Origin of the sequence: Christensenella intestinihominis (genome assembly GCF_001678845.1) — a bacterium.
Lineage (GTDB): Bacteria > Bacillota > Clostridia > Christensenellales > Christensenellaceae > Christensenella > Christensenella intestinihominis.
On record NZ_MAIQ01000001.1, the window covers coordinates 311503 to 426845 of the forward strand.

The window sequence follows — 115343 nt, forward strand, 5'->3', positions numbered from 1 at the left end:
GGCGAGCGCTACGATGATTACAATCGGGATTGCCACCAGAATTCTCTTTAACATACGATCACTCCTCAAAGGCCGCCATAGCGGCGCTGCCTGTTTTGATATTCAAGCAAGGCTATTTCATATTCCCGTTCGTCAAAATCCGGCCAAAATACAGGGGTGAAATAAAATTCCGCATAGGCCAGCTGGTAGAGCAGATAGTTGGAGAGCCGCTGCTCCCCGCTTGTGCGGATCATAAAATCAGGGTCGGGCTGTCCGGCCGTTTCCAAATGATCCGAAATGGTTTGTTCCGTAATATTTTCAACCGCAAGACTGCCGTTTTTCACTTCGGAAGCAATGCATCTTACGGCGGTTTCGATCTCCGTGCGCGACCCATAATTGAGCGCAACATTCAGCACCAGTCCCGTATTGTCCTTCGTTTTTTGTTTCGCATTTTCGAGGACTTCTATCACTGCCTGGGGAAGCCTGGAAGTATCGCCGATCGTACGGAATACCACGCCTCGCTCGTGCATTTCATCGAGCTCCTTCTGCAAAAATTCGATCAAGAGCCCCATCAAGGCCCCCACTTCCTCCTTGGGGCGCTTCCAATTTTCGGTGGAAAACGCATAGAGCGTCAGATATTTTATCCCGATATCGCTGCTCATGCGAATGATCGTTTTCACCTTGTACATTCCCGCACGGTGCCCGGCCACCCTTGGCAGCATACGTCTTTTTGCCCACCTGCCATTCCCGTCCATAATGACGGCGACATGTACCGGCAGTTTGCTGAGGTCAAGCTCCGTAAGCTGGGCAGACCGCTTTTTTGAAAAAAGTCCCAAATTGTTCTCCTTTAAAAAGCGCGTCCCAAGGCATCAGCCCTGAGACGTCTTAATGTTTGTAATAAATTCGCCTGTCAAAAGCTCGTATGTTCCATCCTGTTCCCGCACTCTCAGGACACGCACCGAATCCGCATCCCGGTAGGGTTTATAGGATACATAGCGCACCACGGTATATTTTTTCCCTTCCCGTGCCAGAATTTCTTCCGCATCCCGGAGGTTCAGGCCCAAAAGATCATATCTCAAGAATTTCCTTTTCCTTTGCCGCCAGAATTTCTTCCGCTTCTTTTGTCTTCTTATCGGTCAGCGTCTGGATTTCCTTTTCCAGGATTTCATAATCGTCTTCCGTTACTGCGCTCGCTTTTTTGTCTTTTTTGAATACCTCGTTGGCATCGCGGCGGATCGAGCGGATCGCAACTTTTGCTTCTTCCGTTTTCTTCTTCGCCAGCTTAACAAGCTCCTGTCTTTTTTCACCGGTAATTTCCGGAAAAGCAAGGCGGATCATTTTGCCGTCGTTGGCGGGATTAATTCCCAGGTCGGACGACTGGATCGCTTTCTCTACCTCGTGCAGCATACTGGCGTCCCAAAGGGAAATTGTGAGAAGGCGCGGCTCCGGCGCGGCAATATTGCCCACCTGGTTGATCGGCGTGGGGGTTCCGTAGTAATCCACCATTATCCCATCCAAAAGTTGCGCGTTTGCCCTGCCTGCGCGTATGCTGACAAGTTCTTTCCTCAAAACGCTCAGCGTTTTATCCATTTTTGATTCGGCTTTTTCAAGTGCCTCATGTTTAATTTGCATTTGTCACCCATTCCTTTCATCATTCTCAGATTTTGTAAAAAGGTGCTTTTAATTTCATATCTATTGTATCGTAACCCGGTCTAAAACTCAATCCCAACTTGCAGGATTTTGCAGATTCGGCTATTTAATCATCGTACCGATTTCTTCCCCGTTTACGACCCTGCGGATGCTGTCTTTTTCGTTTACCCCGAAAACGTTGATCGGAATATGATTATCCATACACAGGGTAATCGCCGTATTATCCATTACGCTGAGGCCTTTATTGATGACATCCATATAGCTGATCGTGTCAAAGCGCAGGGCATCCGGATTTTCCTTCGGATCACTGTCATATACCGCGTCCACATTTTTCGCCAGCATGATAAGGTCGACTTCCATTTCCGCCGCGCGAAGCGCCGCCGCCGTATCAGTTGAGAAATAAGGATTCCCTGTGCCGCAGGCAAAAATCACAACGCGCCCCTTTTCAAGATGCTTCATTGCCTTCCGACGAATATACGGCTCCGCAATCTGCCGCATTTCAATCGCTGTCTGGACCCTCGTCTGGAGGCCTTTTTCTTCAAGCGAATCCTGCAACGCCAGCGCATTGATGACGGTTGCGAGCATTCCCATATAATCAGCGGTCGTACGGTCCATATGCTTTCCAACGCGCGCCCCGCGCCAGATGTTCCCGCCGCCTACAATGATGCCGACTTCCACTCCCTGTTCCGCCACTTCAATGATCTGTTCCGTCACATTGTCGATAATATCAAAATCAAGCGGTCGGTTTTCAGCAGAACAAAGCGCTTCTCCGCTGATTTTCATAATTACTCTCTTGTATTTTGGTTCCATGATAGCCCTCCCGGTCATTCTGCTTAAAAAAAGAGAACACGAATGTGTTCCCTTTGATTGCCGTCAATCAGATTTTCGTTTCCCGTTTTTCCTGTCATCCTGTAAACAGTTCCTTTGCACAAATAAATTCAGCGCAATACCATCTTATAGTTTTATGTTGCGCGCAATACTGAATCCCATTTTCCCGGTAAGCCTCTTCAAAACAAGGTGCTGGCGGTTATTACCGGCAAACTGCCTTTTAAGCTGGTCCGCTTATCCGCAGCTGCAAAAGGCTGCGCGTTCTTTGCTGTAAAGATTATACCAAACATTACTTTTCGCATCAACTAAAATATAGGCTGCCGGAAGTTTAATTTACAGGCAGGCTCTTCCTTTGAAACCTGCGGTATAACAGTTATCTCTTTTTTTAAGGCTGCCCTCAGAATTTTGGCATGCTCCGGCAAAATGACTTTAGGTCCCGGTTATGGTAAAATATGTTTGGCTTGATAAATCGTTTTTAGCGGGGAGACTGGAATGGATTGCTTATTGGTAATTGACATGCAGGAAGATTATGTAGGGGCGGGACGCAACAAAAAGAGATATCCGTATAATGCAGCGGAATTGATTGAGAATGTAAATAAAAGGATTTGCGAATATTCCCCCGAAGCAATTGTGTATGTAACCAACCGTTTTTTTTGGGAAAATACCAACACATCGAAAAAGCTGGCAGAAACCCTTTCTGTCCATTCCGGAAATATTTACGAAAAGAGAAAGGCAAGTTGCTTTTCAAACAAGGCCTTATTGGCATATTTGGAGTCGGTAAAGGCGGAAAGGCTTGAATTGGTGGGTGTAGATGGAAACCATTGCATTGCGGGCAGCGCTTTGGATGGTGTTAAAAAAGGCTTTACCATTCTCTGCAATGAATCCTGTGTAGGGACCGCCGATACAGGCAGGTATAAAAGAATAAAGGAAAAATTGAAAAAGAAGAATGTGCAGTTTATTGAATAAACTTTAAAGCAATTCCTCTTGCCGTTCCCACACGTCCGGGATTTAGATGAACGGTTTTGTATTGACAATTGGCTCCAATTCAATTAACGTATTTTACATGGCTGGAAACCGGAAAAGAAAAAAATACAAATTAAATCCCCGCGGCAAAATTATCATTATCGTAACCGCGGCTATTCTTGCATTACTGATCGCCGTATGCATTTTTCCAAAAAATGAAACCGACAGGAACCCGGCTTTTTTAGCAGAGGTCGACGCCCCCGCATGGATCGACGCCGAATATATCGATATGGGCGTCAACGCGCGAAAAGGAACCCTGCTGGAGGCAGTCAATGGAATCGTTGTCCATTATGTTGCCAATCCGGGCACGTCGGCCGCGCAAAACCGCAGCTATTTTAACAATCCTGGTACAAAGGTCAATTCCCACTTCATTGTCGGGCTGGAAGGCGAAATTATACAATGCATCCCCCTTGCCGAACAATCGGTTGCCAGCAATGAACGGAACCGCGATACTATATCCATAGAAGTGTGCCATCCGGATGAAAGCGGCGCGTTCACAGACGCCACTTATGCCTCCCTGGTGAAACTGACCGCATGGCTGAGCCATATATGCGACTTTAAAAAAGACGATATTATACGGCACTATGACGTGACCGGAAAATTATGCCCAAAATATTTTGTAGAGCACGAAGATGCGTGGGAACAGTTCAAAACAGATGTGATGGATGGCAAGGCAAATTGGCAGGATTAAAATAGAGCCGATGAAACAGAATGAAATATCCCCCTATCCGTTCAAAGGAAGCGGAGATATTTTGATATTACGAAACAATATGCTGTTCTATTTATACCTTGCTTAATCTGTTAAACCGCAAACATACATGAATGAATCACACCGGAAACCCGAATAAAAAAACAGGACACCCATCATATTGCCTGTGTCCTGTTTAAAATTCATATTTTGTAAGTTTAAGGCCGCGAAAATCCCGTTTGTTTTAGCGGCGCGTACCACTATTTATTTTGCATCTTTTCCGCAATTTTATCTCCAAAGCCTCCGATCAACGGAATGGAATAGTCCTCATACTGATAGGCTTTTACAGCGCCGAGGATCGCCGCAACCATAAGAAGAACCCCAATAATTCCGCTGATTACGCTGACCGCCAGAGCGCCGCCTGCCGCGCCGAAATAGCTGAATGGATGGGAATACAGCGAAATCACAATCGCCGCGCTGATAATATTAAAAATGATGTGTACGACTGCCACGACAATATACAGCGCCATTGCCTGCGCCGCATGGCGTTTGACAAATATACTGTCTTTTTCAATGACCAGTATTACCAGCATCGGAAATACCCATGCCGCATAATAGACATAGGGTATCCACCCCAATATAATACTGATGATATACACCAGCATTGCAAATACATTGGCGTCCATTCCTGTTGAGGATTTGTGATTTTCTGTTTTCATGTTTCGTCTCCTTTATTATGACAATATTAATTTATATAAAGTACACAAAATTCTCTGACAGGAAAGGTAATTCCCTGCCCTTTACCCTTTTATTTCGGGCCTGTTACTTCCCGTGCAGGACTCTCCGCCTTTGCAAACAGTCCCTGTTCATTTTTTCCCACCTACCAGAACCTTTGCCTTTATTGCGGGCATACCCATACTTTTTAAATTTAATGCAAAATTTATCTTCTGTGTGGTTTCTGTCACAAACGACACTTTCTATGACATAAACGACATCCATTTGATTCAAAGCCTGAAAAAGTAACATGATCGATGTCATTTTCAGGTGGAAATCAAATTACATATTGGGGTATCACATCGGATAAAAACACGGAAAATTTGACAAATATACAAAAAAGGGATAATGTTTTATCGAAGATATACGTTTGTGGGGGCCCTTATGAAGGAAGCGTCAAAAAAGACATTGCGGTCCGTTTGGAGTGACAAGCGTATGAGGATTACTGGAAGTAAGATACCATCTTGTGATGGTATCTTTTGTTTTAAAGGAAAGGATTTTTCTAAATGGACCGTACACTTTTTTTAATCCTGCTTTTGGCAGGAGTTGTAATTTTTATGATCGGAATTTTTGCTTTAATCAAACGGAATAAATACTATAATCCACATTGTTTGGTGCAGGGGTCCGCTAAAATTATCGGACATGATTTTACACAGACGGTCCCGACGCCTGTATTGCAATTTTTTATCAATGGGACGGAATATAAAATCAAACCACGCTATAAGATGGTATCCGGCGTTCGCACCCCCACCCAAAGCAAACCGGAATTTTGGGTGGACGCCAACGGACACGCACATTACAAAATCAATTCGTTCGTGAATGATTTTCGTCCGATTGCAAATGAGATTTATCCAATCGGAAATGAAATGCGAATCCTATACAACCAGCAGAATCCAAAATTTGCGATTGTGCCGGGGTTTGCAAAGAAGGGCTCAATTTCCAGTTTAATATTTACGGTCATTGGAATTTTAGTGATTATAAGTTCAGCCGTTATATTTGCGGGAGGATTTGTGAAATGAATAAAAGCAAATGGCAAAAAGCTGCTGTTTTCATATCTGCCGTCCTGATCTTTTCCATTGCAGGCGCAGCCTGCTCTAATTTACCTGCAAATGACCTGCAAGAAAACCCCGGCCCGGCGACGGAAACTTACATGCCGACGGCCGCTCCAAGCCCTACCCCGAAACCCACGCCCGTTCCGACACCAAAACCGACCCCCGAACCTACCCCAACGCCTACGGGGCTGGTGGAATTATCGGAAGGTTTTTCTTACCAGGAAATACCGGAAGGGGTGCTTCAACGGATGATGGGAAAATCGTATCCAGAAGATTGCCCGGTGCCGTTGGATGATTTAAGGTATGTCAAGGTGCTTCATATCGGCTTTGATGGGAAGAGCCATGAAGGAGAAATGATTGTCAATAAGAAAATCGCGGATGATGTATTGGATATATTTAAAAAACTGTACGAAGCGGAATACCCCATTGAAAAAATACGACTGATCGACGAATACGGCGCTTCGGATGAAGCGTCTATGACAGACAATAACACCTCCTGTTTCTGTTACAGGACAATATCCGGGACAAACAAGCTTTCTTATCACGCGCGCGGCCTTGCAATAGATGTTAATACGTTATATAATCCGTACGTTTCATCCAGGAAAATCGAACCGGCGGCGGGTGAAAAATATGCTTATGACCGGGACAGCGGGAATCCACGTTATATCGACGAGGATGATCTTTGCTATCAACTATTTACGGAACACGGCTTTTTTTGGGGCGGACATTGGAATAACGTGAAAGATTATCAACATTTTGAAATGCAGGATTAGACAGCAAGGATATTCCCGGCGAAAGAGAAAGGTTCTTATAACCCGGACGGTATTTTAGATAGGAATCATTTATCGAAAGCCCAGGCCCCACTTATGGATAACTTAACGCATAAATTATTACTATCACCGACAGGAGAAAGTTGATGATACAGGAACGGAAGCATTTCATAGACAATTTGAGGTGGATGGCAATCTTGCTGCTTTTTTCGTTCCATGCCGCACAAATATGGAGCGGAGGAGAGTACAGCGGTTTTTATGTCTGGTCGTATACCGACAACATTTTATATATTTTCTCCACGGCTGTATATCCGTGGTATATGACGCTTCTTTTCGTGCTGGCCGGGATGAGCAGTAAATATGCGCTGCAAAAAAGAACAGACAGGCAATTTATCATTGAACGGACAAAAAAGCTTATCATACCCTTTATTTTCGGTGTGCTGGTTCTTGTACCGGTTATGACATATATTGCTGAAATATATTTCAACGGCTATAGTGGGTCATATTTTGACCAATACCGCTTGTTTTTTTCCAAAGCAACCGACCTGACAGGATATCGAGGCGGCTTTACACCTGCCCATCTTTGGTTTCTGCTTTATCTGTTCATCATCTCACTGGTGTCGCTGCTGATGATCCGTATACAGCAAAAAGCACTTCCTGATTTACGTGCCAAACGGCTTCCCTATTGGGCCCTGATCCTTTTGTTTATTCCCGTGTGGCTTATGTTCCATGTCCTCAATATCGGCGGGAAAAGTATAGGCCAATTTCTGATCCTGTATATTTTCGGATATTATATTTTATCCAAAGACAGAATTCAGCAAGAAATAAAGCGATATCGTTTTGTGAGCCTGATTCTATCTTTGGTATCCGGCATTATTTACACATATCTTTATTGTTTCATAAATCTACGTAACGAATTGATAACCGGGCTGTTCGTTTTCTTTGGCTGGCTTGGCATATTGACCCTGCTGGGATTTGGGCAAACCCTGCTTAATTTTCAAAACAAAATCAGCGCATATTTTACGCGCGCCTCCTATCCTATTTACATCATACACCTGCCCGTGCTTGTAATTGCCGGATTCTTTGTTTTGAAATTCCCCGTCGGTATATTCTTCCAGTTCCTGCTGATTATTTTGCTTTCCTTTACGGTTACAATTTTGCTTTATGAGGGAATACGAAGGCTTCCCTATTTTCGCGTGCTGTTTGGAATTGATAAATAGTTTAACCCTATGCCTCTTCAATATTTTTTGTATGATAAACGTCCGTTCTAAAAAACGACCGAATGCTCGTATCAACGCATATTTTCAATACGGCCTGTAAAAGAAACCGTACGCCGCTTTCCCGCAAAAATTCCCGACACAAACAGCACGATGGTCATTAGTACCAGAAAAACAATAGGAATTTCCCATGAAGCAGCCCTATCGTAGATACCGCCCAGCAATGCCGGACTGACAGCAGCCACGGCGTATCCAAAGGATTGGGAAACTCCGGACAGTGCTGCCGTCTGTGCCGCATTGTTGGTACGCAGGCCCATCAGGCACATGGCAAGACTCAGGCACGCGCCCGTACAGAAGCCACAGAGCAGGACCCCCAGCAAAAGGGCCGCCTGCGAATCGGCCGATAAAAACAGAAGGAGCCCCGCCGCATAAATTCCGGCAATCACACTTGCTAAAATCCGTTGGTCTTTCAGCTTCCCGGCCATCAGCGGTACGGCAAAGGAAGCCGGGATTCCGACCCACTGGTAAACCGATGCAAAATAACCGGCAATATTCGGTGCAATTCCCTTTGATTGCAGGATTGCCGGCAGCCACGCCACAAAGCTGTAAAACAGCAAGGATTGCACCCCCATATAAACCGCTACGCTCCAAGTAACAGGCGATTTGAGTAAACCTCCCGGCCGGGCCGGTTCTTTTTCCGACGGCTGCGCCGTTTGATACTTCCACATGGGCAGCCATACGACAACTGCAATTGCTGCCGGAAGCAGCCAAACGGCCAATGCGCCATGCCATCCGAAGGGGCTGTTATTTGCGACCGGAACACTGATTCCGGAAGATAACCCTGCAAAAAGAGCAATACAGGTGGTATAAATACCCGTGAGCACACCTACCCTGGCCGTGAACGCCGACTTTATTATACTGGGGAGCAGTACATTACCAAAGGCAATGCCGACGCCGATGATAGCGGTGCCGCTGAAAAAGGCAGCCATGCTGCCAGAGGACCGCAAGGCAATCCCCGCCGCCAAGACCATCATGCTTACCGTCAGGGTTTTCCCCATTCCAAAGCGGCTTGATATTTTTCCCGCAAAGGGGGAAACGATGGCAAAAGCGATTAAAGGAACGGTGGTAATCATGCCGGATACAGAACCTGACAGCTGCAAATCCCCCATTATATCGGATATCAGCGAGCCAACTCCCGTTATTGAGGAACGCAAATTGCATGCGATCAGGATGATGCCGATAACCAGTATTTTTTCCTTATGTTTATATAGTACGGACATAGAAAGGCTTCCTCTCCTTTTATGCTTTGACCCTGCGTTTTTATCCCATTCATGGCGGTAATGTTTTCTCTCGTTTGTGACACTGCTTCATGTGATTACCGGAAGCTGGACCGGGCTTTTCTTCCTGCCCCGGCCACAGGCCCATGCTTTTAAACTTAATGCAAAATTAAAATTTTGTGCGGCTTTCACCATAAAAAGCACTTTTAACGCCATGAACGACATCTTTATTCACCAACCGGTATATCCTGATGCGTCGGCCTTTTGAAAACAATAAAAAACGGGCCAATCCTTGTGACCAGCCCGTTTTTTTATTACTATTTTGTTTTAGACCAATATCGGCTTTTGCGCCACCCCGAAGAATAATCCGGGCGGCAGATCAAAGCGCCAATTAAAGTCCGGCCTGCTCCATAACTTCCTTTTGGAAATCATCCTGGCGCTTTTCAAGGCCTTCGCCCATCTCATACCTTGTAAAACGGCGGATCGAAATTTTTTCGCCGATTGTCGCAACCTGGTCGTTTACCAACTCCTGCACCGTTTTGTCGGGGTCTTTGACAAACGGCTGGTCAAGCAGGCAGATTTCTTTCTTGAACTTCTTAATCCTGCCTTCCACCATTTTCTCGACAACGTTCGCAGGCTTCCCTTCGTTGAGGGCCTGCGCCGTCAGGATTTCCTTTTCCTTCTCAAGAACAGCCGGGTCAACTTCCTCTTCCGATACATACATCGGGTTGGCAGCCGCGATGTGCATTGCCACATCTTTTACAAATGCCTGGAACGCATCCGTCTTCGCAACAAAGTCCGTCTCGCAGTTTACTTCCACCAGAACGCCAATTTTGCCGCCCATGTGGATATAGGAGCCTACAACTCCTTCCGCAGCGATTCTGCCGGCCTTTTTCACAGCCGCCGCGAGACCCTTCTCACGCAGCAGTTCGCTTGCCTTTTCCATATCTCCGTTTGCTTCCTGCAGGGCATTCTTGCAGTCCATCATGCCCGCGCCGGAACGCTCACGCAATGTTTTTACATCACTTGCCGAAACCATCTATATTCTACCTCCGATACTTATTTTTCTTCTTCTACGACTACGGCTTCCACTTCCGCAACTTCTGCTTCCGGAAGAATTTCCTGAGCGATTTCTTCCGCAATTTCTTCGGCAGCCGCTACTTCTTCTTCCGCCTCGGTAAGCACTTCCGCTGCTTCTTCCGCTTCCTCTTCCATCTGCTCGCCCTGCTTCCCTTCAAGAACGGCATCCGCCATCTTGGAAGTAATGAGCTTTACCGCACGGATTGCATCATCATTGCCCGGAATCGGATAATCCACTTCGTCGGGATCACAGTTTGTATCGACAATCGCAACCACCGGGATGCCAAGGTTTCTCGCTTCCGCAATGGCAATATGCTCTTTGCGCGGGTCCACTATGAAGAGCGCACCCGGCAGGTCTTTCATTTCACGAATACCGCCAAGGTTCTTCAGCAGTTTTTCCTTTTCATGCATCAACTGGATAACTTCCTTTTTGGGAAGAAGTTCCATATCGCCGTTCTGCTCCATCTCTTCGATTTTGTTGAGACGCGCTACACGGCTCTTAATCGTTTTGAAGTTGGTAAGCATTCCGCCCAGCCAACGGTTGGAAACGTAATACATTCCGCAGCGTTTTGCCTCCGCTTCAATCGACTCCTGCGCCTGTTTTTTCGTACCGACAAAAAGCACCGTTTTGTTGTCCATAGCGATGTCGCGCACGAAATAATATGCTTTTTCCACTTCTTTGACTGTTTTTTGAAGGTCAATGATGTAGATACCATTCCGCTCCGTGAAAATAAACCGTTTCATTTTCGGATTCCACCGGCGCGTCTGGTGACCGAAGTGCACTCCTGCTTCCAGGAGCTGTTTCATAGAAATAACTGACATAATAAATTTACCTCCTCGTTTTATGCCTCCCCGCGCTTCGTTTCCCCAGCATGACCCTTTGGGCACGAGTGCTGGAAATCTGCGCGAGTGCGTTATTAGGTGTTATTGTACCACATCTTCGGATGCCTTTGCAAGGAAATTTATCTTCTCCCCTGCAATTCTCCGAATAATTCCGTAAGGCTGAGTCCCTTTTCATTCATCAGCACCAACAGGTGATAAATCAGGTCGGCCGCCTCGTACCGGAGCTCGGAAGTCCCCGGATTTTTGGACGCGATGATTACCTCCGCGCTTTCTTCCCCGATTTTCTTTAAAATTTTGTCAATTCCCTTTTCAAACAAATAGTTGGTATAAGAGCCTTCCTTCGGGTGGACTTTGCGGTCCGCAATCAGGTCATAGAGCTCATAAAGCAGCGAGGAATTCGCTACTTTCGCGTTTTCCTGCACCAGGTTGAAAAAGCAGGAATATTCCCCGGTATGGCAGGCAACGCCGGTTTGTTCCACCTTAAGCAGCACACAGTCCCCGTCGCAGTCGAGGCTTACGCTTACCACTTTTTGCACATTCCCGGAAGTTTCTCCTTTTTTCCAGAGCTGCTTCCTGGAGCGTGAATAATAGTGCGCATATCCCGTTTCAAGCGTTTTATCATATGCTTCCCGGTTCATATAGGCCTGCATCAAAACGGCGCCCGTACGCGCCTCCTGCGCAATTGCAGGGACAAGTCCCTTTTCATCAAATTTGATTTCCATATTATATACTCCTTACCGCAATTCCATTTTGTTTCAAGTAGTCTTTTACCTGCCGGATTGTCAATTCTTTGTAGTGGAACAGGGAGGCCGCCAGCACCGCGCTCGCATCCGCCTCGCGGATTACTTCGGCAAAATGCTCCATCTTCCCTGCGCCGCCCGACGCAATAACCGGAACGCCCACATTTTCACATACCAGTTTTGTAAGCTCGATGTTATAGCCTTCCTTTGTGCCGTCGGCATCCATGCTGGTCAGCAAAATTTCACCCGCGCCGCGTTTCACCGCTTCTTTTGCCCACTGAACGGCGTCTTTTCCGGTATTGACCCTGCCGCCGTTTAAGTAAACGTCATATTTTCCTGCCGCGTTCTTTTTTGCGTCGATCGCCACGACAACGCATTGGCTGCCAAAACGCGCCGCCGCATCGTTAATCAATCCGGGGGTCTTAAGCGCGGTCGAATTGATGGAAATTTTATCGGCTCCAGCTTTCAAAATGCGCCGGAAATCATCTACGGTACGGATTCCCCCGCCTACGGTAAGCGGAATAAACACCTGTTCCGCCGTACGCGCGACAACCTCCTCCATAATTCCCCGGCCATCCGAGGAGGCTGTAATATCAAGGAATGTAATTTCATCCGCGCCCTGCGCGTTATAAGCTTTTGCTATTTCCACCGGATCGCCCGCATCCCGGATGTCGACAAAATTAACCCCTTTTACAACACGGCCCGCGTGAACGTCGAGGCATGGGATAATTCTTCGTGTCAGCATCTATTTTGCCGCCTTCATTGCGTCCTGCAAGGTGAACGCCCCGTCATAAAGGGCCCGCCCCACAATGCATCCGCACGCCCCTGTCTCACGCACCTTCCTGATGTCGTCAAGACTGCTGATTCCGCCGGAAGCAATCAGGTTCATCCATGTTTCTTTGACAATCATTTCCGTTTTATCCAAATTCGGCCCTTCCATCATGCCGTCCTTGGAAATATCGGTATAAATAATATTGGCTACGCCCATTTTATGCATATCCTTTGCCAGGCTGACCGGATCGATATTCGAGTTCTCCGCCCATCCCTTGATTGCCACACGGCCCTCCTTTGCATCAATCCCTACTGCAATACGGTCTTTATAGCGCGCCACCGCCCATTTGACAAGCTCCGGGTTCTCCACAGCCGCCGTCCCGAGGATCACGCGGGAAATGCCCGCGTCGTCGAGCCGGACGCGGATATCTTCCTTGGTCCGCACGCCGCCGCCCATCTGGACGGGTATCTTGATGGACTGCACCAGCTTTGTAATAATATCCTGATTCACAAAGGAACCGGAAAACGCCGCGTCAAGATCAACCACGTGCAAATAGTAGGCGCCCTCGTCTTCCCAGCGTTTCGCCATTTCAATCGGGTCGCCGTACTCGGTGGAACGCTGCAGCTCTCCCTGCATCAGGCGAACGCATTTCCCATCCCTGATGTCAATTGCAGGATAAATTTTCATAACACCAAACCTCCAAAATTTTTCAGCATAGCAAGGCCTGTTTCACCGCTTTTCTCCGGGTGGAACTGCAGGCCGAATAAATTGTCCTTCTGCACGGCGGAAACAAATTCATATCCGTATTCCGTCCGGGCAATCACATTTTCTTCGGGAACTCCATCGGCGTGATAGGAATGCACAAAGTAAACATATTGCTCCTCACCGCCATTTTTAAACAGGGGATTATCTGTAATTTTAAGCGAATTCCACCCCATATGCGGTACGCGCATGCCGTTGGAACGGAAAGGCTTCACTTCCCCGCTGACAAGCCCCAGCGCCTCGTATTCGCCGTTTTCATAGCTCTTTTTGAATAACAGCTGCATGCCGAGGCAGATTCCCAGAAATGGTTTCCCGCTCTCCGCCTGCCGTATAATTTCCCCGGTAAGCCCGCGCCGGCTGAGGCTCGCCAGCGCATCCGCAACCGCCCCCACTCCCGGTAAAACAATATGGCTGGCATCCTGAAGGTCCTGCTTGCGGTCCGTCACGCACACATCAAACCCAAGATATTGGAACGCTTTTTCCACGCTGCGCAGGTTGCCCATTCCATAGTCAATTACCGCAATCATAATACGCCTTTCGTGGAAAATACACCCTTGATTTGCGGATCGACAGACACCGCTTCCCTGAGCGCCTGTCCAAACGCTTTGAACGCCGCTTCAATAATATGATGCGTATTTTTTCCATATTGCAGGTTGAGGTGCAGGGTAAGGCCCGCGTTCACCGCAACCGCACGGAAAAATTCCTCGCATAGTTCCGCGTCAAAGTCCCCCACCTTATTTTGGCGCAGCTCCATATGATAGACAAAATACGGCCTGCTGCTGATATCGAGATTCACCATCATAAGCGTCTCGTCCATAGGCACAAATTTCGTCGCATATCTCCTGATCCCCGCCTTATCGCCAAGCGCAGTCTTAATCGCCCCGCCAAGGGCAATCCCGCAGTCTTCCACCGTATGGTGCGCGTCCACATAGGTATCTCCCTTGCAGGAAAGTTCAAGGTCCACCATTGCATGCCTGGTAAACAGGTCAAGCATATGGTCAAGGAACCCCACGCCCGTATCAATCTTATAAATCCCGGAACCGTCCAGCTCAATTGCCAGTCGAATGTCCGTTTCATTTGTCGTTCTTGCCACTGCGCCTTTTCTTGCCACGTATTTTCCCCCTTCAACCTTCAAAGCGAATTGCCGCGGACTGCGCGTGTGCGTCAAGTCCTTCCGCCTGTGCAAAGGCCTCCACCTTGCGGAAAACCTTTTCAAATTCTTCCTTAGAATAGTATATCACACTGGATTTCTTTTGAAAATCGTCTACATTAAGCGGCGAGGAGAACCGTGCCGTCCCGTTTGTCGGAAGCACATGGTTCGTGCCCGCGAAATAATCGCCGAGCGGTTCCGGCGAATATTCGCCTAAAAAGATAGAACCTGCATTCCTGATTTTCGGCAGCAGGGCCTGCGGGTCCTCCGTACAAATTTCAAGATGCTCGGGGGCAATCCGGTTTGCTGTCTCCACTGCTTCATCAAGCGTTTCCGCCACAATAATCGTTCCATAATTTTCCAGTGACTTCAGGACAATATCCTTTTTCGGCAGCAGCTCCGCCTGCCGTATGATTTCTGTGCGGACCGCTTCCGCTTTTTCCCTGCTGACCGTCACAAGCATACAGGCCGCAAGCTCGTCGTGCTCCGCCTGTGAAAGAAAATCCGCGGCGATGTAACGCTCATTTGCATGATCGTCTGCGATTACCAGCACTTCGGACGGCCCGGCAATCATATCGATTCCAACCTGCCCATACACGCTCTTTTTCGCGAGCGCGACATAAATATTGCCCGGGCCCGTAATTTTATCCATACGCGGAACGCTTTCCGTCCCATAAGCAAAAGCGGCGATTGCCTGCGCGCCGCCCATTTTGAAAATTTTGTGCGCACCCGCGATTTTTGCCGCCGCAATTGTCACCGGATTCACCTTTCCTCCCTGTGCGGGTGTTGCGACAAAGATATTGGTAACTCCAGCGCATTTTGCAGGAATGATATTCATCAGGACACTCGACGGATAGGCAGCCTTTCCGCCCGGGACATATACGCCGGCATATTCAACCGGCAAATACAGCTGTCCCAAATATTTTCCGTCTTTTTCTATAAACCAATTTTCCCGCCGCTGGCGGTTATGGAATTCCTCGATATTTTCCGCTGCTTCCCTCATTACGGTAAGCAGTGAGGAGTCAACCGACCCGAAGGCCCGGTTGATTTCTTCCTCCGTAACCATGAGGTTGTTTGCATTTGCTTCAAAACCGTCAAAACGTGCAATATAGGAGAAAAGGGCCTGGTCGCCTTTTTCCCGCACGTTTTCCAGCACTTCGTCGACAATTTTTTGCTGACCGGAGTAGTCCGTATTTGCGCGTTCCATCAAACGCTTTTTAATGGAATCCGTTTCTTTCGCCGAAAGTACAGGCAGCATATCACATATCCTCCAGTGCAATTTTCATTTTTTCAATGAGCGGCTGGATTTTTTCCGCTTTGGTTTTCAGGCTTACCTGGTTCACCACAAGACGCGCGCTGATATCGCATACCTCTTCCAGGATGGTAAGGCCGTTTTCGCGAATCGTGGTCCCGCTCTCCACGATATCCACGATGACGTCCGAAAGATCGAGGATCGGCGCAAGCTCGATACTGCCGTTCAGCTTGATAATCTCGATTCCTTCGCCTTTTTCGTCGTAATACATTTTGGCAATCCGCGGATATTTCGTTGCAACCCGCGTAATATTGGATGTAATGCGTTCCTTCTGCTCTGGGTAGCCCGCCACGCATACCTTGCATTTCCCGCATTTAAGGTCAAGCATCTCATAAAGGGGAAGGCCCTCTTCAAGCAGCGTATCCTTTCCCGCAATACCGATATCCGCCACGCCCCGGTACACATATACGGGGACGTCGGAAGGCTTTACAAGCACAAAACGCAATTCATTTTTCTTATCATAAACGACCAGCTTACGCGTATCTTCCCGCAGCTGGGACGTATCGATTCCGCATTTGGAAAACAATTCGATTGCAAATTTTGCCAGCCTGCCCTTGGCAAGCGCAATTGTCAGCTCCATATTTATTTCGCCCTCCCGTTAAAATCCACAACCTCAAAGCATGCAGGATCATAAGCGCTTCCGTTGAGTTCAAGAATTACCTGCTTTCCCTGCCCCCGCAGCTCCTGCGCATAAGCAAACGCCTGCCGCAGCATGTTCCTGTCCGCACGTATGACCATCGTCTTTCCAAACGCCCGCGGCAGTTTTCCCTGCCGTTCCAGCACGACAAGCAGTTCTTTTACGCCCATTGCAAAGCCTGTCGCCGGAGCATCCGTGCCAAACTCGCGCAGCAGCTCGTCATAACGTCCGCCCGAAAGGATCGGCATCCCGATTCCATCCGATATTCCACGGAAAATAATCCCCGAGTAATAATTGAAATTGTTGAGGATACCAAAATCAATCGACAGGTAATCCTCGTATCCGAACCCGCAAAGGATATCGAACACCTCGCGGATATTTTCAACCGCCTTACGGCATTCTTCACTTTTTGCGAGCGCTTCCGCTTTTGCGAGCGCTTCCCTTCCGCCGAACAAGCCGCCGAGCTCCAAAAGCGCTTTCTTTTTGGACGCTTCCATATTAAGGCGGGAAAGCTCATATTCCAATTCGACATTATTCTTGGTATCCACCAGTAAACGGATACGTTCCGTTTGTTCCTCGTCAAGCCCGCTTCCTTCGATTAACCCCTTGAAATAGGCTACCTGCCCAAGCTCTATCTTGAAGCCGTCAAGACCAATTTTCCGCAGGGTGCCAATTGCAAGCGCAATTACCTCCGCGTCCGCATCCGCTCCCCGTTTCCCGATCAGTTCCACCCCGGCCTGTGTGAATTCTGTCTTTCCGGCGATTCCGCGGTTGAAGAAGCCAAAGGCATTTTGTATATAGCACAGGCGCAACACTTCCTGCCGGGCGAGAAGCTTCGTTGCAGCCGCCCGTGCAATCGGCCCGGTGAGATCGGGACGCAGCGCGAGTATCCTTCCCTTCTGGTCAAAAAATTTCATCATGTTTTCCTGAACATACGGCACGGAGTCATGCATAAATACTTCATAATATTCAAAGGACGGGGTTTCGATTTCGTTATACCCGTTTTTCAGGAAACTATCCCTTATCTCATTTTCTATTTTCCTTTTTGCCGCGCACTCTTCCGGCAGATAATCCCACGCTCCTGCGGGAACTTGTGTTTTCAGTTGTTTCATCCTGCATCCATTCCTTCGATAATTTAGCGTAGTAAATCGCTATCACGTTACTATAATAATATAAACAATTCTTCCTGTCAAGCAACAACTTAATTTAAAGCAATCTCAATTAATTTCCGGCCCAGCTGTTCGCGCGCTATAGCGGTTACGGCCGCATACTCCTGCCCGCCCGATTTTTTCAGCTGTGCAAGCACGTCGCGCGTCCGCACGAGAAGGCCCATATCCGTAATAAGGTTTGCCACCTTCAGCGTTCCGGCCCCGTGCTGGCGTGTTCCAAGGACGTCGCCCGTTCCCCGGAGCTGCATATCCTTTTCCGCAATTTCAAATCCATCGCTGCTTGAAACAAGGACGCGCAGCCGTTCATACGCGTTCTGGTGATCGGAAACAAGGAAGCAATATGACTGCTGCCCCCCACGGCCGACACGGCCCCGGAGCTGGTGAAGCTGAGCGAGTCCAAAACGTTCTGCGTTCATAACCGCCATGACCGTCGCGTTCGGGACATTGATCCCGACCTCGATTACCGTGGTGGACACCAGAATCTGCAGCGTCCCGCGGGAAAAATCCTCCATGATTTTCTGCTTTTCGGCATTTTTTAGTTTTCCGTGAATCAACGCCATCCGCACACCGGGATAACATTCCTGCAGCTCGTCAAACATCTGCCTGGCCGATTTTGCTTCCATGCCCTCGCTGTCCTCAATCAGCGGGCACACGATATAGGCCTGCCTGCCAAGGGAAACTTCATTTTTGATAAAGCCGATCATGTCGTTATACTTACTGCCGTGGATCAGGTACGTTTTTATTTCCTTACGGCCGGGTGGAAGCTCGTCAACGATGGAAATATCCGTATGCCCAAACAAAACGAGTGAAAGCGTGCGCGGGATGGGAGTTGCCGACATAATCAGCGTGTGTACGTCCTGCTGCCCGCCGGAAAGGGCGGCGCGCTGCTTTACCCCGAATCGGTGCTGTTCATCCGTAATAATCAGCCCGAGATTCCTGAAAACAAGGTCCCCGTATAAAAGCGCATGTGTTCCAATCACAATTTTCCCGGAACCGTTTTCAATTTTTTCGCGCAATTCATTTTTTTTCTTTGCCGTGAGCGCGCCCGTCAGGCAGACGACCTCGTCTTCGGGAAACAGTTTCACGGCCGTCTCATAATGCTGCTGCGCTAAAAGTTCGGTTGGCGCCATCAGGATGCTCTGGTATCCGTTCCTGCGCATGCAATCCATGGCAAAAAATGCAATTACTGTTTTGCCGCTTCCCACATCGCCCTGAACAAGGCGGCTCATTGCCTGCTCCCCTGTAAAATCTTTTACAATATCCTGCATGACGCGCTTCTGCGCCCCTGTCAATTCAAAGGGCAGACGCTCCGCAAACGCCTCGATAGGAACGGATTTTATCCGCATCCGGTTCTTGGAACGCTTTTCTTCCCCGAGCAACTCCAGCATTCTGTTGAATACAAGAAGTTCATCAAATATGATTCGCAAGCGGGCTTTTTCCGCATGCTCGGGCGTATTTGGAAAATGGACTTCTTTCAAGGCTTCTTTCAGGCCCGGAAGCCTATTCTTCCGGAGAAAATCATCGGAATAGGGCTCCGTGAGTTCTATGGCGTGCAACGCTTCGCGCAGGAATTTGCGAAGCATATTCTGCGTAAGGCCCGCCGTAAGCGGATAGATCGGTAAAAAGGCTTCCTTAGGCCTCTTGAAATAAAGCTCAGGCGAAGAAATGCGAACCTTGCCGAATTTCTGTTCCAGCTTTCCATAAATGTAGATCGTATTTCCCTGGGCAATATTATTTTTAATATAAAATTGATTGAAAATATCGACGTTCGCAATTCCCGTTCCGTCCGACACCTGAAAGGACGTAATTTCCAGCCGGTACCTGGGCCGTTTAACCTGCGGCTGCGAGAGTATCCTCACCTCAAAAAAAGCGGTTTCCCCAAAGCTGACGTCACGGATTTTCCTGCAAGTCGAGAAATCTTTATAAGTGCGCGGCAAATAGTAAAGCAAATCCCTGATTGTTGAAATTTCTACCTTCTGCAAAATTTTCGCTGTCTTCTCGCCCACCCCGGAAAGGCAGCGAACCGATTCGTTCAGTTGCATTTACGCTCCGTCCTTCTCCTTGAAAAGAAAAAAAGCCGACTACACGCCGGCTTCTATCACAAAACCATATTATTCCACCGAAATAATGTATGGATAGACCGGCTGCCCGCCATAGTGCACTTCTACGTCACAGTCCGGAAATGCCCCCGCGCACAGTGACTCCAATTCACCGGCCTGGTTTTCATCCGCATTTTCTCCATAATAAATGGTAACCAGCTCCGAATCCTCGTCCGCCATCTTTTCCAGCAACTCTTTAAACACGGATTTAAGGTCGGTCCCGTTTGCAACGATATCGCTTTCGGAAATGCCGATCAGGTCATCCCGTTTAATGGTATTGCCGTTCATTTTTGTATCGCGCACCGCATGGGTAATGAGCCCTGTTTTGACTTCCCCGATTACCCTGTCCATACGCTTTACATTCGTTTCGATATCGGCCTCCGGATCGTAGGCGACAGCCGCGGCGATTCCCTGGGGAATCGATTTCGTTTTGAGCACCACCACGTTTTTATCGCTCATTTCCGCCGCCTGTTCCGCGGCCAGAATGATATTTTTATTATTCGGGAGTACGATAATGTTGTTTGAAGGCGCATCCTCGACCGCCCGCAGGATGTCGTCTGTGGATGGATTCATGGATTGCCCGCCTTCTACAAAAGCCTCAATTTGCCAATCCTGGAAAATAGTCCGGATTCCATCGCCTGCCGTAACCGCCACCACCGCAATTTGCTTCAACTCCTTCTGCCCGGGAACGTCAATATCCGGGGCGAGCTCGGAAAGCTCCCTGTGCTGCTCACGCATATTATCGATCTTGATGTGGCTGAGCTCTCCCAAAATCTGTGCATATTGCAGGGCAAGCCCCGGCTCATTCGTATGGACGTGGGTCTTCACAAGGGAAAGGTCCCCGACCACCAATACGCAATCCCCAATCTTTGCCAGATTGCTCCGGTAGGTGTCAATATCCCGTTCCTTTACTTCGGGATAAAGGTTCTTGATGAAAAATTCCGTACAATAGCCAAACTGGATATCTTCCTTATCCGCATCGAGATTCGTAAAATCTACCACGACCCCTTTGGAATCCAAAATGTTCTCGGAATCCACTTCCACACCGTCGAGAACGGCCTTAAGCCCCATTACAATGGCAAGGAAACCCGCGCCGCCGGCGTCTACGACTCCCGCCTCTTTCAGGACCGGAAGCTGCTCCGGGGTTTCTTTCAGGGCTTTTTCCCCTTCCTGGATTACATATTCAAGCTGTGCGTACAGGTCGTCCGATTTCCCGGCCATAAGCTCGGCCGCTTCCGCCATTTTGGTCGCAACCGTGAGGATTGTTCCCTCCTTGGGCTTCATAACGGCTTTATAGGCATAATCAACGCCATTGCGGAAGGCCGCCGCAAATACAGAAGTATCGACCTTGCCGTCTGCTTTTGAAAGCGTATCCGCAAACCCGGCAAAAATCTGCGACAGGATAACGCCGGAGTTTCCCCGCGCGCCCTTCAGCGCCCCAAGGCTCAGCCCCTGAACAATGGCTTTCATATCCGACGGGTCCGCCGCCGCCACTTCCTTGGCCGCTGAAATCATTGTAAGCGACATATTGGTTCCCGTATCGCCGTCCGGCACGGGAAATACATTGAGCGCGTCAAGCGCGTCTTTGTTTTTTTCAAGGGTAGCGGCAGCCCCAATAATCATGTCCTTAAATTGCTGCCCATCCAGCAGTTCGATCAATTCGAGTTCCCCCTTAGATTTGAATCCCCTGTACAATAATATCTACGCTTTGTACGTTGAGGCCCGTTTCCTTTTCAATTGAATATTTTACTTTATCAATAATATTTTCCGCAACCGCCGACAACGAAACACCGTATTTCACCGTAATATACAGCTCAACGATAATATTTTCGGAGCCGTCCGTCTTGATCCGTACGCCCTTTTGCAGGTTATCGCCTTTAAACAGATTGGAAATCATTTCCGTAATGTTTTTCTGCGACATTCCAACAAGGCCATAGCACTCAAGCGCGCTGTATCCTGCAATCGACGCAATATAGTCTTCCGTATAGGTTACCGTTCCCAAATCGACCTTTAAACTTGCACTCATGAGAAAAACCTCCTAATGGTTTATTGATAATTATTATATAACAACTTATTGCCAATATCAATCGCCTATCCGCCTTATAGAAAGCAATTTAGCATACATTTCCAAAAAACCCTTGCATTGAGCGCCCATTAATGGTAAAATAAACGCTGTTTGAACGTACACACCAAGAGGGAGGTGTTTTAGATGGCAAAATATTGTGAGATTTGTTCAAAAGGCGTTGTGTCCGGCAACAAAGTCAGCCACTCGCACAGAACATCCAAAAGAATTTGGGCTCCAAACGTACAGCGTGTCAGGGTCATTGAAAATGGGACTCCTACAAGAAAATACGTATGCACGCGTTGCCTTCGTTCCGGAAAAGTCGAACGCTACGTATAATTTAAACCCGAGAAACAAAATTTTGGACAGATGCAAAAGCATCTGTCCTGTTTTTTTATTGCTTGTCTTTACAAATGAACACAAAATCATCGCTTTCAATCCTGGCATGCTCTTCCACGAAAAGATTGCTCACCCCGCGCGGCTTTTCGTTGGTAAGAAGAAGGCGTTCCAGCGGATAATAAAGACCGCGCGCAGTTACCACGGCCCGCTTGTTCATCGGAATAATCGATACGGTCTGCCCTTTTTTCCCATACAGGTCAAAGGTTCCGTTATGGAGGGTGATTTCCTGTTCGTCGTCCTCAATCGTAAGAAAAGCGCCTTTTTCAAGCGCATATTTCAGCAGCATCAAATTAGAGAGCAGATGGTCGATCCGTCCGCCCGTCGCACCAAGCAGCAATATTTCATCCGCCCCATGCTCCACGGCCATATCCACCGCGAGCGCCGCGTCCGTTTCGTTTTTCTCCGCAGGGACTGCGGCCAAATTGCTTTTTTCACGGTAAGCCTCAAGAAGCCCCGGTTCCACGGAATCCATATCTCCTATAATAAAATCGGGAACAAGATTAAAATTTTGGAACACCCGCAGGCCGCCGTCGACCGCAATTGTTATATCCGCCTTATGGGCCGCGCGTAAGAACAGTTCACGGCCCGGTGCGAGGCCGGAAGCAACCAGCAAAGCTTTCATTTTACTCGCCCCGCAAGGTGCGCACCGCCAGCGCCGGGTCATCCGCGCCAAACACCGCGCTGCCCGCAACAAGAACGGTTGCCCCTGCCTCCCGGAGCTGTGCACAATTTTTCATGTCCACACCGCCGTCCACCTCGATATCGATTTCCTTCCCTGCCGCGTCGATCATCGCGCGAAGGTCGGCAACCTTCTGCATGACCGCCGGAATGAAGCTCTGCCCGCCATAGCCCGGGTTTACCGACATCAGCAGAATCAGGTCCACATCGTCAAGGACGTATTTCACCATTTCAAGCGGCGTGGCGGGATTCAGCACAACGCCCGGTTTTTTCCCGCACTGCGCAATTTGCTTTAATACCCTCTGCAAATGATCTGTCGCTTCCGCATGAACGGTAATAAAATCCGCTCCTGCCTCTGCAAAGCGCTCAACATAACGTTCCGGCTGCACAATCATCAAATGCACATCGAGCGGAAGCTCGCTGATGTCCTTCAGACGTGAAATCATCTGGAAGCCAAACGAAATGTTCGGGACGAACACACCGTCCATGACGTCGCAGTGCAAATAATCTGCCCCGGCGCGTTCCATCAGCCGTACGCCTTGCTCCATATTACAAAAATCTGCCGATAATAAAGAAGGTGCTACTTTTGTCATATCACTTTTCCTCCAAAGAATGAATGATCCGCAAATACCGTTCATAACGTTCGCGGTTAATTTCTCCCGTTTCCACCGCCTGTTTCACGGTGCAGTCCGGCTCCCGGTCATGCATGCAGGAAACAAACCTGCAAGTCTTTCCAAACCTGCGAAATTCCGGATAACAGCCTGCAATTTCTTTTTTCTCCAGTTCCATCTCAAACATGGAAAAGCCGGGAGTATCCACGATGTATGCATCACAGTCCCGGATATAAAACAACTCCGCCTGGCGCGTCGTATGCCTGCCCCGGTCCGTCTTTTTACTGAGCCCCCCGGTTTCAAGCCCAAAGGATTCATCGAGGCGGTTCACCAGCGAAGACTTCCCGACCGCCGATTGTCCGGCAAGGCACACGCACATGGACCTGATCCTGTCTTTTAATCCGCCGATTCCTTCGCTGTTCCTGGCAGATGTCAGGACCGTATCGTAGCATGCGTATTGCTCCTCCAGTTCCCTTGCCCGTTCGCTGTCGGCATCCGTCTTATTGATTACCACCACGGGCTCAATATTATTCTGCTCTGCCTGAATCAGCAATTTATCGGCCAGCACCAGGTCAGCCGCCGGTTTTCCTGCCGAAAGCACCAGGAGTATCCTGTCGATGTTTGCCACCGCCGGACGTTTGACCGCATTTCTGCGCGGCAATATCTCTTCAATGGAACTATATCCGGTAAGGTCTTCAAATTCCACGAAATCGCCAACCATCGGCTTCATTTTTTCTTTGCGGAACCGGCCGCGCGCTTTACATTCGTGAACCGTTCCGTTTCCATCGCTCACATAATAAAAGCCGCCGATTCCTTTCACGATCCTTCCCCGGATAGGTCCTTACCCCCTTACGAATTCTACCGTTTCTGTCTTTACCTGGATATCGTTAAGGAAAATTGCCAGGTCTTTTTGTACAGAGTCTTCCTCGGAATCGATTACAATTGTTCCGGTGGGCTCGATTATCTGATCGCCCGCCTCTACAACCGCGCTATAGATGATATAATAAACGGAAACTCCGTCGACATTCCCGGGGATTCCAATTCGCAGGGACGTCCCGTCCTTCGGGATGTTGAGTTCAATCGGTTCCGCTACCTTATATCTCCTGCCGCCCGCCTCTGGAATGGTCAGCTCTACTGAGCTGTTGGCGGAAATTTCCGTGTTCTCCGTCGGTTTCTGTGAAATTACCGTATTTTCCCCTTCGCTGCTGTCCTTCTCATAAATGAAAAACAGATTCAAATCCTTGAGCTTTAATACATTAAGCGCATCGGGAAGCTGCATACTTTGGACATTCGGCATTGAAATTTTCTGGATATCCGGCGACGCTTTGACCGTAAGCCACACACTTCCGCTTCCGGAAACGGATTCTCCTGCAGCGGGATGCTGGTCTATAACATACCCGATTGGCGCATCCCCTGTCGTATCCTCCACAATTTGATCCCATTCAATTCCATTTTCAAGCAAAATTTTCTCTGCCTGTGTCCTGTCCATGTTGGTTACGTCCGGCATAATATCGGACCCCGTTCCATTGCTTACAATGAGCGTCAGCGGGTCGTCTTTTTTAAATTCGGTTCCGGCCGCGGGGTCCTGGCGTATGACAACCCCCTTCTCCGCCTCCGCGGAATTCTCATAGGTTACGGTGGGCATGGAGGTCACCTTCTGCGCCGATTCGACAGCATTTTTTTCCGTCATTCCCACAAAGTCGGGCAGCGGCAGCGGCCGGTCGGCATTGAAATTAATCACTGCGCTTACCACTGCGATGATTGCAAAAACAACGACAGCAGCAACTCCGAACATCAAAACCAGGCGTTTCACACTTTTCTTCGAACGCTTTGCATGCGCTTCCTCGATATGCTGCTGTGTACGCTTGCTCTCGCTGTACTTTACATATTCTCCATCCGGCTCGGACAGGCACCGCTGCAAATCTTCATACATATTAAATGCAGACTTATAACGGAAATGTTTATCCTTTTGGGTTGCCTTCTGGATAATTTTATTGATACTTTCAGGGAGGGAAGGCGCGAGCTCCCTCGCGTCCGGCATCGGGTCGTTAATGTGCTTCAGCGCAATCGCAACGGACGTATCCGCATCAAACGGAACTTTCCCGGTTACCATCTCATAAAGCAAAATCCCCAGCGAATAAATATCGGAACGCTTATCGACCCGTTCACCGCGCGCCTGCTCCGGGGAAAAATAATGCACGGAACCCATTACGCTTCCTTCCTCCGCCGTAATTGTGTTTTGGGCAATGTTGCGCGCAATCCCGAAATCTGCGATATAAGGTTCTCCGGTCATATCGATCATTACGTTGTGCGGCTTGATATCCCGGTGCACAAAGCCCTTCACATGCGCATATTCGAGCGCAAGGCAAAGCTTTTTTGCCACGGCTACCGCATATTTTACGGGAAGCGGCCCGTTTACATTGATTAAATGCTTGAGTGTTTTTCCCTCAATAAGGTCCATGACAATATAATAGGTTCCATTATCAAGACCGGCATCGTAGGCGCGGATAATATTGGCATGGCGAAGCTTCGCCGCAGCCTGCACTTCTTTCTTGAACCGCTGCACGAATTCTTCGTTTTCCGTAAGCTCGGGTTTCAGAACCTTAACAGCGACAATTTGCTTGGTAAGCTCGTCCATCGCCCTATAAATATAAGCGGACCCGCCCGAATCTATTTGCTCGATCAACCGGTAACGCCCGGCAAGCACTGTATCCGGTCCAATCATAGCGCTCCCCCTTCATGCGTACGCTGCGCAAGGACGACTGAAATATTGTCTTTTCCGCCGCCGTCAAGGGCTACGTCAATCAGCTTCCGGGCTTTCTCTTCAAGCTGTTCCGACCCTGCCAGGATGTCAAACATAATCTTCTTGTTCGTGTAATTGGAAAGCCCATCCGAGCATAAAAGAATGATATCGTCATCCTGCCACTCAATGGTAAAGAAATCGACCTCCACATCCTTCATCCCAACCGAACGTGTAATAATGTTTTTGAAGGGATAATCTTCCGCGGCTCCTTTCTTGATGACGCCGCTGTCTATGAGATGCTGTACATAGGTATGGTCTTTCGTTACTTTGTAAATATCGTTGGCGCGTTTGTGATAGGCGCGGGAATCGCCTACCTGCGCGATAATAATGCTGTCTCCCTCGAATGCGGCAAAGGTGAGCGTCGTTCCCATCCCCTGGAATGCAGGCTCTTCAGCCACCGCGTCAATCAGCCGCTGGTTGACAAAACGGATTGCATCCAAAATTTGCTGTTCGGTCAATTTTTCCTGGCCAAGCGCACTGATGTAGCGTTCCAACTCGGTACATACCATGCCGCTTGCGACTTCCCCTGCCGCATGTCCGCCCATACCGTCCGCCACAAGCATATAATAAGGCGCCGTTTGGTCATGCACCAGTATGGAATCCTCGTTTGTCGTCCTGACTTTGCCAATATGGCTCAATGCTACCGTCTTCATGCCTTGTCCCCGTTTTCACCAATATATTGCTGTCTCAGCTGCCCGCACGCGCCCGCAATATCGCCGCCCATGGATTTTCTTACCGTGGCGGAAATTCCTTCCCTCTCGAGCCGCTCACAGAACGCATATACCTTGCGCTTGTCCGGCGCTTTGAGGGCGATTCCGTCATTCCCGTTGAGCGGGATCAGGTTCACATGGCAGTTAATGCCGCGCAGCGCATCCTTTAACAAAAAAACATCTTCCTGTGTATCGTTGAAGCCGTCAATTACGGCATATTCTATTATAATACGCCGTCCTGTTTTTAAAAAGTAGGTTTTTGCCGCTTCAAGAATTTGTTGTACCGTATATTTTTTTGCCGTCGGCATAATCCGGGCGCGCTTTTCGTCGGAGGCCGCATGCAGGGAAATGGAAAGGGTTATCCCGAGCCCCTCCTCCGCAAAGCGCTTTATTTCTTCCACCATTCCACAGGAGGAAAGCGAAATACCGCGCAGGCCAATTCCCAGCCCGGCCGGGTCGTTTACCATGCGGATGAATTTCACTACATTTTCATAATTATCGAACGGTTCGCCCATGCCCATCAATACGATGTTGCCCAGGTTGCGTCCCTCTCCCTGGTCCGCGTTTACCGCTACGACCTGCGCAAGGATTTCCCCCGCCGTCAGGTTCCGCTTGAGGCCATCCCGGCACGATGCGCAAAACGCGCAGCCCATCCGGCACCCAACCTGCGTGGATACGCACACGGTATTTCCATAATCCTTGTGCATGAACACGCTTTCAACGGTGCTCCCGTCCGCATACCGGAACAAATATTTTTTAGTTCCGTCCGCCGCCGTAAGCACACGGCATATCTCGGCATAGCCCTCCGTGTAATTCATGCGCAGCCTGCCGCGCAGTTCTTTTGAAATATCCGTCATTTCTTCGATCGGCTTTTGCTGGGCGATCCATTTCATGACCTGCTTTGCATGGAACGGCTTTTCGCCCATCCGGATAAATTCTTCCCGTAGTTCTCCAAGCGAACAATCGATCAATGATTTTTTCATAACCGCTTCAACCTCGCCATGAAAAATCCGTCGATGCTGTCGATATGCGGAAAAAGCTGCAGCATTCCATCGCCTGTCCGGTCCTTCAGCTCCCCGGGCAGGAAAGGGCTTAAGCTGTCTTCCGCAAATTCTTTATGCCGACTGAGGAATTCATGAATATTATCCTCATTCTCTGCTTTGTCAATCGTACAGGTGGAATAGAGCAGCACCCCGCCGGTCTTCACATAGGCTGCGCAGGTTTCCAGTATTTTTCGCTGTACCGCCGCCAAATCCGGAATATCTTCTTCCTTCTTGAAAATTTTAATATCCGGTTTGCGGTATAAAAGCCCAAGCGCGCTGCACGGGACATCCGCCAGCACCACATCGAACGCTTCCTTCCATTCAGGGCGGTACTCCGTTGCGTCTCCGGTGCAAATCGCGGCGTTTCCAACGCCCAACCGCTTAAAAGTGCGTTCCATCAGCTCTGCCCTATGCGGATGCAGTTCCATGGAAACGACCTTTCCTTCCCGGGCAAACCACGCCGCATAGGCGCTTTTTCCGCCGGGGGCGGCGCACGCGTCAAGGACATGAGCCTTGCCGTCAATTCCGGCCGCGCACACCGTAACCTGCGACGCCTCGCCCTGCACGGTAATCCGGCCCTCCCGGAAATCAGGCATTTCCCCGGCCGCCGTCATGCCCTTGATATAATACGCGTCTTCGCAATACAAGCCGGGCAGATACCCTTCGGGCGCACGATCCGCTTTCAGCCGGTTCAGCCGTACGCACGTAAGCGACCTGTCGCCCGTATAACTCATCATTTGCTCCGCCTGTTCTTCCCCATACTCGCGTATATATTTTTCACACAGCCATCTGGGATAACTGTAAAACACATGGAAATATTCCACAGGGTCTTCATCGCGGTCGGGATAAACGAGCTTTCCGAAATTTTTGGATAGATTGCGCAGGACGGCGTTTACAAAGCCTTTGAGCTGCCGCTTTCCGGATTGTTCAGCCAGCTTTACGCTTTCGTTCACGGCGGCTGAAACAGGCACGGATTCAAAAAACAAAAGCTGGCAGGCCCCGAGGCGCAAAATGTTCATAATCACGGAATGAACCCGCTTTGCGGTAATAAATTGATTCAGCACGTAATCGATCCGAAAGAGGTTTTCAATCGTCGTATTTGCAAGCGCAGTAATAAAGCGCTTATCCTCCACGCTCCAGCCCGCGGATAATACGCGCTTACATTCAAGATTCAAATAGCTTTCGTTTTTCAGCACGTTCGTTATAATTTCGAGTGCCGCCTGTCGTGCATTCAAATTATACTGTTCTCCCGTTTTTGAAATACATAGCCAGCCTCAAGCGGCCTGCCGCACAGACAGTCCCTTGCATCCATGCAGCGCGCGCCGCACCGTTTCAATTCTTCAATCGAGACAAGGCCATCCGCACAGCGGATTCCAAGCCCGCGTTTGCCGTCTGCATACAGCACGGTTCCGCACGGCTCCTGCCCGGAATATTCGTGCGCTTCTACACGGTATACTTTAATTTTTTCATCGTGATACATCATATAGGCTTCCGGCGCCGGATTGGTTCCGCGCACGAAATTGCGGATTTCTTCTCCGGTTTTTGTAAAATCGATTTCCCCAAAGCCACGCTTGAACATTGGAAAATACGTCGCGTCCGCTTCGTTTTGGGGTTTGCGCTCAAGCGTGCCGTCCGCAAGCTTTTCGAGCGTTCTTTTCAGCACTTCCGCCCCCAGGACGCTAAGTTTGTCGTAAAGCTGTCCCGCGGTCATGTCTTCCGGGATTCCCATGCTTTCCTGTTCAAGGATATCCCCCGCGTCAAGGGCGAGGGCCGTATACATCGTCGTTATGCCCGTTTCCTTTTCCCCGTTGATAATCGCCCATTGTATAGGCGCTGCGCCGCGCAGCTTCGGGAGCAGGGACGCATGCACATTGATACAGCCATATTTTGGAATCTCCAGGATTTCTTCTGTCAGGATATGCCCGAAGGCCGCCGTAATCATCACATCCGGCGCGAGTTCCTTTAAAAGAGCAACCCCCTCCGGGACCCGGATTTTTTCAAACTGGTAAACGGGAACGCCCGCCCCCTCCGCAACCGCCTTCACGGGCGGCGGAGTCAGCTTATGGCCCCTTCCGGCTTTCCTGTCCGGCTGCGTAATTACCGCCGCAAGGTTGTAACCCTCGCGGATCAACATTTCAAGGGAGGGAACCGCAAAGGCCGGCGTCCCCATAAAAACAATCTTAAAGTTCCTGTTCATCTACATTCTCTCCGCCCTCGTCCGGCTCCACACGCTCCACCATCTTATCCGTAAATAAAATTCCGTCCAGATGGTCGATCTCATGTGCAAACGCGCGGGCAAGGAGGTCTTCCCCGACATATTCATGTTCTTCCCCATTGCGGTCCTGGGCGCGGACAGTTACTTTGGCGGGGCGAATCACGAAACCTACGTCATCCGGCAGGGAAAGGCAGCCTTCCTCCACCCGCTGCTGCCCTTCGGAATGTACGATTTCAGGATTAATCAGCTCTAAAAGTCCTTCGCCCACATCGATAACGACAACGCGCCGCAGCACCCCCACCTGCGGGGCCGCAAGGCCCACGCCGCGGGCCTCGTACATAGTCTGCGCCATATCATCCAAAAGGTCTGTAATATGCTTATTGATTTTCGTTACAGGCCGCGAGGTCTTTCTCAGCCTCGGGTTGTCTTTTAAAAGTATGGTTCTTGTTGCCATATGCTTCCTCCGTCATGCCATATTAGCCGGGTTGATATCGATCCCGGTTAAAACATTCCTATATTTCGTCTGATTGAACAACTGATAAATCTGCCCGACCAGTTCTTCATCATTTTTTAAATGTATCAGTATGTGATACCGCTCCATATCGCGAATCCGCTTAATCGCCGCCTCGGATGCCCTGATACTTATTATACCACGTTTATGCGGCAATAGCACCGCTTTTAATTTCCCGATAAAATCCTTTACGGCAGCGATTACCTGCTCTTCCTTTTCCCCGGAAAACTGGATTTGGACATAGGTGGAAAAAGGAGGCAGCTGCGCCATTTCCCGCAGGGCAATTTCTTCATTGTAAAAACCTTCGTAGTCATGATATTTTGCATACCGGACCGCATAATGGGCCGGGTTATACGTTTGCAGGATGACCGTCCCGGGCTCTTTCCGGCCTGCCCGCCCCGCAATCTGGGTAATATGGCTGAACGTACGTTCCGCACTGCGGTAATCCGGGATATTCAGCATGGTATCCGCGGCGAGAATCGCGGAAAGCGTTACATCCCTGAAATCAAATCCCTTGGTAATCATCTGCGTCCCGATCAGGATATCCGCCTTATGTGCGGCAAAATCTTCAAATAGTTTTATATGCGCATCCTTCGTTCCCATCGTGTCGAGGTCCATACGCAGGATGCGCGCCTGTGGAAACAGGTCTTTTACCTGTTCCTCTATTTGCTGCGTGCCCGTTCCAAAATATTTCAGGTGCGGCTTCCCGCATTCCGGGCACACCGTTTCCGGCGACTTTGTGCGCCCGCAATAATGGCACTTCAGGATGTCCTGCGCTTTATGATAGGTCATCGTTATGTCGCAGCTGTCACACTTTACCACATACCCGCACGAGCGGCACATAACAAATGTGGAGTAGCCCCGCCGGTTCAGAAAGAGCATTGCCTGCTTGCCTTTTGCAAGCGTATCTTCCAGCTCGTCGTACAGCCTGCCGCTGATTGCCGTACGGTTTCCATTTTTAAGTTCACTGCACAGGTCTACGATTTCCACGGCGGGCATCTGTAACCCGAACAGCCGGTTGGGCATCTTTAATATCTCATATTCGCCCTGCTTCGCCCTATAATACGTTTCGACCTGCGGCGTTGCGCTTCCCAGGATCAATATGGCGTCATTGAGGCGGCAACGCTCTTCCGCAATTTCATGGGCCGTATATTTTGGATAATTGTCCGCCTTATAGCTTGTTTCGTGCTCCTCGTCTATGATAATTGCGCCCAGGTTTTCAAGCGGTGCAAACACCGCCGAACGCGCCCCCAAAACAATTCTGGCTTCCCCACGTTTCACCTTCATCCATTCGTCAAAGCGTTCCCCCGCCGAAAGCCCGGAATGGAATACCGCAATTCCTTCGTCAAACCTCTGTTTCAGGAACGTATAGGTCTGCGGCGTCAAAGAAATTTCAGGGACGAGCAAAATTGCCGTTTTCCCCTGCGCAAGGCAGTCGCGCATCACGCGAATATAAATTTCCGTTTTTCCGCTGCCCGTCACTCCGTGCAGCAGGAAACGAGTTCCTCCCCCGTTGCGGATTCGATTTAAAATTTCCTGCTGCTTTTCCGTCAGGTCGTAATCTTTGATCCGGGCGACCGCTTTTTCAAAGGGCATACGCGCGACCTCTGCCTGCACGATCCCGACGACGCCCTTCCTTTCCAGGGATTTTACCGCCGAGGCATTCAGCTCAGAGGCCGGCATATCTCCCTTTTCCTTGAGAAGCCCAAGCACTTCCATCTGCCGGGGAAATTTGACGCTGCCATCCTTTTTCAGCAGCCCGGCTTCCGCTGCCTGGAGCGCCTCCCCCGCGGGAAGCAGCCGTACCATATTCTGTGTTTTTGCAGAGACTCTTCCCCCGCGCACCTGCGCCGGAAGCATAAAGCGGAGCGCCGCCGCCAAAGTCGTATTGTACTTTTGTTTGATAAACCCTGCAAGCGCAATTTGCTCCCCGGTGAGCGCGCAAAAATCGTCAAGCGGGCAAAGAATCTCTTTTATTTTTTCCGGCGCATACTCGGAGGACTCTTCAAGGCCGATCACAATGCCTTCCGTGTCCTTCATATGCCCGAACGGAACCCTGACGCGCATGCCCGGCCGGATTTCCATTCCATCCGGAATTCCATATTCAAATACGCGGTCCACCTGCGTATGCGAAATATCCACAATTACCCGTGCATACAACCTGGTTCCCTCCTTTCCAAAAATAGCGCCCCTTTTCAGGAGCGCTATCCGCTATCCGATGTTTTTTGCGATCTCCGTCAGTATCCTGTCGGCGAGATTGCGTTTTGTATCTTTGGCAAAATGCACAGCGTTCCCATCCCTTGTATAGATCGAAACTGCGTTATATTCACTGTCAAACCCGGTCTCCGGTCCCGATACGTCATTCGCAATAATCATATCCAGATTTTTACGGCTGAGTTTGTCCTTTGCATATCCTTCGAGGTTCTGCGTTTCGGCTGCAAACCCGGCAAGATAAGCCCGCTTGTTTTTTCCGAGCTCCGCAAGTATATCCTTTGTTTTCGTAAGCTCAATCACCAGCGCATCCTGCTTCTTCATCTTATGCTCCGCGCAATCCACGGGCGCATAGTCCGCAACCGCGGCGCACATGACAATCACATCGGCTTTATCCTTCAGTTCCATAACACGGTCATACATTTCCGCCGCGCTTTGAACCGGGTAAAGCGACGCGCCGCATGGCTTTTCAAGCGCTACCGGCCCGGAAACAAGCATCACGTCCGCGCCGCGGGAAACTGCCGCATCCGCCAACGCATATCCCATCCGGCCTGAAGACCGGTTCGTCAGGTAGCGTACCGGGTCAATGGCCTCACGCGTCGGCCCTGCCGTAATCAATACTTTTTTCCCTTCAAAATCAGCTTTTTTTTTAGATGCTTCTTCCACCGCCGCCAGAATATCCACAGGTTCCAGCATACGGCCCGCCCCCGTCTGCCCACAGGCGAGTTCCCCGTCACCGGCAGGTAAAACAATATAGCCGCGGTCTTTTAATATCTGCAGGTTTACCTGCGTTGCAATGTTCTCATACATCGCCGTATTCATTGCAGGCGCAATAAAAACCGGGCATGTACACGCGAGCAGGGTTGTCGTCAGCATATTGTCCGCAATACCGCACGCAAGCTTTGCAATCGTATTCGCCGTAGCGGGAGCAACAATCGCAATGTCCGCTTTCTGCGCAAGCGCAATGTGTTCTACTTCCCAGGGCTTTTCACGGGAAAATAAGTCGCTCACCACCGCATTCTTGCTCAAGGTTTCAAAGGTAAGCGGGGCAACAAAACGGGTGGCCGCGTCCGTCATCACAACATCCACGCCTGCCCCCGCTTTTTTCAGCATGCTTACAAGGTTTGCGGCCTTATAGGCGGCAATGCCGCCCGTGACGCCCAGAAGGACGTTCTTCCCATCCAACATTTTTATTTGATTCCGTCCGTTACACGGATATACGTCACCTTGTCGTTCAGTATTTCATTGACCGCCTGGGAAACCGGATTTTTGTCCTCCGGCTCGGTGAGCGGCTGCGCCCCGTCAATCAGCTGGCGCGCCCGTTTTGCCGTCTCGACAATCAGGGTATACCTGCAATCGACTTTTGCCAGTAAATCATTTAATTCCAAATGTATCATTACCTATTAAAACCTCCGTTCGCTTTTTTAATCATCTCCCTGACTTCCGCCACCGCAGTCATCAGGTCGTCGTTTACTACCGAATAATCATATTTGTCCGCAAGCTCCATTTCGGCCCTTGCTTTGCCGAACCGCTTGCTGATCTGCTCCTCCGTTTCCGTCCCCCGTCCGCGAAGCCGGGCAAGGAGCACTTCCTCCGAGGGAGGCAGGATGAATATCATTACCGCATCCGGGTAATTCTTTTTTACCTGCAGGGCCCCCTGGACGTCGATTTCAAGGATTACATTTTTACCTTCGTCCAATTTTCCCAGTACGTAATCCTTGGGCGTTCCATAATAGCATCCGAATACATCCGCGTATTCAAGGAATTTCTGTTCGCCGATCATCCGCTCGAACTCTTCCCTGGATTTAAAGAAATAATTTACGCCTTCCTTCTCCTGCCCGCGCGGCGCCCGCGTTGTGCATGAAATGGAGAGCTCGTATTTCCCGCTTTTCAGGAGCTGTTCCACAATCGTGCCCTTACCGGCGCCGGACGGCCCTGAAATAACAATCAACTTCCCTGTTCCCGCCATGAATCAAACTCCCTCAGTCATCAGAATCATCCGTGTCTTTCGACACGATACGGTTTGCAACCGTCTCCGGCTGTACTGCCGACAGGATCACATGGTCGCTGTCCATGATAACCACCGCGCGCGTACGCCGGCCATAGGTGGCGTCGATCAGCCTTCCCGCCGCCCGCGCTTCCGAAATAATACGTTTAATGGGCGCTGATTCCGGGCTGACGATTGCGACCAGCCGGTTCGCCGACGCAATATTGCCAAATCCGATATTAATAAGTTTAATCGCCATGCTACGCTCCTATTCGATGTTCTGTATCTGCTCCCTGATTTTCTCTACTTCGCCTTTTCCGGCGATTACCTGTTTTAAAATATCGCCGTCCTGCGTTTTGGAACCGATTGTATTAAATTCGCGGTTCAGCTCCTGCACAATGAAATCCATATTCCGGCCCTGCGGAGTTTTTTCTTCCGCTGCCGCCTTGAATTGTTTTATGTGGCTCTTGAGACGCACCAGTTCTTCGGTGATGTTGCACCGGTCCGCATAAAATGCGACCTCCTGTGCAAGGCGCTGCTCGTCCACATCCGCTCCGTCCAGAAGCTCCTGGAGCCGTTCCTTCAATTTCATTTTGTACTCATAGACCACAATATCTTCTTTGGACGCAATATTGTTCACATAAACAAGTATTGTATCAAGGCGCTGCATGATATCCTTTTTGAGCTGTTCGCCTTCCTTTTCACGAGCACGCTTCAGTTCGAGGAGCGCGCCGTCCAAATTTTTGAATAAAAGCTTCCTTAAAGCTTCTTCATCCGAATTCTCATCCTCGTAGGTCACCGCATCGGGCAGGCGCATCAGGCTTGTAACCGTGAGGTCGTTTTCAATGCCGCACTCCCTGCTGATTCCCTCGGCGGCTTTCATATAAGCCGAAACAAGCGGCATATCCACAATTACGGTTTTGGCGTCTTCCCGTTCAGAGGAATAATAGATAAAGACGTCCACCCGTCCCCTGCTTACGTTTTTCTTGATGTATTTACGTACCTCGTCTTCCAAAAAAACCATGAACCGCGGTTCCCTGATGCTGATGTCAAGGAATCGATGGTTCACCGTTTTGATTTCTACCCGCAGCTTCCTGCCGCCTTCCGCGATTTCGCTTTTACCAAAGCCCGTCATGCTCTTCAAACGCGCGTACCTCTTTCAAAAATCGTTGGCTATAATTATAGCACAATCACAGCTTTCTTTCCAATACTTTATATAGTTCGTCCGCCGGATACGGCGTTATCGTCCGTTCGCTTCCGGAAGACAGGTCATGCACGCCGCGTCCACCGGCCTTGCCAATAACGGTTGCCGGAATTCCATTTTTTTCCATGGCCGCCGCAACCTTGTTTCCGTCTTCCGCCGCAATCATCATACTGCCCGACGAAATCAAGCCATAAACGTCAAGCCCATATTCCTCGCAGAGCCTTCTGGTAAGCGGCAGCACCGGAACCGCTGAAAGATCGATCCGCGCACCCACGCCCGAGGCCTCGCACATCTCGCTGACCGCGCCGAGGACGCCGCCTTCCGTAATGTCGTGCATGGCGTGAACCCCTTCGATTTCGGCCGCAATCCTGCCATCCCGCACAACGCTTAACGCCCCGCTGATTTTTGCAAGCTGGTCCCGTTCCTCTTCCGTAAAGGAAAGCCCTCCGGCATAATCCGATGCGATAATCGCAGTCCCCTCGAGTCCCGCATATTTCGTCATAACCAGGTCGTCCCCGGGAAGGACATCGGACGTTTTGAACATCTTCCCTTTTACCACCGGTTTCCCGATCATGGTTACCGATACCACCATGCGCGTTACGCTGTCCGTCACTTCCGTATGGCCGCCGATGATATCAATGTCAAGGCTGCGCGCCGTATGCGTAAGCTCGTTCATCAGCGTCCGCACCTCTTCTTCCCCGGCCGAAGGCGGAATTAAGAGCGTAACCAGCGCGGCGATCGGCTTTGCACCGGCGGCGGCAATGTCGTTCGCATTGATATGAACCGCCAGGACCCCCGTCTGTTTTCCGCCCGCGGTAATCGGGTCGGTGGAAACGACGCACAGGTCGCCTGTCATCACTGCACAGCAATCCTCTCCTACGCCCGCGCCGACAACCGTTTCCTCATTGCGCGGCTCAAGCCGGTCGATTACAAGCTCCCTCAGCTTTGCATTTGTCAGCTTTCCCTGCCTCATGCTTTATCGAGCTCCGCCTTTACCAGTTCGTTTACTGTTTTCGGATTTGCCTTACCCTTTGTCGCCTTCATCACCTGGCCGACAAAGAAGGTCATCGCCTTTTTATTCCCGCCTTTATAATCCGCCACCGGTTTCGGGTTGTCCGCAACGATCTGCCGGACAAGCGCCAGGATTTCGTCTGCATCGTCGTTCTGCTTTAAATCCTTTTCCTCTACAATCTGTGCGGGTTTTTTCCCGGTTTTAAACATTTCCTCAAACACCTGCTTGCCCACGCTCGAGTTGATTACCCCATCGCTTACAAGCTTCAGCAGGTCCGTGAAATCCCCGGGAGAAACGGGAATATCCCGGGCTTCCATATTATTCTCTTTCAAAAGCCGCGCCAAATCTACCATAATATAATTGCTGATAGCCTTCGGTTCATTATAGATTGCTACGCTGTCCTCGAAAAACTTCGCCGTATATTTAGACATGGTAAGCACGCCCGCGTCATATTCCGGCAGGCCGAATTCGCTTACATACCGCTTGCGCTTCGCAGCCGGCAACTCGGGCAGCTCCGCTTTGATTTTGGCAATGCGCTCGTCCGTAAGATAGACCGGCACCAAATCCGGGTCCGGGAAATAACGGTAATCATGCGCTTCTTCCTTATCGCGCATCGGGAACGTCTTGCCCTTGGCGTCATCCCAGCGGCGCGTTTCCTGCACGATTTCCCCGCCGTCCTCAATCACTTCAATGTGGCGTTTTGATTCGTACTCTATCGCACGCTGCGCCGCCGAAATGCTGTTGATATTTTTGAGCTCCGTTCGGGTTCCGTATTTCGCCTCGCCCACCGGGCGAACGGAAATATTGATATCGCAGCGCATGGAGCCTTCTTCCATCTTGCAGTCGGAAACGCCGATATATTCCATATTTGCACGAACCGTATCAAGGAACGCCTTCACCTGCGGCGCGCTCCTGAAATCGGGTTCCGTTACAATTTCCATCAACGGTACGCCGCCGCGATTGTAGTCTACAAAACTTTCCGTTCCCTGGTGCACCAGTTTTCCGGCGTCTTCTTCGATATGGATACGCGTAATCCCGATTTTATGTTTTTCGCCGTCCGCTTCCACTTCCACCTCGCCGCGGGAACACAGCGGAAAATCATATTGTGAAATCTGGTATGCTTTGGCTAGGTCAGGGTAAAAATAGCCCTTCCGGTCAAGCTTGGAATAATTGGGGATTTCACAATTCAGCGCCAGCCCCGCGCGCACGCCATACTCCACAGCCTGCTCGTTTAAAACGGGCAGTGTTCCGGGCATTGAAAGGCATACGGGGCATACGTTTGTGTTGGGCTTTGAACCGAACTTATTTTTGCATGCGCAGAAAATTTTGGTTTCCGTCGCCATTTCCACATGTACTTCAAGACCAATTACAGTTTCATATTTCATCGTCTTTCTCCATCATAACGTCGGTTTTTTATCAAATTTCACAGCCTGCTCAAAGTTCCATGCCGCGCGGAACATTGTGTTTTCGTCAAATGCCTTCGCAATCATCTGCACGGAAACGGGAAGCCCCTCTTTCGTTACGCCCGACGGAACGGAAATTGCCGTCACCCCCGCGATGTTGACCGGTACGGTAAACAGGTCGTTCACGTACATTTCAAGCGGGGTGGATTTTGCGCCGATCTTAAACGCAGGCGTGGGCGCCGTGGGCGAGAGCAGGATATCGTATTGGCCAAACAAACGGTCAAAATCGTTTTTGATGAGCGTTTTCACCTTCAATGCCTTCAAATAATACGCGTCGTAGTAGCCGGAGCTAAGCACATAATTGCCAAGCATAATACGGCGTTTTGTTTCATCGCCAAAGCCTTCGGAACGCGTATTTTTATACATTTCCTTAAGATCGCTGTAATGCTCCGTACGGTAACCGTAACGAATCCCGTCAAACCGCGAAAGGTTGGACGCCACCTCCGCCGAGGCGATGACATAATAAGCGGAAAGCGCATAGTCAAAGGTAGGCAGCGATGTTTCCTCAACAACCGCGCCCATATCCTCGAACAGCTTAATCGCGTCGAGGTACGACTGACGCACCTCCGGATCGATCTCCTGCTCCAGGTATTCCTTCGGGATGCCAACCTTCATTCCTTTAATGTCCCGCTTCATTCCTTCCCCATAGTGCGGATAATCCATAATGGCGGAGGTCGAATCCTTTTTGTCATTCCCCGCGATAACATCGAGCACAAATGCCGAATCTTCCACCGTTTTGGTCAGGGGGCCAATCTGGTCGAGCGAGGATGCAAATGCCATGAGTCCAAACCGCGAAACCGTTCCATACGTCGGCTTCAGCCCGACAACGCCGCAAAACGCCGCCGGCTGGCGGACGGAACCGCCCGTATCCGAGCCGAGGGAGAACACCGCTTCATCCGCCGCAACACAGGCTGCGCTGCCGCCGGACGAACCGCCCGGCACACGCGACGTATCCCACGGATTTTTCGTTACGCCAAAATATGACGTTTCGGTGGACGAGCCCATCGCAAATTCATCCATATTTGCCTTCGCGAGCAGCACATAGTCTTCTGCCTTCAATTTTTCAATGACTGTCGCATCATAAACCGGCTTGTAATTATAAAGCATTTTAGAAGAGGCTGTCGAAAGAATCCCCTTGGTGCACATGTTATCTTTGATAATAGCGGGAATCCCCGCGAGACGTCCGAGCGCCCCGCCCCCTGCACGCTTTTCATCCACACGCCTCGCCGTTTCGAGCGCTTCCTCCGCGCAGGTCGTAACCAAGGCGTTCATTTTCGGTTCCACTTTCTCTATGCGGTCAATATAGGCCTGCGTCAATTCGGCCGAAGAAAGTTCTTTTTTGGCAAGCAGGTCTGCCGCCTGCGTGATATTCAATGCTGTAAGTTCCATCGCTTTCGTTTCCTCCGTCAATCCACGACCTTGGGCACAGTGAAAAAGCCGTCTTCCTTTTCGGGCGCGTTCCGAAGCATTTCTTCCCGTTCCCATACCTTGCCCGGGACGTCTTCACGCACGACGTTTTGCTGTTTCAGGATATACGAAGTCGGCTCGACGCCTTCCGTATCGAGCTCATTGAGCTTTTGCGCATGGCCCAGTATATCGTCTAAATTCTTCTGGAGCATCTTTTTCTTTTCCTCATCGAGACTGAGCATCGAGAGCGATGCAATCCTCTCGACTTCTTCCAATGTAACGCGCATATGTTTTCCGTCCTTTTTTCATAGTAGTTCAATAATCATTTATTATAGCATAAAACGCCGTAGCGGTGAATAGCTTAGAAAAAAACGGGGGGATAAACAACCGTTTATTCCCCGTTCGTCCAAGCCCTTATTTCATAATACTTTCGAGCACTTCCGCAGCGCCCTCCACGACTTTCCCGCAGCGGCTGCCTTTCTCAAAATTCTCCTTGCGTACCTTGGTGCAAAATACGCTTCCGAATTTTTCCTTGAAACCGCTCATCATCGCATTGCATTTGGATTCGAGCGTTTCCGTCTGGTGCGCATTTGTTTCAATTTCTTTTGCGCTGATTGCGCCAATTCCGGCACATACGGCCCCGCATACGCTTCCGCACTGCATACCGCCGCCGAAGCCCCCGAACGCCTTCAGGCCCTCTTCATTGATTCCAAGCCCATACTCGTCGTTTGCCGCACGAATAATTGATTCCGCGCAGTTGCATCCCTTATGCTGATAATACTCCAACGCTCTTTCCTTTAGCATGATTCCATACTCCTTATAACATTTCTTTGAACTCATCTTCCGAAATTACGGTAACGCCCAACTCCTGCGCTTTTCGAAGTTTACCGCCCGCTTCCCCGCCCGCCAAAACATAATCTGTTTTTTTGCTGACAGAAGAGCTTGTTTTTCCGCCAAGGTTTTCAATAAGTTCCTGGGCCTGCTTCCGCGTATATTGGGTAAGAGTCCCCGTGAGGACAAACGTTTTCCCTTCAAACTTCCCTCCCGGGGCTGCCCCGGCGTCCTCCCCCGGCTGTACGCCCGCATCGAAAAGCTCCTGCACGACGCGCATATAATTTTCATTGTGGAAAAAATCAACGATATCCCTGGCGACAACTTCCCCCACGTCCCGAATCGCCACGAGCTCTTCCATCGTCGCGTTTTTCAGCCGTTCGTAGGTATGGAAGGTTTGCGCGAGGTCTTTCGCCGTCTTTTTGCCGACATTTGAAATTCCCAATGCATAGATGAAATTGGCAAGCGGTGGTTTTTTACTCGCTTCAATCGCGGAAAGGATATTTTCCGTCCGTTTTTCTTTAAACCCCTCCTGGCTTAAAAGCTGTTCATCCGTCAGCGTATAAATTGCCGCGATGTCTTTGATATCCAGCTTTTCAAACATCAGCCCGATTGTCTTTTCGCTGAGGTTCTCGATATCCATCGCGTCCCTGGATGCGAAGTGTACCATGCGCGAAGTAAGCTGCGGTTTGCAATTTAAAGAATTGGGACAGTAAAGGTTTGGTCCGACTTCCTCGAGCTTTGTCCCGCAGGCCGGGCAATGCGTCGGCTTGCGGATGGGCGTAAGTTCTCCGTCCTGTACGGGCGAGGCGCCCAAAATTTCGGGAATTACGTCATTGGAGCGCCGGATGAAAACATTCGCGCCGATTGCGGCATGCTTGCGGAGAATGTCCTCGTAATTGTTGAGCGTTGCCCGGCGGATCGTCGCCCCCGCAAGCTCAACCGGCTCGAGGTGCGCCAGCGGGGTCAGTTTCCCGGTCCGCCCCACATCCCATGTTACATCCACGATTCGGGTGGTCATTTCCTCTGCGGCAAATTTGTAGGCAATTGCCCACCGGGGAAATTTCTGCGTATAGCCGAGCGCGTCGCGCGTCCCGAAATCCGTAATCTTGACAACCATTCCGTCAATCAGGAAATCAAGCCGGTCCCGTGTGCGTTCCACTTCGTCTACCGCGGCCTTAATATCCGATACGTCGGTAAAAACTTTCTCATAGGTGCTGACATTAAATTTATTGCTGCGAAGGAATGCAATCATTTCCTGATGATTTTGAAATGTCTTTCCTTCGATATACCCTATATTGTAAATGAAAGCATCCAGGTGCCTTTTGGCCGTTTGCGCCGGGTCGAGGTTCCTGATGGCTCCCGCGGCGGCATTGCGCGCATTTTTGAGCGGTTCATCCGCCGTTTCGTTATATTTCTCCAGCACCGAAAGGCGCATGATCGCCTCTCCCTGCACTTCCATTTTGCCCAAAAAATCAATTTTTAAAGGGATGGACTGTATTGTTTTCACCTGTTCTGTGACGTCTTCCCCCACAATTCCATTCCCGCGCGTCGCCGCACCGGCAAGGTATCCTCCGTCATAGGTCAGGTTAATCGTGAGTCCGTCAAATTTATATTCGAGCGAATAGCTTGCCTCCGGCAGTCCCAGCCCCCGAATCTGCTTATTGGTCCGCTCCTGCCACGCAATCACGTCGTCAAGGCTCTGCGCCTTATCAAGGCTCCAAAGCGGCGCAAGATGCGTATGCTTCCTGAAACCTTCCAGAAGTTTTCCGCCTACGCGCTGGGTCGGGGAATCCGGCTCGATTTTCCCGGCTTTCTCTTCAAGCGCGGCAAGCTCGTCATAGAGCCTGTCATATTCCGCGTCGGCAACTGCCGGATCATCAAGCACATAATACCGGTACGCATAATCATTCAGTTGGTCGATCAGCTCTCTCATACGCTCCATAAAGGCGCACCACCTATTTCAAAATCTTTAAGGATGCAAAGGCAAGAAACATTTTCTTTTCGCCCGCTTCATAGAAATCCACCACAGCCACACGCGAATCCCCCTCGCCCGCGATGCTCTTCACCTTTCCGCGGCCAAATGTCTTATGCTCCACGACCGTTCCAATTTTATAATCCCCCGTCACTTTTTGCGGAGCCGCTTTCTTCTGGAAGCTGAACTCGCCCTGGAACAAACCTTGTTTTCCCTGAGGCGCGGAAGGCTTGGCCGAGATTACCGGCTTTTTCTTGCCGATGCAATTCAGCAAATCCTGGTCGACTTCATCCAGGAACCGCGACTGCACGGAAGGCTGCATCCGTCCGTACAGCGTGCGCATATTGGAATGCAGCATGTATAAACGCCGCTTCGCGCGCGTTACCGCAACATAGCAAAGCCGCCGTTCCTCTTCCACATTGTCTTCGTCAATTGCCCGCTGGCTCGGGAAAATATTTTCGTCCATCCCGGCGACAAACACTGCGTCGAATTCCAGTCCCTTGGCGGCATGCATCGTCATCAGGGTTACGCCGCCCTTGTCATCCATGCTGTCGAGGTCGGTAATAAGCGCAATATTCTGCAGAAAGCCCTCGAGCGAAGCGTCCTCTTCCTCGTCGTACGTATATGCGGAATTGATTAATTCCGCGATGTTCTCGATACGCGCTTCCGCCTCGGGGGTCTGTTCCTCTTCCAGCATCTTTTTATAACCCGAAACCTCATATGCACGCTCCAGCACTTCATGCACGGTCAGGTCTGCATATCCGTCGCTCAAACGTCTATACATTTCGTAGAATTCATTCGCTTTTTTTATAAGCGTTTTATCCGTAAGCAAAACATTCGCATTTTGCATTACTTCCAGAATGGAGATGCTGTTATATTCCGCCGCCCGCGCCAGTGCGTCGACCTTTGCGGTCCCGATCGCCCGTTTGGGCGTATTGATAATCCGCAAAAGCTGCAAATCCGCCGCCGGGTTTGCAATGATATTGAGGTATGCCACCATATCCTTGATTTCCCGGCGTTCATAGAAGCTGATGCCTCCATAAATGCGGTAAGGAATCGCATACAGGCGAAGCTTTTCCTCCAGGATTCGCGAAAGCGTATGGATGCGGTACAAAATTGCCATATCCGAATAACGCATTCCTTCGTCGGATAGCCTTTGGATTTCCCGCGCAATTGTCTCCGCTTCTTCATATTCGCTGTTCGCCGTATAGAGCACGGGCTTTTCGCCCTCGTCAATATCGCTCCATAAGGTCTTGCCCTTGCGTCCTTCATTGTTTTTGATGACACAATTCGCAACGTCGAGGATTTTTTTGTCCGAACGGTAATTCTGCTCCAGGCGGATTACCGTCGCCCCCGGAAAGTCCTTTTCAAATTCGAGAATATTACGGATATTCGCTCCGCGGAATGCATAGATCGACTGGTCGTCGTCACCCACCACAAAGATGTTGCCATAACCTTCCGACAATATTTTTATCAGCTTGTACTGAACCATATTGGTATCCTGATACTCGTCCACCAATATATAGTGGAATTTGTTCTGGTAATAGGTTCTCGCCTCGCCGTCCGTTTCGAGCAGCAGCAGCGTATTGAGCAGCAGGTCGTCAAAATCCATCGCGTTCTGCTTGTGGAGCTCCTGCGTATATTCGTCAAAAATCTCACCGGCATGTTCCGCCACAAACGGGTTCCGCTCCTCCGCATACTGGTCAAAATCGAGCGTCGTATTATCATTTTTATATTTGCTGATCAGGTTTTTAATATACCGGTCGGAATAGCTTTTATTCTCCTTCAGCCCCATCCGCTCCAATATTTTCTTCAGCAGCCGCAGCGTATCATCCGTATCGTAAATCAAAAAATTACTGCTATAACCGAGCTTGTCCGCATACCGCCTGAGCATGCGCACGCACATCGCATGGAAGGTGCTGATCCACATATCCCGCATATCCGCCGTGACAACGCCCGAAATGCGCTCCTTCATTTCCTGCGCCGCTTTATTGGTAAATGTGATCGCCAAAATCTGCCACGGCGCCACATTTTTTTCATTAATCAGGTAGGCCACCCGTTCGGTTAAAACACGCGTTTTCCCGCTTCCTGCGCCCGCAAGAACAAGCACGGCTCCTGAAATTGCCTCTACCGCCTGCTGCTGCCGTTCATTCAGTTGATACAAATCAATTATTCTCCCTTTTTCCCGTTTCTTTCAAGAACCTTACCATATCCGCCCGTTCCATAATTGAGGCAGCGGTTCACACGCGAAATTGTCGCGGTGGACGCCCCGGTCTTTTCCGCAATCGCATGGCAGGTGATGCCGTCCTTCAGCATCTGCGCCACCTTATAACGCTGCGCGATTGCCGAAAGCTCCGCAACGGTACACAAATCCTCAAAAAACATGTAGCATTCTTCCTCGCTTTTGAGGGACAATACCGCCTTGAATAAAGTATCCAGTTCTTTTGACTTTAGTTTTGAATGATACACTTGAAAACACCTCGCAATGCAAAATGTAGGCATATTTTTATACACCTACATTTTAGCACATTACTATGCGAAAAAAAAGCGATCAGTCAAAGATGTTCTTATACAGCAGCTTTACATCGTTTCCCATCACGGCAAGAATCACCTGTTCTCCCCGCGTGTTGCGCGCCCCCGCCGGAATGCTGTCTGTGGAAACTTTGCTGAGGTCGCCCGATTTCTGCACTCCGGTCACGGTTGAAATCTTATCGATCAGGAGCGCCCCTATCACCTGCCGCCCGGAAGCCTCCGAAAGCTGGTAGGACTTAAGGCCTTTTCCGTTCCGCCCCTGCTCCTCGAATTCGGCAACCGGCGTCCGCTTTGCATATCCCTTTTCCGTCATCAGCAGGATGTCGCCTTCCTGGCCGTTTTCGATTTGCTCTGCAAATACAACCCTGGCATGCTTTCCGAGTTTCACGGCGCCGACGCCCTTTCCGCTCCTGCCCATCACGGATATTTCGCTCTTGCGGATATTGATGGACATGCCGTCCGATGTAATAAAAATCATATTTTCCACATCCGGCACATTGGGCTTTGCATAGATGAGCGTATCGCCTTCCTTCAGGCCGCAGGCCATGATTTTGGATTTTTTGACGTCAAACTCTTCCATCTGCGTCGCTTTCACCAATCCGTTTGCGGTTGCGAAATACATCAGCTTACTCTCAAAATCGTCCTTTGTCAGGATATTCAAAATCTCTTCATCGGCATCCACCCCGGAGACCAGCGCGTTGATCGATTTCCCCGCATCCTTCATACGTGCTTCCGGAACAGACGTAACAGGCAGAATCATCATATTGCCTTTGTTGGTAAACAGGTAAAGCTTCCCCGACGTATCGGTGGGCACCAGCAATACCGGCTGGAGCTTTTCTTCCAGCTCGCCCGTCTCCATCCCCTTTTGCAGCGCTTTTGGCGACATACGCTTAAGATTACCGCCGCGCGTCAGGATCACGGTGCATTCTTCCACCACCATGAACTCGCTCTCGTCTATCTCGATATGCGCCTGCTCCTCTTTCATGAGCTGTGTGCGCCGCTTATCCGCATATTTTTCCTTCACCGCCAAAAGTTCCCCGCGGATGACTTCCAAAAGCTTGGCTTCGGAACCCAGGATAGAGCGCAAATATTTGATCAGCGCCACAACCTCTTTATATTCATTTTCCAGGAGCTCGACCTCAAGGTTGGTAAGGCGTGCGAGCCGCATATCGAGGATTGCCTGCGCCTGTACCCCGGTGAGGTTGAATTCTTTCATCAGCCGGTGTTTCGCCTCGTCTGAATTTTTCGAGGAACGAATGATCCGGATCACCCGGTCAATATTTTTTACCGCGATAATCAGGCCAAGCAGGATGTGTTCCCGCTTTTCGGCCTTCTCAAGATCAAACTGCGTCCGGCGCGTAATCACATTTTTCTGGTGCCGGATATAATGGTCGATAATCGGCAGCAGGCCGAGCTGCTTGGGCGAACCGTCCGCAATCACCATCATGTTGATTCCGAAGGTCGTCTGAAGGTCCGTATACTTGAACAGCAGGTTCAGGATTTTTTCCGGATCATGGCCTTTTTTAACCTCTACCACCGCCCGGATTCCCTCCCGGTCGGATTCGTCGCGGATATCGTCGATCCCGGCAAAAAGCTCCTTCCTGTTCTCGCTTACCGCAAGAATTTTTTCCAGCATTGCAGATTTACGGACTTCATAAGGAATCTCCGTGATTACGATCAGGCTCTTTCCGTTTTTTGTTTTTTCGATGTGCGTCTTCGCGCGCATCTGTATCTTGCCTTTTCCGGTTTCATACGCCTGTTTCAGACCGTCACCGCCGAGGAGATATCCGCCCGTCGGAAAATCGGGCGCCTTGATATGCTTCATCACGTCCGCAAGGCTGCATTCCGGGTTTTCGATGCGCGCGATTACCCCGTCGATCACTTCTCCAAGGTTATGCGGTGGAATGTTGGTCGCAAGGCCTACCGCAATTCCGGACGACCCGTTTACAAGCAGGTTCGGATAACGTGCCGGAAGCATATCCGGCTCACGCTCCGTATCGTCGAAATTCGGCCGGAACGGTACCGTATCCTTACCCAAATCCCGCAGCATCTCAAGGGCCAGCGGTGAAAGCCGCGCCTCCGTATAACGCATCGCCGCGGCGCTGTCGCCATCCGGCGAGCCAAAGTTCCCATGACCGTCCACGAGCGGCATACGCATCGCATAAGGCTGCGCAAGACGCACCATTGCGTCATAGACGCTGGTGTCGCCATGCGGATGATATTTACCAAGGGCCTCGCCGACGATCCTCGCCGACTTTTTATAGGGCTTATCCGGCAGGATGCCAAGGTCATACATCGTATACAAAATACGCCTCTGCACCGGCTTGAGGCCGTCTTCCACGCGCGGAAGCGCACGCTCCATCGTGACATACTCCGCATATGTGATAAAGGAGGTATGCATGACCTCGTCCAAAGCCGCATCAATAATCTCTTCGTTGTAATTAATTTGTTTCGATTTCATGCTGCACTACCTCGAAATTATCCTGTTTATTGAAATTCGCGTGTTCGGCGATATATTGTTTACGCGGCTCCACGTTATCCCCCATCAGCGTGGTCACAATCTGCTCCACATCCGCAAGGTCGTCGATTGTCACACGGATCAGGGAGCGTTTTTCAGGGTCCATCGTCGTATCCCAAAGCTGCTCCGGGTTCATTTCCCCAAGTCCCTTATACCGCTGCACCGTATAGCCGCGGCCGATTTTTGACTTGGCGGCTTCCAGCTGTTCTTCATTGTAGGCATACAGCACCTTGCTTCCCTTGGCAATTTTATAAAGGGGCGGCCGCCCAATATAAAGGTGCCCGTCGGTAATCAGCTCTTTGAAGTAGCGGTAAAAGAACGTAATCAGGATCGCGCGGATATGCCCGCCGTCCTGGTCCGCATCCGCGAGGATAATTACCTTGTTATATTTAATATTGTTGATATTGAAGCTGTCATCAAACCCGGCCCCAAGCGCAGTAATGATCGAGCGGAACTCCTCGTTGGCAAGCACCTGGTCGACACGTTTTTTCTCCACATTCAAGGGTTTCCCGCGCAGCGGCAAAATTGCCTGAAAACGGCGGTCGCGTCCCTGTTTGGCGCTCCCGCCGGCACTGTCGCCCTCGACGATGAACAGTTCGTTCAGCTCCGGTTTCCGGCCCGTACAGGCGGAAAGTTTCCCCACGAGCGGCGAACTCTCCAGCTTACTTTTGGCGCGCTCCATTTTCTTTGCCTTGCGCGCCGCTTCACGTACGCGTGCCGCTCCCACGGCCTTTTCCAATATCTTCGTGCAAATTTGGGTGTTATTCAAATCTGCCATAAACGCCGAAAGCTTCTCGGTAACGACTGCTTCCACGGCAACCCGCGCTTCCGCATTTCCCAGCTTGGTCTTTGTTTGCCCTTCAAACTGCACATTTTTCATTTTGATATTAACGACCGCGCACAGGCCTTCCCGAAAATCGTCCCCCGTAAGGTTCGCTTCCTTCTCTTTCAAAAGGTTATTGCTGCGCGCATAATCGTTCATCACCTTGGTAAGCGCGGTTTTAAAGCCTGTTTCATGCATACCGCCCTCTGTGGTCGGAATATTGTTTACATAGGAAAAGATACTTTCCGTATAGCTTGAATTGTATTGCATGGCAATACTGACCACAATATCCCGCTTCACTCCCTCAAGGAGGATTGGCGCCGCATGGAGCGGAGTTTTGTCTTTGTTCAGGTAGAGAACAAAGTCCACAATTCCTCCCGTATATTCAAAGGTCTCCTTGCGGGGACGCCCGCCTGTCATCTGCCTCTCGTCAAAAAGCGTAATATTCAGCCCCTTGGTCAAAAACGCCAACTCACGGAGGCGGCGTCTTACCACGTCGAACTGAAAATCGATGGTATCAAAAATCGTATCATCCGGAAGAAAGGTGATTTTAGACCCCTTTTTCCGCGTTTCCCCGATTTCCTTTAAAGGAGCAACCGGTTTTCCGACCTGCATTTTTCCTTTCAGATCAGCTTCCGTCACATATTTTTGATAATAAATTTTTCCATTTTGATAAACTTCCACTTCGAGCCATTTGGAGAGCGCATTAACCACCGATGCGCCGACGCCGTGCAGCCCGCCCGAATAGGCATAGTTTTCATTGTTGAACTTGCCGCCTGCATGAAGCTGGGTGAACACCACCTCCACGCCCGATATTTTGAGTTCCGGGTGAAGCCCGGTGGGGATGCCCCGCCCGTTGTCTTCCACCGAGATTGAATTATCCGGATGAATTGTCACGATAAGCTTATTCGCGTAACCGTTTGCCGCTTCGTCAATTCCGTTGTCTACAATTTCCCACAAAAGATGATGAAGCCCGCGTGAGCTTGTCGTGCCAATATACATTCCGGGACGGCGGCGAACCGCGTCAAGCCCTTCCAGAACCTGAATATCCCCCGCCGTATATGTCTTTGACATAACCTTTCCTCCACAACATTTATGTATACATACTGTAATATTATATAACAGGCCACAAAATATAGCAAACAAAAAAAGAACGGGAGCACGGCTCCCGTTCTTCCCGCTTTATTCCCTTCAGGAAGCGGTTTCTTCCTTTTTCCTTGCCTTGGGCAGCGCTGGTTTTTCACCCATTACCAGCATCGGTTTCTGGGAATCAATCGTCTCTTTGGTAATGACGCATTTCAAAACATCGTTCCTCGACGGCAGATCATACATAATATCCATCATGGAGGATTCAATGATACTGCGCAGCCCCCGCGCGCCTGTTTTTTGCTCGATTGCAAGCTTTGCAACCTCTTTCAGCGCCTCGTCTTCAAATTCGAGCTCTACGCCGTCTATCTCAAACAGCTTTCTATACTGCTTAGTAAGCGCATTTTTAGGCTTCTTAAGGATTTCCACCAACGCCTTCTCATCCAGCGACTGCAGGTTTACGACCACCGGCAAACGGCCTACGAATTCCGGGATTAAGCCGAATTTCAACAGGTCTTCCGTTTGTAATTGCCCAAGGAGGGCACTGATATCCTTTTCCTGCTTGCTCTTTACATCGGCGCCAAAGCCCATCGCCTTTTTTCCAATACGGCTTTCGATGATCGAATCGAGCCCGTCAAACGCTCCGCCGCAAATAAACAGGATGTTCGTCGTATCAATTTGCAGAAAATCCTGATGCGGATGCTTCCGTCCGCCCTGCGGAGGAACACTGGCAACCGTCCCTTCAAGAATCTTCAGCAACGCCTGCTGCACACCCTCGCCGGATACATCCCGGGTAATTGAGGGGTTATCCGTTTTGCGGGCGATCTTATCGATTTCGTCCACATAGATAATTCCCTTCTGCGCGCGCTCAATATCAAAATCTGCGGCCTGGATAAGTTTCAGCAGAATGTTTTCCACATCCTCGCCCACATATCCCGCCTCGGTAAGCGACGTTGCATCCGCGATTGCAAACGGAACATTCAATATCCGCGCAAGCGTCTGTGCAAGCAACGTTTTTCCGCTTCCCGTCGGTCCCAGCATCAGGATGTTGCTCTTCTGGACTTCCGTTTCATCCTCGCCGGATTCCGCATTAATTCTTTTATAGTGATTGTACACCGCCACTGCCAAATACTTCTTGGCTTTATCCTGGCCGATCACATAATCGTTCAGCGTATCCACAATCTCCGACGGCTTCGGAATTTCTTTCAGCTCAAATTTAGCCGCTTCCTTAAACTCCTCATCGATGATTTCCCGGCACAATTCCACGCACTCGTCGCAGATATATACGCCGGGTCCGGCTACAAGCCTGCGCACCTCATCCTGCGTTTTGCCGCAGAATGTGCACTTGATCTGGCCGTCGCCGTCATTATAATTATCATACATACTTTATTCACCTCTGACGCTATTTCGCAGGAATGATCTCGTCGATAATCCCGTATTCCAAGGCCTCTTCCGAGGTCATGAAATAATCGCGTTCGACATCTTTCTGCACTTTTTTCAGCGTCTGTCCAGTTCGTTCACTTAAAATCTTGCTCATCTTTTCTTTGATCGCAACAATGCGCTGCGCATGGATGGCAATATCGGTTGCCTGCCCCTGCGTACCGCCAAGCGGCTGGTGAATCATAATCTCACTGTTCGGCAGCGCTTTGCGTTTGCCCTTCTGGCCCGCCGCCATCAAAAACGCTCCCATGGAAGCCGCCATGCCGATGCAGATGGTGCTTACATCGCACTTAATATACTGCATGGTATCGTAAATCGCCATCCCGGCCGTAATCGAACCGCCGGGGCTGTTGATGTACAGGTAAATATCTTTATCGGGGTCTTCCGCTTCCAGGAAAATAAGCTGCGCCACTACGAGGTTGGCAACAGTGTCGTCGATTTCCCCGGACAGGAAGATAATCCTATCCCTTAATAAGCGGGAAAAAATGTCATACGACCGTTCTCCCCGGTTCGTCTGTTCTACCACAATTGGTACTAAGCTCATAAAATAACCTCCTTGCTGCACATGCCCGAGGGCTGCGTGCATAGAAAATTGTTATTCCTTTGCAGCTTTCGGTTTGTCAGCATCTTTCTCTTTTTCTGCCGTTTTCTTAGCTGCTTTTTTATCGGAATCCTTGGCAGGTTCTTCTTTTGTGCTGTCTTTTGAAGCCTTCTTCTTTTCAGCTGCTTCCTTTTTCGGATCGACCTCTTCAATCTCCGCCTTGGAGACAAGGTAATCAAACAGTTGTTCCATCGCAACGCGCTCTTTGAAATAATCGATTTCCTGCGTGCTCATGGTATCCTTGAATTCCTGCACGGTCTTGTTCGCGTCCTTTGCGAGTTCTTCGTACTTTTTCTCGATATCCTCTTCTGTAGGATCGATCTCGAGTTTTTTCAGGAGCGCTTCCACAGCCAAACGCATACGCACCTGCTCCTGCGCACTTTCCCTGTAATCGTTCCGCAGGTCCTGCATTGTCTTGCCCATATATTTCAGGTAATCTTCAATCTTCATACCCTGGTACATCAGCTGGTAAGACATCTGCTGAATTTGATAATCAATCTGGTCGTCGACCATTACGTCGGGAATCTCTACTTTGATTCCTTTTGCCACGGCTTCAAGCAGTTGGTTCTCCATTTCCGCTTTTGCGCGCATATCCGCACGTTCCTGCAACTTTTTCTTAACGTCTTTCTTGTAATCCGCAAGCGTATCAAATTCTGAAACATCCTGCGCAAAATCATCGTCAAGCTCGGGCAGTTCTTTTTCTTTTACCGCCTTCAGCGTAATTGCAAATACCGCGTCTTTTCCTGCAAACTCGGGCGTGTAGTCGTCCGGGAATTTTACATTAATATCCTTTTCGTCCCCGGCCTTCATGCCGACAATCTGTTCCTCAAACCCGGGGATAAAGCGTCCCTCGCCTAAGACGAGCGTCTGGTCTTCCGCCGCTCCGCCTTCAAATTTCACTCCGTCGATACTACCGACGAAATCAAGCAAAACAGTGTCGCCATTTTTGGAAGCACGCTCTACTTCAACCCATCTTGCATTCTGTTCGCGCGTTTTTTCAATTTCGGCGTCAACATCTTTTGCCGTAATTTTTTCTACCGGTTTCTTTACTTTGATGCCTTCATATTTTCCAAGCTTCACAACCGGTTTCAAAACTACGGTAGCCGTTACCACCACACCGTCTTTCTGGTCGATGCTCAAAACGTCGTATTCCGGCCTTGAAACCACATCCAGTTCATGCTCCTTGACTGCATCGAGATATGCCTGCGGAATAATCTCATCCAACGCATCTTCATAAAACACCTGAGGGCCGTAAAAGTTTTCGACCATCTTCCGCGGTGCCTTTCCTTTCCGGAATCCGGGAATGTTGAATTTCCCCTTTAATTTCTGATACGCTTTTGAAATCCCTTCCTCAAATTTATCAGCGGAAACATTCAATTCCAGTTTCGCTTTGTTTCCTTCCAGCGTCTCTAATTTAGCAGCCATTTTCATCCTCCTAGATTGTTTCAAAACTATAAAATTGCAGAACAATACAGAGAATAGTATACTATATTTATAACCCGTACGCAATACGAATTAACAGATATATTTCTTCCCCGAAAGCTCTGTTTCAGTCCCTTACAAGCTTCTTTTTCCCATTGCCGATGAGGTCGTCCCGCTCCGCTTTCCGCAGCGCTTTTTTCACAATTTCACGATTTTTCGGATTCTTATATTGTATAAGCGCACGCTGCATCGATTTTTCTTCCGCGCTCCTCGGAACATATATCTTCTTCCCTGTTTCGGGATTGATCCCCGTATAATACATACATGTTGCGAGCGTCCCGGGCGTCGGATAAAAATCCTGTGCCTGTTCGGGCATAAAACCCGTATCGCGGATAAATTCCGCAAGCCGCACCGCATCCGTCATTGTACATCCCGGATGGGACGACATAAAATACGGCAAAACATATTGCTTTTTCCGGGCCCGCTGTGAAGCGGCGGTGAATTTCTGGCAAAACCGCTGGTATTTTTCGATTTCCGGTTTTCCCATCAATTTCAAGACGTCGGGGCTCACATGCTCCGGTGCAAGTTTCAGTTGTCCGCTGACATGATGCGCGGCAAGCTCTCTTACAAATTCCCCGCTTTTATCAAGAAGCGCATAATCATACCGGATTCCCGAACGAATGAACACCTTTTTTACGCCGTCAACCGTGCGGACTTTGCGTAAAAGCCTGACATATTCCGCCTGGTTCTCTTTCAAATACCTGCACTTTTCGGGCGTCAGGCACCGACGCACAGTGCACCTGCCCCTGGGGTTCGTACATTTCACTCCGTAGAAATTTGCAGTCGGGCCGCCTACGTCATGGATATAGCCTTTGAATTCCGTATCCTGCGTAAACTGCTTTGCTTCCGCGACGACGCTCTCCATGCTTCGCCATGCCACATTCTTTCCCTGGTGGTAGTAGAGCGCGCAGAACGCACACGCACCAATACATCCCCGGGTTGCAGTGATGCTGAATTTCACTTCGTCAAGCGCGGGTATGGGCTTTTCATACATCGGATGGGCGGCGCGCATATAGGGCAATGAATAAACAAAATCAAGCTCCTTTTGGTTTAACGGCTTTGACGGAATATTTTGTACAATAAAGCCATTCCCATATTCCTGCACCAGCGCCGTTTCCCGTTCGCGCATTTCCATCATAAAGGCCTGCGCATATACTTTTTTATCCGCACAGACTTGCTTGAAGGACGGCAGTTCTTTGTATTCATATACCCGCTCGAGCGTGGGCGCAGGGTAGGAGGTGCCTTCCACGTAAGTGATATCCCGTGCGGCAAGGCCGCCGTCAAGCGCCTCGGCAATTTCAATGATCGGCCGTTCGCCCATACCGTAAACCAGAAGGTCCGCGCCGCTTTCCATCAATATGGAAGGCTTCACCTCGTTATCCCAATAATCATAATGCGCAAACCGCCGCAAGCTCGCTTCAATTCCACCGATGATTACCGGTATGTCACCGTAGGCCTCGCGGATTCTCTTCGTATAGACAATCGTGGAACGCGCAGGCCTTTTTCCGGCTTTTCCCCCGGGCGAATACAGGTCCTTTGCCCGGCGATGCTTTGTTACGGAATACAGGTTTACCATGCTGTCCATATTGCCCGCACTGATCAGGAAGCCGAGCCTCGGCCTTCCCAACCTCTTGAAATCGCCGGAGGTTTTCCATGCCGGCTGGGCTATGATCCCCACGGAATAACCATGGGCCACAAGGTAGCGCGAAATGATTGCATGCGCAAACGACGGATGATCCACATAGGCATCCCCCGTTACCAATACAAAATCAAGCTGCTTAATTCCATTTTTCTCCATATCCGCTTTGGATATGGGTAAAAAGCCATCACTCATACACTCTATCATAACACAACAGTCAAAAACGACAACTGCTGTTTTCGGTTGTCACGCCTTTGTTCCTTCATTCTGGCGGCATATTTTTCCGGCCGACCCGGCATTTTTGCGCCGTCGTTTCCCATTCCGCACATCCGCATTCCTCAAACCTGCTTGTCTTTGTTCCTGAGGCAGCAATATTTTTCATGGGCGCATTGCGGCTTCATGGCAGTGCACACGGCGACGTCGCCGCCCTCTATGCATATCTTTTTTCCATTTACCAGCGCATCCGCCATTTTCCGCCGTGCGCTGTCATACATCCGGGTCACGGTTGGCCGGGAGACATTCATTTTTTCAGCGCACTGCTCCTGCGTAAGCGCAACATAATCAAGCAACCGGATCACTTCATATTCGTCATATCCGATTACCACCCTTCCCGTTCCGTCCGCATTCTCCGGAACAAAGCATGTTGTTTCGGGCTTGGAACAGATACATCTGCATTTAAACGGCCTTGCCATTTTTTAAGCACCTCGCTCATATTTGCGTTTGCTGCCGGAATAACGGGCTATTACAGGCAAAATATATCCGTCCGGCGACGGCAGGATATTTTATTGTTCAATTCCTTTTCTGGCATGGATTCCCCTGTCATAAGGATGCTTTACCTTTTTAATTTCCGACACATAGTCAGCCCGGCGAATCAGTTCGCCATCCGGGTTGCGTCCCGTCAGTACAATTTCGAGCTTTTCCGGCTTATGATCCAGGAAATCGTAGAGCTTTTGTATTTCCAGGAATCCCGCGCCGCATGTTCCAATCACTTCATCCAGCACAAGCATATCATAACGCCCGGCCTGCCCGGCTGCGTTTTCGAGGATCGCCTCCTGCATCCTTTGCGCTTCCGCTTTTTCACTGTCATTCATATCCCATGCAAATTTTGAGCTGCCTTCGCCGCGCAATACCGCAATGTTGTCAAACCTCTCAAAGGATTTCAGTTCCCCGGATGGGCCGTTTTTCATAAACTGCACGAAAAGCACCTGCAATCCATTCCCCGCCGCCCGTATGGCGAGCCCCGCCGCCGCGGTGGTTTTTCCCTTTCCATCTCCGCAATAAATATGTATCAGGCCTTTCATCCATTGTTCCTCCCAACCATAACTGCCCTGGCCGTTTCTTTCCGTCATCCAGCCCATTATACGCCTTTTCATTTTTAAGCACAAATCCAGGCCGGATAAAACCCTCTTGTTCATCTGGTTCCGTATAATAAAAGAGGCCCTTTTCCGGACCTCTTGGCAACACTGTACGGTTATTAAAATAATTTGAGCAGACCTGTAAGCCGGGTTCTGTTTTGATGACCATCTATCTAGGCCGTATGTTACCATACGGCTCATGCGATTACAAGGGACGTGACGGGCCGCCATTGAATGTCCCTATACCAATCTTGCACCAGGCGGGGTTTACATGGACGCGTTAAGTTGCCATAACGCCGGTGAGCTCTTACCTCGCCTTTCCACCCTTGCACCCAAAAGGATGCGGTTTATTTCTGTTGCACTTTCCTTGGAGTCGCCTCCACCGGGTGTTACCCGGCGCCCTGCCCTATGGAGCCCGGACTTTCCTCACGCCGGAGCGCGCGGTCATCCAGTCTGCTCAAAATTTTTTAATCTTCCACTACGTAAAGAATCCTGCCGCAGTTTTCGCACTCGACGATATTGCCCTCCACCTTCAGGCTTTGCAGCACGCCGGACGGAAGCTGCATCTTACAACCCTCGCAACGGTCGCCAACCAGTTTCGCCATTGGATTGGGACGGTGCTGCTTAATTGATTTATAACGCTCCATAAGCGCCGTATCAATCCCCTTGGCCGCCTTGGCGACGTTGGCGCGCAATTTGTCGAGGTCGTCTTTTCCCGCGCCTACTTCCTTTGCATGCTGTTCCTTCAGGATATCAAACTGCTTTTTTGCGTTGCTCATCTTAACAAGCGTTTCCTTGATCTCTGTTTCTGATTTTTCAAGGCGATGCATAATATCGACGATCTTACGCTTGTTCAGTTCAACCGACGCTTTTATATTCTCGCATTCCTTAATCATCTCGCGTACATCGTCAAGGAACATGTCCTCCAGATCATAGCCTGTAACCTCGGAAATCTCTTCTTTTTTCTCATTCATCTGCTTTTGAAGGATTTCAATCTGGGAGGTTATTTCGCCCATTTTATTCTGGAGCAGCACGGATTCCTGCTCAAGCTGCTTAAGCTTCTGCTGGTTATTTTTGTAAACCTGCTGCTGGTGAACCAGTTTTTTTCTGGTTTCCGTATTCATAAGAGTACGTTCATAGGATTCCAGGGCATTTTCCGCCGCCTGATAATCCCACAAAGCTTTTAAATTATTACTCAACATAGACCTCCTCAATAATTTACGTATGGCCTGCGTAAATTTGTCACATAAATCGCTATGTTATAGTTTACATCATTCAGCCATTTTTGTAAACCTTGCGCATACAGTTGGCAAAAGCATTTCTCGGTATCAAAGTGGCCTGCCTCCACCAAAATAATATCCTTGCGCACCGCATACTCGTTGTGCTTGATTTCTCCCGTAACAAAAAGTTCCGCGCCCTTTCCCATCGCCGCATCCGCAAAATCGCCCGCCGCGCCTCCGCATACCCCAAGGCGTTTGATTGTCCTGTCAAGATCGCCCGCGACACGTACGCTGTCTGTCTTCAATGATTCTTTCAGCCGGTCCAGCACTTCCCTGGCCCGGAGCGGCAAGGGCAAATCCCCAACAATACCAAGCCCGGAACCGACCTGCTGCGGCTCATCCGTTTTAAGGACGCTGATTGCGGGAACCTCGTAGGGATGATTATCCCTTACTGCGGCAAGGACGGTTTGCAGGTTTTTTTCACTGCAAACAGAAGAAATACGGATTTCATCCACTTCTTCAAGCTGTCCCGCTTGCCCGATATATGGATGGGCGCCCTCCTTCGGCCGGAAGGTGCCTTTTCCGTCGATATTGAAGGTACACTCCGTATAGCCCCCAAGCTGCCCCGCTCCTGCAGCGGCCATCGCCCCGCGAACCGTTGCCGCATGATCCCGCGGCACATGCACCGCCACCTCGTAGAAATGCTCTATGGCGCCGTTTTTAATGTAGCACCGGTTTCCGAGTTTAAACTGGTCCGCCAGCCATGTATTAATTCCCCCCGGGGCGCTGTCCATACTTGTATGGGCACAATAAAGCGAAATGTTCCGTTCCGCAAGCAGCTGGATACATTGTCCCTCGTAGGAATTTGAATCGATCTGCTTGGTTGCCCGGAATAACAGCGGATGGTGGGAAACAATAAGATTGCATCCCTTTTCCGCAGCCTCTTCAATTACTTCCGGCAAAACATCCAGGCAGATCATAATTCCGGAAATGTCCGTATTATGCAGGTTTACATTAAACCCGCTGTTGTCCCAATCTTCCGCAAATCCGACCGGTGCAATTTTCTCTAAAAGAACACCCACTTGTTCCAAAGTTACAGGCATCGCAGTACCTCCATGACCTGATCCCTAAGTCTCCGTTTCACCGCAAGATATTCCTGCGTATCCTTTCCCTGTTTCGCCCGGGAAATAATCGATTCCAACTCGCGCAGCCTGTTCTGCAAAAATTCTTTTTGCAGCGGTTCCCTTCGCATTGCCGGATAATATCCAAAATGCAGGTATACTTCTTGGGGCGGCGGTCCTTCTCCCGGAGCAGCGGCAATTACCTGATAATAATGCCCCGCATCCTTTACGATTGATTCGTCCTTGATGGTAAAACCGTTCCTATACAAAAAAGTCCGCAATTCATACTCATTTCCCTGCGGGCCCAAAATCAGCTGGTTTGCCTTTTTGGCGGTTCCAATTCCCGCTGCAAGGATATCACGTATCAGCAGTCCCCCCATACCGGTGATTATGATACAACCTACCGTTTTTCCCTCCAGAGCGCCGAGCCCGTCCGATATCAGGGGGGTTATCCCTGTTATATTTCGTCCGGCAATAATATTTTTCGCTTTTTGGAGCGATTGCTCGCTGATATCGCAGGCAAATACACGTTTTGCGCGTTTTTTTTCAATCAGTGCCGCCGATATCCTGCCGTGATCGCAGCCAATATCAGCCGCAGTATCCGCGCCGTCAACAAAATCAACGATTGCCCGCATTCTTGGCGTCATTTCCATACGATATGAAAGGCGGCTGTTACGCCGCCTTGTTATGCTCCTTTGCTTATTCCAAAAAGTCCCTTAACTTCTTTGACCTTGACGGATGGCGAAGCTTGCGCAACGCCTTTGCCTCAATCTGCCGGATTCTTTCACGCGTTACCTGAAACTCCTTGCCGACCTCTTCCAAAGTACGCGCACGGCCGTCTTCCAAGCCAAACCTTAATTTCAGCACCTTCTCTTCACGCGGTGTCAGCGTATCAAGGACATCCATCAGCTGTTCCTTCAAAAGCGTAAATGCCGCCGCCTCAGCCGGGGCGGGCGCATCGTCATCCGGGATAAAATCCCCCAGATGGCTGTCTTCCTCTTCCCCGATCGGCGTCTCCAGCGAAACAGGCTCCTGTGCAATTTTTAATATTTCACGCACCTTTTCTTCCGGAATATCCATTTCTTTTGCCAACTCTTCCGGAAGCGGATCACGTCCATACTGCTGGAGCAACTGGCGCGATACGCGGATTAATTTATTGATCGTTTCCACCATATGGACGGGAATACGAATCGTCCGGGCCTGGTCCGCAATTGCGCGGGTAATCGCCTGGCGAATCCACCATGTTGCATAAGTGCTGAATTTGTAACCCTTCTGGTAATCGAACTTTTCGACCGCTTTAATCAGGCCGAGGTTTCCTTCCTGAATCAGGTCAAGGAACAGCATTCCACGCCCAACATAGCGCTTTGCAATACTGACTACAAGACGCAGGTTAGCCTCTGCAAGCTTCCGCTTTGCCTCCTGGTCGCCTTCCCCCATTCGCTTTGCCAGATCAACTTCTTCCGTCGCCGAAAGCAACGGAACCTTGCCAATCTCTTTCAGGTACATCCTGACAGGATCGTCGATATTGATATTTTCCGGCATGGAAAGCTCGAAATCGACGACTTCCGTCTCTTCCTCCGCCTTCGGCACTTCCTTTTCAATTTCGTCATCCAGGACGTCGATATTCTGTTCTTCAAGCGCCTCGTACAGCTTGTCAATTTGCTCGGGCACCGCATGCGCGTCGTCGATATATTCGGCGATTTCCGCATATTTCAACACACCCTTGGTTTTCCCAATTTCAACAATTTTTGCGATTCGTTCGTCCGACAGCTTTGGCTGTGCCTTTTTCTCAACGGATTTTGCCTTTTTTTCCGTTGGCACAGATGCTTTGGCCACTTCGTTCTTACCTGCCTGTGTTTCCTTTTTTGTTTCTTTTTTCTCTGCCAATAAAATTCACCTACTATTAAAATTTTAAAAACTTGTCTTAAGCTTATGAATCTTTTTTCCCAGCTCGTCTATCTTTTGCAGCAAAACGCGTTTCTTTTCCACATCCTGCTCGGCGCTGCAAGCCGCGAGGGCGTTACGCCGCTGCCGCTCCAGCCGCCCCAGCCTTATTTGCTTCACGCAGTCATTGAGGAAGTCGTCCGCATTTTCCCGCTCGTCTTCCTCGCTCAATACTTTCCTGATATAAGAGCTCTCCTCTTCACTCAGCACGGATAATAATTCGCTGTTCGCAGTGAAAATCCCTTTTTTTGCCTTTTCCATAATATGAGAAAATATTTTTCTGTCCGCTGTATTTTGGAAATCCGCCTCTTCGATTTTCCCTTCCAGCTTCAAGGCGATCTGCGGATCGGAATAGAGCCTTCGAATCAGGCAGTTTTCCGCCTTCTCTTCCAGAGTCGTCTCCCTCGCTTCCACTTTTGGCGGTATCCACTCCGCGTCCTGTTTCAAGCCGCCCGCATCCTGCATAATCGATTCCGGGGAATATCCCGTCATATCCGACAATTTTTTCGCATACTTTTCTTTCGTAACAGCGCTTTCCACCTGCTTTAGCAAATTCGCACATTCCCGTGCAAATTTTTCTTTTTGATGGCTGTCGTCAAGATTATATTTTGCCGCCGTCACCCCAAAGCGGTAATCCATTTCCGGCAGGGATACTTTCATAAGATTAATATATCCGTCCCTGCCATGCCCTTTCAGATATTCGTCAGGGTCCTGCCCTCCCGGTATAATGACGACCCTTGTTTCAATCCCTTCCTGCGCAAGGATTCCGAGTGCGCGGAGCGTCGCTTTTTGCCCGGCCGCGTCCCCGTCATAGGAGATATATACATGGTCCGTATACCGCTTAATCAGGCGCGCCTGATCCTGCGTGAGCGCCGTACCAAGGGTCGCGACACACTCCGGGATTCCATAGGAAAAAAGCGCGATCACATCCATATAACCTTCCACTAATATTAAATGGGAAAGGTTTTTTTGCCTGCGGATCAGGTTCAGGTTGTAAAGATTCCTGCTTTTGTTGAATGCAGCCGTTTCGGGAGAATTCAAATATTTCGGCATTCCGTCGTCCATCACACGTCCGCCAAAGCCAATAATATCTCCGAACGCATTGATAATCGGTATCATGGCACGGTTTCGGAACATATCATAGCTTTTCCCGTCAGACATTTTAATCAATCCTGCCGCCTGCATATCCTGCTTCGTATACCCTTTTTCGGCAAGCATTTTCATCAGGTGATCCCAACCGTCCTTTGCAAATCCCATGCCGAAGGTCTTGATGATGCGGTCGCCAATGCCTCTTCCCTTAAGATATTCGAGTGCGCTTTTTCCCTCCGGCGCATATAAATTCTCATGGAAATACCGCGCGGCAATTTTATTCATCTCAAAAATCTTTTTTCGCTGCTGCTTACGCTTCTCGTATCCTGCATTATCCGTATTCTCCGGAACCGGCAATTTTACTTTTTCCGCAAGATATTGACAAGCTTCCGGAAACGTCATTTTTTCCTGTTCCATGACGAACTGGATTGCATTTCCGCCTTTGCCGCAGCCAAAGCAATGGTAAAATCCCTTTTCCGGGTTAACAGAAAAACTGGGCGTCTTCTCGTTGTGAAACGGACAGCACGCCCACCAACGTCCTCCTTTATTTTGCAGCGTTACATATTCGCCAATCAAATCAACAAGACTTACTTTAGAAAGCAAGTCCTGTATCCATTCTTCCGGAAAAAACGGCATTTACTTCTCCCTTATACTGAAACTTCTCCATATATTTTATACTACTATATTATACGCCCTAAACGTTAAATCCTTCAAATTACGGTTAAAATATCTTTTCAAAATGCAAACGCCCGGTTAAGTACCGGGCGTTTTGTATCAGGTTCCTTGAAATTACTGTTCCTTATATTTTGGTTTTGCCTCATAGAAGGTATGCAGCAATTCATGCGCCTTATGACTGTTCGGTTCTCCCAGAAAATCATTATAAAGCTTCTGGATGTCCGGATTCTCATGAGATTTCCGCAGCGGCTTATCACAATCTTCGTCATACAGGCCTTGCGCACGGACGACACGCGGGTCGAGTACGTTTTTGACGCGTGCCGATACAATCGGCTGTCCGCCGCCGTTTACGCATCCGCCCGGGCATGCCATAATCTCAATGAAATGATACTCTTTTTCGCCGGAGCGTACCGCTTCGAGCAACTTCCTGGCGTTGCCTGTCCCGCTGGCCACGGCAACCTTCACCGGCATATCGCCGACCATGATCTCCGCTTCCTTGATGCCCGCAATTCCGCGCACATCGCAGAAATCAATGCTCTTAAGCTCTTCGCCCGTCAGCACCTCCGCGACCGTGCGGAGCGCCGCTTCCATAACGCCGCCGGTCGCACCAAAGATAACGCCCGCGCCGGTAGAAGTCCCGAGCACAGGATCAAAATCTTCATCCGGCAGGTTCACAAAATCAATGCCTGCTTCTTTAATCATCTGTGCCATTTCACGCGTCGTAAGCACCGCGTCTACATCCGGATAACCGGCTGCATCTTCGCCTGCACGGTCCTTTTCATACTTTTTGGCTGTACACGGCATAACGGATACGGTGAAAATCTTCGCCGGGTCAATGCCGTTTTCCTGCGCATAATAGGACTTAATGATCGCGCCCAGCATCTGGTGGGGCGATTTGCAGCTTGAAAGATTATCAAGCATATCCGGGAAGAAATATTCCGCAAACTTGATCCATCCCGGCGAACAGGACGTAATCATCGGAAGCTTCCCGCCGTTTTTCACACGGTTGATAAATTCGTAGCCTTCTTCCATGATCGTAAGGTCTGCACCGAAATCCGTATCAAACACCTTATCAAAGCCCATTCTGCGAAGCGCGGCCGCAAGTTTGCCTGTAACGCGCGTGCCCATCGGCATTCCAAATTCCTCCCCGATCGCTACGCGGACAGCCGGAGCGGGCTGGACCACAACGTGCATATTCGGATTGTGCAATGCCGCCCATACATTGTCGATCTCGCTTTTTTCAGAAAGCGCGCCAACCGGGCAGGAAACGATACACTGCCCGCAATTGATGCACGGAACATCCACGAGGGATTTGCCCCATACGGGCTCCACCATCGTCTTGAAACCACGGTTGGTCGAACCGATAACGCCTACCGTCTGAATTTTTTCACAGGCGGCGATACAGCGTTTGCACAGCACGCATTTATTGGGATTGCGCACAACGGAAACCGACTGGTCGTCGATGTCCTTGTAAATTTTTTCGCCTTCGTATTTGATGTTGCGGATATTGAATTCATCCGCAAGCGTCTGCAGCTCACAGTTTTTGTTGCGCACACACGTCAGGCATTCCCTGTCGTGATTGGAGAGCAGGAGGTCAAGGCTTACCTTCCTGGCCTTCAGCACCTTCTCGGATTTTGTAAAAACTTCCATTCCCTCCGCCACGGGAAGCACGCAGGCCGCCTGGAGCGCAGGATTGTTTTTCACTTCAACAAGGCATATCCGGCATGCGCCGATTGCGTTCACTCCCTTTAAAAAACAGAGCGTCGGGATGTCGATATTTGCCTTTCTTGCAGCGTCAAGCACTGTGGAATTATCTGGCGCTTCAACTTTTACGCCGTCTATCGTCAACGATACCATATCACTTAATCCTCCTTCTTATCTCTTGATTGCATCGAATTTACATTTCTCGATGCAAGCACCGCATTTAATGCACTTATCCGGATCAATGTGATGTGGTTGTTTCTTTTCTCCGGTAATTGCGTCGGCCGGGCAAACGCGTGCACACATTCCGCATCCAATACATTTGGATGGAATAATCTCATACACCAAAAGCTGCTGGCAGTGCCCTGCCGGACAACGTTTGTCGTAAATATGCGCTTCGTATTCGTCTCTGAAATATTTGATCGTGGACAACACCGGATTCGGAGCCGTTTTCCCAAGTCCGCACAGAGCGCCCGCCTTAATGCTCTCGCCGAGTTCAATCAGCTTTTCAATATCGCCGGGTTTTCCTTTGCCGTCCGTAATGCGCTGCAAAATTTCAAGCATACGCTTTGTGCCGATCCGGCAGGGCGGGCATTTCCCGCAGGACTCGTCAACAGTAAAATCCAGGAAAAACTTAGCGACGTCAACCATGCAGTTGTCTTCGTCCATAACAATCAGGCCGCCCGAGCCCATCATCGACCCGATAGAGGTAAGCGTATCGTAGTCTATTTTCAGGTCGAGGTGTTCCGCCGGAATGCATCCGCCGGAAGGTCCGCCCGTCTGGGCCGCCTTGAACTTCTTGCCGTCCGGAATTCCGCCGCCGATGTCATAAATAACTTCGCGGAGCGTTGTTCCCATCGGGATTTCCACAAGGCCCGTGTTATTGATCTTTCCGCCGAGCGCAAACACCTTTGTGCCCTTGGATTTTTCGGTTCCCATGGAACCGAACCATTCCGCGCCCTTAAGGATAATCTGCGGAATATTGGCCAGCGTCTCAACATTGTTGATAATCGTCGGTTTGCCAAACAGGCCCTTATTCGCCGGGAACGGCGGCTTCGGCCGCGGTTCGCCGCGGTGGCCTTCGATCGATTCCATCAAAGCCGTCTCTTCGCCGCACACAAACGCGCCTGCGCCAAGCCTGATTTCAATATCAAATTTAAAATCAGTACCAAATATTCCCTCGCCAAGCAAACCATATTCGCGCGCCTGGTCTATCGCAATCTGGAGCCGCTTTACCGCGATCGGGTATTCCGCACGCACATAAACATAACCCATATTTGCGCCGATTGCATAGCCGGCAATCGACATCGCTTCGATCACGCTGTGCGGGTCGCCCTCGAGGACGGAACGGTCCATAAACGCGCCCGGGTCGCCCTCGTCCGCATTACAGATAACATATTTCTGGTCTCCCTTGGCGTCGTGCCCAAACTGCCACTTTACGCCCGTCGGGAAACCGCCGCCGCCGCGGCCCCTGAGCCCCGAAGCCTTGATGACATCGATCACTTCCTGCGGTGTTTTTTCCGTCAGGCATGTCCCAAGCGCTTTGTAGCCGTCAAAAGCAATATATTCGTCAATCACTTCCGGATCAATCACGCCGCAGTTCCTGAGCGCGACACGATTTTGTTTCTTATAGAATTCGATATCGTCGAGCGTCGTTGCAACGTCCTCTTCCTTATCCTCTTTATGCAGCAAACGTTCTACGATACGTCCCTTAAGCAGGTGTTCTTCAACAATCTCGTCAACATCCTCAACCTTCACCCTGCTGTAGAACGCGCCTTCCGGGTAGACGATCACGATCGGTCCGGCCTCGCACAGGCCAAAGCACCCGGTCCTGACTATCTTTACTTCTTTATCCAGCCCTTTTTCTGCAATATCCTTCTCAAAGCGTTCGATCAGTTCCGCAGAACCGGAGGACGTACAGCCCGTACCCCCGCATACCAATACATGCGCACGATAAAAATCCATTTATCCTAAACCTCCAATTAAATGTACAAAGTCAAGCGTTATTTTTTTCGTAATACCCAATGGTATATTCCGTTACGATATTACCATTCACCAGATGTTCCGCAACAACACGCTTCGCCTTTTCCGCATCCATTTTCACATACGTGACTTTCTCCTGCCCCGGCATGAATACTTCTGCGATAGGCTCGAGACGGCATACTCCGATGCATCCCGTCTGCGAAACGACAACATCGGAAAGCCCGCGTGTTGCAACCTCATCCACGAACGCCTGAAGTACAGGACGTGCGCCTGCCGCGATTCCACAGGTAGCCATTCCGACAACAACGCGTTTTTCAGCATCATTTTTACGGATATCCACCTTACCCTGCATCCTGTTCCTGATTGCTTCCAATTCCTGAAGTGACTTCATATTTTTTACTCCCCATACTTCTTAAAACACCTTCTGACCGAACATGTTTTAATCCGCTTTTTCGGCAAGCGGTTGGCCGAGATATGAAATGTTTTTTCCCACAGCGTGGGCTGCAAAATATTTTATTCACATTAATTAGTGAAAAAAAAGACAATTTTTCCATCTGCTATTATATCAGCAATATACTGCAAAATCAACTTCTTTCGTGAAAAATTAACCATATTATTAATTCATTTTCCAGAAAATTATTTTGTACTGACATTCGTACCATTCCGCGATTCGGATCGCGCGGCTTCCGCCGGTCTCGAAATAGTGCATAGGACAGAGCATTTTTCCGGTTTGCGATCCCGGTATTACCATGTCCTCCTCTTGGGCAGGCCTACAGCGCTATCCTTTGTTTCAAATATCCGCAAGTAAAAAAAAGGACCCTCGCAAAACGCCAGGGTCTTTTACAGTTAAAACATTACGTATTCCGACGGGAATACCTCGTCCAGATTTTCTTTCAGCCATGCTGATACATCCGGCAAATCAAGCGGTACGTCCTGCCCGAGCACCTTACGTACTTCGCGCGTATCGAGCGCATCTTCCCGCCCGTCAATCACCACCCGGATCACAAAATCAATCGCCGGGTTGCAGACGATAAGCGAATGCGCCGTTCCCGCAAAATCGCCGATCGGCGGACGGTCTATATTATCAAGCACATAGACCGCCGAAAGCTCCGTCCCTTTTCCCTCTTCGGAATCAATCGTGAAGCTTCCGCCCGAATTTTCCGCACCTGCCTTAAAAAGCGATATTCCAAGCCCCACCTTTCGCGTCGTACGCGTTGTCACAAACGGGCTTGTCACATGCATAAGCATTTCCCGGCTCATACCCTTTCCATTGTCTTTAACCGTAACGGAAACGGTATCCTCCCGGCTTTCAATCTCAAGCGATATTTCAATCAGGGTCGCATTCGCCGTAATTGAATTCTGCACAATATCCATGATGTGCAGCGCAATCTCTTTCATGGCCGTCGGCCGTTACTGTTTATTTCTATAGAGGCCGATGATCCCCGGGATATCTTCCGGTTTCAGTCTTCCATAGACCTGGTCGTCAATCATAATAACCGGCGCGAGACCGCAGCAGCCGAGGCAGCGCGTTGCTTCAAGGGTAAACAGGGAATCCGGCGTTGTCCCGCCCGGAGCCGTCTGCAACTCATCACCAAGCGCGTTTAAGATACCCTCCGCTTTTTTAACATAGCATGCCGTACCCATGCATACGCCGATTACATGCTTGCCCTTGGGTTCCAGCGCAAACTGCGAATAGAATGTCGCCACGCCATAAATATCGGTCATCGGGATTTGCATCTCTTCCGAGATGAATTTCTGTACGTCAAACGGCAGCGATCCGAAAATTTCCTGTGCTTTCTGCATAATCGGCATCAGCGGACCAGGTTTTTTCACTGTCTCTGCAATATAGCCTTTTAATTCGTCATACTTTGCTTGTACTTCTGCGGTGTTCCCCATGGAAAAGTGCCTCCTTAAATAATCAACCTCTGGATTTTATTGTTTCCGAAAAATATTTTACCATATAATAATTTGTTTTGCATCATTTTTTGTGAAATTAGTCACATAATTTTTGTAGAATTGTTCGGACATTTGCCTCTTCCACTTCGAGATACCGTTCCCGCTCCGCAATTTGCCACAAGTTATGCGCATCCGACGAGTGGATTTGCTCAAAACGCGACACATCGTTTTCAATTGCAAGTCCGGGCACCGTCTCGATTGTTTTGAACGAAAGCTGCGGCGGGAAAAAACCAAGGTTCGCCAGCACGGAATTCGCGCCTTTATTGATATGGGCCGGAATCGAATATCCGCCATATTCCCGGATCAGCGCGCAGCTCTCGTCAATGTCATAGGGCAAGGCCGAAATTAAAAGCTTATCAAGCTTTCCCACCACTTCATCGTTTTCATCCATAATAAGCTGGTTTCCAAAATAGTCCGGTTTATTTTGAATGTCCGGAAGCGCGTCATACAGCATATCTCCAAATTCCCGCGCCGCTTCCGGCGCCTCAAAAAAAGCAAGAACGTGAACCTCTTCCGCCGTCGTCATCTCGATTCCCGGCAGAAAAAGAATCCCCGCCTGCCGCGCAACCCTGGCTGCCGCTTCCACGTTCCGTGCGGAATTATGGTCGCTCACCGTAATAAGATCAAGCCCTTTGAGCCTGGCCATATTGACGATATTGTTAGGCGTCATATCGTCGTCCGCGCACGGTGAAAGCGCGGAATGGATATGAAGGTCATAATACAGGCGCATGTTACCCGCCGATTCCCAGCCTGCACAGCTCGCAGCACACGGCATACGACGTTTTGGGCGAAGAGTAAATAACCACGCCTTCCTCTTTGGCTTTATCGATCGTGGCTTGCGGAACCTCGATATTTTCAGGCACGATGACACAGGCAAAATCGTGCAGGCAGGCAACAGCGATCACATTAAGATGCGTCTGTACGGTAATCCACGCCATTCCCGCTTCCCCGCGCGCCATGACCCAGCTCAGAAGGTCGCATACGCAGCCATCCGTTACTTCCGCATCTTCCGCAAGACCGTCCGTAAGAAGCTTCAGCCCCATTTTTTCGGCAATTTCTGCTGTCTTCATTCAGTTTCATCCTCCGATATTTTATCTTTGCTTGCAAGGTCCACCATCTCTTCCGCAAGATAACGCACCTTTTCTTTCAGTATAAATACGCAGTCCATCTCCTGGGCATGCCCGCGCACAATATCCTCGGCAAGGGCCCTGCACGAAGGCGCGCCGCAGCTTCCGCAGTCCATCCCCGGAAGCTTCTGGACAAGCTCCTCAATTTGCTGTATCTTACGCAGCGCTTCCATGCGGTCATCGTCCAGTTTCATGACGTCTACGGCTTCCATCTGCTTTTTGGTTGTCGCAACACCCGAATCGGCATACTCTTCTGCCTGTTCTTCCACGGTCTGGTCAAACCCAATCTCGTCGCATATCTTTTGCACGCGCGACTGCGCGACAAACGCGCTTTCAAATACCAGCGGCCCGCCGACGCACCCGCCGACGCATGCAAGACCTTCAAAGAAATCAAGGTCCTTCAGCTTATCGTTCTCGATGTCCTCGAGCGCATGCGCAACATTGGAAATTCCGTCTACGGCAAGGGCGTTCTTTTCCCCGACGGCAAACGTTTCCCCGCCGCTGTTGGCCCATCCGATTCCCTTTGCGGAAGCCTTGACCCCGTCGAACCGTTTCGCGTCCGCCGATTTCAGCTGTCCTGTCAGGAGGCCATAGACCTCAAGAATCGAGATTGCGCCGTCAACATCGCTTTTTTCCTTTGCAAGCGGCGATTTAATGCTCGTCATTTTTGCCGGGCACGGAGTAATAAAATATGCGCCGATTTCCGAAATGTCGACATTGTTCTTTTTGGCAAATTCTTCCTTGGCTACCTTGGCCGCAACCTCCACCGGCGCGTCTACCTTGACAACATTGTCAAGAAGCTCCGGAAAACGCACTTGAATCAACCGCACAACCGCCGGGCATGCAGATGAAATAAGGGGCCGGTTCCCCGGCTTTTCAAGCTCTTTCGCAATTGCTTTCGCACAAATTTCCGCCCCCTTGGCTACCTCGAATACATCGTCAAAGCCCATCGTTTTCAGGCCGGACAAAACCCGGTCAACCTTATCGACCTGGTTTACCATTTTAAACTGTGCATACAACGCCGGAGCAGGCAGCGCAATTTTATACTTGAACTGGCTGATGCTGGAAAGCGGGTCCGTAACCGCATTTTTTGCATGATAAGGACAGACACGGATGCATTCCCCGCAATCAATACACCGTTCCTTCAATATTTTCGCTTTTCCTTTTTGCACACGGATTGCCTCTGTCGGGCACCGTTTAATACAATTGGTGCAGCCTGAACACTTTTCTTTTTCAAGACGCACTGAATGAAAATACTTTTCCATTGTAATTGACCATCACTTTATCTCGTCGTTACATTTGAAATTTGAGCGTCACTGTCGTCCCCGCAGGGCTCGACTCAATATGCATATTATCGCTGTTTTTGTTCATATTCGGAAGCCCCATGCCGGCGCCGAAGCCCATTTCACGCACCGTATCGGACGCGGTGGAATATCCCTCCTGCATGGCAAGCTCAATATCCGGTATTCCCGGCCCGGTATCCGCGCACGTAATCATGATGGAATCCTCGTCGATATCAAGCTGCATATGCCCCCCAAGGCTGTGGATAATCATATTGATTTCCGCTTCATAGGACGCAATCGCAATTTTACGGATCAAGGCGGGGTCCACTCCGAGTTGCTTCAATTTATTCTTGATGCGGGCGGAAACCTCCCCGGCCGCAACAAAATCGTCTTTTTTTATTTCGTAATCCCGGGTATAAATCATACTATTCCCCCCGCATGCCGCCTTTAATTCCATTTTGATAGAGAATACCGCAGGTTGTAAACATCGGCTTGTCCGTTGCAAGGAGCACCATCTCAAGCTCTTCCGCCATATCGATAATATCCTGCGCCGGACGTTTGCCCCGCACAAATAAAATGCAGGGAATATCCATCATTTCCGCCGTCCTGATAACGTGGTTATTCACAAGGCCCGTCATTAAGATTGCGTCATGCTTTGTAAACGCCAGCACATCGCTCATCATATCCGCGCCGCATGCGCAAAGTATCTCAATATCCTGCCTGTCTTCTCCGCAAAGAAAATCCGCATCCAGAAGCTTTGCAATTTCCGTAACTTTCATACATACCCCTCCGATCCCTATTCCTTATATTGTTCCACCTGAATGTCTACCATCTCAAATATCTTGTTTGCAAATTCATCCGGATATGGATGTTTGTATACCACACGGACAATACCCGCATTCACGATCATTTTCGCACAAATTGAACACGGCTGATGCGTGCAGTACATCGTTGCCCCGTCGATTGCCACTCCAAGCTTTGCCGCCTGGATAATCGCATTTTGCTCGGCATGGATTGCATAGCACAGCTCGTGGCGTTCGCCGGAAGGAATTCCCATATTGATGCGCAGGCATTCCCCGCGGTCCTTGCAGCTGTCGATTCCCGCGGGCGCACCATTATATCCCGTCGTTACAATCCGCTTATTTTTGACAATAATTGCCCCAATACTGCGGTTCGTCTTGTAGCAGCTGGTCCAGTGTGCGATTTCTTCCGCAAGGTCCATAAACCTCTTATCCCACTTATCCATCTTATTCCCCTTTTGTACGTTGCATTCATGAAACCGATTGAAATTATATACTATATATAGCAGACATTTATAATCCTAATTGTACATTATTTCACATGGCGTGTCGGAATTAAACATGTTAGTTATTCATATATAATCGAAGCATTCAAGAGATATTTAATATTATTTATATTTAAAACTAAAATTCGAGCATTTTCAACAATTAATGTTGTTTGATTTATTCCCTGTTTATGGATATCATTAATTTTAGAATAATTAGCACTCAACTTTGATGAGTGCTAACAGAATCGAGAATATTATTAAACAGGAGGCATGAGATATGACAATCAAACCTTTAGGTGACAGAGTCGTCATCAAATCAGTCGAAGCAGAAGAAACAACCAAGAGCGGCATCGTACTGCCCGGTTCCGCACAGGAGAAACCGCAGGTCGCGGAAGTGGTAGAAGTTGGCCCCGGCGGCGTTGTCGACGGCAAAGAGATCAAAATGGAAGTTGCAAAGGGCGATAAGGTTCTTTATTCCAAATATGCAGGCACGGAAGTAAAACTGGACGGTGAAGAACTGATGATCGTACGCCAGTCCGACATTCTCGCAATTGTGAAATAAAAAGGAGGCAAATACATTATGGCAAAACAGTTAAAATTTGGCGAAGAAGCTCGCCGCGCGCTTGAAAAAGGCGTAAACCAGTTAGCAGATACGGTAAAAGTAACGCTTGGACCGAAAGGCCGCAACGTTGTTCTTGATAAAAAATTCGGTGCTCCGCTGATTACCAACGATGGTGTTACGATCGCAAAGGAAATCGAATTGGAAGACCCCTTTGAGAACATGGGCGCACAGCTCGTAAAGGAAGTTGCTACAAAGACAAACGACGTGGCCGGCGACGGCACGACGACCGCTACCCTGCTTGCGCAGGCTGTTATCCGCGAAGGACTTAAAAACGTCGCAGCGGGCGCAAACCCGATGGGTGTTAAAAGGGGTATCCTCAGCGCATGTGAAACGGCAGTGGAAGGATTGAAATCCCTCTCGAAGCCGATCGCGGACAGCAAGGCAATCTCCCAGGTTGCAAGCATCTCGGCTGGCGACGACCGTATTGGGACGCTGATTTCCTCCGCTATGGAAAAGGTTGGCAACGACGGCGTAATCACAGTGGAAGAATCCAAAACAATGCAGACGGAACTCGATGTTGTCGAAGGTATGCAGTTTGACCGTGGTTATGCCTCCGCTTACATGGTGACCGATACGGAAAAAATGGAAGCCGTGCTTGACGACGCCCTCATCCTGATTACGGATAAGAAAATTTCCAACATCCAAGATATCCTTCCCGTTCTGGAACAAATCGTTCAGCAGGGTAAAAAGCTGCTCATCATCGCAGAAGACGTTGAAGGCGAAGCCCTTGCTACTCTCGTAGTCAACAAGCTGCGCGGCACGTTCAACTGCGTTGCAGTAAAGGCGCCGGGCTTTGGCGACAGGAGAAAAGCAATGCTGCAGGATATCGCGACGCTCACAGGCGGCACGGTAATTTCCGAAGAAGTCGGCCTCGAACTCAAAGAAGCTACAATGGATATGCTTGGCCATGCAAAACAGGTTAAGGTTGACAAAGACAATACAACGATTGTCGAAGGCCTAGGCAAGAAAGAAGATATCGAAGGCCGCATCAAATCCATCAAGGCCCAGATTGAAGAAACGACTTCCGATTACGACAAGGAAAAACTTCAGGAACGTCTTGCGAAGCTGGCGGGCGGCGTAGCGGTAATCCGCGTCGGTGCTGCGACGGAGACGGAAATGAAGGAAGCGAAGCTGAGAATTGAAGATGCTCTTGCGGCAACGCGCGCGGCTGTTGAAGAAGGCATCGTTCCCGGCGGCGGTACTGCTCCGCTGAAGGTAACGGATGATATCAAGGCACTGATCGAAAAGCTGGCAGGCGATGAAAGAACCGGTGCAAAAATCGTTCTCCGCGCCCTGGAAGAACCGGTTCGCCAGATCGCTGCAAACGCAGGCCTTGAAGGCAGCATCATCGTTGAAAAGATTCTTGAGGATAAATCCAAAACATTTGGATTCAATGCGGCAACCGGCGAATATGTGGATATGATTAAAGCCGGTATCATCGACCCCACGAAGGTTACGCGCAGCGCGATCCAGAATGCATGCTCCGTTGCGGCAATGCTGCTCACGACGGAAAGCATCGTAACAGACCTTCCGGCCCCGGAACCGCCGGCAATGCCTGCAGGCGGCGCTCCTGGCGGAATGCCCGGAATGTACTAAGAAGCAAAAAGAACTGCTGCAAATGCAGCAGTTCTTTTTTTATGCTTTCTAATCAGCAATTTCCCTCATATACAAATTCAAGGTGTCTGCGCGCAACCTCCGCGAGCCGAAAGATATCCCGGGTTGGCGTCGCCTGCCTGTCCCGCATCTTGTACCGCGGAAAAAAGCGCGTAATATGCAGGGGAATCCTTTTTCCAATTGACGCAAGCCATGCGGCCATATGCCCCATTTCGGTGTCCGAATCATTTTCATCCGGTATAATCAGCGTCGTCACCTCCACATGGCATCTCCCGGCCGCCAGCTCAATGGAGCGTTTTACCACGTCCAGTTCTCCCCCTGCCATGCGGTAAAACCCTTGGTTAAAGGCTTTGAGATCGATATTCATAGCGTCGATTACCGGCAAAAGTTCTTTCCAGGGTTCTTCATTACAATAACCATTTGTCACCAGCACATTTTTTAAACCGCTTTTACGAGCGGCCGACGCGCAATCCTGTACGAACTCATAGCCGACAAGCGGTTCGTTATAGGTATAGGCAATGCCGATATTCCCCTGCCCTTTCAGGCTTTCCGCCAGCTGCACCAGTTCATCCGGCTGCATAGATTGCCGTACCGTTTCATTTCCATGCATAGAAATAGCGCTGTTCTGGCAAAACGGACAGCGGAGGTTGCAACCAAAGCTGCCCACGGAAAGAATTCTGCTGCCCGGGAAAAAGCGCATAAGCGGCTTCTTTTCAATTGGGTCCAGCGCAATTGCCGTAAGCTGTCCATAATTTTCATCGGTAATCCGGTGATTCACATTTTTACGCGCACCGCACAGGCCTGTTTGCCCTTCTTCCAATACGCAGGAATGCGGACAAATGCCGCACGTCTGTCTCATTTATGCCGGATCACCTCAAATTTCTCAATAGAATAGGGTTCCCCGCGGCCAATCCCCGCCTTTTGAAGCGCAATTTCAACCTGCTGCTGCGGCGTATCCACCCCTTCAAGGTTTGGCAGCAGCAACCCACGGCGTCCCGCGCTTGTCACAATGACCCCAAAGCGTTTCACGTCAAGCTCCTCTATACTTTCCGCCGCCTGGGCCTGGCCAAGAACGTCTACGCTGTACGCAAGCTCTTCAAGCTCAATAGGGCTTACCGGGACAAAACGCGGGTCTTCCGTTCCTGCACTGACCGCATTCCTGATGATTTCATCCGCAACACATTCCCTTACGGCCTCAATCGTGCCAATACACCCGCGCAGCTTTCCCCGTTTCTTAAGCGAAACAAAAACCCCGGCGCGGTCATGCAGCATTTCAGCGGGCAAGCCCTCCGGCCGGTTCAGTACAGCGCCTGTATTCACATAATGTTCCAACGAAGCGCGCGCGAGCTTTACATAGGCATCTTCGCTTACTTCACGTTCTGCCAGCCGCCGCTTTTGCTTTTCGCAATACTGTTTTCCAAATTTACGCGCCGGATCATCCCCCGTCACAGAAAAAACCGCAATTCCATAGCCCACGCCAAAGGGTCCTTCATACGAAAGAAGCCATGAATCAACTGCTTTTCCATCAAGTGCTCCCGCCATTATAATAAATGACCGCAGGCCGCATTCCGCCGCTTCTTCGCAAAATGCAGGCGAGAACTCCATCAGTTCCACAAAATTCGCTTTTGCCAGCGCTTCCGTCACTTTCAGGTCAAACTCCGGCCCTTGCGGGGCAAAACCATAAGGGCCATCCTCTTTCAGCTTATGGGAGAGGTCTCCGCTCGCGACAATCGCCGTCCGCCGGCCAAGCCTTTCCGCCGTTTCCGCAACCAGCTGCCCCAAACGGTAATGCTTTCCCGCATTCAAACCGGAAAGCCCGATTCGGACCACCGGAACGTTGCCAAGACCAGCTTCCTGCAGGAAACGAAGGGGAATCAGCGTCCCATGGTCCAGCGAGGGGTCCCGCTCTCCATCGGTGCCTGCCGGGAATCCTTCCTTTTGCGCCATCCTTGTAAGTTCTGCCGCAAAGGTTTCATCGTATTTTGTTTCAACCGAAACTCCGCCCACACGGAATTGTTCCAGGTTTCCCTCTGCGCCCTTACCCGGCGAAATATGAAAATATTCCGCGTACATCACCGTATGCGGGGAAGTAATGATGATCGTATCAGGCTCTAGGTCCGCGATTGCCTTTGCCGCCGTCCGGTAGGCCAGGATTGTCTTTTCAATCCTGCATTCTTCCCCACGTCCTACTTCGGGCAGGATAATCGGCGGATGCGGAACCGCAATTCCACCCACTACAGCCATGACAAATTCCTCCGTTACTTATGACTATTTTTCCGCGCCTTTTCGGCATCCCCGTCAAATTTTGTCGAGTCCCAGGAAAAACGTTGTTTCCCATCAAGCGCGTTGATGCGCTCGATATCTTCCTGCGAAAGTTCAAAATCAAAGACGTCCGCATTCGAGGCAATTCTCTCCCTGTGGACAGACTTTGGAATCACGGCAATTTCATTCTGGATATGCCACCGCAGCGTCGCCTGCGCGGCCGATTTTCCATAATGCCCGCCGATTTCCTCCATCAGCGGCTCTTCGCTGAGATGTCCGTGAAAAATCGGGCCCCAGGCGGTGACAGAAATTCCATTTTGCCTGCAAAATGACCGCAATTCCCTTTGCTGGAACCACGGATGCAGCTCGACCTGGTTGTTTGCAGGGAATTCGCCCGTCTTTCTTTTCATATCCGCAAGCTGGTCCGCAATAAAATTGGAGACGCCTGCGGCACGGATTAAGCCTTTTTCCCGCAGACCGAGGATTACATCCCACGCGCGATAGCGCAATGTTTCATCCGTTCCCGGCCAATGAAGCATATAGAGGTCGATGTATCCTGTGTTCAGGTATGAAAGACTTTTTTCAAAGGTTTCCTGCGCCTTTTGAAAGTCGGTCGGCCACAGCTTGGTGGCCACAAACAGCTCTTCCCGCGGAATTCCGCTGTCTTTCACGGCGCGCCCCACATCCGCCTCATTTTCGTAAAAGGTTGCGGTATCGATATGCCGATACCCCGCATCAAGAGCCATACGTACGGCCGAATACACCTCATCGCCTGCTTTCGCCTTATACAGCCCGAGGCCAAAGCCCGGCATTTCCACGCCTTCCGCAATGCGAATTTTGTCCTGTAAATTCCGGATCATATCTTTTCCTCCAACAATATTTTTAACGCCTCCACATATCCCTGTTCGCCTTTTCCGCAAATTTGCGCAATACATACGTCGGAGATTACCGACACATGCCGGAACTCCTCCCGCGCGTGAATATCGGAAAGATGCACCTCCACACACGGGATGGAAACGGAAGAAATCGCGTCGCGGATGGCATAGCTGTAATGCGTATATGCTCCCGCGTTCAGGACAATCCCGTCTTTCCTGCCGTAGGCATCGTGAAGCTTGTCAATCAGCGCTCCTTCATGGTTCGACTGGAAAAATTCCAGTTCCATATCCATATCCTTCGCCTGTTCGCGTATGAAGCCATTAATTTCATCCAGTGTTTTTACGCCGTATACGCCCTTTTCCCGTATGCCGAGCATGTTCAGGTTCGGGCCGTTCATCACTAAAATCTTTTTCATTATTTTCTCCAAATTATCGAAATATGATATACTTAATTGTATCATAATGCAAAGGAGTTTTGCCATTACTATGCGGAAAAATTATTGTGTCATCGGCTCCCCGATTGCCCACAGCTTATCCCCCGCCATCCACAATATGCTTTATGCGCGGTATGGGCTGGAGTGCACTTACGGCAGGGAGCTTGTCACGCCCGGTACGCTGGCGTCTTTTATCGAATCAATCCCCGCCCGTCATATTTCAGGGTTCAATATTACAATGCCGCTCAAGCGGGAAATTCTTCCCCATCTGCACTATATCTCTCCCGAGGCATGCGACGGCGTTAACACCGTAGTGGTGCGGCCGGAGGGATTATATGGTTATTCAACCGACGCCCAGGGCTTCCTTACGGCCCTGCGGAGCGCCGGATCGGATTATAAGGATGCAAACATTGTATTCATCGGCGCCGGAGCCGTTACCAAGCTCCTGGCATGCGACGCAAATGAGAAAGGCGCAAAAAGTATTGCCATTGTGAACCGCACTCCGGAAAAAGCACAAAAAATAGCGCGGCATATAAATGCCGCGCACGACCACCTTGCCAATATCGGCCAATACCTGCAACACTGCGATTTGCTGGTAAACACAACTCCCCTCGGCATGAGCGGCACAGGGAGCGATTTTGAAGACCTTTCTTTCCTCGAACGCCTTCCTTCCCGCGCCGCCGTATGCGACCTTATCTATTCCCCGGCGCAAACCGCCCTCCTGAGGAGCGCCCAAGCCCGCGGTCTGAAAACGATGAACGGCCTTGGAATGCTGATTTGGCAGGCATTTTTCTCGTTTGAAAAATGGTTCCGCATTCTGCCGGATCAAACGGATTACGATGCGGCGGCGCAGGAGCTTACCCGGCTTTTAGGGCAGAAATAATCCGTTCGGCCGCGCCGTCAATCGTATCATGGTTGCTGATCCTGATATGGCACGAATCCTCATAACGTTCCTTACGGGACTCAAATATCCCGCGCACACGCTCCGCTCCTTCGCTGAGCAGCGGGCGTTTTTTTGTGTCTATGGTAGAGATAATCCGTTCTATATCCCGGTAAATCCACACAATCTTTCCGGTCTCCCGCATTACGTTTACATTTTCATCCGAAAGGATAATTCCCCCGCCGCACGATATCACGGAATCTGTGGCATTACGGGCCGCATTAATAAGCGCGGCTGTTTCCAGTTCCCGGAAAAGAACTTCGCCGCCCTCTGCAAAAATGTCGTTGATTGCCTTCCCCTGTTCTTTTTCAATCCTGGAATCAAGATCGATAAACGGCAGGAAAAGTTTATGGGCCAGGCTTCTTCCCACCGCTGATTTTCCGCAGCCCATCATTCCGATTAAAAAGATGTGTCCCATATCAGCACCCGTTTTCATAAATCCCAAGCAATTTCAGCTGCGTACAATACGGCTCGATTTCAAGAATTGCTTTTTCGATCTGCATCCCTATTTTGGGCCCTACGAAATCCACATAAAACCGGTATTCGAAATTCCTGTGCTTCAAAGGCCGGGATTCTATTTTGACCATGTTAAGTTTTCGTTCCGCGAACACATTTAAAATATGCGCAAGGGCTCCCGGTTTATGTTCCAGCACAAAGCTGAGGCTTGCCTTATCCGCATCCCCCGTCCGCTCCTTTTCCGGGCCGATTACGATAAACCGCGTGGTGTTTTCCCCGCTTGCATTGATCGCGCTTTTCAGGGTTTTAAGCCCATATATTTTCCCCGCATATACGCTGGCAATTGCCGCTTTGGAGACGTCGCCCGTTTTTGCCACATATTCCGCACTTGCGGCGGTGTTATAGTAGGGAATCCGTTTCCAGTCCAGATAACCGTCCAGGAAGTCCGCACATTGCATCAGGCCCTGGTCGTGGGAATATACCTCGCCAATATCGGATAATTCCGCCCCCTGCACGCCAAGCAAGGCATGGTCAATATGAACCAACTGTTCCCCCACGATGGATACGTCATACTGCTCCAAGAGATCGTATACCTGCAGCACACTCCCGGCATACGAGTTTTCAATTGGCAGTACGCCAAAGGCCGCTTCTCCCGCCTCTACCGCGGAAAAGACCTCCTCAAAGCCTTCATAGCTGAGGGCCTCCGCTTTTCCGCCAAAATACAAATCCTGCGCCATATCCGCATATGCGCCGCGAATACCGGAATATCCGACTTTTCCCGGCCCCGCACATTTCCGGCCCGGCTCTGTATGCTCCCTGACGAGGCGGCGCTGGTGGGCGCGGCTAAGGCTCATCAAAAGCTCGTAAAGCCTGTCGATATCGCTGGCCAGCTCTTTATTGGAAAGCATTTCTTCGCGTTTCTTTAAAAGCTCCGCTTCCCGCTTTCGGTCGAGCACAGGCAACCCTTTTTCTATTTTGCACCTTGCAACATTTTCGGCAATTTGAATCCTTTTTTCAAATGCCCGAACGATTTCTCCATCCACCGCGTCGATCTCTTTGCGCAATTCTTCCAGTTCAGCCACCATATACCTCCAACCATAAATCAGCCATAACAAGTGCAGCCGCGCATTTCACAACTTCCACCGCGCGCGGTACAATGCATGAATCATGCCGCCCGTGAATCCGAAGCGAGTCTTCCTGCATTTTTACAATATTAACCGTTTTCTGCTCTTTTGCAATCGACGGCGTGGGACGCACCGCAACGCGGAACACCACAGGCATGCCATTCGTAATCCCGCCGCCGACCCCGCCGTTATAGTTCGTCGCAAACGATACCTTCCCCGCTTCAATGACCGGGGTGTCGTTCGCCTCGCTGCCCCGCATCTCCGCCAACCCAAATCCTTTTCCAAATTCGATTCCCTTAATGGCCGGAATCGAAAACATCATATGCGCAAGCCTGCTTTCCACGCTGTCAAAGAAAGGTTCCCCCAAGCCCGCCGGTAATCCGTCGATCATGCATTCAATCACTCCGCCCACGGAATCGCCCTCGCTGTGGGCGTTACGAATTTTCTCCTGCATTTTTGCGCCGATGCCGGTGTCAACCGCTGCAAATTCTTTTTCTTCCGTTTCGGCTGTTTTCCGGAAGGAATAAGGCCCTTCATCAGCGATATCGGCGATACTCCGTATGCGGGCCGCCACATAAATGTTTTCCCGCTCCAACAACTGCCGCGCAACGCTCCCCGCAAAGACCAGCGGCGCCGTCAAGCGTCCCGAAAAATGTCCGCCGCCCCGGTAATCGTTCGCGCCATGATATTTTACAAGCCCGGTATAATCCGCATGGCCCGGGCGCAGGAGCTCCGCCGTTTTTTCGTAATCCTGCGAACGGGTATCCTGGTTCCGGATTAACGCCGCAAGCGGTGTCCCCGTTGCTTTTCCTTTAAAACAGCCGCTCAGCACCTCCGGAACGTCAGGTTCCCTGCGCTTTGTGGAAGCAACGGAAGCATTCGGCGCACGGCGTTTCATCGCCTGCGTTATTTTTTCCCCGTCAATTTCCATTCCGGCGGGAAGGCCGTCGATCACAACCCCGATGCCAGCGGAATGTGATTCCCCGAAAATAGTGACTTTCAAACGATTTCCAAGCGTCGCGCTCATTCCACAATTCCTCCAAGGCTTTCAAACTCTTCATAAAAATTAGGCGCCGACTTCCTTACAACCATTGGGTCCCGTATAATAACCGGTTCTTTTGCAATACAGGACGCAACCGTAAGCGCCATTGCAATTCGATGGTCGCAATGGCTGTCCACCTCTCCCCCCGCCAGCGTACCGCTGCCATTGATTACGAGACTATCTTCATATTCCGTGATCTCCGCGCCCAATTCCTCGAGCTCGTGCGCCATTGCATGCAGACGGTCGCTCTCCTTGTAGCGGAGCCGCCCCGCATTATATATCCGCATTTTGCCTTCCACCGCACAGCCAAGGACGGCAAGCACCGGCACGAGGTCCGGAATCTGGCTTACATCGATTTCAATTGGTTTAAGCATATTCTTCCTGACCAAGATGCCGTCTTCCCTGAATTCAACGTCCGCGCCCATGCATTGCAGGATTCCCAGAATTTCCCGGTCGCCCTGCTTGGAATTTTCCTCGAGCCCCTGCAGGAGGACTTCCCCGCTGACCGCGGCGGCAACCGCAAAAAAGGCCGCATGGGAATAATCTCCTTCAATGGTCATGTCATGCGGCTGGTAGCCCTGTCTTCCCGATACGTCAATAATATGCCCGCGCCACTGGCTGCTGACCCCAAACAGCTTTTGCACATTGCGCGTCAGGTCGATATATGGCCGGGATTCAATTTTGGTTGTCAGGTGAATTCCGGAATCATCCATCAGGCGCGGCAGGGCATACAGCATCCCCGATACAAACTGTGACGAAATATCCCCCGGCATTGCATATTCCCCGCTGTCAAGGGTTCCGCAGATCGTGATGGAATTTTCTGTTTTTTCCGCCTTTACCTGATTCCTGATAAAAATGCGGTCGTAGGCTCCCTGGGGACGTTTCATCAGGCGACCGTGCCCGACAAACGTCCTCGTTTTCCCGTCCAGTGCAAGCGGTATCAGGAAGCGCAGGGTAGAGCCCGACTCTCCGCAGTCAATTTCCGGTTTTCCTTCCCGCCGGAGACCGCCGTGCACGGTACACACATCGCCCGCAAGCTCGTATTCACACAGGCCCATGTCCCGGAGGGCATTTGCAGTCGCAGCAATGTCTTCAGAAAAAGCCATATTTTTTAAAACAGAGTCCCCTTTTGCAAGCGCCGCACAGATCAGCGCCCTGTGCGATACGCTTTTTGAGGGAATAATCCTGAGGCATCCCCGGATATTCGAGGGGGCAATTTTTTTCATAAGCATAATTCCTTTATTATTTTTTGAATTTGTCCGGCTTCCAGTTTTTGTGTCACCGCATGTCCGATTTCATCGATCAAAACAAAACTGACCCGGCTCCCTTCCGCCTTTTTGTCTGCCAGAAGGATTTTAAGCGCTTCTTCCAGAATACCCGGTTCCGCAGAAACCGGCAACCCATACTTTTTAAGTAAGACTTGCGTATCTTCGGCGAGGCCCGCCGGAGATACGCCCAGCGCTTCGCCGAGCCTGGCGGCATAGACCATGCCCATTGCAACCGCTTCGCCATGAAGGAATTTCCCGTACCCGGCAACCGTTTCTATCGCGTGCCCGATTGTATGCCCGTAATTCAGCTGCATACGCACCCCCGTGTCATACGGGTCGCGCTTCACATAATCCGCTTTAATCTCGCAGCACCTTCCAACGATATCTTCAATTTCCCCGCGGCCTTCCATAAGCGTTTTATGCAGTTCCTTATCGTAGATATACGCATATTTAATCACTTCCGCCATTCCGGCCGCATACTGGCGGGAATCAAGCGTTTCCAAGGTTGCCGTTTCCGCAATCACAGCGGCCGGCTGGTAAAACGCGCCTACCATATTTTTCCCACCCTCAAGGTTTACCGCTACTTTCCCGCCGACCGAGCTGTCAACCTGGGCCAAAAGCGTCGTCGGATATTGTATAAAAGCAATCCCGCGTTTAAAGGTCGCCGCGGCAAAGCCCGCGATATCCCCGACAACTCCGCCTCCAAGCGCCGCCACGGCTCCTTTCCGGTCAATGCCGTATTCCATCAGCTTTTGATAAATCATTTCCAGGTTCCGCATGTTTTTTGACGGCTCTCCGGCGGGAAGAATAATCCACTTTGCCCCGGGAAAATTTTTCCCAAACAGCGGATACACCACATCGTCGGTAACAATCGCATAATCCGTATAGCTTTTCAGCGGCGCGTCGGACAGGATTCCCTTTCCGATTTCTATATTATAATTTCCATTTTCTGCATTTACCAGAACTTTTCTCATTACTTCCACCATCAGCACATTGCATTCCGAAGAGCGTTAATCTTATGCATAACCCCATCGAACGCCTCGGGCGTAAGGGATTGCGCGCCGTCGCACAGCGCGTGCTTGGGATCGTTATGCACTTCGATCAACAGCCCGTCCGCCCCTGCCGCAACCGCTGCAAGCGCAAGGGATTCTACCATATAGGAAAGCCCGGAAGCATGGCTCGGGTCAACGACCACAGGAAGATGGGACAGCTTTTTGATTGCGGGGATCGCGCTGATATCCAGGGTATTGCGCGTATAGGTTTCAAAGGTACGGATACCGCGTTCACAAAGGATTACGTTTTCATTCCCGCCGGACATAATATATTCCGCGCTCATCAGCAGTTCTTCGATGGTGTTGGAAAGGCCGCGCTTCAAAAGAATCGGCTTTTTCGTCTGTCCGACTTCCTTTAAAAGGTCAAAATTTTGCATATTCCGGGCACCGATCTGGATGACATCCGCTTTCTCGGAAAAAAGCTCGACATACCGGGGCGCCATAATCTCTGTTACAATCGGCATTCCCGTTTCCTTTTTTACATCCATCAGAATATCGAGCCCTTCTTCGCCAAGCCCCTGGAAAGCGTAGGGTGAGGTGCGGGGCTTAAAAGCGCCGCCCCTGAGTATCCGGGCGCCGGAGGCTTTGCATTGCTTTGCAATCCCTTCCAGTTGGTGAAACGATTCTACCGAACATGGGCCCGCCATTACGGTAAGCGTTCCGCCGCCGACGGAAACCCCGTTTACATTGACCACGCTGTCTTCCGGATGAAATTTACGGTTCGCTTTTTTGTATGGCTCCTGTACGGATACCACCCGGTCAACGCCGTTCATCATGCCGACGCGCTCCTTATCCACCGTATAGGTGTCCCCGAGAACGCCGAGCACCGTGCAATCGACACCCTGGTTTGTCTGTACCTGCATCCCCTTTGCGACAAGCGCATCGGTAACGCGCAGGATATCTTCCTTTGATGCACTGTTTTTCATGACTACGATCATTTTTCTCTTCCTCACTTTTTTAAAGTTTATAAAATGAAAAAAGCTGCGGGCGCCTTGCCGGCACTCACAGCATATCATCAATCCTTATCTGCTCAATGTGTGTGGTATACCGACAAAAATTAACATGCAAACAAGCTCCAACGGTAAAAGCCGTTAAAGCCAAACATGTTAAAAAATCGTGTCGATACAACTAACATTGTTTTTTCTCCTCGCGTTTATTATATGCGATACATTCCGGCAGTTCAAGTTTTTTTTCAAAAATGCATGAATTCCGGCATATTTTTGCCGAAAAAAGGCAGTTGTAAAATTTTAAATAAATTTATTACGATAATATTACAAAAAACTCTTTACAAGTCTTTTTTCTTGTGATAATCTATATACAGAGTTAATGATTTTTTTCAATATAATGTTCCTCCAGTACCATAATTTTCGAGAAGAACTGCGGCTGAGGCCGTAGTTCTTTTTTGCGTTAAAATTCCGTAAGATTTCATTCACAATATTCCTTTTGCGTTCTTTTTGCCGATCGCTTATAATAATGGAGGAAATGTGAGGTAAACATAACAATGATTATTATCGTAAAGCAAAATACCCCCAAGGAAAAAATCGGCGAGCTGATCCATTCCCTGGAGGACCAGAATTTTAAAACGCATTTAAGCGAAGGCGAAAACACTACAATTATCGGTCTTGTCGGCGATACTTCCGTGGTAGATATCGACAGCCTCAAAGCACGCGATATTGTCGAGGATGTCCGGCGTGTATCAGAACCATATAAGAAAGCAAACCGTAAATTCCATACGGACGATACCATAATAGACGTGCTTGGGCAAAAAATCGGCGGCGGCCATTTTGCGGTCATGGCCGGTCCCTGCTCGGTAGAAAGCGAGGCGCAAATTTTAGCGATTGCAGACAGCATCATGCAGAGCGGCGCAAACTTCCTGCGCGGCGGGGCATTCAAACCCCGCACCTCACCCTACGCCTTCCAGGGGCTCGAGAAAAATGGCATCGACCTTTTGCTGGAATGCAAAAAAAAGTTCGGGATTCCCATCGTGACAGAAATTATGGGCATTTCAGATATTCCCCTGTTTGAGAAGGTGGATATTATCCAGGTAGGCGCGCGCAATATGCAGAATTTCCGCCTTTTAAAAGAGCTGGGGCACCTGAAACAGCCAATTCTTTTGAAACGGGGACTCGCCAATACCATTGAAGAACTGCTGATGAGCGCGGAATACATTATGTCCGGCGGGAATGAAAACGTAATCCTTTGCGAACGCGGTATCCGTACCTTTGAAACCTATACGCGCAATACCCTGGATATCAGCGCGATCCCAATGATTAAGCGCCTGTCCCACCTTCCGGTGATTGCCGACCCCAGCCATGCCGCCGGGTTGGACTGGATGGTGGAGCCGCTCGCCAAGGCGGCGATTGCCGCGGGTGCGGACGGAGTTATGATCGAGGTGCATAACGATCCGCCCCATGCGCTGTCCGATGGAAAACAATCCTTGACACCGGCGCGGTTCTCGGAAATAATGAACAGCCTCAAAACCTATATCAGGCTGGAAGGCAAAGAAATCGGTTAATTCAGCGGGCCCCGGTACTCCGGGGCCTTTTTACTGCTCCCGCAGGAAATACCCAGACACGAATTCTATAGATATCCATAGTATTCGGTAGTATTTTTCAGCTATTTTCCATTTATTTAATATATCAAGGCTTTTTTATCACTTTCCAGGCTAATTACCCATTGTAAAAATATTAAGAAATTGTTACAATTATTTCATATTGCTATAATACGTTATAGGTAGGTCTAATTTATGTTTAAAAAAGTGATTGCCGGAGTTTCCGTGTGTCTTGTCGTTATGGTTTTTGCGCCTTTATCCGCACTGGCCGTTTCCAGGTATGAGGTGCTCCAAATCGGCGACAGGGACGACTGGGTTGAAGCGCTTCAGGAAAAATTGCATGAAACGGATTATTTAAAATGCAATCCAACCGGTTATTTTGGAACGGATACACAAAATGCCGTCGTTCAATTCCAGACGGATCACGGCGGGCTTGCCGTGGACGGGAAAGCCGGCCCCGAGACCAGGAAGGCGCTTCTCGGAGATGAATATGAAGAAATTGATTCCAGCCGTGAAGTGGATGGTTCGGACAGCCAGCAGGCAGAATCCGCTCCTTCCTCCCCTTCTTCTGCAGCGAGCGCCACCGCGCTCAATCCCGGCGATAAAGGCAGCGAGGTTTCCGATCTTCAGCAGCGCCTGAAGGATCGTGAATATTATGAATATCCCAGCATTACCGGCTATTACGGCCCGGTTACAACCGAAGCGGTGGAAAAATTCCAGCGTACCAACAACCTTGCCGTAACCGGCGTTATGGATGCGGAATGCCTGTCCCTTTTGAAATCCGAGGGTTCCAAATATTATACAATGTATCCCGGCGACAGCGGCGACGATATTCGGGCTATGCAGGACCGGTTAAATGAGCTTGGGTATTTCGACGCGACTTCCACAGGATATTTCGGCAGCTTTACAACAAGCGCCGTAAAGAGCTTCCAGGACGCAAACGGCCTCTCCGTAGACGGTGTGGTCGGAAAGGATACGCGCAGGGTTCTGTATTCTGACGATGTCAAAAAAGGAAGCGGCTCAGGTTCCTCGGAATCCCCCGCCGAAAGCTCTCCCTCCGGAAGTTCTTCTTCAAGCAGTGGAAATGCGGATGTTGACCGTATGATTGAAATCGCGCATACGCAGATTGGAAAGCCCTATTCTTACGGCTCCAGCGGGCCGAATTCATATGACTGCTCCGGTTTTGTCTATTATTGCCTGAAAAATTCGGGTATAGCAACAAGCCGCCTCAGTTCGGCGGGATATTCCAATGTCTCCAGGTGGGATACAATCACAAACGTGAATTCCCTCCAGGCCGGTGATCTTGTCTATTTTAAATCCGATAAGAGTTCTTCCGTCAGTCATATTGGAATTTATCTCGGCGGCGGCAGTATGATCCATTCTGCCCCCTCTTCCGACGGAGTGGCCGTAAGCAGCATGTCGTCAGGCTATTATGCGCGTAATTTCCTTGGCGCAAAACGTATTTTTTAAAGTGCATCATTCCGGAAACCGCCGCAAAATATTGCGGTGGTTTTTCTAATTTTATGCTTGTAATTTACTGTAAACTTTGATAAAATATAACTCGCATGGTAAATTGCATATGGGGGTATAGCTCAGCTGGTAGAGCGCTTGCTTCGCATGTAAGAGGCCAGCGGTTCGAATCCGCTTATCTCCACCACGTCGCAGCAAACTTTGCTGCACTCCAATCCCTCACCTTTGATGAGGGATTTTTGTATGCTCCGTTGCTGCTCCTTTTCCCCACGAAAGCACGCTTCGCTACCACTTTCGCGGGGTCCCGATGCGTTTTCCCGCAACCATCCGATGCAATATCTATTTTTACCCGCTATAACATATCGCAGCGAATTCCGCGGTTCCAAAATCCCGCAAGTATAGCTTGCGGGATTTTTATACTCCGCCCTTCCGTCGCATCTGCGGCCCTTCGGTTTTCTATAAAACAAAGATATGCTATAATAAAACGCATGAAAAAGCCACAGCAAATTTTGTACAAAACAAAAATCGATTGGTTCCTGGTCGGCACGCTTATTACACTGTTTTTCGGATATTTGCTTTTTCACAGCCTTTTTGGCGGTACTCTTTTTTCGTACAACGATTGGGATGGCTATACCTTGCAGGCCCTTGCCTGGAGGGACGGCAGCGCCGCCCTGTCCCAAAACTATTCGTGGCTCGAGCTTGCCGAATATGGAGGGAATTACTATATGTCCTTTCCTCCGCTTCCGTCCCTTGTCATGTTTCCGCTGACCTTTTTTTTCGGGACCGGGGTTCCAAGTAATTTTGTGGTGATGGTTTACGCACTCTTGAGTATTGTTTTTGCGTATGAATGCTTCCGCAAGACAGGTATTCGGGACGTTTTTTCTATGTTCTGGGCCATTTTTTTCGTATTGGGCAGCAATATGCTCTGGATGTCCACTTCCGGCGGGTCATGGTTTTTGGCCCAGGGGCTGAATCTGGCGCTGTGCTTTGGCGCAGCCTTGAGCCTCCTGTACAAAAAGGAGGCCCTATGCCTGATTCTGCTTGCCCTCGCCATTGGCTGCCGCCCCTTTTCACTTTGCCTTTTCTTAACGGCATTTATATATTTTTGTATACAAAAACAGCGGGAATCCGGTCAAAGAACCGGAAGCATCCTGCTGCGGCAAATGAAATACCTCATCGTGCCCGCTTTGATCGCCATCGGTTATTGCCTCTACAATTATGCCCGGTTCGGCAATCCCCTTGAATTCGGACACAATTACCTGTCGGAATTTACGGGTGCGGGCAACGAACAATTCGGGGTTCAATATATTGCGGTAAATGCTTATAATATTTTCCTCCGCCCTGTGATACTCCTTGGAAATGCATCCCTCAACGTTCCACAATTTGACGGATTTATGTTCTATGTCGCCAATCCAATCTTCACCGTTTGGTTTGTCCTGGTAATCCGTGATATAGCCGCCAGGAAGATGACACTGGAAAAAATATTGCTGATTCTGGGATTCTCAGTAAACCTTTTGCTCCTGCTAAGCCATAAGACCTTTGGCGGATGGCAATTCGGCGCGCGATACACCGTCGATTTACTCCCTTTTGTTCTGCTGTACTTTTTGTTTTCCGGCAAAGGCAAGCCGCGAAAATGGGAATTTTTTGTCGGCGCGGCTGCCGTCCTGTTTAACTTATACGGCGCGCTCTTCATGCATATGCAAATTCCATGAGGACAGGCGGCGGCAAATTCCTTACCTAGCCGTCTATTCCCGTCCCGGCGACTTCATAGCCGTGACGGCGCAATGTTTGTATTCCCCGCGCAGCATCCTTTTGGCGGACCAGAAGGTAATCCGTATCATAGGTCGAAATGCAGAAAATACTTATTTTTTCTTCCGCGAGCACGCCGCTGATTCCAGCCAGTATTCCAATCAGCGAAAAGTCCAAAGGGCCCTCCACTTTCATCAGCGCGAAATCACGCTGCACTTCCGCCGCGTTTTCCGGAATGCTTTCCTGCCTGCAAACAAGGGACACTTCTTCCCCGGTCACCGTAACGCTTAAAAATCCCTCCGCCGGGGGCAGGCATTCTCTTTTCAATTTACATACCGCGTAGGTCCCGCTTTTCACTGTTATCTTCATCGCTAAAAATACATACTCTCCACATATTTTTCCATAAAATAGGGGTTGCTCCCAAGCTCTACATGTTTTCCAACGCTGCAAATATGCTTCATGGCATTCTCGCTGCCTTCATCGAACAGCGCCATGACCGCCCCCATTCCAGCCGCGTTTCCGATACTAGTAATTTCCCGGAAGCCGCGGGGCAGCAATCCAATTTCCGCAGCGCTGCGCCGGTCCATATAATTTCCGAATCCACCGGCAAGATAAACCCGCCGGATATCGTGCGCCTGCAATCCGGCTTCCCGCAGGAGGGAAAGCACCCCTGCCGCCATAGCCGCCTTTGCCGTCTGCAATTCGCGGATATCTTTTTGTGTAATAAATATCCTGTCTGTAATCCGGATTACGGGAGCGCCTTCTTTTTCCCCAATGAACCGGCTTTCCGATTCTGCTGCAATACGTCCCGTCTCATCGACCACGCCAATTTTACGCATCCAGGCAATTGCATCAAGAAGGCCTGACCCGCATAGGCCCTGCGCCTCCCCGCCGCCAATCACTTCCAAAGTCAGTTTTCCCTGCAGAACATCAAGATGCTTGACCGCGCCCTTTACCCCGGCCATTCCGCAACTGATGTGCGCGCCTTCAAACGCCGGGCCTGCGGCGGTGGAAGTGCTCAGGACGAAATCCTTATTTCCGACCGCTATTTCGCCGTTTGTCCCAATATCCATCAGCAGGCAGGTCTCATCCGTTTCCGCAAATCCTGCCGCCAAAAGCGCGGAGGTAATGTCCCCGCCCACAAAAGCAGACATACAGGGCGTTAAATAGCACCGGGAGCCCGGCAGATCGATTCCAAGTGCTTCGGCGGATTCATAGTACCCAAACTTTGAAAGAGGCTTAAATGGCAGCACACCCATCGATACGGGCGACAGCCCGGCAAGCAGGTGCAGCATCGTCGTATTCCCCGTGAAAACACATCCGGTAACTTGCTCCCGGCTTACTCCGCTTTCATCCAATGCTTCGCCGACCAGGGAATTCAGTTCTTTTACAATCGCGTCATTCAATTTTTCCAGGCCATCTTTATGATCGGCGCAAAACTGAATGCGCGAAATCACATCAAGCCCCATCGATACCTGGGCATTGAGCCTGCTTTTTACGCAAATACATCTCGCCCCATCCAGTTGGTATAAATACAGCACAACGGTCGTCGTTCCAATATCGGCGGCAATTCCATATCCTGTTTTTCCAGTCCGCAGTTCGGGCTTCCTGCCGCCTGTCAATATTTCCATATCTGCATGACGCGGCGCCGCTGCTTCCGCATTCCGCCGTACGGCCTTGATACAATATTTATGCGGGCATTTCCCAAACAGGCACTCTCCCCCGCATACTGGTTCTTTTTCCATTTTTCTCTCCTGTGCTGTGCGGCTCCATATTTGCAAAGCCGGTATAAAAAAAGGGCTGCCCCGCGACTGACAGCCCATAAAATTTACTGACAGATTTGCAAAGCGATATCGCTTGCGCTGGATGCGTCCGCCGAATAGTAATCCGCCCCGATTTTATTTTTAAACTCTTCGGTTACGGGCGCGCCGCCCACCATAATTTTAACCTTATCCCGTATGCCCTTTTCATTGGCCTTATCGACCACCTCCTGCATGACCGACATGGTCGTCGTCAGCAGGGCGGAACACGCGATGATCTGTGCTCCCTCCTTAATTGCCGTATCCACAAACTTTTCCGCCGATACGTCAACGCCAAGGTCGATTACATCAAGTCCTTTGCTTTCCAGCATAATCTTCACGAGGTTCTTGCCAATATCGTGCAAATCGCCCTTTACCGTTCCAAGAACGACTTTTCCCTTGGATTCCACCTTTTCAGCGGCGAGCGCCGCCGCCAGGGAATCGATTCCCGCCTGCATCGCGCGGGCCGCAATCAGGACCTCCGGCACAAAAACCTGGTTATTCTTAAACTTCTCGCCAACGACAGCCATTCCTACCAGAAGGCCTTCCTGCAGCAAGGTTTGCGCGTTGGTTCCTTTTTCTAGCTCTGCGGCGATTATCTCTTTTACGTTGTTCACTCTTCCCTGCTGAACAAACGTGCTCAAATCTTCATAAACGCTCATCCATAACCTTCCTTCCCGTTTCCTGCCTCTGAGCAATTTCTATTATAAAGTTATACCTTATTACAGCCATAATTACAATCATATTTTTTACGCTATATTTACTTATTATACCACTAATTCCATCATTTCCGGGACCGGATTTTCTAAAAAACCAATGGGAAACAAGCTCGCCGGCAATAAAGTTTATTATTCATTTTCTATTCATATTTCATTCATATGCATTTCATAATTCACTGCTATCATAAATATCAAGAAAAGCAGTTACAACTTTTCATAAATCTTCTTTCTCTAAAAGGCCGCAAGGCCTTTGGCCATCCCGCCGGGAAGGCGTTAAACATATATGATACTTCCGAGAAAAAAATCTGTTGCCAGGCAGCAGATTTTTTTCTGTTGGAAATGATTTAAAATATGCGGGCCTTTCCATTTACTCGTGTATTCCATTTTTATGCGGTAAATCCGGATTAATATGGACAATTATATCCGCAAGTTCCGGATGGAGTCCAAGAAGCTCCTCCTCAATTTTTTTACCGATCTCGTGGCTTCTGATAACCGTCATATCGCGGTCTACGGATATTTTTACAATGAGAATCGATTTTGCACCGACAGGCTTTGTGCTCAGGCTGTCAACATGGTCAACTCCTTCAATTTGCAATACTTCCTCCCGGTATTCCCCAAGGGTTTCTTCATCTACGCCGGCGTCCATCAATACGCGCGCCGATTCCATAACAATCATGATCCCGCTGTAAATGATCCATGCCGAGATTGCGATGCCAATGATCCCGTCCATAAAATGCCAGCCCGCCAAACTCAGAAAGATAGCAATCAACGTACCCGAGGTAACAAATACATCGTTTCGATGATCCTGGGCGTTTGCCTTAATCAGCACGCTTCCATACTTCCGGCTTTTACGAATGCAATAGCAATACAAAATAAATTTTGCAAAAATCGTTGCTCCCGCAACGCCGATCAGCCACCACGAGAATTCAAGCTGCTCTCCCGCCGCAAGCGATCCGATTGAGCCCGACACCGTATAAATTGCCATAGCCACCATAGAAAAGCCAATAATCATCGAGGCAATATATTCCGCTTTTCCATGCCCCCATGCATGATCGGCATCCTTCGGCTTTGCCGCATAGACACTGCCAAGCAGGGTCACCGTAGACGCAAATACGTCTCCCATGCTGTTAAAGCCGTCGGCAATCATCGCCTGGCTGCCCGCTGCATATCCGGCAGTCAATTTCAAAAGCAATAATACGATATTGACCGCAATGCCCAGCATCGCGACCCTTTTTCCGGATAAAAAACGGTCTTCCAATTCCGTAATACCTCTCACAGCTGTTTCAGGTCTTCGTTTTATTCCAGAACAAACACATGTTCCTTTTTATTATAACGCAAAGTGTTAAAAGTTTCATTTTTTATCACATAAAAAAAACCGCTCCGTGTGTTTCCACCGGAACGGTTTTTGCTTTCCGATTAATTTCCGCCGCCGAACAGATTGACGAAAAAGTCTCCGATGCTCTTAAAGAAATCTCCCACGCTTGTGAAGAAATTTTCCACGCCCTGTTTCGCCTGGAACAGGTTCAGGAAGGTATCGGGGTCCAAATTCAGTTCGTTAAACTTCTTGACCAAAGCCAAAATCTGTTGGATTTGATCGTCTGTCAGCGTTACTTCATATTTATCAGCCGTTTCCTTGATCAGTTCGATAATCTGATCATCCGTCATGTTTTTGGTTTCTTTGAGCTTCCCTTTCAGGTCGTTGATAATGTCGATCGACACATCGCCAAGTGCTTCCTGAAGCTCCCCTGTTACCACAAGCTCTTCCGTCGCCGTATCTTTTGCAAGCTCGCTCAAAACCGTGCCGGTCATATCTTCGTATGCTTTATAGATTCCCGTGAGCGCGCCCGTGCCGGAAACCGGTTTATACGCCGTCACTTTTACTTTTGCATCCGTTACGCCTGCCGTAGAAAGCGCGGCCTTGTACATTTTTTCCGTCACATAATTAATGTTGTTTACTTCCAACTCGATCCCGCCGCCGTCGTTGGGTTCAATATAGACGCAGGAAAGCGCTACATTGCCAATTTTTTCATCGGGAACAAGACCTTCCAGATACTGTCTTTCCTCACTGTTCGTAACCTGCAGCTCCGTAACGTCGCCGCGGTTAATTCCAAAATAGTTATAAACATCTGCAATCTGGCTTTCCGTATTGTCGGCACCAATGACAACACGCGCTTCCTGGGATGCCGCAAGGGCTGGCGCGGCAAAGGACACCGCCAATACAAGGGTCAATACAACCGCAATAACCTTCTTAAACATAATAACAACTACCTTTCGTGAGTTAGTATAGCTGAATTATAGCATGGCTTCCTTCAAAATTCAATTTGAGCCCCCTTCTTTTGGGCATTGTTAATAGTTTATTAAGAAAATCCGAACCACCGGCAGATCGTCAACCATTAAAACGAATAAACCGGAAAAGGGACTGTCTCAATATGGAAATGAGCCAGTCCCTCAAAATTCCGAATGATTCAGGCCTTAATTCAGCCGGTTTTCGCCGTCATTACGTTTCATTTGGTTGGCCGCCTCTTTTTACAGAGAAAAACTGCCATAAGGCCTACGCCTGCCGCCACCGCAACGAGAATCCATATCCACAACGGTGCGGCTGTATCACCGGTTTTAGCCGTTCCGGTTCCGGCGGAATCGCCTGCCGATGGAACCGTGCCTTCCTGTGCCGGCAGTACGGTGAAATCCGTTTGCGCGTAGCCGTCTGTAAATTCAATGCGCAGGGTATGCTTCCCCGCCGCAAGCGTCCGCAGGTATTCCGGTTTGAGCGTCACGACGGTGCTACCGCTCTGCGCCGTATAATAGTCCTGCGCGAGCGCGCTGCCGTCCACGGATACGCCTGTGAACTTCTCAAACGGGGCGTCCACCCTTACGGTCAGTCCCATGCCGCCCGCCGGGTCCCACTCGCTGCCGCCGCCTTCCAGCACATGATAAGCATTCTGTTTGACGGTGAGCAGTGCCTCCTCTGAAACCGCGCTGCCCTTCGCGTTTGAAATAACGCAGCGGTAGCGCGTGCCGCTATCCGCAAGCGCAAGCACGGGTGTGGTATAGCTTTCCCCGGTTGCGCCGGGAATATCCGTGAAGCCGTCGCCGCGGTTTTCCTGCCACTGGTAGCTTATGGACAGGCCCGACTTCGCCTGCACACCGAATGACGCGGTATCTCCCACGAGCGCTTCCTGGTCCTGAGGCTGTGCCGTAATGACGGGCGCATCCGGCACCTTTCCGTCCGACCCGTCGAACACACGCACGTCATAGCGGGCAAAGCCGTTCGGGTTGCCCTTGCCGCCCTTACCCGGTGCGGTATAGGAATCCCCGCCGTCGCCGCCGATCAAAAGTCCCCGTCCGTTTGCCTCCAGGGCCGCCACGCTGACATCCAGTGCATTTCCGCCGTTGCCGCCCGTGTTCCAGCCGTCTCCTCCGCGGCCGCCGCCCGCGGTGCCCCCGGCCATAACGACCGATTGTACGCCGGAAAGCGCGCTTCCGCCATCGCCGCCCGCCGCATTCGGGTCATCTGTCCCGGCGCCGCCTAAGACCAGCGCCCTACTGTACAAAGTGACCTTCTGCATGGATGAAATCCCGGTTCCTCCCGGCGCGCCGTCCCCGCCGAAGACCTTTGCCGATCTTACAGACACGCTGCCGCCCGGGCCTTCGACGCCCGCCTGCCCGGCGCTTCCGTAGATCGCGGCATTATCCTGGACGAAAAGGTTTCCTGAAACCCGCACGCCCGGTGCGCCGCTTCCGCCCATGTAGGTTCCGCCGCCGACCATTGCAAGGGCGTTGCTTTCGCACTGCATTGCGGGCGCACCTTCGCCACCCATGATCCTGCCCGCGCCCGAAGCGGTCACATTGGCTATTTTCCCTTCAAACGCCACGGCGGGTTCTTTTGGCGGGCCGGAAAGCGTATATTCGCCCAATTCAAGCGTCAGCCCGCTCACATTGACGATGAGGCTCCCCGAAAGCGCCGCATTCCCGGTGAGCGTGACGACCTGCGCGCCCTTGTTGCCAGAAAGCTCTGCGTAGGCGCCCAGCGCTGCCGCAAGCTCCGCTTCCGTCACTTCGCCGTCTTCGTTTGCGTCCAGCTTGCCGCCCGGCACGCGCTCCAGAATCGCCGCCGTGACCGAAAAGTCACAGCCGTCGATACCGGCCTGCCCCACTGTAACGCGATTCGTTCCGTTCACCTGAACGCTGTAACCGGGTTTTATAACCGATACGGCGTATTCGCCCGGCGCAAGCCGCACCGTGTAACTGCCGTCCTGCGCGAGTACTGCCGTCGTGACCGCGAACGCGTCAAATTGATTCGTGAACGCGAGGGTAGCCCCCGCCATGGAAAGCCCGTTTGTTTCCGTGACCTTGCCCGCCACCTCATAGGTGATGAGCGTCGCTTCCACGCTGATATTCTTTTCCCGCGGCGCGTCCCGTGCCACAAGCACCACGTCATTGCCGGTGAGCGTCACGTCGTAGCCCGCCTTCTGGACGCTGATGCGGTAAAGCCCCGTAGGCAGCGTTACGCTGTAGCTGCCGCCCAATACGCCCGCCGTGAATTTCTCCCCGGTGAGGGCCCCCGTCAGCGTGACGGTCGCGCCGTCCATGGAGATGCCGCTTTGCTCCGTCACCATGCCGGAAACGGTTCCCTCGATGCGCGTGACCGCTGCCGTAATATCATTTTGCACGGAATCCGCATTCACCGTAACCGTTCCACCGGCGGAGACTGCGTCAACCGTATGCCCCGGCCATACCAGCGAGACCGTATAGGTCCCGTCCAGCGCCTCGATGCCGTAGGTCCCGTCACGTCTGACCGTTCCGGTAAAGGTCTTTTCTCCTTGGATAACGCTCGTGCCGGAAAGCGTCACCGTCGCGCCGATCATGGCCGTGCCGTTATCGTCCTTTACCGTGCCGTATACCAGCCCGCTGCTGAGCGATGCGCTAACCTCGATATTGTTTGTAATATCTCCATTTTCCATCGCGACCGTCCCGCCCTGCGTTGCGTCGCACCTGTACCCCGGCTTTGCGACTGTGACCGTATACGTCCCTTCCGGCACCGGTCCGCTGATCGTGTAATTGCCGAGCGCGACCGTCCCGGTAAAGGTCTTTTCCCCTTCGGCGACGCTCATGCCTTTCAGCGTCACCGTCGCGCCCTCCATGGAAACGGGCGGCGTGTTCGTATCCGTCACGCTGCCGCTGATTGTGCCCTCGTTGCGCACCGCGCTCACCGTGATATTGTTCGTTTTTGTGCCGGCGGCGACCGCGACCGTGCCGCCGGAATTTACCGTAACGGTATAGCCCGGCTTTTCCGCCGTGACCGTATAGGAGCCTTCCAGCGCTTTCACACTATAGTTTCCATCCGCGTCGGTCACGGCGCTAAAGGTCCGCACCTTTCCGTCCACCGTGCTGTTTCCGCTCAAAGCGACCGTACCGCCGGAAAGCGGCGTACCGCCGCCGTCCTTCACAGTGCCGCTGACCGTGCCGGTATTGAGCGATACGGAAATTTCGATATCGTTTGTGATATCGCCGTCCGCAACGCTCACCATGCCGCCCCCGGTCACCATGACCGTAAGGCCGCTCTTTTCAAGCGTGACCCCGTAGGTCCCTTCCAGCACATCCCCGACCTGATAGCCGCCGTCCGTCACCGTACCCGTGAACGTCTTTTCCTGCCCGTCCGCGACGCTCGTGCCTTTGAGGGTTACTGCCGCCCCTTCCGCGAGGGCCGCGCCCATTCCCGTCACGCTGCCGCTGACCGTGCCCTTGTTTTGCGCTGCCTGCACTTCAATATTCCTGGTCTCATCGGCGGAAACATCGAACGAACCGCCACCGGAGCTTATGCCGACGGCATATCCCGGCTTCGTGACCGCGGCGGTATAGTTCCCTTCCAGCACCTTGATACTGTAGCTGCCTCCCGCGCCCACAGTGCCCGAAAACGTCCTCTGTTTGCCGTCCGCCGCGCTTGTGCCGGAAAGCGTCACCGTTGCGCCCTCCATAGAAACTTGGGAAGCGTCCGTGTCCGTCACGCTGCCCGAAACCGTCCAGATATCAATCGAAGCGCTGATTTCGATATCGTTCGTTACATTGCCGTTCGTCACGACGACCGTGCCGCCATCCTCGACCGCGGACGTGAATCCGCTCTTGTTGAGCGTGACCTCATAGTTTCCTTCCGGCACGTCCTCGACCTTATAGCCGCCGTCCGCCACCGTGCACGTGAACGTCTTTTCCTGCCCGTCCGCCACGCTTGTGCCGGTGAGCGTCACCTCCGCGCCGTTCATGAGTTTTGCGCCCGCGCCCGTTACGCTGCCCGAAACCGTTCCCTTGTTCCGCACCGCCGTCACGGAAATATCCGCTGTGACGTCTTTCGCCCCATCTCCGTCGATCACCGAGACCGGGCTGCCGGAATTTACCGTAATCGTATAGCCCGGCTTTTCTACCATAATCGTATAGCCGTTCTTCTTCTCCTGATCCCGCGGCACCATTACGCTGTATTCTCCGTTCGCACCGATCGTCCCTCTGAAGGTCCTGTAAAACCCAAAGCTCATGCCGGTGAGCGTTACCGTCTCGCCCTCCAGGGAAACCCCGTTCGTGTCCGTTACCGTACCCGAAACCGTCCCTTTGGCATACGAAGAGTTGGCCTCGATATCCACGGTTACGTCGCTGTCCGTCACGCTGATCGTGCCGTCATACGGAACCATCACCACGATGTCAAGGCCGATCTCTGCGACTGTGATGTGATACGTCCCTTCCGGCACGTCCTCCACCGTGTAGTTATATTCATGGCTCTTCTTTATACCATCTTCTCCAAATACAGGCGTAAACGCAGCGTTAAACGTATGCTGCCGCCCGTCCGCCACGCTCGTGCCGGTGAGCGTCATCGTCACATCGTCCGTGATTCTTGCGCCGTTGTCTTTCAGCAGGCCTCTCACCGTCCCCTTGTTCAGCGCGGCGGAAACCGTGATATTGTTCGTTTTGGGGCCGGAGGTGACCGTGACCGAGCCGCTGCCCGTCACCGAGACGGTGTAGCCCGGCTTCTCCACCGCGGCCTCATACGTTCCTTCCAGCGCCCGTACGCTGTAGTTTCCGTTTTCGTCGGCTACGGCGCTGAAGGTTCGCATCTTCCCGTCCGCCGTGCTGTTTCCGCTCAAAGTGACCGTTACGCCGGGAAGACCGTTCCCGCCTCCGTCTTTCACCGTGCCGCTCACCGTTCCGATGTTGAGCGACGCCTCCACCGCGATATGATTCGTCACATCGTCCGTCCCTACCGTGACCGCGTCGCCGGAATCCACGAAAACAGTGTAGCCGCCCTTTGCGACGGACGCCGTATAGTCTCCCGCAGGCGCGTCAATGCGATACCTGCCGTCCGCCACCGCCGCGGTAAAGGTCTTTTCTTCACCCGAGACCGTCCGCCCTTTGAGCGTCACAGTTGCGCCGTCCATATCGTGCCCGTTCCCGTCCGTCACGCTGCCGCTGACGACGCCCCCGTCCGCCTGCACATTGACCACAAGGTTGTTCTCCACATCGGAGGACCCGATTGCAACCGGACTTCCTTCGGTCACCTCTATCGTATATCCGGGTTTTTCTATCGTGACGGCGTATTCCCCGGCCATTAGGCTAACGTCGTCGTATGCTCCGTTCTTTATGACCGCGGCGCAGGACCTTTCCTGATCATCGTAATCGCACTTTCCCTTGAAGGTGATAAGCGCGCCTTCCAGGAGGTCCGCGCCCGTGCCCGTCACGGTCCCGTGGGCCGAGCCTACGTCGAGCGAGGTCTCCACTTTGATATCGTGCGTGACCGCGCCGGAGGTGACGGACAGCTTTCCGCCATCCGTCACGTGGATCGTGCAGCCCGGCTTCTTCTCGATCTTGACCGTATAGGTCCCCTCGGGGACCGTTGCCGTATAGGCTCCGTTGCTGTCCACCGAGCCTCCAAATGATGTGTAGTATCCGTAGGACGGGGGCGTTCCGTAAAACGTCACCATCGCGCCTTTCATGTCGTAACCGGCTTTGTCCGTCACCGTACCGCTGACCGTTGCTTTGTTGCGCGTGACCGTCACCTGGATGTGGGAGTCCCCGTGGCCGCCCGTAATGTTGGTCGTTTGGTAGCGTGGGTCGTCGATGGTGACGGTATAGCCCGGTTTTGTGACGGATACGTCGTATTTCCCGTACAGCACGAACAGGTGGAATTTCCCGTCCGCGTCCGTCTGTGTGCTGTAGGTCATTTCCCCCTGCACCGTATCCATGGAATGCAGCGTAACGGTCGCGCCCGCAAGGAAGTTCCCGTTCTGATCCTTCAACGTGCCGTCCATGGAGCCTTTGCACGGGGACGTCTTTGCCGCAATGTCCAGCTCGAGGGAACCGCTCCCCTTCGGGACCGCCAGGTCTGTGGGCGTGAGGTCGAAGTAATAGCGTTCCGCGTTGAGGTAAAAGCCGTATTCGATGCCCTGGTACAGCACGATGGAATACCTCCCGAACGCGTCCGTCTGCGTTTCAAGCGGAATGTCGTCCCCGTCCGCGCCCAAAAGGCGGGTTTCGCTGGATGCGTGAAAGCTCAGCGGCGTGTTTGCGACCGGCGCGCCTGTTGCGCTGTCTTTTACTGTGCCCGAAACCGTGCACGGCACCGCCAGGAACGCTTCACGCGTCGCCGCGTCCTGCTGCTTTTGCCACAGGAATATTGTGCTGTCCGGGTTGTCCGCCCCGAAATAGTCTTTGGGGTCGCTGCCGCCGTAATCCGCGTACCCGGACGTTATGATCCCGTCGTGGAGGGGTGCCGTCAGAACGCCGACGTCCGCGCTGGAATCGAGGTCGCCTGCCATCGTGATGGTTTGGCCCTCCGGCAGGTACACGTTCCCGTAATTACTGCTGTTTACATTGCCTTGTATGACGGGCGCCCCCGAAACCTTGAGCGCCGCGCCCGTGCCGGCGTAGACGCCCGCTCCCCGGGCGTCTATGGTCCCGACGTTGTTTTCCGTAACCTGGCCGCCCGTAAGGAGCAACGTGCCGCCGTTTGCGTAAATTCCGCCGCCGTCCCCGTATGCCCCGTTGCCGGAAACCGTGCCACCCGCGAGCGTAAGGGAACCGCTTTGGACGTAAACGCCGCCGCCATTTATCGCGCCGACGATGCCGTCCGCCTGGTTATCCGCAATTTCCCCGCCATACACCGCGAGAGCGCCGCCGTCCACGTAGGCCCCGCCCCCTTGTCCGGGAATATTAAGGGTGGTATCGCCCGCCCTGTTGCCCGCGATGCTGCCGCCGTAGAGGTTGAAATTTCCCTTCACATACGCACCGCCGCCATGCTGCGCCCACGCGCCCGCAAGGCTACCGCCGTACTGGTTAAAGGTACTGCTTTCATCCACATAAACCGCGCCGCCGTTGTTCCCGGCATCCGCGCTGAGCACCCGGCCGTCGCCCTTCACCCTGCCCACGCTTCCGCAGTCGCACAGGTTTACCTGTGCGCCGTTTTGCGTACGGATCACCGGGACGACCGCTGTATGGGACGAATTTTGATAGCCGAGCGTGTACCCGTTGAGGCACAAATTGAGCACCGTGCCGCCGCCCGAAACGACGAGCGTGTCCGTCACCGTTTTGTCGCCTGTGAGGTATACGTTATGTACCTTGCCGTCGCTGACAGCAGGCCCGATCCCGGCGTCGTCCCACGGCACAAACGTGACGTCCTCCGTGTGCGCCGCGCCCGCGTGCGTGCATTTCGTCTCCCCGCAAACCTTGTGGACGTGGGCGGGCAGGCCCTGCCCCAGATAGACCTCGCCCGCAGTAAAGTTAAGCGCCTGTTCGCCCGCGTTGCTAAAAAAGCATTTCACCTCTGCGGCCGTGTTGCCCGCCGCGCCAAACCCGGAGGTAATTGTGCGTGCGTCATTCGTTTTCTGGAAGAGCCCTATTTTCGTCTTGGCCGGGTCAAGCTTTGCCCGTATGCCGACCGCCATATCGCCGTCCAGGTACACATCGTCGTCCAGCGTTTTCGCGTTTTTGATCTCCAGCTTATTGCCGCTGATGCTCGCCGCCGGGCCGCACAGGTTGAATTCGCCCCCGTCTATAAACACGGCGCCGCCCCGTTCATAGCGGCTATTGCCGCTCGTGCCGATGCAGGTGTTGCCGGTGATCGTCCCCGCGTACAGGTTGAACACACCGCTTGTAGGACGGTACTGACTGCCGCTCCTGACCTCTACGCCGCCGCCGAACTTGCCCGTGTTGCCGGAAATCGTGCCGCCCTTCATGTTGAACGTCCCGCCGTTATCCACCTGTACGCCGCCGCCGCAGGCGAGCTCGTAATCCTTGTCGCCGGAGTTGCCGGAAATCGTGCCGCCGTGCATCGTGAATAGGCCGCCGCTGTCCACATGCACCCCCGTCCCTGTGTTATTCGTGACAGAGCCGCCGTAAAGATCGAAGGTTCCGTTCTCCACATATACGCCGCCGCCATATTGGTCGCCGTAGTTTTCCGAGACGGCGCCGCCGTACATTTTGAAGGAGCCGTTTTCCACATATACGCCCCCGCCGGACCTGTCGGCACGGCCGCCGCTGATCGTGCCGCCGTAAAGCTCGAGGTTGCCGCCGTTCACATAGATGTTGCCGCCGTAAAAATTGAAGTCGCTTCCGCGCCCGCCGGTGATCTCCCCGCCGCCCTGGCAGTCGCAGATGCGCAACGTGCCGTGCTCGAGGAGGATGACCGAATCGTATGTGTCGTGCTGGTGCGCGACAGTGAGCTTATGGCCGTTAAGGCACAGCGTCGTTTCTTTTCCGCCGGTAATATCGAAATTCGAGGGCAGCACGTAGTCGGCGGAGAGGTAGTAATTGTGGCCGCCCACGGGTTTGTTTGTGTGGTTGAGGTCTTCCCAGCCGGTCACGTTCTGGTGCACGCCGCCATGCGGACACGGGTTTTCCCCGCAACTTGGGTGCGCCGGGTGCGGCTCGCCCGGTATCCGCGCAAGGTAAGCGTCGCCGTCCTTCATGCTGATCTGGAAAGCCGGGTTGTCCGAAAAGAAGAATACGGAGGGGTCTTCGATGTTGTGGCCGCCGTATCCGGTGGTGATCCTGACGTCCTGTTTGTCCACGGCCCCGCTGTCGCTGTACGAGACGCCCACGCGCGTGCCCGGGTAGAGCTTATCCGGTATTTTGATGACGGCGCCCGGAGAGAGTTCCACGTTTGATTTATAGCTGGAGATGTCGTTCGTGTAATTGCCGTCGATCACGCCGCCGTACAGGTTGATCCTGCCGTCGGTGACTTCAACGGCGCACCGCCCATAATTGCCCGTGATGGCGCCGCCGTACATGTTGAACGTACCGATGAGCCTGATCGGCGGCGTACTGTCGCTGCGTTCGAGCGTGCCGCCGTACATGTTGAGCGTGCCGGTGTCGTATACGGTGAAATCGTTGTCGTTGAAATTCACCAGCGAGCCGGTCCCCTTGCAGTCGCAGAGGGTGAGCGTGCCGCCGTCTTCTATGGCGAAGCCCTCCGTGTACCGCGTGGCGGTCTGCGGGCTTTCGATCAGGGTATTCCCGTCAAGGCAAAGGGTGACCGTTACGCCCCTCGGGATGACGCTCCGCTTGTTGCCCAGGTTGGTATCCTTGGGCACGTATACGTTGGCGTCGTGCGGAAAGACGAATGCGCCCGTGCTTTTGTCCCTGTAATTCTCGATGGATTCAAACTCTATGGTGTCTCCATGCTGCGCGCCCGTATGCAAGCACGCCTCGCCTGAAGCCGCGCCGCACAGCTTGTGGCGGTGCGGCGCCGTGTCGCCGGGGTCTGTGTCGTCCGGGTCAATGTACATGGGGGAAATACCGCCGTTTGCCCCATTCGGTTCCGGGGACGCCGAAACGTCCGGGGAAGGACTTTCGTTTTCAGCTGCTGACGGGGTTGCATCGGGGGACGGAGAAGGGCTGGCGTTCCCATCTGTCGACGGGGTCGCACCGGGTTCTTCCGATGGGCTCGTACTTGGCGCTGCCGACGGGCTCGCGCCGGGCGTCGCCGCTCCGCTTTCTTCCGTTCCCTCCGGCGTCTTTGCGCCGGCCTGTTCCGTTTCCGTGGGCGTTGTTTCCGCCTGCGCGAAGGCCGCGGGCGCAAGCGTCAAAAGCATTGTTATGACGACTAAAAATGCCACCAACCGTTTTGTGCGTTTCATAAAGTTTTCCTCCCGGACGTTACGTTATTTTCTCGTTATCATCAGTTCATCGTCAAAATGACAGAAAATTTGAATTTTTCACCATCATTATATATGAGTCAGGCTTGGTATTGATTAAAATGGCATAAAAACGCCTTTTTTGGCATAAAAACTTCCCGTAGTTCGATTTTTCATGTCATAATAGGAAGGGTATATTTTAAATAAGAGGGAAACGGTATTCATGAATATTGCCATTACGGATAACTGTGCCGCCGACCGCGCGGCGCTTAAAAACAAAATTGAAGAAGCTGGAAAAAATGGTTCTTTTTCTATCGAAATCACGGAATTTGAAAGCGGCGAGGCTTTCCTCGCCGCCGCGGCAGGGTATGCCTTCGACCTTGTTTTTCTCGATATTTATATGGGCGGCATGGACGGGATCGAGACGGCGGAAAGGCTGCGGGGCATATGTCCCGACTGCCTGGTCGTATTTGTCACGGTGAGCAGCGACCATGCCCTGGAAGGGTTTCGCGTACGCGCGTTCCATTATCTCGTCAAACCCTTTTCATCCGCGGAGATCACGGAAATCCTGACGGAAGCGGCAGGGCGCCTGGGCGGAGAGGCGGAAATTATGGCGCGTGACGGCAATACCCCCGTGCGCCTTCCCTTGTCCGCAATTTGCTACGCGATATGCGACGGCCACTATCTGCTGCTCTATACGGCCAAGGGCGTTATCCGGTGGCGGCAGACGTTTTCCACCCTTTGCGAAATGCTTGCCCCATATCCCCGTTTTTTTGTCTGTAACCGCGGTACGCTCGTCAACTTGGAACATGTGGTAAAATTGACGGAGGACAACTATTGCTTTCTGATGGATGATAATACAAAGCTTCCTGTCCGGCAAAATTCCCGCGCGGAGGCGCGCGGACAGTATTTTGACTTTCTGTTTCGCTCCGCACGGAGGCAATAAAAATGGATGTGTTTACCTATTCTTTGATTGCAAATTTGCCATTGTGGCTCCTGTCCCTGTTCCTGGTACTTGCGCCGGTGAAAAATCGTTTGCGGTTTACGCGCGCCTGCACATATGCGGTTACAGTCGGTATTGTTACACTGGCCTGCGTCCTGTCGGCATTATGGGATCAATTTTTGGAACTGGACGGGAATCTTGTGATGCTTCCGATCCTCATTTCTTTTTTCATCGTTTATTGCTGGGTCGTGCGCGACACCGTTCCGAAAAAGGCGTTCATCCTGCTTTCGGGGGCGGTTTCCGCAGCGTTTTCGGTACTTTTATACGACGTGTTTTCCCAAGCGTTTTTTGACGATATGGGATTCCTCCCGGATTATTTATGGACTCTGGCGGCCGATATCCTTACCTTTCTCGTTCTTTTACCCCTTTTCTCCGGCAGGATGCGTTGGATGGTGGAGAAAAACGAAAGCGCCCGTGCGTGGCGTACGATGTGGGTCATTCCGCTGATCTTCCTCGTGTTAACCACGACTTTTTATATGACAGTTGGAGTCGATATCCGCGATCCTTTCCTGCTTGCAACCTATGCCACCGCCGTTATTTTACTGATCGTCCTGCTGATCGTCACTTATAACAATATTTTTCGTACCATACAGGAAACCTCCGAAAACGCCCGGCTCAAGCAAAACATGCAGCTTTTGGGCGTGCAGGCGGAGCAATATGCCTCCCTTCGGCGGCACATGGAGGAAACGGCGCAGGCCCGGCACGATTTTCGCCACCAACTTCTCGTGATCCGTTCGCTCGCGGACCGGAAAGACTGGGAAGAGCTGCGTCGGTATCTCAACCAATATGTGGAAAGCCTGTCTCAGGGCCGTCCGCCGCTCGCCCTCAACTACGCTGTGGATGCGGTGGCGGCGCACTATATGGAACGGGCGGGAAAATCCGATGTTAAATTAGATTATTCACTGCGGCTTCCGGAGGAACTGGGCATGCCGGAGAGCGAATTTTGCATGGTGCTCGCCAATTTGCTGGAAAACGCGCTGGAGGCCTGTCTCCGCCAAAAGGAAGGTCCACGTTTTATTACGGTCCAGGCGGAAGAGATGAACGAATATATTGTGCTCATCGTGGAAAACAGCTTTGACGAAAACGTGCTCAGGCGGCAGCAGGACGGGACGCTGCTTTCCTCCAAGCGCGACGACAAGGGCCTTGGACTCGCTTCCGTCGGCGCGATTGCGGAAAAATACCACGGCACGCTGCAAATAACGCAAAAAGACGGCATTTTCCGTGCCCAGGCGGCGCTGCATCCGTTCGATAAGCAAAATAGGGTAAATTAAAGGGTAAACGATGAAAAACAGGCAAAGAAAAAACCTGATAAACCGCATGGTTATCAGGTTTTTCCCTTGGTCGGGGTGACAGGATTTGAACCTGCGACCTCTTCGTCCCGAACGAAGCGCGCTACCAAGCTGCGCTACACCCCGGTTGGAGCCAACGAGCGGATTCGAACCGCTGACCTGCGCATTACGAATGCGCTGCTCTACCAGCTGAGCCACGTTGGCATATGAATTGTGCCGACTTATAATATTTTATCAGATTTGGAATAAAAATCAACTACTTTTTTAAAAATTGCAGACACAACTTACAATCCTTCGCTATGAAAACATAGTATCACTGCTTTTTTCTGAAATATTGGTAGTAGGTGCACTTAATATTTCCATTATACAGCTTCCTGCGTTTATCCGCCTTGGCGCCATATTTCGACTCGAACTGTTCATCCGCCGTAATGATAAACGCAAGCGTATCGTTAAGGGGACGCAGTGCATCTCCCATTGCTTTATAGAGCCTTGCCACTTCCTTTTCTTCCCCCATACGCACCGCATACGGAGGATTTGTGATAACCGATGCAGGACGGCCCGGCTGCTCGAAATCCCGGACGTCCTTGCGGGAAAAACGAATATGCTGGGCGACATCCATATTATGCGCATGTTCCCTTGCGAGCTCCAATGTTTTCCTGTCAATATCGCTCGCAAAAATTTCCATTTCCGGCTGCCTTAAAAGGCTTTGCGCATATTCCTTCATTTCTGAAAATTCTTTGCGGAACTCATTGCCATATCCCTGCGCGTCAAACCGGCGCTTAAGTCCGGGCGCCATATTCGCCGCCATCATTGCCGCTTCAATAGCAATTGTTCCGCTTCCGCACAACGGATCATAAAAATCACGCGTACGCCACCGGGAAATCATAATAAGCGCCGCGGCAAGCGTTTCCTTTAAAGGCGCCTGCGCATTTTTCAGCCGGTAACCCCTGCGGTTAAGTCCCATTCCGCTGGTGTTGAGCGCAACCGTCGCCCGGTCCTTCAGCAAATTAATATAAATATTAAACATGCTTCCGTTTTCTTCAAAGCGTTCCTTGTGATATACCCTTTGCATAGCGGTCACTACGGCCTTTTTTGTAATTGCCTGAACATCCGATACGCTTCCGAGCGCGGAGCGCACTGCGTTCCCGTCCACCGGGAAACGTGCGTCGGAAGGCATGATATCGCCAAACGGAACCGCCGCTACCCCTTCAAACAATTCGTCGAACGTAGTTGCATAAAATTCCTTAAGCACAAGGTAAACACGATCCGCCGTGCGCAGGAAAATGTTTGCTTTTGCAATTCCCTTTTCATCCGCATCAAAATAAACACGCGCATCCTGTGCGTTCACATTTTCAAAGCCAAACTCTTTAAGCTCCCCTGCAAGAATCCCTTCAATTCCAAATGCACAAGAAGCATAGCACCGATAATTCAAGCCTGTTGTCCTCCAATTTTATTCATAACGAGCCCATTGATTACCAGCTTGAAGGTGCATCCCAAAAACGCTGCGCTTTTTTCGCACATTTTCATCCGCCCAAGGTATATTTCAAGGAATTCCATCGGCGTCGCGTAGTCTTTCATCTTCAGTTCAAACGTAACCTGGTTTTTCTCTTGGGAAACACGCACGTCAGTCTCATAGATCGAAAGGTTCACCCGGTCGTGGATGTCGTCCATATCCTTCCGCTTAACGCGCTTTTTATAGGCGTCCACCTTGTCCGCAATAATCAAGGCGGCCGCAATATCGCTTACGGGTGTTCCCGTTTCTTCGTCGTGCGCCCCCACTGCGGAACAGATGTCGCATACGTCCTGCAGGTCCATATCAATCCGCTGCAATTCATCAAATAAAATCGTAGCCCCGGTAAGGGAATGCATCTTCCGGTTAATCATATTTCCTACATCATGCGTCCATCCCGCAATACGCGCCAGCTCTACCCGTTCCTCAGGATAGCCCAATTTTTCCAGTATTTCTCCGGCGATCCTGCTCACATAGCCTACGTGCCGCGGACCGTGATCCGTATATCCAAGCGTTTCAAGGCAGGCATTTGCCTGCTCCACCAGAATCCGTATCCTGGGGTTCTCTTTTACTGCATCAGATGAAATTTTGGCCATTATGTCTCCTCTTTCTTCCTCGCCATATTGATAATTTCCATTGCAATCGCTGAAAGCCTGTTGACGTCGGCGTCGAAAAGCGCCGCAATTTTCCGCGGTTCTTCCGTAGTTCCGTTTAAATACAGCGTTGCAAAGGCAATTGCCGCGGCAAGCGCATTAATTTCCGAAAGATAAGCGCTTCCCGTCCCCTTCTCGGTGAACTCCTGAAGCAGGCTTACTGCCTTTCCGGCCATCTTCTCGGAATATTCCTCGCTGACAACGCTGACGAGAAGATCAAACAGCTTATCGAAGCTGTCGCTTTCAGCATCCTCAACATTGTCCAGGATGCCGACTTTTACTTCCACAATACCGCCGTTAAAATATGCGACATAGGGTTCAGCCGCATGCATGCGTTTCAGCGCGACAAAAATTTCATTCTTAATTTCATCCGGCTGGTTTCTCCTTAAGATATAGCGCCGGAATATCTTTTCTGCCTTTTCGCCGCCAAGCCCGCCGATGATTTCCACCACCGCCCGTTTAATGAAGCCGTCGCCATATTCAAGGCCCCATAAAAGGATATCCTTCAGTTTGCGGTCCTTTTCCCACAATTCCTTAAATTCATCTGCGGGCAGCTTCATTTTCTCATTTAAATATTTGATCCGCTGCTTTGCTTCATGGGGCGGCACCTGGAACACATAGCCAATTTCCCCGTGCCCCTTTTTGCCCTCCATCACATCTTTTACATATTTCAGGTAATAACCAGCGATGCTTTCCTCCGGCTCCAGCTTAATAATATCTGAAAAATAATTGATCGATTCCGCATACCGTTTGAGGTTGAAGCTTGCAACCGCCGCACAGAACAGCACCTTTTCATCATATGGCGATGTCGCGAGGATGTTGGTCAGATATTTAAGCGCTTTCTCATGCTCGCCGATTTCACAGTACGTGATGGCAATCTTATAAAAATCGTCCTGCGTATTTTTTTGTTTATTCACCGCTTTCATGGCATACCGGCAAGCCGCGTCATGGTCCTGCTGATTCAGGAACATTGCCATATTGCAATTGGCATGTATATTTTCCGGATCGCATTCCAGCACTTTTTCGGTAATCCTGATTGCTTCATCCGTTTTCTGCATGCAATAATAGGAAAGCGCAAGATTATTTTTGGCAAACAGCATATCGGGGTCCTTTGTGTCGATCTTTTCAAGAACCTCGACCGCCTTTTGATATTCGCAATTATCGAGATGCCGTTTCCCTTCTTCCGCCAATTCCTGTTGTTTCAGGTCGTTGGCGTCTTCCAGGATATATTCCTCTTCTTCCTCCATATCGCAGAACAGGGCCAAAAATTCTTCCACATCGTCGCGGTATTCACCGTCCGGCGACACCGCCAAATATTTTTCAAAACTCTCCTCCGCCTTTTCAAGGTCGCCGAGGCCGATAAAATTACACCCCATTCCAAAGAAGCATTCACTCTGCGCCTCTTTTGTGTTCAGCAATATCTCGAACAACACGCTGTTCGATTCCTCATACTTGGAAAGCTCGGTTAAAATCTCCGCATGCTTCATCATATAGCCGATATTACCGGGAGCTTTCTCAAGCGCCTTGCGCACCATCGGGAGCGCTCCCAGATAGTTCATACCGTCCATCATCTTTAATGCCGACTGAAAATAAAAGTCCGCAGGCCTGTCAAAACTGACAACTTTCAGGTTTTGTTTCTCCATCCTTATTCCTTCACTGCCTGTTCAAGCAGTTTTTTCAGCTCATCTGCCGAAAACCAGTATTTTTTATTGCAGAAGCGGCAGACAATTTCCGCTCCGTCGTCCTTTTCAATCATATCTTGTATTTCATGCTTGCCAAGGGAAATCACAACCTCCTGCAAGCGTTCCTTGGAGCAGTCGCATTTCCATAACGGCTGCTGTTCCTCGAGAATTTCCAGCTCCATTCCTTTGAATATCTGCTCGATTGAACCTTTCGCGCCCTTGGGCAGCAGGTACATTGCATAGTTTGCAATTTCCCCCGCCCGTTTTTCAATTTCCCCCAGCGTTTCTTCGCTGCAGCCCGGCAGGGGCCGCACGATCACGCCGCCCGCGTTCACAATACTCATATCCGTCTCGAGCCATGTGTTTACATAAACGATCGACGGCTGTTGTTCAGACACCAGGAAATAATTCGCGATGTCCTCCCCGATCTCCCCTGTCAGCATAGGCGTTTTCCCGATATACGGCTCGCGCAGGCCAAGGTCCTTTACCACCGTAACAAAGCCGTCAATGCCAACGGCCCCGGCAATATCAAAGCCTCCCCTGTCGTTCGCCGCCAGGTTGACCGCCGGATTGGCAATATACCCCTTCATATGGAGCATCGCATCCCCAACGACCATAATCGTCCCCGCCGGGCCCCCGCCGTTAATCATCAGGGTCATTCTGTCATGTTTGCTCTTCAGCATGGACGCCATCATGGTTCCTGCCGCAAGCGTGCGTCCGAGGGCAATCGTCGCCACCGGCATCGTCCCGTGTATTTTTCGGGCGGTTTCAACCATTTCACTCACGTCACACGCGCATACCGTGGCCTCGCCGTTTACCATTGCCCTGATTAATGTATCACTCATCATTCGTTTCCTTCTTTACAGCACAGAACTGTATCCTTTCTTCCTTCCGTTCGGGTTCATTCCCGCTTAAAAATCCATAGGCCGTCACTTCCGCAAATCCCGCATCGCGAAGCATCCGCTCTATTTCCGCACGCTCCCACGCACGTTGCACGTGCGTCTCATCCTGACGCTCATAGGAGGCTCCGTCCCGCCGTATAAAAATCGTAAGCTCCATCCGCACGGTTTTGCTTTTCTCATTGAAGCGGTTTTGCCAGAAGCAGGTTTCGTCCTCCCCGTCGTCATAATAAAATTCATTTCCAAGAATATGCCTCAGCTTATAGGCGGAGCTTATATCGAATAAAAAAACTCCCCGTGCCTGCAAATTCGCATATGCTTGTTCAAAAAAACGCTGAAGCTCCGCTTCCGTAAGCAGGTAATTGACTCCGTCGCATGCACAAACCGCGGCCCGCGCGGGCTTATTCAGCCGAAAGCAGCACATATCCCCGCAAGCATAGTTCACCTGCAAAGCATTCCTGCGCGTTTTTTCCTGCGCGCAAAAAAGCATCTCTTCCGACGCGTCCACAGCCGTAATGTGGTATCCGGCCCTTGCCAGCGGCAGCGTCAGGTTGCCTGTTCCGCAGGCATATTCCAAAACCTCCGCGCCGGGCCCCGCGTTTTCCCCGATTAGCAGTTCAATGATATAGCGCGACCATTCTTCATAGGGCACATCATACATCAGGTCGTCATATAACCGTGCGAGCGCGCTATATTGCTTATTCAAAACCAGTCACCCTCAAAAAATATTCTACACCATTTAATAGTGCTTGTTCGTTAAAGTTGAACCTGCCCGAATGAAGCGGCGGTGTATCCGCTGATTCCGCAACCCCTATAAATGAATATAAACCGGGAACCACACGCTGAAAATTGGAAAAATCCTCCGCCATCATAAACGGCCGGGCAATTTCCATTTCTCCGCCATTAAATTTCTTTGCCGCACGCTCAAAAAGCTGTGTATCGTTGACGACCGCCGGATATCCCATGGGTTCATGATATCCGCACTCTACGCCATACATCATCCCGATCCCTTCCAGAATTTCATGCAGCCTGCGCTTTACCGTTTCCATTACCTCCGGCTCAAATGCGCGCATCGTTCCTTCCAAATGTACATTTTCGCAGATTACGTTCTGCGCCCTTCCACCTTCAACCCGGCCGATTGTAACCACCGCGGTTTCATATGGATCAATGCTGCGCGACACAATCGTCTGTATTCCCATAACGAGATGCGCCGCCGCCACGAGCGCGTCGTTCCCATCCTGCGGCTTGGCCCCATGGCTTCCCCGCCCCTTGATGTCGATCAGGAAATCACACATCTGCGCCATAATCGGGCCCGGCTTCATACCCACCTTGCCAAGCGCAAGGTAAGGCCACAGATGGAGTCCGTAAATTTCATCCACATCCGGATTTTTAAGCGCGCCTGCCTCGATCATGGGCTGCGCCCCTCCCACTGTTTCTTCCGCGGGCTGGAACAGGAAAACATAATTTTTACCGATGCGGTTTCTGGCTTCACATACCAGTTTTGCACATACAAGTGCAATTGCCATATGCCCATCGTGCCCGCAGGCATGCATCAGGCCCCCGTTCCGGGATGCAAACGCGCAGCCTGTTTCCTCCGGAACGCGCAAACCGTCCATATCGGCGCGGACCGCAACTGTCCGGGAAGGTTTTTTTGCCAGGAAAACCGCCTTGATTCCATTGTTTCCGCATATTTGCAGGGCGTCGGGCGCGAGAGCGTTCAGGTAGTCCATAAGATATTCCCGCGTTTCAGAAACATCGAAGGAATACCCCGGAATTTTATGCAAATCCCTGCGCAGCCTCACCAGTTCGTCAAATTGCTGTTTTACCGCTTCCCTGATTTTCATCACTTTACCCGGTTCCTTTCCCGCTGTTGTGCTAACTAAATCATACCGTTTCCCCGTTTATTTCGCAAGTATTTCGGATGGAAAAGTATTTACATGCCGGGGGGGATGTTGTATAATGGCAAATGAACAGACAGAGGCGCGTTACAGCATCAGTACCGCAAAATGAGGAGCTCTCGGCGGAGCGGTTGTATTTTGCAGGAAAGGGCTTGACGCCGAAGACGTTATGTGCGCCGGGCATAGCGATCTGGGGATTCGGTTAATAGCCGTGTCACTGTCACCGCCCTGCGGTGTTGCGCTGCTGCGATCGGATGAATTATGAATGCAGAAGACGGCGCAATGTGTGTGCCGTTCTTTTTTTGCCCGGCTTTCCGGCAGGCGGAAAAGGGCAATACCGTGTTACGCGAAATGGGAAACCGTTTTGGAAATATTTCAGAAATGCCGCCCTGTGGCAAAGAATAGGAGTTTAGGAATGAAAAAGTATAATGTTGCTGTTGTTGGCGCTACCGGCATGGTGGGCAGGAAATTCCTGCAGGTTTTGGAAGAGCGCAAACTTCCCGTGGAAAACTATTATCTTTTCGCAAGCGCGCGCAGCGCAGGCAAAAAGGTTGAGTTTATGGGAAAGGAATATACGGTGGAAGAGCTTACGGAAACCTGCTTCAACGGCAAGGATATCGATATTGCCCTGTTTTCGGCGGGCGGCGGCACAAGCGAAAGGTTCGCCCCGTTTGCAGTGAAAGCGGGTGCGCTGGTCATCGACAATTCAAGCGCCTGGCGCATGGACCCCAAGGTTCCGCTCGTCGTCCCGGAGGTAAATCCCGAGGATATCGAATGGAACAGCGGCATCATTGCCAACCCGAACTGCTCCACCATCCAGGCAATGGTCGCCCTAAAGCCTCTTGACGACAAATACAAAATCAAGCGCGTGGTTTATTCGACATACCAGGCGGTCTCCGGCGCGGGAATGGGCGGGTACAGCGACCTTGAAAACGGAATCAACGGCGACGCGCCCAAAAAGTTCCCCTACCCGATTTTTGGCAACTGCCTGCCCCAGATCGATGTGTTCGACGAGGACGATTACACGAAGGAAGAGCTTAAAATGGTAAATGAAACGCGCAAAATCCTGCATAATGATAACATGCGCATTACCGCAACCACGGTTCGCGTTCCGGTTTTCCACGGACACAGCGAATCCATCAATGTGGAATTTGAAAAAGAATACGACCTTGACGACCTGAAAAAAACGCTTGCCGCCTTCCCCGGCCTTATCGTGATGGACGAAGTGAAAAAGGGCGAAGGCAAAGGCGTATATCCAATGGCCACCGACATTGCCGGCAAGGATGAGGTTTATGTCGGGCGTATCCGCCGCGACCGTTCTGTGGATTCCGGCGTCAACCTTTGGGTCGTTGCGGACAACATCAGGAAAGGCGCGGCAACGAACGCGGTGCAGATTGCCCAGAAATGGATTGAACTGCAAGAAAAATAAATTCGCTTCACAGGAGATTATATGATGATTTTTAAAGGTTCCGGGGTTGCGCTGGCAACGCCCTTTACGGAAAATGGAATTGCCTATGACACGCTTGAAAAGCTCGTCGAATTCCAGATTAAAAATGGCACCGACGCGCTGATTGCCTGTGGTACTACGGGGGAACCCGCGACAATGACGGACGATGAACAGCGCTCGGTAATTGAGTGCGTTGTAAAAGCCTCGGCGGGCCGTGTTCCGGTTATCGCAGGCGTGGGCGGCAACAATACCGCGCATGTGATCTCCTGCGCAAAGACAGCCCAGGCTGTTGGGGCGGATGGGCTTCTCGCGGTCACTCCCTATTACAACAAATGCACCAATGCGGGGCTGATTGCGCATTTCAACGCGCTGGCCGATGCGACCGACCTGCCCATTATCATTTATAATGTTCCCAGCCGCACAGGGGTCAATATTTGCGCTTCGGTTTACGAGAAGCTGTGCTGCCATGACAGGATCGCGGGGATTAAAGAGGCGAGCGGCAATATTTCCCAGGTTGTGGAAACGGCGCGTCTTACGCGCGGCAAGGCGACGCTGTACAGCGGAAATGACGACCAGGTCGTTCCGCTACTTTCACTCGGCGGCAGCGGCGTGATCTCCGTGCTGGCAAACATCATGCCGAAATATATGCACAACATGGTGATGAATTACCTGAACGGCAAGACAAAGGAAGCCTGCGAAATGCAGCTTGAAATCAATCCTTTGGTTTGCGCATTATTCAGCGAGGTAAACCCGATTCCGGTCAAAACCGCCCTGCGTATGATGGGCTTTGACATGGGTCCGCTCCGTCTTCCCCTCACGGAAATGGGCGATAATACCTATGAAAATCTCCTGACGCAGATGCGGCATTTCGGGCTCTGCGATTAAGAAAGGCTTGGATATGATTAAAATCTTACTCAGCGGCGCCAATGGCAAAATGGGCCAGATGATCGCCGCATGTGTATCGGAAGCGGAGGACATGGTGGTCGTTGCGGGCGTAGATAAAATGCCCGACGCACGGCAGAACCCGTTCCCCGTTTATGATGATTTCTCGCGCGTTGTGGAGTCAGT

The 115343-nt window shown here is 50.9% G+C and carries 105 protein-coding genes, 3 tRNA genes, 1 other RNA gene, 1 pseudogene and 1 riboswitch (2 of these 111 only partly in view); of the genes and pseudogenes, 18 read left to right on the forward strand and 92 right to left on the reverse strand.

What is annotated here, in order from left to right:
- The 5 genes from BBD38_RS01515 to pyrH all read right to left on the reverse strand — a co-directional run.
- Positions 1-54: the 5' portion of a phosphatidate cytidylyltransferase gene (locus BBD38_RS01515; protein WP_066683745.1), read on the reverse strand. It extends 789 nt beyond the left edge of the window; 54 of the gene's 843 nt are visible here — the first part of the coding sequence; the start codon lies at positions 52-54; its stop codon lies off the left edge, out of view.
- 11 nt (positions 55-65) lie between these two features.
- Positions 66-815 carry an isoprenyl transferase gene (locus tag BBD38_RS01520; RefSeq protein WP_066683747.1) on the reverse strand — a complete coding sequence of 250 codons (750 nt, stop codon included), beginning with the start codon at positions 813-815 and terminating at the stop codon, positions 66-68.
- A gap of 33 nt (positions 816-848) precedes the next feature.
- Positions 849-1058, reverse strand: coding sequence for a hypothetical protein (locus tag BBD38_RS01525; RefSeq protein WP_066683751.1), 210 nt, complete (start codon positions 1056-1058; stop codon positions 849-851).
- Positions 1048-1611, reverse strand: a complete 564-nt coding sequence (gene frr, locus BBD38_RS01530; RefSeq protein WP_066683757.1) for a ribosome recycling factor — start codon at positions 1609-1611, stop codon at positions 1048-1050. Before frr ends, BBD38_RS01525 begins: the two co-directional genes overlap by 11 nt.
- Positions 1612-1731: 120 nt before the next feature.
- On the reverse strand, positions 1732-2442 hold the full coding sequence (gene pyrH, locus BBD38_RS01535) for a UMP kinase (RefSeq protein WP_147568049.1): 711 nt from the start codon (positions 2440-2442) through the stop codon (positions 1732-1734).
- A 507-nt stretch (positions 2443-2949) separates the two neighbouring features.
- On the opposite strand from pyrH, the gene BBD38_RS01540 reads away from it, so the two are divergent.
- Positions 2950-3423 (forward strand): cysteine hydrolase family protein, encoded by a 474-nt coding sequence (locus BBD38_RS01540; RefSeq protein WP_066683761.1) that lies wholly within the window; start codon positions 2950-2952, stop codon positions 3421-3423.
- Positions 3424-3469: 46 nt separating this feature from the next.
- The gene (locus BBD38_RS01545) at positions 3470-4171 is read left to right on the forward strand and encodes a peptidoglycan recognition protein family protein (protein WP_082989397.1); all 702 of its coding nucleotides are present in this window, start codon (positions 3470-3472) and stop codon (positions 4169-4171) included.
- 257 nt (positions 4172-4428) lie between these two features.
- On the opposite strand, the gene BBD38_RS01550 is transcribed toward BBD38_RS01545, so the two are convergent.
- A complete protein-coding gene (locus BBD38_RS01550) occupies positions 4429-4887 on the reverse strand; it encodes a DUF4870 domain-containing protein (protein WP_066683763.1) in 459 nt (152 codons plus the stop codon).
- 612 nt (positions 4888-5499) lie between these two features.
- On the opposite strand from BBD38_RS01550, the gene BBD38_RS01555 reads away from it, so the two are divergent.
- The 3 genes from BBD38_RS01555 to BBD38_RS01565 all read left to right on the forward strand — a co-directional run bounded on the left by BBD38_RS01555 (position 5500) and on the right by BBD38_RS01565 (position 7984).
- On the forward strand, positions 5500-5961 hold the full coding sequence (locus tag BBD38_RS01555; protein ID WP_147568037.1) for a hypothetical protein: 462 nt from the start codon (positions 5500-5502) through the stop codon (positions 5959-5961).
- Positions 5958-6767, forward strand: a complete 810-nt coding sequence (locus BBD38_RS15010) for a M15 family metallopeptidase (protein ID WP_147568038.1) — start codon at positions 5958-5960, stop codon at positions 6765-6767. The genes BBD38_RS01555 and BBD38_RS15010 overlap by 4 nt, the downstream gene beginning before the upstream one ends.
- A gap of 143 nt (positions 6768-6910) precedes the next feature.
- The gene (locus BBD38_RS01565) at positions 6911-7984 is read left to right on the forward strand and encodes an acyltransferase family protein (RefSeq protein ID WP_066683767.1); all 1074 of its coding nucleotides are present in this window, start codon (positions 6911-6913) and stop codon (positions 7982-7984) included.
- Positions 7985-8055: 71 nt separating this feature from the next.
- On the opposite strand, the gene BBD38_RS01570 is transcribed toward BBD38_RS01565, so the two are convergent.
- From BBD38_RS01570 to BBD38_RS01635, 14 genes are all read right to left on the reverse strand, one after another.
- Positions 8056-9261 (reverse strand): CynX/NimT family MFS transporter, encoded by a 1206-nt coding sequence (locus BBD38_RS01570; protein WP_066683768.1) that lies wholly within the window; start codon positions 9259-9261, stop codon positions 8056-8058.
- A 388-nt stretch (positions 9262-9649) separates the two neighbouring features.
- Positions 9650-10297: a translation elongation factor Ts gene (tsf, locus tag BBD38_RS01575; protein ID WP_066683769.1), complete on the reverse strand. Its 648-nt coding sequence runs from the start codon at positions 10295-10297 to the stop codon at positions 9650-9652.
- A gap of 20 nt (positions 10298-10317) precedes the next feature.
- On the reverse strand, positions 10318-11160 hold the full coding sequence (gene rpsB / locus BBD38_RS01580; RefSeq protein ID WP_066683771.1) for a 30S ribosomal protein S2: 843 nt from the start codon (positions 11158-11160) through the stop codon (positions 10318-10320).
- Positions 11161-11300: 140 nt separating this feature from the next.
- Positions 11301-11903, reverse strand: coding sequence for a bifunctional phosphoribosyl-AMP cyclohydrolase/phosphoribosyl-ATP diphosphatase HisIE (gene hisIE / locus BBD38_RS01585; protein ID WP_066683772.1), 603 nt, complete (start codon positions 11901-11903; stop codon positions 11301-11303).
- A gap of 1 nt (position 11904) precedes the next feature.
- On the reverse strand, positions 11905-12666 hold the full coding sequence (gene hisF, locus BBD38_RS01590; protein WP_066683773.1) for an imidazole glycerol phosphate synthase subunit HisF: 762 nt from the start codon (positions 12664-12666) through the stop codon (positions 11905-11907).
- Positions 12667-13380 (reverse strand): 1-(5-phosphoribosyl)-5-[(5-phosphoribosylamino)methylideneamino]imidazole-4-carboxamide isomerase, encoded by a 714-nt coding sequence (gene hisA / locus BBD38_RS01595; protein ID WP_066683774.1) that lies wholly within the window; start codon positions 13378-13380, stop codon positions 12667-12669.
- Positions 13377-13982 carry an imidazole glycerol phosphate synthase subunit HisH gene (hisH, locus tag BBD38_RS01600; RefSeq protein ID WP_066683776.1) on the reverse strand — a complete coding sequence of 202 codons (606 nt, stop codon included), beginning with the start codon at positions 13980-13982 and terminating at the stop codon, positions 13377-13379. Before hisH ends, hisA begins: the two co-directional genes overlap by 4 nt.
- Complete coding sequence (gene hisB, locus BBD38_RS01605) at positions 13979-14566, reverse strand: imidazoleglycerol-phosphate dehydratase HisB (protein WP_066684215.1); 588 nt, start codon at positions 14564-14566, stop codon at positions 13979-13981. The genes hisH and hisB overlap by 4 nt, the downstream gene beginning before the upstream one ends.
- Before the next feature lie 13 nt (positions 14567-14579).
- Positions 14580-15863: a histidinol dehydrogenase gene (hisD, locus tag BBD38_RS01610; protein ID WP_066683777.1), complete on the reverse strand. Its 1284-nt coding sequence runs from the start codon at positions 15861-15863 to the stop codon at positions 14580-14582.
- Position 15864: 1 nt separating this feature from the next.
- Positions 15865-16497: an ATP phosphoribosyltransferase gene (gene hisG, locus BBD38_RS01615; RefSeq protein ID WP_066683780.1), complete on the reverse strand. Its 633-nt coding sequence runs from the start codon at positions 16495-16497 to the stop codon at positions 15865-15867.
- Between the two features lie 2 nt (positions 16498-16499).
- Positions 16500-17666, reverse strand: a complete 1167-nt coding sequence (gene hisZ / locus BBD38_RS01620; protein ID WP_066683782.1) for an ATP phosphoribosyltransferase regulatory subunit — start codon at positions 17664-17666, stop codon at positions 16500-16502.
- Positions 17667-17755: 89 nt separating this feature from the next.
- Entirely contained in the window at positions 17756-19765 is a 2010-nt protein-coding gene (gene recG, locus BBD38_RS01625) for an ATP-dependent DNA helicase RecG (protein ID WP_066683783.1), read from the reverse strand.
- Between the two features lie 69 nt (positions 19766-19834).
- Positions 19835-21481 carry a DAK2 domain-containing protein gene (locus BBD38_RS01630; protein WP_235829076.1) on the reverse strand — a complete coding sequence of 549 codons (1647 nt, stop codon included), beginning with the start codon at positions 21479-21481 and terminating at the stop codon, positions 19835-19837.
- A 13-nt stretch (positions 21482-21494) separates the two neighbouring features.
- Positions 21495-21848 (reverse strand): Asp23/Gls24 family envelope stress response protein, encoded by a 354-nt coding sequence (locus BBD38_RS01635; protein WP_066683785.1) that lies wholly within the window; start codon positions 21846-21848, stop codon positions 21495-21497.
- 183 nt (positions 21849-22031) lie between these two features.
- On the opposite strand from BBD38_RS01635, the gene rpmB reads away from it, so the two are divergent.
- Positions 22032-22223 (forward strand): 50S ribosomal protein L28, encoded by a 192-nt coding sequence (gene rpmB / locus BBD38_RS14205; protein WP_082771148.1) that lies wholly within the window; start codon positions 22032-22034, stop codon positions 22221-22223.
- Between the two features lie 55 nt (positions 22224-22278).
- Here rpmB and BBD38_RS01640 read toward each other — a convergent pair whose 3' ends face one another.
- The 48 genes from BBD38_RS01640 to BBD38_RS01875 all read right to left on the reverse strand — a co-directional run bounded on the left by BBD38_RS01640 (position 22279) and on the right by BBD38_RS01875 (position 71765).
- Positions 22279-22905 carry a thiamine diphosphokinase gene (locus BBD38_RS01640; protein ID WP_066683787.1) on the reverse strand — a complete coding sequence of 209 codons (627 nt, stop codon included), beginning with the start codon at positions 22903-22905 and terminating at the stop codon, positions 22279-22281.
- 1 nt (position 22906) lies between these two features.
- Positions 22907-23554: a ribulose-phosphate 3-epimerase gene (rpe, locus tag BBD38_RS01645; RefSeq protein ID WP_066683789.1), complete on the reverse strand. Its 648-nt coding sequence runs from the start codon at positions 23552-23554 to the stop codon at positions 22907-22909.
- Between the two features lies 1 nt (position 23555).
- A complete protein-coding gene (gene rsgA / locus BBD38_RS01650; protein WP_172807729.1) occupies positions 23556-24392 on the reverse strand; it encodes a ribosome small subunit-dependent GTPase A in 837 nt (278 codons plus the stop codon).
- 21 nt (positions 24393-24413) lie between these two features.
- Positions 24414-26297 carry a protein kinase domain-containing protein gene (locus tag BBD38_RS01655; protein ID WP_066683793.1) on the reverse strand — a complete coding sequence of 628 codons (1884 nt, stop codon included), beginning with the start codon at positions 26295-26297 and terminating at the stop codon, positions 24414-24416.
- Entirely contained in the window at positions 26294-27028 is a 735-nt protein-coding gene (locus BBD38_RS01660; protein WP_066683794.1) for a Stp1/IreP family PP2C-type Ser/Thr phosphatase, read from the reverse strand. Before BBD38_RS01660 ends, BBD38_RS01655 begins: the two co-directional genes overlap by 4 nt.
- Positions 27025-28068 carry a 23S rRNA (adenine(2503)-C(2))-methyltransferase RlmN gene (rlmN, locus tag BBD38_RS01665; protein ID WP_066683798.1) on the reverse strand — a complete coding sequence of 348 codons (1044 nt, stop codon included), beginning with the start codon at positions 28066-28068 and terminating at the stop codon, positions 27025-27027. Before rlmN ends, BBD38_RS01660 begins: the two co-directional genes overlap by 4 nt.
- Positions 28065-29363 carry a 16S rRNA (cytosine(967)-C(5))-methyltransferase RsmB gene (gene rsmB, locus BBD38_RS01670; protein WP_066683803.1) on the reverse strand — a complete coding sequence of 433 codons (1299 nt, stop codon included), beginning with the start codon at positions 29361-29363 and terminating at the stop codon, positions 28065-28067. The genes rlmN and rsmB overlap by 4 nt, the downstream gene beginning before the upstream one ends.
- A complete protein-coding gene (fmt, locus tag BBD38_RS01675) occupies positions 29360-30325 on the reverse strand; it encodes a methionyl-tRNA formyltransferase (protein WP_147568040.1) in 966 nt (321 codons plus the stop codon). The genes rsmB and fmt overlap by 4 nt, the downstream gene beginning before the upstream one ends.
- Positions 30309-30797, reverse strand: a complete 489-nt coding sequence (gene def, locus BBD38_RS01680; protein WP_066683805.1) for a peptide deformylase — start codon at positions 30795-30797, stop codon at positions 30309-30311. Before def ends, fmt begins: the two co-directional genes overlap by 17 nt.
- Before the next feature lie 12 nt (positions 30798-30809).
- Positions 30810-33014 (reverse strand): replication restart helicase PriA, encoded by a 2205-nt coding sequence (gene priA, locus BBD38_RS01685; RefSeq protein WP_066683807.1) that lies wholly within the window; start codon positions 33012-33014, stop codon positions 30810-30812.
- A 51-nt stretch (positions 33015-33065) separates the two neighbouring features.
- On the reverse strand, positions 33066-34253 hold the full coding sequence (coaBC, locus tag BBD38_RS01690) for a bifunctional phosphopantothenoylcysteine decarboxylase/phosphopantothenate--cysteine ligase CoaBC (protein ID WP_066683809.1): 1188 nt from the start codon (positions 34251-34253) through the stop codon (positions 33066-33068).
- Positions 34254-34255: 2 nt separating this feature from the next.
- Entirely contained in the window at positions 34256-34462 is a 207-nt protein-coding gene (gene rpoZ / locus BBD38_RS01695; protein WP_066518584.1) for a DNA-directed RNA polymerase subunit omega, read from the reverse strand.
- Positions 34462-35034, reverse strand: coding sequence for a guanylate kinase (gene gmk / locus BBD38_RS01700; RefSeq protein ID WP_066683810.1), 573 nt, complete (start codon positions 35032-35034; stop codon positions 34462-34464). Before gmk ends, rpoZ begins: the two co-directional genes overlap by 1 nt.
- A gap of 13 nt (positions 35035-35047) precedes the next feature.
- Positions 35048-35311, reverse strand: a complete 264-nt coding sequence (gene remA / locus BBD38_RS01705; RefSeq protein WP_066683811.1) for an extracellular matrix/biofilm regulator RemA — start codon at positions 35309-35311, stop codon at positions 35048-35050.
- A gap of 9 nt (positions 35312-35320) precedes the next feature.
- Positions 35321-36187, reverse strand: a complete 867-nt coding sequence (locus tag BBD38_RS01710) for a YicC/YloC family endoribonuclease (protein WP_066684222.1) — start codon at positions 36185-36187, stop codon at positions 35321-35323.
- A gap of 55 nt (positions 36188-36242) precedes the next feature.
- Entirely contained in the window at positions 36243-37229 is a 987-nt protein-coding gene (locus BBD38_RS01715) for an AIR synthase family protein (protein ID WP_066683812.1), read from the reverse strand.
- Positions 37226-38653: an Asp-tRNA(Asn)/Glu-tRNA(Gln) amidotransferase subunit GatB gene (gene gatB / locus BBD38_RS01720; RefSeq protein ID WP_066683815.1), complete on the reverse strand. Its 1428-nt coding sequence runs from the start codon at positions 38651-38653 to the stop codon at positions 37226-37228. The genes BBD38_RS01715 and gatB overlap by 4 nt, the downstream gene beginning before the upstream one ends.
- A 12-nt stretch (positions 38654-38665) precedes the next feature.
- On the reverse strand, positions 38666-40120 hold the full coding sequence (gene gatA, locus BBD38_RS01725; protein WP_066684225.1) for an Asp-tRNA(Asn)/Glu-tRNA(Gln) amidotransferase subunit GatA: 1455 nt from the start codon (positions 40118-40120) through the stop codon (positions 38666-38668).
- Between the two features lie 17 nt (positions 40121-40137).
- The gene (gatC, locus tag BBD38_RS01730; RefSeq protein ID WP_066683819.1) at positions 40138-40425 is read right to left on the reverse strand and encodes an Asp-tRNA(Asn)/Glu-tRNA(Gln) amidotransferase subunit GatC; all 288 of its coding nucleotides are present in this window, start codon (positions 40423-40425) and stop codon (positions 40138-40140) included.
- A 127-nt stretch (positions 40426-40552) separates the two neighbouring features.
- On the reverse strand, positions 40553-40942 hold the full coding sequence (locus tag BBD38_RS01735) for a C-GCAxxG-C-C family (seleno)protein (RefSeq protein ID WP_066683823.1): 390 nt from the start codon (positions 40940-40942) through the stop codon (positions 40553-40555).
- Between the two features lie 13 nt (positions 40943-40955).
- Positions 40956-42914, reverse strand: coding sequence for an NAD-dependent DNA ligase LigA (ligA, locus tag BBD38_RS01740; protein WP_066683825.1), 1959 nt, complete (start codon positions 42912-42914; stop codon positions 40956-40958).
- A 13-nt stretch (positions 42915-42927) separates the two neighbouring features.
- Positions 42928-45108 carry an ATP-dependent helicase gene (locus tag BBD38_RS01745; RefSeq protein WP_082989402.1) on the reverse strand — a complete coding sequence of 727 codons (2181 nt, stop codon included), beginning with the start codon at positions 45106-45108 and terminating at the stop codon, positions 42928-42930.
- Between the two features lie 5 nt (positions 45109-45113).
- Positions 45114-45413: a YerC/YecD family TrpR-related protein gene (locus BBD38_RS01750; protein WP_066683831.1), complete on the reverse strand. Its 300-nt coding sequence runs from the start codon at positions 45411-45413 to the stop codon at positions 45114-45116.
- Positions 45414-45495: 82 nt separating this feature from the next.
- Entirely contained in the window at positions 45496-47937 is a 2442-nt protein-coding gene (gene gyrA, locus BBD38_RS01755) for a DNA gyrase subunit A (RefSeq protein WP_066683833.1), read from the reverse strand.
- Entirely contained in the window at positions 47918-49891 is a 1974-nt protein-coding gene (locus BBD38_RS01760) for a DNA gyrase/topoisomerase IV subunit B (protein WP_066683835.1), read from the reverse strand. Before BBD38_RS01760 ends, gyrA begins: the two co-directional genes overlap by 20 nt.
- Before the next feature lie 117 nt (positions 49892-50008).
- Positions 50009-51286 (reverse strand): ATP-dependent Clp protease ATP-binding subunit ClpX, encoded by a 1278-nt coding sequence (clpX, locus tag BBD38_RS01765; protein ID WP_066683837.1) that lies wholly within the window; start codon positions 51284-51286, stop codon positions 50009-50011.
- Between the two features lie 19 nt (positions 51287-51305).
- On the reverse strand, positions 51306-51887 hold the full coding sequence (gene clpP / locus BBD38_RS01770) for an ATP-dependent Clp endopeptidase proteolytic subunit ClpP (protein ID WP_066683839.1): 582 nt from the start codon (positions 51885-51887) through the stop codon (positions 51306-51308).
- 51 nt (positions 51888-51938) lie between these two features.
- Positions 51939-53369 carry a trigger factor gene (gene tig / locus BBD38_RS01775; protein WP_066683841.1) on the reverse strand — a complete coding sequence of 477 codons (1431 nt, stop codon included), beginning with the start codon at positions 53367-53369 and terminating at the stop codon, positions 51939-51941.
- 124 nt (positions 53370-53493) lie between these two features.
- Positions 53494-55272 carry a YgiQ family radical SAM protein gene (locus tag BBD38_RS01780; RefSeq protein WP_082989405.1) on the reverse strand — a complete coding sequence of 593 codons (1779 nt, stop codon included), beginning with the start codon at positions 55270-55272 and terminating at the stop codon, positions 53494-53496.
- 131 nt (positions 55273-55403) lie between these two features.
- A complete protein-coding gene (locus tag BBD38_RS01785) occupies positions 55404-55757 on the reverse strand; it encodes a DUF134 domain-containing protein (protein WP_066683846.1) in 354 nt (117 codons plus the stop codon).
- 90 nt (positions 55758-55847) lie between these two features.
- Complete coding sequence (locus BBD38_RS01790; protein ID WP_066684227.1) at positions 55848-56366, reverse strand: cob(I)yrinic acid a,c-diamide adenosyltransferase; 519 nt, start codon at positions 56364-56366, stop codon at positions 55848-55850.
- 180 nt (positions 56367-56546) lie between these two features.
- Positions 56547-56880: RNase P RNA component class A (rnpB, locus tag BBD38_RS01795), an RNA gene on the reverse strand.
- A 7-nt stretch (positions 56881-56887) separates the two neighbouring features.
- Positions 56888-57619, reverse strand: coding sequence for a zinc ribbon domain-containing protein (locus BBD38_RS01800; protein WP_066683848.1), 732 nt, complete (start codon positions 57617-57619; stop codon positions 56888-56890).
- Between the two features lie 11 nt (positions 57620-57630).
- Positions 57631-58743 (reverse strand): Nif3-like dinuclear metal center hexameric protein, encoded by a 1113-nt coding sequence (locus tag BBD38_RS01805; protein WP_066683850.1) that lies wholly within the window; start codon positions 58741-58743, stop codon positions 57631-57633.
- Positions 58734-59408: a tRNA (adenine(22)-N(1))-methyltransferase gene (locus BBD38_RS01810; protein WP_172807731.1), complete on the reverse strand. Its 675-nt coding sequence runs from the start codon at positions 59406-59408 to the stop codon at positions 58734-58736. The genes BBD38_RS01805 and BBD38_RS01810 overlap by 10 nt, the downstream gene beginning before the upstream one ends.
- A gap of 52 nt (positions 59409-59460) precedes the next feature.
- On the reverse strand, positions 59461-60597 hold the full coding sequence (rpoD, locus tag BBD38_RS01815) for an RNA polymerase sigma factor RpoD (RefSeq protein WP_147568050.1): 1137 nt from the start codon (positions 60595-60597) through the stop codon (positions 59461-59463).
- 75 nt (positions 60598-60672) lie between these two features.
- Positions 60673-62430, reverse strand: a complete 1758-nt coding sequence (gene dnaG, locus BBD38_RS01820) for a DNA primase (protein WP_066683857.1) — start codon at positions 62428-62430, stop codon at positions 60673-60675.
- A gap of 153 nt (positions 62431-62583) precedes the next feature.
- The gene (locus BBD38_RS01825) at positions 62584-64326 is read right to left on the reverse strand and encodes an NADH-dependent [FeFe] hydrogenase, group A6 (protein ID WP_066683858.1); all 1743 of its coding nucleotides are present in this window, start codon (positions 64324-64326) and stop codon (positions 62584-62586) included.
- Between the two features lie 18 nt (positions 64327-64344).
- Positions 64345-66135 (reverse strand): NADH-quinone oxidoreductase subunit NuoF, encoded by a 1791-nt coding sequence (gene nuoF, locus BBD38_RS01830; RefSeq protein ID WP_066683860.1) that lies wholly within the window; start codon positions 66133-66135, stop codon positions 64345-64347.
- Positions 66136-66166: 31 nt separating this feature from the next.
- Positions 66167-66544, reverse strand: coding sequence for a (2Fe-2S) ferredoxin domain-containing protein (locus BBD38_RS01835; protein ID WP_066683863.1), 378 nt, complete (start codon positions 66542-66544; stop codon positions 66167-66169).
- Positions 66545-66999: 455 nt separating this feature from the next.
- Entirely contained in the window at positions 67000-67551 is a 552-nt protein-coding gene (locus BBD38_RS01840; protein WP_066683865.1) for an ATP-binding protein, read from the reverse strand.
- 12 nt (positions 67552-67563) lie between these two features.
- Positions 67564-68049 (reverse strand): NADH-quinone oxidoreductase subunit NuoE family protein, encoded by a 486-nt coding sequence (locus BBD38_RS01845; RefSeq protein ID WP_066683867.1) that lies wholly within the window; start codon positions 68047-68049, stop codon positions 67564-67566.
- Between the two features lie 97 nt (positions 68050-68146).
- On the reverse strand, positions 68147-68839 hold the full coding sequence (locus BBD38_RS01850) for a PHP domain-containing protein (RefSeq protein ID WP_066683869.1): 693 nt from the start codon (positions 68837-68839) through the stop codon (positions 68147-68149).
- Position 68840: 1 nt separating this feature from the next.
- Positions 68841-69179: a hypothetical protein gene (locus tag BBD38_RS01855; protein ID WP_066683870.1), complete on the reverse strand. Its 339-nt coding sequence runs from the start codon at positions 69177-69179 to the stop codon at positions 68841-68843.
- Positions 69176-70501 (reverse strand): [Fe-Fe] hydrogenase large subunit C-terminal domain-containing protein, encoded by a 1326-nt coding sequence (locus BBD38_RS01860; RefSeq protein ID WP_066683872.1) that lies wholly within the window; start codon positions 70499-70501, stop codon positions 69176-69178. Before BBD38_RS01860 ends, BBD38_RS01855 begins: the two co-directional genes overlap by 4 nt.
- A 28-nt stretch (positions 70502-70529) precedes the next feature.
- Complete coding sequence (locus BBD38_RS01865; RefSeq protein ID WP_082989409.1) at positions 70530-70943, reverse strand: ATP-binding protein; 414 nt, start codon at positions 70941-70943, stop codon at positions 70530-70532.
- 1 nt (position 70944) lies between these two features.
- Positions 70945-71298 (reverse strand): DRTGG domain-containing protein, encoded by a 354-nt coding sequence (locus BBD38_RS01870; protein ID WP_066683877.1) that lies wholly within the window; start codon positions 71296-71298, stop codon positions 70945-70947.
- A gap of 17 nt (positions 71299-71315) precedes the next feature.
- Entirely contained in the window at positions 71316-71765 is a 450-nt protein-coding gene (locus BBD38_RS01875) for a deoxycytidylate deaminase (RefSeq protein ID WP_066683878.1), read from the reverse strand.
- A gap of 319 nt (positions 71766-72084) precedes the next feature.
- Between BBD38_RS01875 and BBD38_RS01880 the strand changes: the two genes are divergently transcribed.
- Positions 72085-72369, forward strand: coding sequence for a co-chaperone GroES (locus tag BBD38_RS01880; protein WP_066518515.1), 285 nt, complete (start codon positions 72085-72087; stop codon positions 72367-72369).
- Between the two features lie 18 nt (positions 72370-72387).
- On the forward strand, positions 72388-74025 hold the full coding sequence (gene groL, locus BBD38_RS01885; protein ID WP_066683880.1) for a chaperonin GroEL: 1638 nt from the start codon (positions 72388-72390) through the stop codon (positions 74023-74025).
- 52 nt (positions 74026-74077) lie between these two features.
- Here groL and amrS read toward each other — a convergent pair whose 3' ends face one another.
- From amrS to aroQ, 4 genes are read right to left on the reverse strand one after another with little or no spacing between them, the layout of a single operon-like run.
- Positions 74078-74902: an AmmeMemoRadiSam system radical SAM enzyme gene (gene amrS, locus BBD38_RS01890; RefSeq protein WP_066683882.1), complete on the reverse strand. Its 825-nt coding sequence runs from the start codon at positions 74900-74902 to the stop codon at positions 74078-74080.
- The gene (gene amrA, locus BBD38_RS01895; RefSeq protein WP_066683884.1) at positions 74899-76287 is read right to left on the reverse strand and encodes an AmmeMemoRadiSam system protein A; all 1389 of its coding nucleotides are present in this window, start codon (positions 76285-76287) and stop codon (positions 74899-74901) included. Before amrA ends, amrS begins: the two co-directional genes overlap by 4 nt.
- Positions 76288-76301: 14 nt before the next feature.
- Positions 76302-77165 carry an aldo/keto reductase gene (locus tag BBD38_RS01900; RefSeq protein ID WP_066683886.1) on the reverse strand — a complete coding sequence of 288 codons (864 nt, stop codon included), beginning with the start codon at positions 77163-77165 and terminating at the stop codon, positions 76302-76304.
- Entirely contained in the window at positions 77162-77596 is a 435-nt protein-coding gene (gene aroQ, locus BBD38_RS01905) for a type II 3-dehydroquinate dehydratase (RefSeq protein WP_066683888.1), read from the reverse strand. Before aroQ ends, BBD38_RS01900 begins: the two co-directional genes overlap by 4 nt.
- A 70-nt stretch (positions 77597-77666) precedes the next feature.
- Between aroQ and BBD38_RS14420 the strand changes: the two genes are divergently transcribed.
- Positions 77667-78497 carry a shikimate dehydrogenase family protein gene (locus BBD38_RS14420; protein WP_066683889.1) on the forward strand — a complete coding sequence of 277 codons (831 nt, stop codon included), beginning with the start codon at positions 77667-77669 and terminating at the stop codon, positions 78495-78497.
- Here the strand turns inward: BBD38_RS14420 and BBD38_RS01915 are convergent.
- Genes BBD38_RS01915 through aroF (BBD38_RS01940) form a run of 6 tightly spaced genes read right to left on the reverse strand, consistent with a single transcriptional unit; the run spans position 78472 to position 84434 of the window.
- A complete protein-coding gene (locus BBD38_RS01915; protein ID WP_082989411.1) occupies positions 78472-78990 on the reverse strand; it encodes a shikimate kinase in 519 nt (172 codons plus the stop codon). The two genes, BBD38_RS14420 and BBD38_RS01915, sit on opposite strands and share 26 nt — an antisense overlap.
- Positions 78974-80095: a bifunctional chorismate mutase/prephenate dehydratase gene (locus BBD38_RS01920; RefSeq protein WP_082989412.1), complete on the reverse strand. Its 1122-nt coding sequence runs from the start codon at positions 80093-80095 to the stop codon at positions 78974-78976. The genes BBD38_RS01915 and BBD38_RS01920 overlap by 17 nt, the downstream gene beginning before the upstream one ends.
- On the reverse strand, positions 80085-81161 hold the full coding sequence (gene aroC, locus BBD38_RS01925) for a chorismate synthase (protein WP_066683891.1): 1077 nt from the start codon (positions 81159-81161) through the stop codon (positions 80085-80087). Before aroC ends, BBD38_RS01920 begins: the two co-directional genes overlap by 11 nt.
- Positions 81158-82402: a 3-phosphoshikimate 1-carboxyvinyltransferase gene (gene aroA / locus BBD38_RS01930; RefSeq protein WP_172807732.1), complete on the reverse strand. Its 1245-nt coding sequence runs from the start codon at positions 82400-82402 to the stop codon at positions 81158-81160. The genes aroC and aroA overlap by 4 nt, the downstream gene beginning before the upstream one ends.
- Positions 82399-83418 (reverse strand): 3-dehydroquinate synthase, encoded by a 1020-nt coding sequence (aroB, locus tag BBD38_RS01935; RefSeq protein ID WP_066684231.1) that lies wholly within the window; start codon positions 83416-83418, stop codon positions 82399-82401. The genes aroA and aroB overlap by 4 nt, the downstream gene beginning before the upstream one ends.
- An 11-nt stretch (positions 83419-83429) precedes the next feature.
- Entirely contained in the window at positions 83430-84434 is a 1005-nt protein-coding gene (gene aroF / locus BBD38_RS01940; RefSeq protein WP_066683897.1) for a 3-deoxy-7-phosphoheptulonate synthase, read from the reverse strand.
- Positions 84435-84997: 563 nt separating this feature from the next.
- Between aroF (BBD38_RS01940) and aroF (BBD38_RS01945) the strand changes: the two genes are divergently transcribed.
- The 4 genes from aroF (BBD38_RS01945) (at position 84998) to BBD38_RS01960 (ending at position 89229) form a co-directional block, all read left to right on the forward strand.
- The gene (aroF, locus tag BBD38_RS01945; RefSeq protein ID WP_066683899.1) at positions 84998-86011 is read left to right on the forward strand and encodes a 3-deoxy-7-phosphoheptulonate synthase; all 1014 of its coding nucleotides are present in this window, start codon (positions 84998-85000) and stop codon (positions 86009-86011) included.
- Positions 86012-86242: 231 nt separating this feature from the next.
- A complete protein-coding gene (locus tag BBD38_RS01950) occupies positions 86243-87517 on the forward strand; it encodes a C40 family peptidase (protein ID WP_066683901.1) in 1275 nt (424 codons plus the stop codon).
- Positions 87518-87628: 111 nt separating this feature from the next.
- Positions 87629-87704 (forward strand) — tRNA-Ala (locus BBD38_RS01955).
- 301 nt (positions 87705-88005) lie between these two features.
- Entirely contained in the window at positions 88006-89229 is a 1224-nt protein-coding gene (locus BBD38_RS01960) for a hypothetical protein (protein ID WP_066683903.1), read from the forward strand.
- A 25-nt stretch (positions 89230-89254) separates the two neighbouring features.
- Here BBD38_RS01960 and BBD38_RS01965 read toward each other — a convergent pair whose 3' ends face one another.
- The 6 genes from BBD38_RS01965 to BBD38_RS01990 all read right to left on the reverse strand — a co-directional run bounded on the left by BBD38_RS01965 (position 89255) and on the right by BBD38_RS01990 (position 103897).
- Positions 89255-89635, reverse strand: coding sequence for an ACT domain-containing protein (locus BBD38_RS01965; RefSeq protein ID WP_066683905.1), 381 nt, complete (start codon positions 89633-89635; stop codon positions 89255-89257).
- A 2-nt stretch (positions 89636-89637) separates the two neighbouring features.
- Positions 89638-91011 (reverse strand): ASKHA domain-containing protein, encoded by a 1374-nt coding sequence (locus BBD38_RS01970; RefSeq protein WP_066683907.1) that lies wholly within the window; start codon positions 91009-91011, stop codon positions 89638-89640.
- 83 nt (positions 91012-91094) lie between these two features.
- The gene (locus BBD38_RS01975) at positions 91095-91727 is read right to left on the reverse strand and encodes a corrinoid protein (RefSeq protein ID WP_066683909.1); all 633 of its coding nucleotides are present in this window, start codon (positions 91725-91727) and stop codon (positions 91095-91097) included.
- Between the two features lie 424 nt (positions 91728-92151).
- Positions 92152-93060, reverse strand: a complete 909-nt coding sequence (locus BBD38_RS01980; protein ID WP_172807733.1) for a cation diffusion facilitator family transporter — start codon at positions 93058-93060, stop codon at positions 92152-92154.
- 140 nt (positions 93061-93200) lie between these two features.
- Positions 93201-94040, reverse strand: a complete 840-nt coding sequence (locus BBD38_RS01985; protein WP_066683911.1) for a DUF1002 domain-containing protein — start codon at positions 94038-94040, stop codon at positions 93201-93203.
- Positions 94041-94288: 248 nt separating this feature from the next.
- Positions 94289-103897: a carboxypeptidase regulatory-like domain-containing protein gene (locus BBD38_RS01990; protein ID WP_066683913.1), complete on the reverse strand. Its 9609-nt coding sequence runs from the start codon at positions 103895-103897 to the stop codon at positions 94289-94291.
- 220 nt (positions 103898-104117) lie between these two features.
- On the opposite strand from BBD38_RS01990, the gene BBD38_RS01995 reads away from it, so the two are divergent.
- Together BBD38_RS01995 and BBD38_RS02000 are read left to right on the forward strand one after the other, a co-directional pair.
- On the forward strand, positions 104118-104840 hold the full coding sequence (locus BBD38_RS01995) for a LytR/AlgR family response regulator transcription factor (RefSeq protein ID WP_066683914.1): 723 nt from the start codon (positions 104118-104120) through the stop codon (positions 104838-104840).
- Positions 104841-104842: 2 nt separating this feature from the next.
- On the forward strand, positions 104843-106168 hold the full coding sequence (locus tag BBD38_RS02000) for a sensor histidine kinase (RefSeq protein WP_066683916.1): 1326 nt from the start codon (positions 104843-104845) through the stop codon (positions 106166-106168).
- 67 nt (positions 106169-106235) lie between these two features.
- Here BBD38_RS02000 and BBD38_RS02005 read toward each other — a convergent pair.
- From BBD38_RS02005 to BBD38_RS02040, 8 genes are all read right to left on the reverse strand, one after another.
- Positions 106236-106312: transfer RNA gene (locus BBD38_RS02005), tRNA-Pro, on the reverse strand.
- A gap of 2 nt (positions 106313-106314) precedes the next feature.
- Positions 106315-106390, reverse strand: a tRNA-Thr gene (locus tag BBD38_RS02010).
- A 109-nt stretch (positions 106391-106499) separates the two neighbouring features.
- Positions 106500-107618, reverse strand: a complete 1119-nt coding sequence (locus BBD38_RS02015; protein ID WP_066683918.1) for a THUMP domain-containing class I SAM-dependent RNA methyltransferase — start codon at positions 107616-107618, stop codon at positions 106500-106502.
- Positions 107615-108292, reverse strand: a complete 678-nt coding sequence (locus tag BBD38_RS02020; protein WP_066683920.1) for an HD domain-containing protein — start codon at positions 108290-108292, stop codon at positions 107615-107617. The genes BBD38_RS02015 and BBD38_RS02020 overlap by 4 nt, the downstream gene beginning before the upstream one ends.
- Positions 108292-109992, reverse strand: a complete 1701-nt coding sequence (locus BBD38_RS02025) for a tetratricopeptide repeat protein (protein WP_066683921.1) — start codon at positions 109990-109992, stop codon at positions 108292-108294. The genes BBD38_RS02020 and BBD38_RS02025 overlap by 1 nt, the downstream gene beginning before the upstream one ends.
- Before the next feature lie 2 nt (positions 109993-109994).
- Positions 109995-110879: an Hsp33 family molecular chaperone HslO gene (gene hslO, locus BBD38_RS02030; protein ID WP_082989416.1), complete on the reverse strand. Its 885-nt coding sequence runs from the start codon at positions 110877-110879 to the stop codon at positions 109995-109997.
- Complete coding sequence (locus tag BBD38_RS02035; protein ID WP_082989417.1) at positions 110869-111636, reverse strand: class I SAM-dependent DNA methyltransferase; 768 nt, start codon at positions 111634-111636, stop codon at positions 110869-110871. The genes hslO and BBD38_RS02035 overlap by 11 nt, the downstream gene beginning before the upstream one ends.
- On the reverse strand, positions 111629-112774 hold the full coding sequence (locus tag BBD38_RS02040) for a M20 metallopeptidase family protein (protein ID WP_066683923.1): 1146 nt from the start codon (positions 112772-112774) through the stop codon (positions 111629-111631). The genes BBD38_RS02035 and BBD38_RS02040 overlap by 8 nt, the downstream gene beginning before the upstream one ends.
- Before the next feature lie 123 nt (positions 112775-112897).
- Positions 112898-113080, forward strand: a riboswitch (Lysine riboswitch).
- A gap of 163 nt (positions 113081-113243) precedes the next feature.
- On the opposite strand from BBD38_RS02040, the gene BBD38_RS02045 reads away from it, so the two are divergent.
- The 3 genes and pseudogenes from BBD38_RS02045 to dapB all read left to right on the forward strand — a co-directional run.
- Positions 113244-114257 (forward strand): aspartate-semialdehyde dehydrogenase, encoded by a 1014-nt coding sequence (locus tag BBD38_RS02045; RefSeq protein WP_066683925.1) that lies wholly within the window; start codon positions 113244-113246, stop codon positions 114255-114257.
- A gap of 21 nt (positions 114258-114278) precedes the next feature.
- Complete coding sequence (gene dapA / locus BBD38_RS02050) at positions 114279-115160, forward strand: 4-hydroxy-tetrahydrodipicolinate synthase (protein WP_066683927.1); 882 nt, start codon at positions 114279-114281, stop codon at positions 115158-115160.
- A 13-nt stretch (positions 115161-115173) separates the two neighbouring features.
- Positions 115174-115343, forward strand: a pseudogene (gene dapB / locus BBD38_RS15155) (4-hydroxy-tetrahydrodipicolinate reductase) (its annotated part continues 586 nt past the right edge of the window); the annotation flags it as partial.

Coding starts and splice junctions, on each gene's coding strand:
- frr (WP_066683757.1), bottom strand. CDS start 1,611: ATGCAAATTAAACATGAGGCACTTGAAAAAGCCGAATCAAAAATGGAT.
- BBD38_RS01540 (WP_066683761.1), top strand. CDS start 2,950: ATGGATTGCTTATTGGTAATTGACATGCAGGAAGATTATGTAGGGGCG.
- BBD38_RS01545 (WP_082989397.1), top strand. CDS start 3,470: ATGAACGGTTTTGTATTGACAATTGGCTCCAATTCAATTAACGTATTT.
- BBD38_RS01550 (WP_066683763.1), bottom strand. CDS start 4,887: ATGAAAACAGAAAATCACAAATCCTCAACAGGAATGGACGCCAATGTA.
- BBD38_RS01555 (WP_147568037.1), top strand. CDS start 5,500: ATGATCGGAATTTTTGCTTTAATCAAACGGAATAAATACTATAATCCA.
- BBD38_RS15010 (WP_147568038.1), top strand. CDS start 5,958: ATGAATAAAAGCAAATGGCAAAAAGCTGCTGTTTTCATATCTGCCGTC.
- BBD38_RS01565 (WP_066683767.1), top strand. CDS start 6,911: ATGATACAGGAACGGAAGCATTTCATAGACAATTTGAGGTGGATGGCA.
- BBD38_RS01570 (WP_066683768.1), bottom strand. CDS start 9,261: ATGTCCGTACTATATAAACATAAGGAAAAAATACTGGTTATCGGCATC.
- tsf (WP_066683769.1), bottom strand. CDS start 10,297: ATGGTTTCGGCAAGTGATGTAAAAACATTGCGTGAGCGTTCCGGCGCG.
- rpsB (WP_066683771.1), bottom strand. CDS start 11,160: ATGTCAGTTATTTCTATGAAACAGCTCCTGGAAGCAGGAGTGCACTTC.
- hisIE (WP_066683772.1), bottom strand. CDS start 11,903: ATGGAAATCAAATTTGATGAAAAGGGACTTGTCCCTGCAATTGCGCAG.
- hisF (WP_066683773.1), bottom strand. CDS start 12,666: ATGCTGACACGAAGAATTATCCCATGCCTCGACGTTCACGCGGGCCGT.
- hisA (WP_066683774.1), bottom strand. CDS start 13,380: ATGAAAATTTATCCTGCAATTGACATCAGGGATGGGAAATGCGTTCGC.
- hisH (WP_066683776.1), bottom strand. CDS start 13,982: ATGATTGCGGTAATTGACTATGGAATGGGCAACCTGCGCAGCGTGGAA.
- hisD (WP_066683777.1), bottom strand. CDS start 15,863: ATGCTGCCTGTACTTTCGGCGAAAGAAACGGATTCCATTAAAAAGCGT.
- hisG (WP_066683780.1), bottom strand. CDS start 16,497: ATGGAGCTGACAATTGCGCTTGCCAAGGGCAGGCTGGCAAAATTTGCA.
- hisZ (WP_066683782.1), bottom strand. CDS start 17,666: ATGAAACAACTGAAAACACAAGTTCCCGCAGGAGCGTGGGATTATCTG.
- recG (WP_066683783.1), bottom strand. CDS start 19,765: ATGCAACTGAACGAATCGGTTCGCTGCCTTTCCGGGGTGGGCGAGAAG.
- BBD38_RS01635 (WP_066683785.1), bottom strand. CDS start 21,848: ATGAGTGCAAGTTTAAAGGTCGATTTGGGAACGGTAACCTATACGGAA.
- rpmB (WP_082771148.1), top strand. CDS start 22,032: ATGGCAAAATATTGTGAGATTTGTTCAAAAGGCGTTGTGTCCGGCAAC.
- BBD38_RS01640 (WP_066683787.1), bottom strand. CDS start 22,905: ATGAAAGCTTTGCTGGTTGCTTCCGGCCTCGCACCGGGCCGTGAACTG.
- rpe (WP_066683789.1), bottom strand. CDS start 23,554: ATGACAAAAGTAGCACCTTCTTTATTATCGGCAGATTTTTGTAATATG.
- BBD38_RS01655 (WP_066683793.1), bottom strand. CDS start 26,297: ATGATTGGACCGGATACAGTGCTTGCCGGGCGTTACCGGTTGATCGAG.
- BBD38_RS01660 (WP_066683794.1), bottom strand. CDS start 27,028: ATGAAGACGGTAGCATTGAGCCATATTGGCAAAGTCAGGACGACAAAC.
- rlmN (WP_066683798.1), bottom strand. CDS start 28,068: ATGAAAAAATCATTGATCGATTGTTCGCTTGGAGAACTACGGGAAGAA.
- fmt (WP_147568040.1), bottom strand. CDS start 30,325: ATGAACAGGAACTTTAAGATTGTTTTTATGGGGACGCCGGCCTTTGCG.
- def (WP_066683805.1), bottom strand. CDS start 30,797: ATGGCAACAAGAACCATACTTTTAAAAGACAACCCGAGGCTGAGAAAG.
- coaBC (WP_066683809.1), bottom strand. CDS start 34,253: ATGTTGGATGGGAAGAACGTCCTTCTGGGCGTCACGGGCGGCATTGCC.
- rpoZ (WP_066518584.1), bottom strand. CDS start 34,462: ATGATACATTTGGAATTAAATGATTTACTGGCAAAAGTCGATTGCAGG.
- gmk (WP_066683810.1), bottom strand. CDS start 35,034: ATGGCGGGAACAGGGAAGTTGATTGTTATTTCAGGGCCGTCCGGCGCC.
- remA (WP_066683811.1), bottom strand. CDS start 35,311: ATGGCGATTAAACTTATTAATATCGGATTTGGCAATATTGCGTCGGCG.
- BBD38_RS01710 (WP_066684222.1), bottom strand. CDS start 36,187: ATGACGGGCTTTGGTAAAAGCGAAATCGCGGAAGGCGGCAGGAAGCTG.
- BBD38_RS01715 (WP_066683812.1), bottom strand. CDS start 37,229: ATGAGGCAGGGAAAGCTGACAAATGCAAAGCTGAGGGAGCTTGTAATC.
- gatB (WP_066683815.1), bottom strand. CDS start 38,653: ATGAAATATGAAACTGTAATTGGTCTTGAAGTACATGTGGAAATGGCG.
- gatA (WP_066684225.1), bottom strand. CDS start 40,120: ATGGAACTTACAGCATTGAATATCACGCAGGCGGCAGACCTGCTTGCC.
- gatC (WP_066683819.1), bottom strand. CDS start 40,425: ATGCGCGTTACATTGGAAGAAGTCGAGAGGATTGCATCGCTCTCGATG.
- BBD38_RS01735 (WP_066683823.1), bottom strand. CDS start 40,942: ATGCTAAAGGAAAGAGCGTTGGAGTATTATCAGCATAAGGGATGCAAC.
- ligA (WP_066683825.1), bottom strand. CDS start 42,914: ATGGAGCGTATGAGAGAGCTGATCGACCAACTGAATGATTATGCGTAC.
- gyrA (WP_066683833.1), bottom strand. CDS start 47,937: ATGAAATCGAAACAAATTAATTACAACGAAGAGATTATTGATGCGGCT.
- BBD38_RS01760 (WP_066683835.1), bottom strand. CDS start 49,891: ATGTCAAAGACATATACGGCGGGGGATATTCAGGTTCTGGAAGGGCTT.
- clpX (WP_066683837.1), bottom strand. CDS start 51,286: ATGTATGATAATTATAATGACGGCGACGGCCAGATCAAGTGCACATTC.
- clpP (WP_066683839.1), bottom strand. CDS start 51,887: ATGAGCTTAGTACCAATTGTGGTAGAACAGACGAACCGGGGAGAACGG.
- tig (WP_066683841.1), bottom strand. CDS start 53,369: ATGGCTGCTAAATTAGAGACGCTGGAAGGAAACAAAGCGAAACTGGAA.
- BBD38_RS01780 (WP_082989405.1), bottom strand. CDS start 55,272: ATGATAGAGTGTATGAGTGATGGCTTTTTACCCATATCCAAAGCGGAT.
- BBD38_RS01785 (WP_066683846.1), bottom strand. CDS start 55,757: ATGGCAAGGCCGTTTAAATGCAGATGTATCTGTTCCAAGCCCGAAACA.
- BBD38_RS01790 (WP_066684227.1), bottom strand. CDS start 56,366: ATGAAAGGCCTGATACATATTTATTGCGGAGATGGAAAGGGAAAAACC.
- BBD38_RS01805 (WP_066683850.1), bottom strand. CDS start 58,743: ATGCCTGTAACTTTGGAACAAGTGGGTGTTCTTTTAGAGAAAATTGCA.
- BBD38_RS01810 (WP_172807731.1), bottom strand. CDS start 59,408: ATGACGCCAAGAATGCGGGCAATCGTTGATTTTGTTGACGGCGCGGAT.
- dnaG (WP_066683857.1), bottom strand. CDS start 62,430: ATGCCGTTTTTTCCGGAAGAATGGATACAGGACTTGCTTTCTAAAGTA.
- BBD38_RS01825 (WP_066683858.1), bottom strand. CDS start 64,326: ATGGTATCGTTGACGATAGACGGCGTAAAAGTTGAAGCGCCAGATAAT.
- nuoF (WP_066683860.1), bottom strand. CDS start 66,135: ATGGATTTTTATCGTGCGCATGTATTGGTATGCGGGGGTACGGGCTGT.
- BBD38_RS01835 (WP_066683863.1), bottom strand. CDS start 66,544: ATGAAGTCACTTCAGGAATTGGAAGCAATCAGGAACAGGATGCAGGGT.
- BBD38_RS01840 (WP_066683865.1), bottom strand. CDS start 67,551: ATGAAAGAGATTGCGCTGCACATCATGGATATTGTGCAGAATTCAATT.
- BBD38_RS01845 (WP_066683867.1), bottom strand. CDS start 68,049: ATGGGGAACACCGCAGAAGTACAAGCAAAGTATGACGAATTAAAAGGC.
- BBD38_RS01850 (WP_066683869.1), bottom strand. CDS start 68,839: ATGCGCCTGTATTATGACCTTCATATCCATTCCGCGCTTTCACCGTGC.
- BBD38_RS01855 (WP_066683870.1), bottom strand. CDS start 69,179: ATGAAGACAGCAGAAATTGCCGAAAAAATGGGGCTGAAGCTTCTTACG.
- BBD38_RS01860 (WP_066683872.1), bottom strand. CDS start 70,501: ATGGAAAAGTATTTTCATTCAGTGCGTCTTGAAAAAGAAAAGTGTTCA.
- BBD38_RS01865 (WP_082989409.1), bottom strand. CDS start 70,943: ATGATTTATACCCGGGATTACGAAATAAAAAAAGACGATTTTGTTGCG.
- BBD38_RS01870 (WP_066683877.1), bottom strand. CDS start 71,298: ATGAAAGTTACGGAAATTGCAAAGCTTCTGGATGCGGATTTTCTTTGC.
- BBD38_RS01875 (WP_066683878.1), bottom strand. CDS start 71,765: ATGGATAAGTGGGATAAGAGGTTTATGGACCTTGCGGAAGAAATCGCA.
- BBD38_RS01880 (WP_066518515.1), top strand. CDS start 72,085: ATGACAATCAAACCTTTAGGTGACAGAGTCGTCATCAAATCAGTCGAA.
- groL (WP_066683880.1), top strand. CDS start 72,388: ATGGCAAAACAGTTAAAATTTGGCGAAGAAGCTCGCCGCGCGCTTGAA.
- amrS (WP_066683882.1), bottom strand. CDS start 74,902: ATGAGACAGACGTGCGGCATTTGTCCGCATTCCTGCGTATTGGAAGAA.
- amrA (WP_066683884.1), bottom strand. CDS start 76,287: ATGGCTGTAGTGGGTGGAATTGCGGTTCCGCATCCGCCGATTATCCTG.
- BBD38_RS01900 (WP_066683886.1), bottom strand. CDS start 77,165: ATGATCCGGAATTTACAGGACAAAATTCGCATTGCGGAAGGCGTGGAA.
- aroQ (WP_066683888.1), bottom strand. CDS start 77,596: ATGAAAAAGATTTTAGTGATGAACGGCCCGAACCTGAACATGCTCGGC.
- BBD38_RS14420 (WP_066683889.1), top strand. CDS start 77,667: ATGCGGAAAAATTATTGTGTCATCGGCTCCCCGATTGCCCACAGCTTA.
- BBD38_RS01915 (WP_082989411.1), bottom strand. CDS start 78,990: ATGAAAACGGGTGCTGATATGGGACACATCTTTTTAATCGGAATGATG.
- BBD38_RS01920 (WP_082989412.1), bottom strand. CDS start 80,095: ATGGTGGCTGAACTGGAAGAATTGCGCAAAGAGATCGACGCGGTGGAT.
- aroC (WP_066683891.1), bottom strand. CDS start 81,161: ATGAGCGCGACGCTTGGAAATCGTTTGAAAGTCACTATTTTCGGGGAA.
- aroA (WP_172807732.1), bottom strand. CDS start 82,402: ATGAAAAAAATTGCCCCCTCGAATATCCGGGGATGCCTCAGGATTATT.
- aroB (WP_066684231.1), bottom strand. CDS start 83,418: ATGAGAAAAGTTCTGGTAAATGCAGAAAATGGAAATTATAATATAGAA.
- aroF (WP_066683897.1), bottom strand. CDS start 84,434: ATGATCGTAGTCATGAAAAACAGTGCATCAAAGGAAGATATCCTGCGC.
- aroF (WP_066683899.1), top strand. CDS start 84,998: ATGATTATTATCGTAAAGCAAAATACCCCCAAGGAAAAAATCGGCGAG.
- BBD38_RS01950 (WP_066683901.1), top strand. CDS start 86,243: ATGTTTAAAAAAGTGATTGCCGGAGTTTCCGTGTGTCTTGTCGTTATG.
- BBD38_RS01960 (WP_066683903.1), top strand. CDS start 88,006: ATGAAAAAGCCACAGCAAATTTTGTACAAAACAAAAATCGATTGGTTC.
- BBD38_RS01965 (WP_066683905.1), bottom strand. CDS start 89,635: ATGAAGATAACAGTGAAAAGCGGGACCTACGCGGTATGTAAATTGAAA.
- BBD38_RS01970 (WP_066683907.1), bottom strand. CDS start 91,011: ATGGAAAAAGAACCAGTATGCGGGGGAGAGTGCCTGTTTGGGAAATGC.
- BBD38_RS01975 (WP_066683909.1), bottom strand. CDS start 91,727: ATGAGCGTTTATGAAGATTTGAGCACGTTTGTTCAGCAGGGAAGAGTG.
- BBD38_RS01985 (WP_066683911.1), bottom strand. CDS start 94,040: ATGTTTAAGAAGGTTATTGCGGTTGTATTGACCCTTGTATTGGCGGTG.
- BBD38_RS01990 (WP_066683913.1), bottom strand. CDS start 103,897: ATGAAACGCACAAAACGGTTGGTGGCATTTTTAGTCGTCATAACAATG.
- BBD38_RS01995 (WP_066683914.1), top strand. CDS start 104,118: ATGAATATTGCCATTACGGATAACTGTGCCGCCGACCGCGCGGCGCTT.
- BBD38_RS02000 (WP_066683916.1), top strand. CDS start 104,843: ATGGATGTGTTTACCTATTCTTTGATTGCAAATTTGCCATTGTGGCTC.
- BBD38_RS02020 (WP_066683920.1), bottom strand. CDS start 108,292: ATGGCCAAAATTTCATCTGATGCAGTAAAAGAGAACCCCAGGATACGG.
- BBD38_RS02025 (WP_066683921.1), bottom strand. CDS start 109,992: ATGGAGAAACAAAACCTGAAAGTTGTCAGTTTTGACAGGCCTGCGGAC.
- hslO (WP_082989416.1), bottom strand. CDS start 110,879: ATGATGAGTGATACATTAATCAGGGCAATGGTAAACGGCGAGGCCACG.
- BBD38_RS02040 (WP_066683923.1), bottom strand. CDS start 112,774: ATGAAAATCAGGGAAGCGGTAAAACAGCAATTTGACGAACTGGTGAGG.
- BBD38_RS02045 (WP_066683925.1), top strand. CDS start 113,244: ATGAAAAAGTATAATGTTGCTGTTGTTGGCGCTACCGGCATGGTGGGC.
- dapA (WP_066683927.1), top strand. CDS start 114,279: ATGATGATTTTTAAAGGTTCCGGGGTTGCGCTGGCAACGCCCTTTACG.